A 115343-nucleotide genomic window follows, 5' to 3' on the forward strand; every position below is an offset into this window, starting at 1 on the left:
TGTTGTACCCATTCACGACTACGGCGAAATCGACGGCCAGATGTTTCTGGAAATGCGTCTGGTCGAGGGCACCGACCTGGACAACATCCTCAAGCGGTACGGCCCGCTGACCCCACCGCGCGCGGTGGCCATCATCACCCAGATCGCCTCGGCCCTGGACGCCGCGCACGCCGCCGGCGTCATGCACCGCGACGTCAAGCCGCCTAACGTACTGGTCACCCGCGACGACTTCGCCTATCTGGTCGACTTCGGCATCGCCAGCGCCACCACCGACGAGAAACTCACCCAACTGGGCACCGCCGTCGGCACCTGGAAATACATGGCGCCCGAACGGTTTTCCAACGACGAGGTCACCTACCGCGCCGACATCTACTCCCTGGCCTGCGTGCTCTTCGAATGCATGACCGGGGGGGCGCCCTACCGCGCGGACAGCGCCGGCATGTTGGTGACGGCTCATCTGATGGATCCGATCCCGCAGGTCAGTGCCGCGCGCGCCGGCATCCCCAAGGCCTTCGACGCCGTGATCGCGCGTGGCATGGCTAAAAAGCCCGAAGACCGCTACTCCAGCGCCGGCGACTTCGCCCTGGCCGCGCACGAAGCGCTCAGCAGCCCCGACCAGGACCACGCCGACAAGATCGTGCGCCGCAGCCAGGAAGCCGTCCTGCCCGGTGCCCCCACCGTGCTGCCGCCGACCATGGCCGCCGGGTCCGTGCCGCCGCCGCCGCGGACTCCGCCACCCCCGTCGCCGCCGCGACCGCAGCAGTCGGGTCCCCAGTATCCGGGCGGGTCCGGACCGTCGGGTCCGATCCCGCAGCAACGGCCGGCCTGGGCGGGCTCGAGCGGCCCGATCGCCGCACCGAATCAGCCGCCGCATCCGCAGTACTTCCAGGGCGGTGGCCCGCTACCGCCACACCCGTCGGGACCGGTCCCCGCCTGGAACCCGGGACAGCAACCGCCGCCACGCAAACGGAACCTGTGGCCCATCCTGGCCGCCGTCGCGGTCGTCGTGGTTGTCCTGATCGGCGGCATCGGTATCTGGCTGGTCAACCAGTCGGAGCCGACCAAGCCGAAGCCGCCGATCTCCGAGGACCGGCTGAATTCACTGTTGCTCACCTCGTCGGAGATCAACTCGGTGATGAGTGCGTCGACCATGCAACCCGGCAAGCCGATCACGACGATGGACAACTCGCCGGTGACGCTGTCGCAGCCGGACTGCCAGGGAGCGATGTATACCAGTCAGGGACCGGTGTACTCCGGATCCGGTTACACCGGGCTGAACGGCCTGATTCTGTCGGAGCCGGGCGACAACAACGACCACTGGGTCAACGAGGCCGCGATCGCCTTTCCGACCGCCGACAAAGCGGAATCGATTGTGCGAGCCCAGTTCACCAAGTGGAAGACGTGCGCCGGGAAGACGATTACGGCCACCAACAAGGGCAAGACCTACCGGTGGACCTTCTCGGAGGTCGTGGGCAGCCCACCGAAGATCACAGTGATGAACACCCAGGAAGGCGCCAACGGTTGGGAATGCCAGCGGGCGATGGGTGTGGCGAACAACATCATCGTGGACGTCAATGCCTGCGGGTTCAAGATCACCAACCAGGGTGGTCAGATCGTCGACAAGATCTTCGCCAAGATCGACAAAGAAAAGTAGTCGCTAGTTCGACGACGACGGTGGCGCCAGGTCGGGCCCCTGGGCGCGTAAGTCATCCACCGCGGACATGGCACTGCGCAGCTTGGCCAGCCACTCCTCGGTGTGTTCGCCGACCAGTCTGACCGACCAGGCCAGCGCATCCGCGCGGGAGCGTGCGACGCCGGCATCGACCAAGGTGTCCAGCACCTGGCGTTCGGGTTGCTTGAGCCGCGTCATCACCGGAACCGCGATGTGGGTGAACAACTTTCGTTCCCCGTTGACCTCGACGCCCCAGGACACCTTGCGCCCGAAGCGGGCCTGCGCTTCGTCGGCGATGGCCATCCGTTCCGGCCGAGTTTCCTTTCGGAATCGCGACGCCCGGCCCTCGGCACGTTCGGCGCTTTCGTCGGCCGCGCCGAGTCTGCCGACGACGGTGATTTCCTCCCGATCGACGACGACTTCGGGATCGCCGTCGAACCAGCTTTCAGGGATCCGTCCGGCGAACCACTCGGCCGCACCCGTTGCGTCGGGTTGGTCGGCCTGCTGCCAGCCGCCGGGGCGGCCGTGCCGCCGTCCATGATGGTGAATGCTCATGATTACATCATTACATGATTACTAAGTTCGTCGAATGTATTTCGCGCTCGGCGAACCTCCCCCACCGCTCCCGGGCGCCCGATGCGACCTTGAGAACCGTTGCGATCCGGCAGGTCCAGTTGTATTTTTGGTAACGAAGCAGGCCCGGAAGTGACCGAATCTCAAGTGCCGGACGCAGGGGTAAGACCCGGCCGCGTCAGACCCGCGCAAGACGGAGTCGGTGACGCCCCCCAGAGTCACACCGGGCCTGCCCATATGCGAGACCGGCTCACCCGCCCTGCCGAACCCGAAAGACTTTCGTCTCGTTCTTGATGCCCTTGAGGCGGCGCGCACCGGCGAAGGACCACTCGAAACCGTCGTCGCCGGAATCGGTCTGCAGCGCCTCCCGGGTCGACTCGGCGACCAGAACTGTGCCCGGGCGCGCCACCCCGGTGACCCGGCTTGCCGTGTTGACCGGACTGCCGAACCAGTCACCGGCCCGGCTCACCGCCATCCCGGACGCGACCCCGGCCCGGAGCCGGGGAAAGTCGTCGTCGGTGTCCACCTTCTCCACCAGCTCGAGCATGGTGTTCAGCAACGGCGCCGGCTCGGGGCTGACGAACATCACCGCGTCACCGATCGTCTTGATGAACCGCACCGGCGGGGCGGTCAGGTCGCGTGCGAGGTCGGCCAACCGGTTCGCGAGTTGCCCGAGTTCCTCGGCCGAGATCACCTCGCCCAACTTGGTGAATCCGACCAGGTCGGCAAACGCGATCGTGACCGCGCGGGCACCCGGCAGCGGCTGACCGGCTGCCCGCTCACCGGCACTGACCGCCTCGGTCTCCATCATGTGCCGCAGGTGCATGAACAGCATTTCCCGGATCATCGGCCCGAGCAGCGGGGTGATCTTGCTGATCAGCTCCTTCGACGCTTTCGCGATCTCCACTTCGCTGAGCCCGGGGCGCATGATCGCCGACAGCGCGGCGTGCCGCATCACCTCGGCGGCGTGCGACAAGCCCTCGGCGAGCACCCGCACGACAGCGATCACCTGGTCGGGCGGCAAGCCCAACTCGATGAACTGCTGGGCCGTCGCGGCGGCTTCGACGTCGGCGCGCATGTGGACCACGGCGTCGGGGTCGTCCACCCGGGCCAGGCCGATCGCGCGCTGAATCCGTTGCAGCAGCTCGAGATCGATGCCGTGACTCTCGCTGATCTCCCGGGTGGAGACGTAGGTGCCGTCGTCACCGATCAGATGGCGGCTCGCCAGCAGCAGCGGCGGGCTGGACGAACGGATCTCCTCGGCGGTGATGCCCTGCTCCTGCAGCCACCCCACCAGCTCTGCGCGCTCCGCGCGCTGCTCACCGGCCAACCCGTCGAGCAGATCGTCGTCCACGTCCTCAGCCATTTGGTCAACGTATAACGACGGGTGGCGATTCGATGCGCCCGCCGCGCGACCCACGCACCGACGGATACCCTGACAACAGCAACGTTCGCCATGACAGCGTTACCCGGGGTACCCACCGAGACAATGACGACCACACCGCAGCTGCATGGACTGCCGCCGGTTATCGACAACCGGGCCACCACCCTGATCCTGGGCTCGTTTCCGAGCGCCCAGTCGCTGGCCGTACAGCAGTACTACGCGAACCCGCGCAACGCGTTCTGGACCATCCTTGGCGAAATCTTCGGATTCGACTGCACAGCAACGTATTCCCGACGACTGGCCAACCTGCAGGATCGGGCGGTGGCACTGTGGGATGTGTTGCACGCCTGCCACCGATTGGGCAGCCTGGACTCCGCAATCGATCCGAAAAGCCTGGTAATCAACGATTTTACTGAGCTATACGCCAAATACCCTGCCATCCAACGGGTTTACTTCAACGGTGCGAAGGCGGCCGACTTGTACAGGCGCTTCGTCGGTGACCGCGCCGGCGTCGATTGCCGGCGGCTGCCGTCGACCAGCCCGGCGCACGCCACCAAACCCGGGGTGAAACTGGCCGCCTGGCGGGCGCTGAACAGCTCATGACACCGGTGGGCGCCGCTGCGCCCACGGTCGGGCCGCTTCGAGTTGCGCCGACAACGACAGCAGCGTCGCCTCGTCGTAGGGCCGGCCGACCAACTGCACCGACATCGGCAGGCCCTCGTCGTCGAAGTCCCACGGCACCACGGCGGCGGGCTGGCCGGTGAGGTTCCACACCTGCTGAAACGGAACCCGTTGGCCCACCAGCAACAACGTCGAGATCCCGCCGCGGCGCTGGTAGGCGCCGACCCGCGACGGGCCGGCCGCGGTGCCCGGAGTCACCACCACGTCGACGTCCTGGAAGATCGACTGGATCCGCCGGCTCAAACCGACCTCGGCCTCGCGCAGCGCGGTCATCCGCCGGTCAGAGAAGAACGAACCCATTCGCGCGATGGTGCGGGTCCGCGGCTCCAGCCGCTCGGGATGCGCCTGCGCGTCGGCGTCGTCGCTGATGCCCCGCAACATTCGGGGCAGATAGTTCGCGTAGAGCGACGGCGGATACTGCGGATCGCGAACGATCACCTCGTGGCCCAGGTCGCGCAGCAACGCACCCGCTTGCTCGAGCGCGGTCAACTGGGCCTGGCCCACCCGGACCGGCATCGGCGTCGGCACCTTGGTGCTCAACGCAATTCGCAGCCGTCCGGGACTGCGCGTCGCCGCCGCGACGAACTCGCCGTCGGGCCCGGGCACCGTCGTCGTCGCATCCAGGAACAACGCCGCATCCAGCACCGAACGCGCGATGGGACCGATGACGCTCAACCCTTCCCAGGCGTCGTCGTGCGGCTCCAGCGAGACCCGGTCCCGTTGCGGTTTGAGTCCGAACAATCCGCACCAGGTCGCCGGGATACGGATGGACCCGCCGCCGTCGGAACCCAACGCCAGCGGCGCCAGTCCGGCAGCGACCGCCGCCGCGCTACCGCCGCTGCTGCCGCCCGGCGTGCGACGCGGGTTCCACGGGTTGCGCGTCGCGCCGAACGTCAGCGACTCGGTGAACGGCATGATCATCAGTTCGGGCACCGCGGTCTTGCCGATCACGACCGCGCCCGCCGCCCGCAGCCGGCGCACCACCTCGGCGTCGTCGGTTACCGGCGGGCCGTGCGCGCCGCTGCCGTAGGTGGTCGCCTCACCGGCGACGTCGACATCGTCCTTGATTGCTAGCGGCACCCCGAGCAGCGGCCGGCGCACCCCGGCGTCCAGTAGTTGCTGGGCGGTTTCGGCGTCCTTGCGGGCAGCGTCGTAGCGCACCACCCGGTAACAGCGCAGTTCGCTGTCCAGCCGCTCGATGCGTTCCAGGTAGACCTCGAGCAGCTCCGGCGCCGTGACTTCCCCGTCGGCCAGCATGCGCGCTTGTTCGGCCGCGCCGGCGAACGCGAGATCACGAGGGTCCACCGCCGCAGCGTATCGCTGGCTGCGGCCGGACTGTCGCGACCCAGTACGGTGACGGCATGTCCTGCGTGTTTTGTGCGATCGTCGCCGGGGACGCCCCGGCCATCCGGATCTGCGAAGACGACGAGTACCTGGCGTTGTTGGACATCCGGCCGTTCACCCGCGGGCACACCCTGGTCATCCCCAAGAAGCACAGCGTGGACCTCGCCGACACGCCACCACAGACGCTGGCCGGCATGATCACCCTGGGCCAGCGCATCGCGCGGGCCGCCAAAGCCACCGACCTGGCGGACGCTACCAACATCGCGATCAACGACGGCCGGGCCGCCTTCCAGACCGTCCTGCACATCCACCTGCACGTCCTGCCCCGGCGCAGCGGCGACAAGCTGTCGCTGGTGAAAGGCATGGTGCTGCGCCGCGACCCGGACCGGGAGGCCACCGGGCGCATCCTGCGGGACGCGCTGGCCGCGACGAGTTCGTAGCCGGTGGCCGCGTAGTCGCTCGTCATCGAGTCGGACCAGAGTCCGGCAGCTATTCTGTGGGAGCGCGGTGAAGCTCGTCGGTACTTCGCCGAAAATGCGCGCGCGAGCTGGAGCTGGAATGAAGCGCTGGACGGGACTGCCGTGCCCGCTCACCGGGCTGAGCATGGGCGTCAGTTGTGCCGTCGTCCTCGGGTACGGTTTCGCGGCGCTGCTGGTGATCTGCTCTTCGCTGTGCGGCTGGCAGGGTCCCTACGCGACGCGGCCCGTGGTGCAGGTCGTGACCGTGCTGTGCCTCACGTTCGCGAGCAGTTGTGCGGTGGCGGCGGCCCGGCAGGCGGTCGGGCGATTCAGGTTCGGGTGGCTGGCCATGGCGGTGGCACTGACCGGCTGGGCTGTCGGCGAAGTCATCTGGGCCGCGCTGGACGTGCGACCCGAACTCGACCACGCCACCCATCCGGCCGCAGCGGAGTTCGTGCTGCTGCTGTATCCCGTCGGCACCCTCACCGCCTTATTGCTGCTGGCCCAGCCGGCCGGCCACAACCTGTGGCGACTCGTCCTGGACGGCATCATCGTGGCGACATCGCTGTTCGTGGCCTCGTGGGTGTTCGTCCTGGACAAACTGCTGCAAACCAACACCGGTTCGCGGCCCACCACAGTGGTCCACGTCTTCGCCGACGTCACCCTGATGACCACGGCGATCCTGGTGTTGTCCCGGGGCCGCCCCGGCGGCCGCCGCAGCATGACGCTGCTGTCCAGCGGGATTGTGACCATCGGTCTCACCGACATGGTCGTGCTCTTCCAGACCGGCATCGGCAGCTACCACACCGGCGATCTGGTGGACGTCAGCCGGGTGGCGGGTTTGGGCCTGGCGGCGCTGGCCGGACTGGTGAGCGCGCAAGAGTCTGATGTCCCGCCGACGCTCGACGAGATCACCTCGCGGGTACGGCTGTGGCTGCCCTACCTTCCGCTGGTGCTGGCCGCCGCCATCGGGCTGGGCCACGCCCTGCACATGATGCGGCACGGCCCGCTGCTGGTGGGGCTCGGAATTCTGGTGGCGACGGTGCTCATCCGGCAGTTGCTGGTGCTGGTCGAGAACCAGCGCCTGTTGAGCGATGTCGCCCAGGAAGCGTTCCGGGACAGCCTGACCGGGCTGGCCAACCGCGCGAACTTCCTGCACACCTTGGAAGAAGCTGTTTCCCGTCGCCGCCAGCACGCCGCACCGATCGCGGTGATGTGCCTGGACCTGGACGACTTCAAGTCCGTCAACGACGCGCTGGGCCACCCGGCGGGCGACGAATTGCTGGTCCGGGTCGCCGGTCGGCTCACCGCCGCGCTGGATCAGGCGGGCACCGTCGCCCGACTCGGCGGTGACGAATTCGCCGTGCTCGTCGAAGGCCCGGTCGCCGAATCGCACGCCGTGGCACAACGAGTCCTCGACGCGTTCGAGCCGGCGATCGTGATCGACGGCGTCCCCCTGGCCGTCCGACCCAGCATCGGGTTCACCGCGGCGGTCGCCGAGTCCACCGTCACCGTCGACGAGCTGCTGCGCCACGCGGACCTGGCCATGTATGCCGCCAAACGCGAAGGCGGGCAATGCATCCGCAGCTTCGTGCCGGATCTGCCACTGCGCTACGCACTGCCCGAATCGGCCGATTCGGCGATCGCGGCGTTCGAGAACAGCCTCGAAGGCGGCCGGCTGCCCCGAGGTGCCCCGAGCGCCTTCGGATCGGTGAGCGGCTCGGCCAACGCCAGCGCGCTGGCCCGCACCTTCCGGCCGCTCGCCACGGCGGCCAGACCGAAGCCGGACGAAACCTACGAACAACCGCCGAGCGTCCGGTGGCCGCCGCTGGGCATCCGGATCGCGCTGACGCTTCTGACGATCGGTGTGGTCATTTTCGCGGCGTCGTGCTGGCCCGACCCGCGCGCCGACCACACGCCGTTCTTCGCCAACGTCCTTTATCCCGCGCTGAACCTGTTCGCCGCGTCGCTGGTCGCCGTCCGCGGCTACCGCGTCACGGCCGACCGTCCGGCGTGGATCCTGATCGCCGTCGGGATGGCCTCTTCGGCATTCGGCGACATCATCTACACCCGCTGGGTCCACGAAGGTCAGTCGCCGTCGATCGCCGATCCGGCCTATCTGGCGTTCTACCCGCTCACCTACGCCGGTCTGTTACTGCTGATGCGCTTCCGGCTGAAACGGGTGCCCGTCCCGATCCGTCTCGATTCCGTCGTGTGCGGCCTGGCCATGGCGGCCGTCGGCGCCGCGCTGATGGCCGGGCCCATTCACGACGCCGCCTTGCGGGCACCGGCCACCGTGCTGGTGGGACTGGTCTACCCGTGGTTCGACCTGGTGCTGCTGGCGCTGGCCGCCGGGATGCTGCCGATCCTGGGCTGGCGGCACGAATTCCGCTGGGGACTGCTGGCGGCCGGGTTCGTCCTGTTCGCGACGGCCGACACCGCGTACCTGTTCGAGACGTCCGCTAGCGACTATCGGGTCGGCACCATCCTCGACGCGTTCTGGCCCGCCTCCTCGCTGTTGATCGCAGCGGCCAGCTGGGCGGCGTGGTCGTCGGTGCCGCCGCTGCCCAGGCGCGGGTTGGGTCCCTATGTGGCACCGGTGGCATGCACCATCGTCGCGTTGTCCGTCACCGCGGTGGGGCCCGAATCCCGCGCCGCGCAGATTCTGGCGGCGCTGAGTCTGATCGCGGTGGCAGCGCGGTTCTCGGTGACGTTCCGCGAGGTCAGCATCATGGCCGAAACCCACAAGCGGGCCATGACCGATGAGCTGACCACGCTGCCCAACCGGCGGTCGCTGGCCACAGCGCTGACCGAGGTGCCCACTTCTCCGCCGTCCACACCCGTGCTCACCCCCACCCTGAGCACCAGGACCCCGGCCCGTCGCGCGCTGCTGCTGCTGCAACTGCACGAATTCCAGGAGATCAGCGACACGGTCGGCCACCATTTCAGTGACGAGCTGCTGTGCCAGATCGCGAACCGACTGTCCCAGAACGTACGTCGGGAAGATCTGCTCACCCGCGCCGGTGACGACCAGTTCGCGATCCTGCTTGCCGAAGGGGCCGACCTGATCGCGGCGCGCGCACAGGCGGGCCGATTGCTGGAGGCGTTGGGGCACCCGTTCACGCTGGATCCGATGACCGTGCAGGTCGACGCCCGCATCGCCATCGCCCTGTACCCCGACCACTGCGATCATCCGCAGGAGCTGCTGAACCGCGCCGAGATTGCGATCCCGCACGCCAAGTCCACCCGGAGCAAGATCGTGGTGTACGACTCGGCGTACGAGCTGTACCGCGACAACGATCCCAACCTGATCGAGGAACTACGCGTCGCGCTGGTCGACGGCGCCGACCTGACCTGCCATTACCAACCCAAGATCAACGCCCACGACGGCAGCGTGCACAGCGTCGAGGCCTTGCTGCGCTGGCATCATCCCAGCCGCGGGTTGTTGCTGCCGGAGGAGTTCCTGCCCGCCGCCGAACGCGCCGGCCTGATGCGCAAGGTCGCTAACCGTACCGTCAACGTCGCACTCGAGCAGATCCGCAGCTGGCGTGAGCAGGGCCTGCGATTGACCGTCGCGGTGAACCTGTCAACGACGAACCTGCTGGATCTGGACCTGGTGGGCACCATCGAGCAGCAGTTGCGCACCCACGGCCTGCCCGCCGACGCGTTGATCATCGAGATCACCGAGAGCACGCTGGTCGACTCGGAACGGTCCCGCAACACCGTCGCTGCGTTGCAGCAGCTCGGTGTGCGCATTTCGCTGGACGACTACGGCACCGGCTGGTCCTCGCTGGCGCGGCTGCAGGATGTCTCGGTCGACGAGCTCAAACTCGACCGGGTGTTCGTGGCACGACTCGCCCAGGATCCCCGGTCGGTGGCGATCGTGCGATCCACCGTGGCGCTGGCCGCCAGTCTGGGCGCCGACCTGGTGGCCGAGGGCGTCGAAGACGAGGCGACCCTGCGCGCGCTGCGTCAGTACGGCTGCACCATCACCCAGGGTTTCGTGCACAGCCCGCCGCTGCCGGCGGCTGATCTGCAGCGATGGATCGAGAGGCACGTGCCCGATCCGGCGGCGAACAATCCGCCGCCGTCCGCCACGTTGGCGTAAGACGGGCCGGGTCAGAACAGCTCTTTGGCGAGCAGCTCCAGCGTCGCCACCCGGGCGGGTGCGGTCGCCGGGTCGGTGCCGCGGTGTGCCGAGGCGACCGGATGCACCATCACCTCGTCGACCTCGAACCGCTCGGCCAACACACGCAGCTGCTCGGCCGCCTCGGCGGGTGCGCCGACCACAGCGCGGCGCAACCCACTGTCGACGATGTGCTGCTCGGGCGGCGTCAACTGCGCCCCGCGGGCCTCCTCGACCAACGGCACCGGTCCGAGCGGTTTCCCGGTGCGCAACCGAGCCATCATCTGCAGGTTGGGCAGGATCAAATCCGTTGCCTCGTCCCGGGTTTCGGCGACGGCGGCATTGACGGTCAGGAAGGTCAGCGGTTCGGCCGTGAGGTCGCTGGGACGAAAATGCGAGCGGTAATACTGCAGCGCCTCCTCGGTGCCCTGACCGGAGAAGTGATGGGCGAATACATACGGCAGCCCCTTGGCAGCTGCCAGCCGCGCCGAATACATCGACGAGCCCAGCAACCACAACCGCGGCTCACTGACCGCGGCCGGAGTCGCCTTGAGCGTGTAATCCCCCGAACGCAGCGGCACCCGCACTCCGTGGGCGCTCATCAGCGCGACCACATCGTCGAGGTAGTCCGGGAAGTTCGCGATGTCGCTGTCGTCCTTCCCGCCACGCAGCGCGTAGGACGTGACCGGATCGGAGCCGGGGGCACGGCCGATGCCAAGGTCGATACGGCCCGGCGCGGCGGCCTCCAGCAGCGCGAACTGCTCGGCGACGGTCAACGGCGCGTGGTTGGGCAACATCACCCCACCCGAACCCAGCCGCAGCTGCCGGGTCTGCGCGGCGAGATAGGCGATGAGCACCGGCGGATTGGTCGCACCCACTGATGGCATGTTGTGGTGTTCGGCGATCCAGTACCGGGTGAAACCCAGACGGTCGGCGGTCTGCGCCAGCGACACGGTGGCCGCCAGCGCGTTCCCGGTGGACTGGTCGGTGCGCACCGGGACGAGATCAAGAACGGAAAGGCGCACGACGGGAACAACGCGTTCGGCGGCAGGAACCTTCCCTCAGTAGTTCATCAACGTGATCGAGTTCACGATCAGGTCGAACTGTTCCTGCGAAATGGGTGCGCCACCCGGGATGCTGTCGGTGGCCAGGAACTGGGTGCGTTCGGTGTAGGCGCGAAAGCGCTTGAAATAGTTGGCGAATCCGAGTCCGTGATCGAGGCGGGCCAGCTTGAGTTCGCCGGCCAGAATGGTGGCGCCCAGCAGCGCCAGACTGGTCCCCTGGCCCGACATCGGCGAGGAGCAATAGCCGGCGTCGCCCACCAGCACCACCCGTCCGATCGACCAGTGATCCATCACGATCTGCGCCATCTCGTCGAAATAGAAATCCGGCGCGGATCGCATCAGCTCGAGCAACTGCGGACGGACCCACCCGTCGTCGGCCATTCGCCTGTCCAGCTCGGCGAACTGAAGTTCCCTGTCGCGGTAGTCGATTCGCACGTCGGGTTCCATGAATCCGAGCATTGCCCGCGCCTCGGAGTTGTTGCGCGCGCTGTACACGCCCGCCATGCTCGTGTCGCCGTAGTGCCACATCTGCCAGTAGTCCAGTTCCAGGAAGTTCGGCACGGTGAAGATCGCCGCGTACGTTCCCAGTCGCTTCTTGAAACGGTCCTCGGGACCGAACACCAGTCGGCGCACGTTCGAGTGCAGGCCGTCCGCGCCGACCACCAGATCGAAGCTGCGGGGGTCGGCATGCTCGAATGTCACGTCGACGGACGGTCCCAGATTGCTGATGGTGACGATGGTGTCGTCGAACAGGAACTCGGTCTTCAATTTGGTTTCGTCGTAAAGCAATCCGATCAGATCGTCGCGCAGCAGTTCGATGTCCTGATTGTCGATCGGCCCACCGGTCGGCGTGGATTCGGTGTCCCTGGACAGTTCGTTGCCGTCACGGTCGACGACGGAAAAACCCTTGATGCGGGTCTTGAGATCCTCGGCGACGGCCCGCAGACCCATCCGATCCAGCACCTCCAGCGCCGGCCCACGCACGTCAATTGCCTGCCCGCCCGGCCGCAGCCCCGGATGACGTTCCACCACAGTGACCGAATAACCATTGCGCCCAAGCCAATACGCCGCAGCGAGGCCCGCCACGCTGGCACCGGACACCAGCACCGATTCCACCATTACCTGATCCCTGCCAGCTTCTTTGCGTCCGCGAACACCTCGTCGAGCATTGCCGGAGTCAACCTACCTGTGAACATGTTCTGCTGGCTCGGGTGGTAGCAGCCGAGGAGGCGCTTGTCGGCAGGCAACTCGGCGACGACCCGGTGACCGAACTTTGGTTTGGGCTTGGGAGCGCCCGTCATCGCCAGGGCGACCTGCCAGGCGAACCCGCCGAGGGCGACCAGCACCCGCACGTGCGCCGACACCAGCCGCCACTCCGCACCCAGCCAGGGCGCGCAGGTATCCCGCTCGGCCGGCGTCGGGGCGTTGGCCGGCGGCGCGCAACGCACCGGGGCGACCAGACGAATCTGCTTGGCCCGCAAGCCGTCTGCGGCGTCGACGCTGGTCGGCTGGTTCACCAACCCGGCCCGGAACAGCGCCGCATAGAGCTGGTCGCCGGACCGGTCGCCGGTGAACATCCGTCCGGTGCGGTTGGCGCCGTTGGCGGCGGGAGCCAGCCCGACGATCAGCAGCCGCGGACGCTCCGAACCCCACCCCGGCACCGGTCGTCCCCAGTACGGCTGTTCGGCGAACGCGCGTCGTTTGGTCACCGCCACGTCCTCGCGCCAGGTGACCAGGCGCGGGCACGCCCGGCACACGCTGCTCTGCGCGTCCAGCTCGGCGATGGACCCCGCTGCCCCCGCCAGCTCGGTGACCTGCGCAGCGTCGGCGGCCACCGGGGTCTGCGGCGTCGCCCTGTCACCCGGCCACCCCGAGCCGGGCGGCACCGGCGAGTCGAAGGCGCGGCCGGTGCGGGGATGGCGGAGCGACACACGTACATCCTGCATTCACCCAGCCGGCGGCGCTCGGCTGCACCGAAATTCGGTGGTTCCGGCGGGTGGTTTACCGCTACATTCGGCCCGACCACATCAAGGGTATCCATGAACGAGAAGAAGCCCGTGAACCACAAGACCCCGGCCCTGCTGGTCCTGTTCGCCACCCTGATGGCAGGTGCGGGCGACGGCATCTCCCTGGTCGCGTTTCCCTGGTTGGTGCTGCAGCGACAGGGCAGCGCGGGACAGGCCTCGATCGTCGCGGGCGCGACCACGCTGCCGCTGCTGTTCTCCACGCTGGTCGCAGGCACCGCGGTGGACTACTTCGGGCGCCGGCGGGTCTCGATGGTGGCCGATGCGCTGTCCGGGGCAGCGGTGGCCGCGGTCCCGGTGGTGGCGTGGGCGTTCGGCGAGCAGGCGGTCAACGTTGCGGTGCTGGCCGGGCTGGGCGCCTGCGCGGCGGCCTTCGACCCGGCCGGCATCACCGCCCGCCAGTCGATGCTGCCCGAGGCCGCCGCCCGGGCGGGGTGGTCGCTGGACCGCGTGAACAGCCTTTACGAGGCGATCCTCAACCTGGCCTTCATGGTCGGTCCGGGGATCGGCGGGCTGATGATCGCAACGGTCGGCGGCATCACCACCATGTGGATCACCGCCGCTGCGTTCGCATTGTCCATCCTGGCGATCTCGGTGCTGCGCCTCGAGGGTGCCGGTAAACCGCTGCATGCCTCGCGGCCCGAGGGTCTGCGGTCGGGGATCTCCGAAGGCTTGCGCTTGGTGTGGAGTTTGCGGGTGCTGCGCACCTTGGCGCTGATCGACCTGGTGGTCACCGCGCTGTACCTGCCGATGGAAAGCGTGCTGTTCCCGAAGTACTTCACCGACCGCAATCAGCCGGGACAGCTCGGGACGGTGCTGATGGCATTGTCGCTGGGCGGGCTGGTGGGTGCGCTGGGTTACGTGGCGCTGGCCCAACGGGTACCGCGCCGGATGATCATGCTGGCCGCGGTCCTGACCCTGGGCGCGGCCGCGGCATTGATCGCGCTGCTGCCGCCGCTGCCGGTGATCCTGGCGCTGGTCGCGGTGGTGGGCGTCGTGTACGGGCCGATCCAGCCGATCTACGCCTACGTCGTGCAGACGCGCACCCCGACGCAGCTGCGCGGCCGGGTGGTCGGCGTGATGACGTCGCTGGCCTACGGCGCCGGTCCGCTGGGTCTGCTGCTGGCCGGCCCGCTGACCGACGCCGCCGGCTTGCACGTCGCGTTCCTGGCGCTGGCGTTGCCGATTCTGGCGACCGGGCTGATCTGCCTGCGGCTGCCGGCGTTGCGGGAACTGGACCGCGCGCCGGAGTTTGCGGTGGATCCAGCGACGTAGGATCGGCGTGTGCTGGAGGACCTCATCGCCGAACTGCCCGACGGGATGGTGATCACCGATCCCGCGGTGACCGAGGGCTACCGACAGGACCGTGCGCTGGACCCTTCGGCGGGCAAACCGCTGGCCGTGGTGCGCCCGCGCCACACTGCAGAGGTGCAGACCGTGCTGCGGTGGGCGGCTGCACACCGGGTGCCGGTGGTGACCCGCGGCGCCGGCAGCGGCTTGTCCGGCGGGGCGACGGCGGTGGACAACGGGATCGTGCTGTCCACAGAGAAGATGCGCGATATCACCGTCGACCCGGTGACCCGTACCGCGGTATGCCAGCCGGGCCTGTTCAACGCCGAGGTGAAGAAGGCCGTCGCCGAGCACGGGCTGTGGTATCCCCCGGACCCGTCGTCGTGGGAGATCTGCAGCATCGGCGGCAATATCGCCACCAACGCCGGCGGGCTGTGCTGCGTGAAGTACGGCGTCACCACCGACTACGTGTTGGGCATGCAGGTGGTGCTGGCCGACGGCACCGCGGTGCGGCTGGGCGGTCCGCGCCTGAAAGACGTTGCCGGACTTTCTCTTACGAAGCTGTTCGTGGGCAGCGAAGGAACGCTGGGCGTGGTCACCGAGGTGACGCTGCGGTTGATGCCAGCCCAGAACCCGTTGAGCGTGGTGGTGGCCAGTTTCGCGTCGGTGGAATCCGCCGTCGATGCGGTGCTCGGCGTCACCGCCCGGCTGCGCCCGGCGATGCTGGAGTTCATGGACTCGGTGGCGATCAACGCCGTCGAGGACACCTTGCGAATGGACCTGGACCGCGGCGCGGCAGCGATGCTGGTGGCCGCTTCCGACGAACGGGGTCGCGCCGGCGCGGAAGATGCCGAGTTGATGGCCACGGTGTTCGCCGAACATGGTGCCACCGAGGTGTTCTCCACCGACGACCCCGACGAGGGGGAGGCGTTCGTCGCCGCCCGCCGGTTCTGCATCCCGGCGGTCGAAGCCAAGGGATCGTTGTTGCTGGAGGACGTGGGGGTGCCACTGCCGGCGCTGGGTTCGCTGGTGACCGGGATTGCGCGCATCGCCGAGGAGCGGGACCTGATGATCTCGGTGATCGCCCACGCCGGGGACGGCAATACGCACCCGCTGCTGGTGTTCGACCCCGACGATGCCGCGATGGCCGAACGCGCCCAGCTGGCGTACGGCGAGATCATGGACCTGGCCGTGGGGCTGGGCGGCACCATCACCGGTGAGCATGGTGTCGGGCGGTTGAAACGGCCCTGGCTGGGCGACTATCTCGGACCTGAGGTGATGGACCTGAACCGGCGGATCAAGGATGCGCTGGATCCGTTGGGGATTCTGAACCCTGGGTCGGGGATCTAGCTGACTGCCCTGGGTGCAGTTTGACCTGCGCCGCTGCCAAGTGCGCGGCGGTTCGGCTCGGCATCTGGTTAGTCGCCTAACCTCCACTCGGGGCAGTAGTGGGTCGCCGCGGTATTGATAAACGCCACAGCAGCGTCCTGTCCGAGGTTGAACTGCTGCCGGACCCAGGCAACAGGGGCGCCTCGTTGATCCTCCATTGCAATACATACATAGTGAGCGCCTTGCACTTCGGCGTCGTCACCCACTAAGGTTTTGTGCCCCTGTCCATGCCAGTCCGCTAAGAATTGTGCGTCCGAGTTCGTTCGCGTCGACGCTGCCTCTTCTGTTGTAGTGGTCGGCGACGACGTCTGGATTTGTAGCAGCTGCGTTGTCAGAGCCGTGGTAGTTGTCTGTCTTCTCGCGATCGTTGTCCTCTGCGTGCGAACATGCTCGAGCGATGCGGTCAGTTCGCCGTGGCTGGAGGCGCCCAACCACCGAAGCAGTAAGAGCAAGAGCAGTAACACGACCGCGCCGAGTATCAGCCACTGTGCTGTGGTGAGGGAGATACGCGGGCCTTGGGCAGGCGCGGGGTCCAATGGTGCCGGTTCTGTCGGCGCGGCCGCGTCGCTGTGTGGGCTTTCGGTTTGGAGATCGCGCCGGCGAGCATGGCCGAAATCTGCTGGTTTACGTAAAGCGGATCTAGCGCTTTTGACGAGCTCGCGGGCAGTCGAGTACCGGTCTTCAGGATTCTTGGCCATCCCAATCGCGATCACCTCGTCCATCGATTGCGGCACTGAGGCGTCCATCGTTGAGGGTCGCGGCGGCGGCGTGGTGAGGTGTCCGACAATTTGCTGCTCGAGGCTGTCCCCGGGGAACGGGCGCTGTCCGGTCAGTGCCTCGTGCAGGACGCACGTCAATGCGTAAATATCGGCGCTGGCATCGGCGGTTCCGGTGTTGAGCCGTTCGGGGGACATGTAGGCCCAGGTGCCTATTGCGATACCGGTGCTGGTCAAACCGGTTTGTTCGGCGGTTCGCGCGATACCGAAATCGATCAGGTAGGCGAAGTCGTCCTGCGCGACCAAGATGTTGGACGGTTTGATGTCGCGGTGAACAAGCCCAATCTCGTGTGCGGCTTGTAGAGCGGAGGCAATTTGTTCGATGATCTTCACCGCTCGGCGCGGCTTTAGAGGCCCGCTCTTCAGCAGTGACAGCAAATCCTGTCCGGCTATTAGTCTCATAGCGATGTATAGCCGGCCATCCGTCTCACCAAAGTCGTAGATCGGGACAACGTGCGGTTCATCGAGCCCGGCGGCACATTGCGCTTCCCGGCGAAACCGCTCCTGAAACGTTCGATCGCTGGCGAAATGGGCTGGCAAAACCTTCAGCGCTACGATGCGATTCATTTGCGAGTCGTGGGCTCGCCACACCTCACCCATGCCACCCTCGCCGACCTTCTCAATCAACTGATAGCGACCGAAGGGTGTTCCATCCATTCGACGAGCTACCTCCCGCGCAGCAATTGATTGTATGAACGATAGCCGCGGTAGGAACAATCGCCGCGGTGTGCTGTCGCGCAGGGTCCCGCAAGCCACGCCAAGGCTTATGATTGGTCGCCCCCCGGCCACCACAAACCCGTCGACGCGAGCGTGAGTCGATAATGTGTACGCACCTGATGATGCATCTAGGGTCGTGTTCCGGCGTGCAAGTGACCCTGCGTCTTGCGCGCAGCCTGATGTTGATTCGCCGGTCACGGTGGTATCGCTTGAGGCGTGGCAGCGCTGTCGGCGAAATGGGCACCGATCGATCCCATTTACCCAGCGCCTACGGTGCCACCATTCTCAACCTCTCAGTGCGAGAGGTGACGGTACCTTTCGCAGCACCCCCCGACTTGGCGTTGCTCGGCGCCCGCCAAAGCCGTCAACGATACCCAACCCGCCTACGGCGCCAAAGACTCTGATCATTTAGCGGTAAGGGGAAAGCGGGCAGTTGACATCATTCTTTATCTGTCGTACGAATAAGACATGACTGCTTTAGTGTCTCATGAAGTTCCGGCGAAGTTCGTCTTGGCCACCGCCGAGACCTGGGCCAACCCCTGGCCGATGTACAAAGCGCTGCGCGACCACGACCCGGTGCACCACGTCGTCCCGCCGGGACATCCCGAGCACGACTACTACGTGCTGACCCGCCACGCCGACGTCTGGTCCGCCGCCCGCGACCACCGGACGTTCTCCTCCGCGGAAGGTCTGACCGTCAACTACGGCGACCTGGACATGATCGGGCTGCGGGACAACCCGCCCATGGTGATGCAGGACCCGCCGGTGCACACGCAGTTTCGCAAACTGGTGTCCCGGGGATTCACCCCGCGACAGGTCGAGGCCGTCGAACCCAAGGTGCGCGAATTCGTCGTCGAACGAATCGAGAAGATCCGCGCCAACGGGGGTGGCGACATCGTCACCGAGCTGTTCAAGCCGCTGCCCTCGATGGTGGTGGCGCATTATCTCGGTGTGCCCGAAGAGGATTGGGCGCAGTTCGACGGCTGGACCCAGGCCATCGTCGCGGCCAACACCGCCGAGGGCGGCATCGTCAGCGCGCTGGAAACCGTCGGCGACGCAGTCGGGACCATGATGGCATATTTCACCGCACTGATCGAACGGCGCCGCACCGAACCCGAGGACGACACCATCTCGCACCTGGTGGCCGCCGGGGTGGGCACCGACGGCGATATGGCCGGCATCCTGTCGATCCTGGGCTTCACCTTCACCATGGTCACCGGCGGAAACGACACCGTCACCGGAATGCTGGGTGGCTCAATGCCTTTGCTGTATGAACGGCCCGATCAGCGACAGCTGCTGGTCGATGACCCCGGCCTGATCCCGGACGCGGTCGACGAACTGTTGCGACTCACCTCACCGGCACAGAACCTGGCCCGCACCGCAACCCGCGACGTCACGATCGAGGACACCACCATCCCGGCCGGGCGCCGGGTGCTGTTGGTGTACGGCTCGGCTAACCGCGACGAGCGCGTATATGGTTCTGACGCAGGCGAACTCGATGTGCGGCGTCGCCCGCGCAACATCCTGACTTTCAGTCATGGCGCACACCACTGCCTGGGCGCGGCCGCGGCACGCATGCAATCCCGGGTCGCGTTGACCGAACTACTCAGTCGCTGCCCCGATTTCGAGGTCGGCGAACCGGTGTGGTCCGGTGGTAGCTACGTACGCCGTCCGCTGTCGGTGCCGATCAGGATCAAGGCCTGATGGACTGGCTGGCCGATCGCCGCAGCGAAGCCGCTGCCGACCGCATCCTCGATGCCGCCGAGCGACTGTTCACCGAACAGGATCCTTCCTCGGTCGGCATGAACGAAATCGCCAGAGCCGCAGGGTGTTCACGGGCAACGCTGTACCGGTACTTCGACAGCCGGGAGGCGCTGCGCACCGCTTATGTGCACCGGGAGACGCACCGACTGGGCCGAAAGATCCTGCAGGCGATCGAACGGGTCGGGGATCCACACCAGCGACTGGTCGCCGGCATCAGCGCCACATTGCGGATGGTGCGCGAAAGTCCGGCGCTGTCAGCGTGGTTCGGGTCCACCGTGCTGCCGATCGGTGGCGAACTGGCCGGGCAGTCCGAGGTGATCACCGCCCTGGCCTCCAACTTTCTGAATTCGCTGGGACCCGACGACCCCGCCGTGGTGCAACGCCGCGCGCGCTGGACGGTGCGGATGATCATCTCGCTGCTGATGTTCCCCGGCCGCGACGAGGATGACGAACAGGCAATGATCGAAGAGTTCGTCGTCCCGGTGGTATCACCGGTCAGTTCGTCCAATAGGCCTGCGCCTTAATAGATTTGCGTGGTATCCCAAATTCTTCCCGCAGTACGCGGGCTACCGAGCGCGTGGTACGCATACTGCACGCGACCCAACCGAAGTGGTCGCCGGCGTCGAACGCCGCCGCGCGCACTGTCTCGATCAGCGACTCGTCCGCGCTGTGCCGATCCACCCAGACGACATCGGCGTTGCGGGCCACCGGCAAGTTCTTGTCGTCGTCACAACCGGCCTCCAGAAACACCCGCGCCGGGGCGTCGCCGATCGCACCCAGCAGGGAGTTGATGGCCGGCAGCGAGGCGGTGTCGCCGACGATGACGTACCCGGTGGGCGCCGGTTCCGGGATGGCGAACTTGCTGCCCAGTACCGTCGCGTCGATGGTGTCACCCGGTTGCGCGCTGCGTGCCCAGTCCGAAGCGACCCCGTCGTGCAAGGCGAACTCGACGTCGAAGGTGCCCGCCTGTGGATCCGGGTCGACGAGGGTGTAGCCGCGTTGGTGCGAACGGTCGCCGTCGGCAAACCACATTCGGATCCACATCGTCGGGTGCACCGCATGCGCGGCCAACATCCCGCCGTCCTCGAAGCTCACCCTCAGGTAGTGCGGACTGATCCCCCGTCGGCGGGTCACGGTGAGGCGGTAGTCCCCGGCACCCATCAGCTTGAGCACGGTGCCTTGCCAGCCCCGCGACGCCTTCGTTTCGGCCATCCTCGCCTCCCATCAACTTAGGTAAGGGTAACCTATCACGCTGGGTCGGTCATGGCCGAGCGGCAAAGTTCGCCGCAATTTCCCCGGCTCGCACCGCGACGTTCGACAACAAAGTGGAGCCCAACCCGTGCGTGTGCTCTACCGAGCCGTTCAGATAGATGTCCCCGGGCGCCGCTGACGTGGGCACCAGTCGGTAATCCCGGGTGACCAGCGGGCGCCCCGCCGGGTCGAACTGGTAAAGACAGGCCAGCTCGCCCAGGAAGTGCCGGACATCCAGCGGCGCATAGCCCGTCGCGTAGATCACTGCATCGCAGTCCAGGGTCTGCTGCGAGTGGTCGATCAGGTGGGTGATCGTCACCTGCACCCCATCCGAATGTTCCTGCGTGGCAGTAATTTCGGATGCATTGTCGATGAAGAATCGGCGCTCGCCGGACACCCGTTCGGCGTACTCGCGCGCATAGAGTGCGTCGATCAGTTCCGCATCCACCGCCGAGTAGTTGGTCGACCGGTGGTAATCGAGGAGTCGTTGTCGCAGTGACTGGTCGGCTGTGTAGAAGTCGTCCACGGCTGACGGATCGAAGATGCGATTCGCGTAAGGGCTGTCGTCGGCCACGCTGTATCCGTAGCGGGTGAAGACCGCGCGCACTTCGGTCGCGGGGTAGGTCTGATGCAGGTAGCTGGCTACTTCCGCTGCGCTCTGCCCCGCGCCGACCACCGCGAATCGTTTCGGGTCAGCAACATCGAGGGCAGCAAGACGGGACAGCAGGCGGTGGCTGTGCCACTGCCGGGAGGTTTCGGACCTGCCGTGCGGCAGCATCGGGCACAGGCCGGTGCCGAGCACCAGGGCACCGGCGTGCATCGCCCACCCGGACTCCGCGCGCACCAGCATGCCCGAATCGTCCGCCGTCATCTCGACAATGCGCTGCCCGTAACGGACGTCGGCGCCGAGCCCGGCTGCGGCCCATGCCAGATAGTCATGGAACTCCATCCGGCTCGGAAACATCGTATGCCGACCGATGAAGTCGACGATCCGGCCACGCTCACTCAGGTAGTTCAGAAAAGTAAAGTGGCTCTTGGCGTTTCGTAATGTGACCAGATCCTTGAGAAACGGGATCTGCATTCTGGCGCCCGGCAGCAACATTCCACGGTGCCAACCGAACTCGGGCTGCGCCTCGACGAACACCGCCTCGCGGTCCAACTCGGCCAGCGCGATCGCCAGCGCGAGGTTGGACGGGCCGAAACCGATGCCGAGCAGATCGGTGTGTTCAGGCATGGGCATGCGCGCGCGTCAACCGCTCCAGGTAGCGTCCACGCACCATCGACCTGTTGATCAGCACCACGAAATCGGCCATGTCGAAGTCCGCGTCGTAAGAGGGTTCACCGCAGATCAGTCCGCCGATCCGCAACGAACCCTGCACCATCGGCGGGATGCGCACCCGGCCCGGGTCGGGTAGCTCCGAGAGACTCAAACCGTTGACCCGCACCGGGTTTCGGGGCGTGACCCGGTATTGCGGAGGCGCCGGATGCGCACCGAACGCGAAGTCGCGCACACCGCGCACCAGGGCTCCCCGCGGCCCACCGCCCTCCATCCGGACCGACAGGCAGCCCACGCCCCATTCGTGGCCGGTCAGTTCCTGATAGCGGATGATGCCCGCCCACAACAGGCCCATCACCGCGCCGCTGCGGTGCTCGGGATGCACGCTCGCGCGGCCGAGTTCGACCAGCGTGGGCCGCAGCGCATTCAAACCGCCGATGTCGAAGATCGTGTCGGCGAATATCCCACCGGCCGCGCGGGCACCGTCGGGCGGCAGCAGTCGGTAACAGCCGACGATCTGCCCGGCCGATTCGTCGCGGACGAGCAGGTGCTCGCTGTACGGATCGAATTGGTCGACATCGATCATCTCCCCGGTCAGCGGACCCGGAATCGCCCGGGGCAGCGCCGCGCCCATCTCCTCGGCAAAGGTCTGATAACGCAACCGCTGCGCGGCTTCGATATCTGCCGGGTTGGTCGAAATCACAACGCTGTAGCGGCCGCCAGCGGTTGCGGGGATGATGCTCGCGTCGCCCATCATGGTATTCGCAGGTTACCCAGGGCGATTGTCAGCAAACAGCGTTACGACGTGCGACGGGCTCCCAGTGCGATCAGTATCGCCGCCGCGACCGCGGCCAGCGTCGCGGCGACGGCGGCCGCCACCAGCGCCGCCTGCATACCGTCGGCGCTGGCCTGCCGGGCTACCCGGGCGATGACGGGCACCGCCGGTTTGAGCTCGTCGGGCAGAAAGTCGAGCACCCGCAGACCGGCACCGGCGGACAACCGGTCGACCAGCACCTGCCGGGGCCCGGAAGGCACACCGGCCAGTTTGCTCAGACCGGCCGACGCGCCGTCGGCGGCATGTCGGCTGAAGAGGGCACCGAGCCCGGCGACCCCGGCCAGGATGCCGGTCTGCCGAACGGTGCTGACCGCCCCGGTCGCCATCCCGGCGTCCTCGGCAGGGACGAATTGCAGTGCGATGTCCGAGGTCAGCGCGAACAGGCCGCCCAGGCCGAGGCCGGCCACGATCGACCCCGCGATGAAGTGTGTCCACTGCGTGGTTTCGGTGACGCCGGTCATCAGCCACAACCCCGCTGCGATCAGCACCACCCCGCCCGGGATCGACGTCCAGGCCGGCGCGTACCGGGCGGCCACCATGGCCAGCGGGGCGCCCACCACACAGGCGACGGTCAACGGCAGAGCACGCAGTCCCGACTGGAAAGGGCTGTATCCCAACGTGTTCATCAGATACAGCGCCAGATAGTTGGTAGACGCAATCAACGTTCCGGCCGCCGCGAAGGCCGCGATCGACACCCCCGCGAACCCGGGCCGGCGCACCACGCTCAGGTCGAGCATCGGCGCGCTGACGCGGGACTCCCACCAGCAGAACGCCAGCAGGCCGGCCACGGCGGCCGCACCGAGCGTCAGGATCACCGGGTCGGTCCAGCCGCGGCGGTTACCTTCGATCAACACGTACACGCCGGCGAACAATGCGCCGGACAGGATCGCGGCGCCCGTCAGGTCAAGCGGGCGGTGTTGTGCCGCACGGGTTTCCGACACATAGCGCCAGGCGACGCCCAGCGCCACCGCCCCGATCGGCACGTTGATGAGGAAGATCGACTCCCAGCCGAAAGCGCCGACCAGCGCTCCGCCCAGCAACGGCCCGGCGGCCGCGGCCGCACCCATCACCGCGCCGTAGATCGCAATCGCGATGCCCCTGCTGCGCTGTTCGGGAAAGGCTGCGGCGACCATCGGCAGCGAGACGCCGAGCAGCACCGCCCCACCCGCCCCCTGCACGGCCCGGCTCAGGTTCAGCGCCTCGATACTGCCGGCCAGCGCGCAGGCGGTGGAGGCCGCGGTGAACACCGTCATCCCGATCAAATAGAGCCGCCTGCGGCCGAGGCGGTCGCCCACGGTGGCGGCGGTGAGCAGCAGTCCCGCCATCGGCAGCGCGTAGGCGTCCACCACCCACTGCAGTCCACTCAATTCGGCATCCAGCGACGCCTGGATGTTGGCCAACGCGGCTGACACGATGGTCATGTCCAGCAGCAGCATGAACACCGCGAGACACACCGCGAACAGCGTCAGGCGCGGATGAGCCGCCGAGGTAGCGCTGGTGCCGTCCGCCGCGGACACGCTTACGCGTCTCTGACCCGGGTCAACCGATGCAGCAGCCACGCCAACGGCACCGTGACCACCACCGTCGCGATGTACAGGTTGAGCATCGGACCGGTGTAGACCCGCGCCCGCACGATGTGCACCATCGCGAACTCCATGGTCATGAAGTGGATCAGGAAGATCTCGTAGGAGATTTCGCCGAGCCACACCATCGGCCGACTGGCCAGCAGCCGGGAATACCGACCCTTGTCGCCCAACGCCAGCGGCGCCACCGCCAGCGTGGCGATCACCGCGTAGAAGATGGTCTTCCACAGCGCCTCGGGCAGCGAGGCGGGCGAGGTGGTCGGGGCCCCCGCGATCGGGGTGGACACGATGAAGTAACAGACGATCGCCAACGGTATGGCCACCGCCGCGTAGGCACGCACCCCCATCGCCTGCAGCACGGTCAGCAGCATGCCGCCCAGGAACCAGGCGAGATAGGTCGGCAACCACAATCTGGCGCCGTCGGGAAACAGCCGGTCGGTGTGCACCAGCACCAACCAACCGGGGCTGATCAGCATCATCAGCAGGATGGCCGCCACCAGCACCTTGGGGCGCCACTGGCGTCGGCACATCAGCACCAAAAGCAGGTAGGCCAACGCCGGCAGCAGCACATAGAACGACGCCTCGACGGCCAGGCTCCACATCTGGGTGAGGCCCTGGTGCAGATACTTGCCGAGGTAGCCGTCGGTGTAGATCTGGGTCAACGTCACGTTGCGGATCAGGCCCAGCCAACTGTGGCCGGGATTCGGGCCGGCTTCGTGGTAGTGATACAGCACGTAGGCGACCAACACGGTGACGACGTAGGCGGGCATGATGCGCCGAACCCGGTGTCGCGCATAGCGACTCAACGACGGCCAGGGACTGCCGGTGGCTGCCGACTTCACCCACGGCCGGAACAGCAGGAAACCGGACAGCACGAAGAAGATCGGTACCCCGATCTCCAGTCGCGCACCGAACAGACCCCAGTAGCCGTGGGTGTACTTGCCGGTCGTGTAGGCGGCGTGGGTCCCGACGACCAGCAGCGCCGCGACCGCCCGGACGCCGGTGAGCGATGCGACCCGGTCGACGCCGGAGGTCTGCTCGAGGCCGCCTTGGGCGTCCTCGGCCTGGGACAGGGTCATCCGTCCCGCTTCCGGCGTGGCTTGCCGCTGCCGTGGTGCGCGGGCTTGCCCTTGCCGGGGTTGCGATCGGGTCGAAGGTTGATCAAGACCCCCGAGATGCGGGTCTGTTCAAGCTTTTTGAGCACCGCCCGGGGCAACTTGGCCGGCAGTTCGACCATGGAGAAGTCCGGGCCGATGGCGATGTGACCGAAATCGCTGCGGTGCAGACCACCTTCGTTGGCGATGGCCCCGACGATGGCACCCGGCCCGATCTTGTGCCGCTTGCCCACATCGATCCGATAGGTGGTGAAAGGCCTTGTCTGTCGCGGCCTTTCGGGTCGGTCTTCGTGACCGCGCCGGTCCCGCTCCCGTCGCTCCGGCGGCGGGTCGGGGGCGAGCAGGAAGGCCTCACCATCGCGGGACTGCAGCGCCAGCGCCGCGGCGATGTCCGCCATCGGCACGTCGTGCTCGCGTTCGTAATCCTCGACCAGGCGGCGGAACAACTCGATCCCCTGCCCCCCTAGGGCATTGGTGATCGAGTCGGCGAATTTGGCGACCCGTTGGGCGTTGACGTCCTCGACGGTGGGCAACGCCGCCTCGGTGAGGGGTTGCCGGGTCGCCTTCTCGATGGCCTTGAGCAGGTGGCGTTCTCGCGGCGAGACGAACAACAACGCCGAACCTTTGCGGCCGGCCCGGCCGGTCCGACCGATCCGGTGCACGTAGGACTCGGTGTCGTGCGGGATGTCGTAGTTGAGCACGTGCGAGATACGTTCGACGTCCAGGCCGCGGGCCGCGACGTCGGTGGCGACCAGGATGTCGATGGTGCCGTCTTTGAGAGCCGAGATGGTCCGTTCCCGAGCAGCCTGCGGAATGTCGCCGTTGATGGCGGCCGCGGAAAATCCTCTCGCACGCAGCTTTTCGGCCACCTCTTCGGTGGCCTGCTTGGTGCGCACGAACACGATCATGGCCTCGAACGGCTCGACTTCGAGCACGCGGGTCAGCGCGTCCATCTTGCGCGGTCCGGCCACCTGAATGTAGCGCTGCGAAATGTTCTCGGCGGTGGCGGTTTTCGCCTTGGAGGTGACTTCCAGCGGATCGTGCAGGTACTTGGTGGTGATCTTGCGGATCGCCGGCGGCATGGTCGCCGAGAAGAGGGCGACCTGTTTGTATTCCGGGGTCTCGGACAGGATCCGGTCGACCTCTTCGGCGAAGCCCATGGTGAGCATCTCGTCGGCCTCGTCGAGCACCAGGTAGTCCACCCGAGACAGGTCCAGCGTCCCGCGTTCGAGGTGATCGATGACCCGGCCGGGCGTACCGACGACAATGTGGGCTCCACGTCTGAGGCCGGCCAACTGCACGCCGTAGGACGCGCCGCCATAGATCGGCAACACGTTCAGTTGCGGCAGGTGGGCTCCGTAGCGGCTGAACGCCTCGGCGACCTGCAGGGCCAGCTCCCGGGTGGGCGCCAGGACCAGCGCCTGGGTCGCTTTGCCGGTGGTGTCGATCTTGGACAGGATCGGGATCGCGAATGCCGCGGTCTTGCCCGTCCCGGTCTGAGCCAGACCGACGACGTCGGTGCCTGCCATCAGCGCCGGAATGGTGGCGGCCTGGATGCCGGTCGGCGACTCGTAACCGACGTCGTTGATCGCGCGCATGACCGGCTCCGGAATCTGCAGGTCGGCGAACGTCGCGGGAAGGTTGTCCGGGTTATCCATCAGGAGATGAAGTCTAAGGCGTCCCGGGCCCGCGGCCATGCCTGCCGCACCCGCAGGACCGGTGGCGGTACCGTGCCCGATGTGTCAATGGTTGTTCGGTGTGCCGCAGGCCTGTGTGTCGTGGCGGCGGCGGTGACGTCAGTCGGGTGCGGGTCAGGCGACTCGACGGTGGCCAAGACACCGCAGGCCACCAAGCCTTCTTCGGCCGTCACCACGCCTGGAGCTCCGGGTAGCGCTGCCGCGCCGACCACGGTCCCGCCCAGCAGCGCCGCGCCCGCCGACCCGTGTGCGGTCAATCTGGCTGCGCCCACCATCGCGAAGGCGGTGTCCGAACTTCCCCGCGACCCACGCAGCCAGCAACCGTGGAACCCCGAACCGATAGCCGGCAACTACAACGAGTGCGCGCAATTGTCGGCGGTGATCATCAAGGCCAACACCAACGGCGACAATCCGACGACGCGCGCGGTGCTGTTCCACCTGGGTAAATTCATTCCCCAGGGGGTGCCGGACACCTACGGATTCAACGGCATCGACGGCACGCACAGCACCGGTGACACGGTAGCGCTGACGTATCCGAATGCGCTGGGCGTGGGCAGCGTTGTGAAGTTCCGCTGGAACGGCAGCGGGGTGGAGATCGTCGCCAACACAGCACGCTGAGCCGACTGCACGCGCTCAGATGACGTCTGCGCCGTCCAATCCGTCCGCACCGGGGCTGCCGTCGGCCAGTCCGTCGCCACCCTTGACGCCATTGCCGCCGATGCCTCCGGTGCCGTTTCCGCCGTCGCCGCCCCTGCCACCACTCCCGTCGTTGACGGCGTCGACGAACACGCCCCCGTTGCCGCCGCCTCCGCCATTGCCGCCGATGCCAGGTGTGACCGTGGCGGCACCCACGCCGCCGTCGCCGCCGTCGCCGCCGTTCGCACCGATGCCGCCGGCACCACCAGCGCCTCCGGCGCCACCAGTTGCCACGGCATCCCTGACATCGGTGCCCTGCGCGAAGATTTCGGCGCTGCCGCCGTTGCCGCCGGCGCCGCCGAGGCCGTCTGCGATGCCGCTCGCACCACCGGAACCACCTTCGCCGCCAACAGCGGTGCCGCCGGCGAAACTGGACTGCTCGGCAAGAATCGCGGCTGTACCGCCTTGGCCACCGTCGCCCCCGAAGGTCCCGGCGCCGCTGTCGCCGCCCGCGCCGCCCGTGGCGGTGCCGTCAACAGCCGGGTTGTCGCCTGGGCTGAACCCCTGGGCGCCCACGAAACCGTCGCCTCCTCTCCCGCCGGAGTGCCCGTCGGCACCAATGCCACCGGCACCTCCCAGAGCGGTCCCGACAGCTCGGCCGCCGATCGCACCGACACCGCCGAGGCCACCCTCACCACCGATACCGCCGCCGATACCGCGACCACCACCGCCGCCGGTGGCGTCTCCGTCGGTGCTGGCACCGTCGTACGCGATGAGCTGGCCGTCGCTTCCCTGACCGCCGAAGCTGCCAGGACCGTCGCTGGCCCCGCCGTCACCACCTGTCGCCTCACCGGCCACCGTGCTGCCCATCCCCTGGCTGCGCGCGGTACCAGATCCGCCGTGCCCTCCGGTACCTCCGTCGATACCAGCACCGCCGGAGCCGCCAACTGCCCCAGCGATGTTTGTGCCACCTGCGCTGGCAAATACCTCTCCGGACCCACCGATACCGCCCGTGCCACCGGTGCCGGCACCGCCGGCACCACCCGTCGCATCACCGTTGGCAGTAGTGTCCGCTCCGTCAGCGGACACATGACCGTCACCACCGGCACCGGCGATGCCTCCGGCCTGGGCCGCTCCGCCGTTACCGCCCTTGGCGCCTCCGTTGGAACCGGCAGCGTGGCCGCCGTTCGTAGCCTCGACCCTTGCCACGCCGCCGTCCCCACCGGCGCTGCCCGCCTCGGCGCCTGACCCACCGGTCCCGCCGAGAGCCTGGCCGGTCGCAAAGCTGTCCGCATCGGCGGCGCTGATGATGCCTGAGCCGCCATGACCACCAGCGCCACCATCGACACCGAAACCGCCGGTCCCGCCGGCGGCAACAGCGCCCAGCACTTCAGCACCGGAGGTTGCCTCGACGGTGCCCGCACCGCCCGCGCCGCCAGTGCTGCCCGCACCGCTACCGGACCCGCCGTCCCCGCCGGTAGCGCTACCTGCGGCGGCGCTACCCGGGCCATCGGCAGTCACACGGCCCAGACCACCGGCACCGCCCTGTCCACCGGTGCTGCCGCTCCCGCCGGCCCCGCCCCGCACGCCGCTGCCGGACCCGGTTGCCCGTCCACCGCCGGTTGCCTCGACGTCAGCATTGCCACCCGAACCTCCGCCGGCACCGTCAGCGCCACCGCTTCCCCCGTCGCCGCCGACCGCGACTCCGGCCGCAGTGCTGTTGGCGCCATCGGCAGACACCGTGGCAGAACCGCCCTCGCCGCCGGCGCCGCCGGGAAGACCAGCGGCGCCAACCGCACCACCGCCGCCGCCGTGGCCACCGCGGGCGGATCCGTCGACAGTTCCGCCATTGAATGCGCCGACACCGCCGAAGCCGCCGAAGCCGCCGTCACCCCCAGCCACACCGCCGGCACCAGCCCCGCCCGCGCCGCCCATGCCGCCCACGGCGTTACCTTTCGCAACGCTGCCGTTAAACGAATAGAGCTGGCCAGCGCCACCCTCACCACCGTTGCCACCCGCACTACCGTCGAAGCTCTCACCGCCGTTCCCGCCGCTGCCACCGGTGGCGGTACCGCTGACGCTGCCACCGCCATTTTCTGCGGCCACCACGCCTTGGCCGCCGCTGCCGCCCAAACTCCCGCCGTTGGCCGTACCACCGCGGCCGCCGCTGGCGACGCCGGTCGCAGTGGCGTTGTCGCCCCCCGCGCCGATAATCCCGTCGCCTCCGTCCCCGCCGACGCTGTCAACGCCCGCGGCTGAACCACCGGCCCCGCCCACAGCCGTGCCGCTGGCATGCTGTCCGGTGCCGTCGATGAAGCCTCCGACGATCTCACCGTCGCCACCCCCACCGCCGACGCCGCCGTCCGCCCCTGCGCCACCGTCGCCCCCGGTCGCTGAGCCTTCGGCGCTGCTCACCGCACCCGCCGACGTGGCCTTGCCGTCACCCCCGGAGCCACCGGCGCCACCACCGGTGGCCTGACCACCGGCACCACCCCGAGCACCTCCGTTCGATCCGACGGCATCACCTCCGGCGGTGGCTTCCAGGCTGCCCTGGCCACCGCGTCCGCCGGTGCTGCCGGTGCCGGTGGCCGACCCGCCGATACCTCCGGCAGCGGTGCCGGTCGCAGTGCTGTCCGCATCGGCAGCGCTGACGGTGCCGGCGCCGCCCTCCCCACCGATGCCACCTTGGATGCTTGCACCGCCGGTACCTCCGACGGCGACACCGTCGGAGACGACGCCGCCCGAGTTCGCTTGCACCGTGCCGGCGCCGCCCTGCCCGCCTTCGCCGCCAGCACCGGCACCAGACCCGCCGGTCCCACCGGTGGCGCTGCCCGTTGCAGCGCTACCCGGGCCCTCGGCAGTGAGTTGACCAGTACCCCCGGCTCCGCCTTCGGCCCCGTCGGAACCGGCGCCACCGGCCCCGCCCCACACCCGGCTGTCTGCGCTGCCGGCACGGCCGCCGTCGTTCGCCTCGATGGCACCCTCGCCACCGGTACCCCCGGACGCACCTGCTTCACCGCCGCCACCTCCGGTGCCACCGCGAGCGGTGCCGGCAGCGGTGCTGCCAGCCCCTTCGGCAGTGATCTGACCGATGCCGCCAGCACTGCCGGCGCCGCCGGAATTACCGGCTTGGTCACCCGCGCCACCCGCACCGCCGGCCCCGCCGGTAGCGCTGCCGCTGGCGAGACCACCGTCGGCCGCGCCTACCAGGGCACTGCCGCCGGCTCCGCCGTCCCCACCTCCGGCACCGGCACCACCGGCGCCGCCCGCCCCGCCCATGCCGCCGGTCGCCGCGCCGTCGACCGATGTGTTGCTGCTGAACGACTGCAGGTGCGCGTCCCCGCCGTCGCCGCCTTGACCGCCGATACCGCCGCTGGTGCCGGCCGCGCTAACGGCTCCGCCATCTCCGCCGGTTGCGGTACCGGTGGAAGCGGCTCCGTTGACGCCGATGACGGTGGCGTCGCCGCCAGTTCCGCCGGAGGTGCCCGCGCCGCCGGCGCCGCCGATCCCCCCGGTAGCTGTTCCTGAGACGTCGCCGCCGAAGGCGCCGAGCCCGGCCAGTCCGCCCGAACCGCCCAGCCCGACGCCGTTGGCCTGACCCCCGAGGCCACCGGTGGCGATGCCGTCAACGGCACCGGCGGTTTCGGCCGTGACGATGGCGTCGCCGCCGTCACCGCCGAAGCTGTCAGTGCCGCTCGCCGCGCCACCTTCACCGCCGGTGGCGCGGCCGGCAGTAGTGCTGCCTGCACCGTTGCTGGAAGCAGTGCCATAGCCGCCGCTTCCGCCGGTGCCGCCGTCAGCGCCGGCGCCGCCAGCCCCGCCCTGCCCGTTGGCGCTGGTGACGCCGCCCGCCAGCGCCTCGACCTTGCCGTATCCACCGGCACCGCCGGTCCCACCAGCGGTGCCACCCGCTCCGCCGGTGCCCCCGGTCGCCGCACCGGTGGCGGCGCTGTTCGTCCCGTCGGCGATAACCGTGCCGAAACCGCCGACTCCGCCCGCCCCGCCCACGGCGGTGTCCGAGCCGGCGCCTCCGGCACCGCCCTCACCGCCGGTGGCGGTCCCGGTGGCACTGCCCCCATTGACTTCCTGGACCGAGGCGCCGCCGCCACCGCCCCCACCGCCGCCGCCGAGGCCGGGTCCAGTAGCTGTTGCCGTGCCGCCGGCACCGCCGCCGCCGCCCGTGCCGCCGTGCGCGTTCACCCCGACGCCTGCACCGGAGCCGCCGCCACCCCCGCTACCACCAGCACCGAAGGTGCCGCCGTCGGTGCCGGTCCCACCCGTTCCGCCGATTCCTCCGGTGCCGCCAGACTGAGGCTGGTCACCGACAATGCCGGTGCCCTCGCCACCCCTGCCGCCGACTCCGCCGGTGCCACCCGCGCCGCCGCCAACATCTGCGACGCCGTGACCGCCGTCGCCGCCCTCGCCTCCGCCACCGCCTCTACCGGCCTGAGCGGACGGACCCCCGGCGGCTCCGGTGCCACCGGTGCCGCCGGTGCCGCCGGTGCCACCTGTGCCGTTGACGGCATCAACGCCGACGTTGCCGGCCGCACCGGCCTCGCCACCGGTCCCACCTGAACCACCGGCTGCACCGTCTCCGCCGTTGGTGAAGGTGGGATCGCCCGCCCCGCCTTGCCCGCCCTGACCCCCGATACCGCCATTGCCCCCGGCGCCGGCAGCGCCGCTCGGAGCGCCGGCATCACCACCGGTACCGCCGGCACCGGCATCGCCGCCCCGACCGCCGACGGTCGCACCGGTGGCGGCGCTACCGGTCAGACCCTTGCCGCCGATGCCGCCGTCGCCACCTTTTCCTGCCTCCCCGCCGGCACCGGCACTGCCGCCGACGCCGCCGGCGCCCTGCCCGCCACCCGTACCTCCGTCACCACCACGGCCGCCGTCACCGCCCTGACCCGGACCGCTACCTGTGTCGTCGGCACCCGCCGCACCCGTGCCACCCTCGCCCCCGGTGCCACCGGCTCCGCCGGAACCGTTGACGCCACCGGCCGAGTCTCCGCCCGTCCCGCCCTGGCCGCCCTGGCCACCGGCAGTGCCGGTGCCGCCCACCGATGCCGGCGTCTGGCCCGCGCCACCGGTTCCGCCGATACCGCCGTTGCCACCGGTCCCCGCTGCGCCGGCGACACCACCGATCGCAAAGAATCGCGCTGCGCCCGCGGCACCGCCAACGCCGGCGTTGCCGCCGTCGCCGGCATCACCTCCGGTGCCACCCGCGACACCCGCGCCGACGCCGCCGGTGCCACCGTTGCCGCCCACTCCGCCAGTGCCCCCGGCGCCGCCATCACCTGAGCTGCTCAACAAACCCCAGCTGCTGCCACCAGCGCCGCCGGCGCCGCCCGCACCGCCGTGCCCACCGTTCTCACCTACCGCGCCGGCCACCGTCGTCGCGGCACCGGTGTAGCCGCCACCCCCGGTGCCACCGGCCCCGCCCTGACCGCCGACCGACCCCAATAAAGCCCTGTTGGCACCACCAGTGCCGCCTGTTCCGCCAACACCACCGGCGAATGTCGCGCCGCCGGAGCCACCCTTGCCGCCGGCGCCACCGGCCCCGCCCGAACCGCCTAACCACCCACCGGCACCACCGTTGCCACCGACTCCACCGGCTAGACCAGCCGCTCCGACACCGCCTGCCCCACCGGCGCCACCATTCCCGAACAGGCCTGCGTCCCCACCCGCCCCTCCGGCACCCCCACCGGCTGTTCCAGAGCCACCGTTTCCGCCGCTGCCGAACAGGAGCCCGCCGGGACCACCGGCAGCTCCGCTTCCCGGCGCCCCACTGGCACCGTCACCGATCAGCGGACGTCCCAGCAGCTGATTGGTCGGGGCGTTGATCGCTCCTAGCACGTACTCCTGCAGCGCCTGCAACGGCGACGCGGCGGCCGCTTCGGCGGCGGCATACGCGCTTCCGCCCGCCGCCAAGGTCCGCACGAGCTGCGCCTGAAACAGTGCCACCTGCGCATTGATCGCTTGGTACTCCGCGCCCAGCGTGCCGAACAGCCGCGCAATAGCTGTCGATACCTCGTCCGCGGCGGCCGCGGTGACCTCGGTGGTCGACGCAGCGGCTGCCGTGCTCACCGACTCCAGAACCGACCCAATCCGGGTGAGATCTCTCGAGGCCGCAGTCAAAGCGTCAGCTGTGGCGATCACAAAAGCGGACAAGGCGGGACTCCCGTCGGTCGGATCTCATTAACCGTCCCGCAAGTATTCGACGAGAAGTCGCGGCCGAACCGCGTTTCGGCGAATTTCTAATCTTTGTTTTTCATCTGGCAATCGTCTACCGCGCAAACGATTTCGTATCCGCTGCGGGCACACGCTGCCGCGGGGACTTCGCCGCGGGCCGCGTCGCTCGAGGCACGAACCACGCGGGCCGGACAAGTCAAATGATGGGCAGCCCAGCAGCGCGTCAGTCGCACCCGGAGTCACGACCTGCGCGGTAACGCTCTTCCATCATCGCTGTCGTACCCCTTCTTTACAGTGGCGGCTGTGTTCCTCACCGGCGGCAGGATCGTGTACAGCGCATCGGATCTCGCGTCCGCCGCGCGGTGCGAATACGCGTTGTTGCGGGATTTCGACGCGCGACTGGGCTGGGCGCCCGCCGTCGACGTCGAGGACGAGTTGCTGGCCCGTACCGCCACGCTCGGCACCGAACACGAGCAACGCAGGCTCGCGGAGTTGCGCGACGAGTTCGGCGACGGACTCGCCGTTATCGGCCGTCCGGCCTACAGCCACGCCGGACTGACCGCGGCAGCCGATGCGACCGCGCGCGCGATTGCCGACGGCGCGGCGGTGGTCTACCAGGCAGCGATGTACGACGGCCGGTTCGTCGGGTTCGCCGACTTCCTGATCCGCGACGGTGACCAGTATCGCGTCACCGACACCAAGCTGGCTCGCTCGCCCAAAGTCAGCGCGCTATTGCAGCTGGCCGCCTACGCCGACGCGCTGGCCATAGCGGGGGTGGCGGTGGCCGGTGAGGCGGAGCTGATACTGGGCGACGGCACGGTGGTGCGCTATCCGGTCGATGACCTGATTCCGGTCTACCGGTCCCAGCGCGCGCACCTGCAGCTGCTGTTGGACAAGCACCACGCCGCCGGCAGCCCGGTCCGCTGGGAAGACGAGCAGGTGCAGGCCTGTCTGCGTTGCCCGCTGTGTGAGGAGCAGTTGAAGGCGCGGGATGACCTGCTGTTGGTTGCCGGCATGCGAATCAGCCAGCGCGACAAGCTAATTGAAGCCGGTATCGGCACGGTCGCCGAGCTGGCCGGGTATCGCGGGCCTCCTCCAGATCTGGCTCCCAGCGTCTTGGACAAATTGTCCGCGCAGGCCCGGCTACAAGTGCGGCAACGCACCTCCGGTATCCCCCAATACGAGATCGTCGACTCGCAACCCTTGACCCTGTTGCCGGAACCCAACCCGGGAGATTTGTTCTTCGACTTCGAGGGTGACCCGCTGTGGACGGCTGACGGCACGAGTTGGGGGCTGGAATACCTGTTCGGCGTGCTGGAGGCCGGGCCGGCGGGCGCCTTCCGTCCGCTCTGGGCGCACAGCCGCGTCGACGAACGCCGGGCGCTGCTTCAGTTCCTGGGGATGGTCGCCAAGCGGCGCAAACGCTATCCCAACATGCACATCTACCACTACGCGCCCTACGAGCGCACGGCGTTGCTGCGGCTGGCCGGGCGCTACGGCGTGGGCGAGGACGACGTCGACGATCTGCTGCGCAACGGCATCCTGGTCGACCTTTATCCGTTGGTGCGTAAAAGCATTCGGGTGGGCGCGGAGTCAGTGAGCCTCAAAGCTCTGGAACCGCTGTACATGGGAGCGCACCTACGGTCCGGCGAGGTCACCACCGCCGCCGCCTCGATCAACTCCTACGCCCGCTATTGCGAACTGCTCGCCGAGGGCAACTCGGACGACGCAGCGACCGTGCTCAAACAGATCGAGGAATACAACCACTACGACTGCGTGTCAACGCGAGAGCTGCGCGACTGGCTGCTGTTGCGCGCCTGGGAAACCGGTGTCACGCCGGTGGGAGTCCAGCCGGTGGCCGAGCACGAGACCGTCGAGGACCACGACGAACTCGCTTCGACCCTGGCGGATTTCACCGGGGATGCCGCGGCCGTCGGTCGGACACCGGAGCAGACGGCGGTCGCGCTGGTGGCGGCGGCGCGCGGTTATCACCAGCGCGAGGACAAGCCGTTCTGGTGGTCGCATTTTGACCGGCTGAACTATCCGGTCGAGGAGTGGTCGGACAGTACCGACGTCTTCGTCGTGGCGCACGCCGAGGTCGCCGTCGAATGGAACATGCCGCCGCGGGCCCGCAAACCGCAGCGGCAGTTGCAGCTGACCGGTGAGTTGGCGCGCGGCGAGCTCAGGGGTCAGGTCTTTGCGCTCTACGACCCGCCGGCGCCGGCCGGCATGACCGATAACCCGGACCGTCGGGCGGCCGCGCCCGCCGAGGTGGTGGAGGTCGACGATCCGATACTGCCGACCACGGTGGTCTTGCGAGAGAGAGCCGGCGCCGACGGGGAGATTTTCGAGCAGCTGCCGTTCGCCCTGACTCCGGGCCCGCCGGTGCCCACCGCCAAGCTGCGCGCATCGATCGACGCCACCGCCCGAACCGTGGCCTCCGGCCTGCCGCAGCTACCGCGGTCCGCGCTCGTCGACGTGTTGCTACGACGAGAGCCGCGCACCCTCGGTGATGCGCCGCTGCCCCGGACCGCGGACACCGTCGCCGATCTCACCGCGGCAACGCTGCGTCTGGACTCCTCCTACCTGGCCGTGCACGGCCCGCCGGGAACCGGCAAGACCTACACGGCCGCCCAGGTGATCACCCGGTTGGTAACCACGCACGGTTGGCGTATCGGTGTGGTCGCGCAGTCCCACGCGGTGGTGGAGAACCTGCTGGACTGCGTGGTCGAGGCCGGGTTGGACCCGCAGCGGATCGCCAAGAAGCGCAACGGTCACGCCGTGAAGCGCTGGCAGCAGATCGACAGCAGCACCTATCCGGTGTTCATCGCCGAGACGGCGGGATGTGTGGTTGGCGGCACGGCTTGGGACTTCGCCAATGGCAATCGGGTGCCGCCGGGGAGCCTGGACCTGCTGGTCATCGACGAGGCCGGCCAGTTCTGTCTGGCCAACACCATTGCCGTGGCACCCGCGGCGGCCAACCTGATGCTGCTGGGCGATCCGCAACAACTGCCGCAGGTCAGTCAGGGCACCCACCCCGAACCGGTCGATATCTCCGCGCTGGAATGGCTGGTGGACGGCCAACGCACGCTGCCCCCGGAGCGCGGTTACTTCCTGGACCTGTCCTACCGGATGCATCCGGATGTGTGTGCGGCCGTCTCGAAACTGTCCTATGAAGGCCGGCTGCACTCCCACCTCGAACGCACCACCGGGCGCCGGCTCGCCGGATACTCCCCTGGCGTGCAGGTGCTGCCGGTAGGGCACTACGGCAATTCGACGGACAGCCCCGAGGAGGCGCAGGCGATCGTGGCTGAAGTCCGGGACGTGCTGGGTCGGTCGTGGACCGACGAGCACGGCACCCGGGCGCTGTCCGCCGCCGACGTCATGGTGCTCGCGCCGTACAACGCCCAGGTGTCCCTGATCCGCCAGCAGCTGGCCGCTGCCGGGTTGGGCGGCGTCCGAGTGGGCACCGTCGACAAATTCCAGGGCGGGCAGGCGCCGGTGGTCTTCATCTCCATGACGGCCTCCTCGATCGATGAGGTGCCCCGCGGCATTTCATTCCTGCTGAATCGGAACCGGCTGAACGTGGCGATCAGTCGCGCGCAGTATGCGGCGGTGATCGTGCGCTCAGAGTTGCTGACGCAGTACCTACCCGCCACCCCGGCCGGGCTGCTCGAGCTGGGCGCGTTCCTGGCGTTGACGGGGAGTTGACCGGGGGTGGGATCCGACGTGGGAGTACCTGTTCGGCAGCGGTCCGGGAACCATGGCGGCCGGCCCGCTGTGCGCCGTTCCGCGCGGACCGCGAGGCCAGGCGTCCTCCGTCGCAGCAGGCGAACGCCGGGTCAGTGCCACCACCGGTTTGGTGTCGGATTCATCGGCGCTGAACGGTTCGCGGCGCAGGATGTATTCAACGTACTCGTCGTCGTCCTCCTCGTACGCGCCGTCATCAATGTCGTCCGCGAACACGTCACCGGCCGGGTGGGCAGCGTCGGACCGGCGCGCGCCCCGCACCAGCAACAGCGCGGCGATGATCCCGAACAACGCGATGAACGCCGGCAGCAACATCGACTGCGACATCGCGGCCGAGAAGGGCTCGCGCAGAAACTCCGGCAGCTGCAGCGTCGTGTCCTCGCCCGCCGACTCGGCCGCATAGGGCAACTCGGCGCCGATGCGCCACGTCATGAAGGCGGCCATGCTCGCGCTACCCAGGACCGCGCCGAGCTGGCGGGTCGCGTTGTACACACCCGACCCGGCGCCGGCCCGCTCCGGCGGCAGGTTGCGGGTGGCGGTCGCGGCCAGGGGCGACCAGATGAACGCCATCGAGGCACCGAGGGCTATGAACACCAGCACCAGCCGCCAAACCGGCGTGGCCGGATCCAACTCGAACGACAACCAGGTCAGCGACGCTGCCAGCAACGAAAAGCCGAAGCCGAGCATGGGCACCGGATGGGTCCGGTCGATGTACCTGCCGACGATCGGTGCCAGCACCCCGCTGGCGATGGCCATCGGCGCGAGCAGCAGCGCCGACTCCGTTGGCGACAATCCGCACACCGACTGGGCATAGAAGGTCACCGGCAGCATCGTCGCCGTGACGGCGAACGAGATGACGGCGACACCGACGTTGCACACGCTGAAGCCCCGGTCGCGGAAGATCTCCAAGGGCACCAACGGCGCCCGGCGATAGATCGACTGCCAGTAGACGAACGCCGTCATCAACCCGACACCGGCGACCAGGACGGCCCAGATCCACGGCGCCCAGTGCGCGGACTGACCCTCCTGCAGGCCGAATACCAGCAGAAACATGCCGACACCGGACAAGCCGACACCAACGAGGTCGAAGCGGCGGGAATGGACGGGCAGCACCGGGACCAGCCAGGCGGCCAACGCGACCGCGATGATGCCGACCGGCACGTTCACGAAAAAGATCCACTGCCAGCCCAGCGTGTCGACCAGCATGCCGCCCACCAGCGGTCCGACCAGGCTCGCGACGCCCGCGGTGGCGCCCCACATACTCATCGCCGCGCCGCGCCGATCTGCCGGGAAGATCCGGGTGATCGTCGACAACGTCTGCGGGGTGAGGATCCCGGCGCCCACGCCTTGCACCACGCGTGCCGCGATCAGTGTGGCGGCGCTGCCGGACAGACCGCACCACACCGAGGCGAGGGTGAATACCACCAACCCGATCAGGTACAGGTTCTTCGGGCCGAAACGGTCCCCGAGGCGGCCGGAGACCAGCAGCACCACCGCGTATCCCAGCAGGTAGGCGCTGGTCACCCAGACCACGGTGCTGTAGCCGATCCGCAATTCATTCATGATCGTCGGATTGGCGACGGCGACGATCGTCGAATCCACCATGATCATGAAAAATCCGAGGATCATCGCCCACAGCGCGGCCCACGGGTTGCCGGACACCCGGCTGGTCGCTGTGCTCATGTTCGCGCCTCGTTTCGAATCCAGCCCGCATTATTCCCCGCCGCGCAGTTCGACGACGACGCCAGGGCGACTGTGACGGGTCTCGGCGCGGGAACACGCTCCCCGACCACGACGTTTCTCTCGGGAGTATGTGAGGTTTCCGGCCCAGCGTGTTTTCTGCTGCCAGGCGGTTAGCCTGAAGAGACGCCGTCCCCGAGAGAGGCATCGATGTTCTTTCGACGCAAGAAGTCAACACCGGAACTGCCGGCGGGCGAGACCGCCGGCCGCCCGAAGATGTCCTCGCGAGCGCTGGCTCAGGTCATCGAACGCAGTTCGCACATCCAGGGACCCGCGGCCGAAGCCTATGTGTCCCGCCTACGCCACGCCGCACCCGGTGCCGATCCTGCCGAGATCGTCGGCCGGCTCGAGAAGCGCTACGTCTCGGTGGTGACGGCCAGCGGTGCCGCGGTTGGCGGGGCCGCGACCTTCCCCGGCATCGGCACCCTGGCTGCGCTGTCCGCGGCCGCCGGGGAAACCGCCGTCTTCCTGGAAGCCACCGCGCTGTTCGTCCTCGCGCTGGCCTCGGTGTACGGCATACCGCTCGACGAGCGGGAACGCCGTCGGGCCCTGATACTGACTGTCCTGGCCGGTGACAACGGCACCGGTGCGGTCTCCGACCTGATCGGTCCCGGCCGGACCAAAGGCGGCTGGGTGTCCGAAAGCATGGCGTCGTTGCCGCTGCCGGCGCTGTCGAAGTTCAACACGCGGATGCTCAAGTACGTGATGAAGCGGTTCGCGCTCAAGCGCGGCGCGCTGATGTTCGGCAAGCTCATGCCGGTCGGAATCGGCGCCATCATCGGTGCCATCGGCAACCGGGTGGTGAGCAAGAAGATCGTCCGCAACGCGCGGTCGGCGTTCGGCCCGCCGCCGGGGCGCTGGCCGGTCACCCTGCACCTGCTGCCACCCGTCCGGGATGCCAGCTAAAGGTTGTCGGTCTCGCTGGCTAATCGCGGGTGAGGCGCTAGCCTTTATTGGGTCAGAACAGGTCGGAACCATCAACCGGCCAGCCAGGGTGTGAGGCGGCCCGCCCAGCCGGGACGCACGACGTCGCAAGCGTCGCGTGAAGCGCTTGCAGGACAAAAGAATTGAGGCGAACAGCGGTCGTGGCCAACATAAGTTCACCATTCGGGCAAAACGAGTGGCTGGTCGAGGAGATGTACCGCAAGTTCCGCGACGACCCCTCGTCCGTCGACCCCAGCTGGCATGAGTTCCTGGTCGACTACAACCCCGAGTCCGCGCACGAAGACACCACCAAGCCCAGCACCGCCGAATCCAAGCCGGCCGAATCTCCCGCGCCGGAGGCCAAGCCCACCCCGGCGGCGAAGCCCGCGGTCCAGCCGGCCAAGAGCACCGCGGCGGCAGGCAACGGCGCACCCGCCAAGGCCGCAACGAAGGCCACCCCGGAAGCCGCCAAGGCGCCGGCCAAGCCCGCAGGCCCCCAGCCAGGCGAGGGCGACGAGGTGCAGGTGCTGCGCGGGGCCGCCGCGGCCGTCGTCAAGAACATGTCGGCCTCACTGGACGTGCCGACGGCGACCAGCGTGCGCGCCATCCCGGCCAAGCTGCTGATCGACAACCGGATCGTCATCAACAACCAACTCAAGCGCACCCGCGGCGGCAAGATCTCGTTCACCCACCTGCTGGGCTACGCGCTGGTGCAGGCGGTCAAGAAGTTCCCGAACATGAACCGGCACTACGCCGAGGTCGACGGCAAGCCGACTGCTGTCACACCAGCCCATACGAATCTCGGTCTGGCGATCGACCTGCAGGGCAAGGACGGCAAGCGCGCGCTGGTGGTGGCCGGCATCAAACGGTGTGAAGAATTGCGCTTCGCCGAATTCGTCTCGGCTTACGAAGACATCGTGCGGCGCGCCCGCGACGGCAAGCTGACCGCCGAAGACTTTGGCGGCGTAACACTTTCGCTGACCAACCCGGGAACCATCGGCACCGTGCACTCGGTGCCGCGGCTGATGGCCGGCCAAGGCGCCATCATCGGCGTCGGAGCGATGGAGTACCCCGCCGAATTTCAGGGCGCCAGCGCCGAACGCATCGCCGAACTGGGCATCGGCAAGCTGATCACCCTGACCTCGACCTACGACCACCGCATCATCCAGGGTGCGGAATCGGGTGACTTCCTGCGCACCATCCACGAGATGCTGCTCTCGGACGCCTTCTGGGACGACATTTTCCGCGAGTTGAGCATCCCGTACCTGCCGGTGCGCTGGAGCACCGACAATCCGGACTCCATCGTCGACAAGAACGCCCGGGTGATGAACCTGATCGCGGCGTACCGCAACCGCGGCCACCTGATGGCCGACACCGACCCGCTGCGCCTGGACAAGACCCGGTTTCGCAGCCACCCCGACCTCGAGGTGCTCACCCACGGACTGACGTTGTGGGACCTCGACCGGGTGTTCAAGGTCAGCGGCTTCGCGGGTGCGGAGTACAAGAAGCTGCGCGACGTGCTGGGACTGTTGCGCGACGCCTACTGCCGGCACATCGGAGTGGAGTACACCCACATCCTCGACCCCGAGCAAACCCGCTGGCTGGAACAGCGGGTCGAAACCAAGCACGTCAAACCGACTGTGGCACAACAGAAGTACATCCTGAGCCGGCTGAACGCCGCCGAGGCCTTCGAGACCTTCCTGCAGACCAAGTACGTCGGGCAGAAGCGGTTCTCGCTGGAAGGCGCGGAGAGCGTCATACCGATGATGGACGCCGCGATCGATCAGTGCGCCGAGCACGGCCTGGACGAGGTCGTCATCGGCATGCCGCACCGCGGCCGGCTCAATGTGCTGGCCAACATCGTCGGCAAGCCGTACTCGCAGATCTTCTCCGAGTTCGAGGGCAACCTGAACCCGTCGCAGGCACACGGCTCCGGCGACGTGAAGTACCACCTGGGCGCCACCGGCGTGTACCTACAGATGTTCGGCGACAACGACATTCAGGTGTCGCTGACCGCCAACCCGTCGCACCTGGAAGCCGTCGACCCGGTGCTCGAGGGCCTGGTGCGGGCCAAGCAGGATCTGCTCAACCACGGCGCCACCGACACCGACGAAGCCAAGGCGTTCTCGGTGGTGCCGATGATGCTGCACGGTGACGCCGCGTTCGCCGGCCAGGGCGTGGTCGCCGAGACGCTGAACCTGGCGAACCTGCCCGGTTATCGCGTCGGCGGCACCATCCACATCATCGTCAACAACCAGATCGGTTTCACCACCGCACCGGAGTACTCGCGCTCCAGCGAATACTGCACCGACGTCGCCAAGATGATCGGCGCCCCGATCTTCCACGTCAACGGCGACGACCCCGAGGCGTGCGTCTGGGTGGCGCAGCTGGCCGTGGATTTCCGGCAGCAGTTCAAGAAGGACGTCGTCATCGACATGCTGTGCTACCGCCGGCGCGGGCACAACGAGGGTGACGACCCGTCGATGACGAACCCTTACATGTACGACGTCGTCGACAACAAGCGCGGCGTCCGCAAGAGCTACACCGAATCCCTGATCGGCCGCGGCGACATCTCGCTCAAGGAGGCCGAGGACGCCCTGCGCGACTACCAGGGCCAACTGGAACGGGTGTTCAACGAGGTCCGCGACCTGGAGAAGCACGGCGTCCTGCCCAGCGAGTCGGTCGAGGCCGACCAGATGATCCCGGCCGGGTTGGACACCTCGGTGGACAAGTCGCTGCTGGCCCGCATCGGCGACGCCTTCCTGGCCCTGCCGGAGGGGTTCACCGCCCACTCGCGGGTGCAGCCGGTGCTCGACAAGCGGCGCGAGATGGCCTACGAGGGCAAGATCGACTGGGCATTCGGTGAGTTGCTGGCGCTGGGTTCGCTGGTCGCCGAGGGCAAGCTGGTCCGGTTCTCCGGGCAGGACACCCGCCGCGGCACCTTCTCCCAGCGGCATTCGGTGATCATCGACCGCAGCACCGGCGCCGAGTTCACCCCGCTGCAGCTGCTGGCCAGCAACAAGGACGGCACCCCGACCGGCGGCAAGTTCCTGGTCTACGACTCCCCGCTGTCGGAATACGCGGCCGTGGGCTTCGAATACGGCTATACCGTCGGCAACCCGGACGCGGTGGTGCTGTGGGAGGCGCAGTTCGGCGACTTCGTCAACGGCGCGCAGTCGATCATCGACGAGTTCATCAGTTCCGGTGAAGCCAAGTGGGGCCAGCTGTCCACCGTCGTGCTGCTGCTGCCGCACGGACACGAAGGCCAGGGCCCCGACCACACCTCCGGACGAATCGAACGGTTCCTGCAGCTGTGGGCGGAGGGGTCGATGACGATCGCCATGCCGTCCACCCCGGCCAACTATTTCCACCTGTTGCGCCGGCACGCCCTGGACGGGGTGATGCGGCCGCTGATCGTGTTCACGCCGAAGTCGATGCTGCGCAACAAGGCCGCGGTCAGCGACATCAAGGAATTCACCGAGATGAAGTTCCGGTCGGTGATCGAGGAACCCACCTACGACGAGGGCGACGGCGACCGCAGCAAGGTCACCCGGATCCTGCTGACCAGCGGCAAGCTCTACTACGAGCTGGCCGCCCGCAAAGCCAAGGACAAGCGCGACGACATCGCGATCGTGCGCATCGAGCAGTTGGCCCCGCTGCCGCGCCGGCGGCTCGACGAGACCCTGGACCGCTACGAGAACGCCAAACAGTACTTCTGGGTGCAGGAGGAGCCTGCCAACCAGGGCGCGTGGCCGTCGCTGGGGCTGACGCTGCCCGAGGTGCTCCCGGAGAAGCTCGGCGGGATCAAGCGGATCTCCCGTCGGGCCATGTCGGCGCCGTCCTCGGGCTCGTCGAAGGTGCACGCGGTGGAGCAGCAGGAGATCATCGACACCGCGTTCGGCTAGCCGTCTGCTCGTCGGGGTTGATTCTGCGCTCAGGGTGACGAAGTTCGAGTAACGCCCGCCGCCAGCGCAGAATCAATGCCCCGCAGTCACCCGGGACCGCCGGTACCGACTAATCTCTACCCGGAACCGACACGAGGGAGAGTGCCCATGGAGGGGTTTGCCGGGAAGGTCGCCGTGGTGACCGGCGCTGGTTCGGGCATCGGGCAGGCGTTGGCCCTGGAGCTGGGACGCTCGGGTGCCAGTTTGGCAATCTGCGATGTCGACGCCGAAGGACTGGCGCAGACCGAGGAGCAGCTGAAAGCCATCGGCGTGCAGGTCAAGGCCGATCGGCTCGACGTCACCGAGCGCGAGCGCTTCCTGCTCTACGCCGACGAGGTCGCCGAACATTTCGGCAAGGTCAATCAGATCTACAACAACGCCGGCATCGGTCACACCGGTGACGCCGAGGTCGAGCAGTTCAAAGACATCGAACGGGTGATGGACGTCGACTTCTGGGGTGTGGTGAACGGCACCAAGGCTTTCCTGCCGCACCTCATCGCCTCCGGAGACGGGCACGTCATCAACATCTCCAGCATCTTCGGCCTGTTCTCGGTGCCGGGCTACTCCGCCTACAACTCGGCCAAATTCGCGGTGCGCGGCTACACCGAGGCGCTGCGCCAGGAGATGCGGCTGCACGGCCACCCGGTGGGCGTCACCACCGTGCACCCGGGCGGCATCAAGACTGCGATCGCCCGCAACGCCACCGTGGGCGAAGGCCACAACCGCGACGATCTGGCCGAACTCTTCGACAAGCGGTTGGCCAACACCAGCCCGAAGCGGGCTGCGAAGGTCATCCTGCAGGCGGTGCGCAAGAACAAGGCGCGGGTGCTGGTCGGTCCGGACGCCGTCGCCTTGGATCTGATGGTGCGCGTCACCGGTTCGGGTTATCAGCGCCTCACCGAAATGTTCATCAGCCGGGTGATCCCGTCCGAGCGCTGACGCCCGCGTCGATGCTGCGTCCAGGGCGGCGAAGTTCGAGTGCAGCCCGCCGCCAGCGGCGTCAACGCCCCAGCGGGTGCTCGCCCAACCAGGCGTCGGCCACTGCCTGCGGATCGCCCCCGCCGGCCACTCTGCGGCGCATCTCGACCAGCGCGGCGGTGTCCAATACTCCCGCGATCTCATTGATTGCCAGCAACTGTCGCTTGCTCAGCTCGTTGCGCCGGTACAACGGCACCACATTCTCCGCCCGGATCAGCGCAGGTTTGCCGTCCGCCAGCGCAACCAGGTTCGTAGGCACCGCGGGGTCGGCGGTGCTGGCCCAGGCCGCGGTCAGCTCGCCGGCCTGAAGAGCCGCGAACATCGTTGCGCTGTCCGGGAATTCGCGGAGCACGGGCAGCCGGCAGGTTCCCACTGTCGAGGGCGGCTGGCGGTTGGCGACGCTGCCTATCCGCAACCCGTCACAGTGCGCGTGTAGCAGGCCGAGGTCGCTGCCGCCCCACCCGGCCGCGGTCGCCCCGGTGACGACCAGTTCGGGTTTGTCCTCGGCCGCGGTGGCGAAGTCGCCCGCCGCGATCCCTTCGGGCAGAGCCGCATTCATCGCGCGGTAGACCTGGGCGTCGGACTGCGCGGAATCGTCGGACGCGGCCGCGCCGCGGTGCGCCGAGGTGTCCGACCGCCCTCCGGTGTCCGGCGGCGGCAACGCTCCGGGCTGCAGGCTCTGCAATACCGTGCCGGTGAAGGCGGGGACGATGGCGAACGAGCCATCATCCAGTTTGGCCATCGGATCAGTCGCAGTATCGACGCGTGCCGCAAAACCGTAGAAACGCAGCGCCGAAACATACAGTGCCGCAAGAAGTTTCGAGTCGGGGGTGGAACCCACCACCAACTCCCGGTCGGTGGCGCCCGATGAGCATCCGCTGAGCACCACCAGGGCCAGCAGCAGCGCGGCCAGCCTGCCCATGCCTACCCTCAATCGGAGAAGTCGGCGGCCAGAGCCACCGCTTTGGCCACCGCGTCGCCGACCCGCCGGTCCAGCGGACTCGGCACGATCCGGTCGATGGCCAGGTCTTCGCTGGCCACCGAGTAAATCGCCTCGGCCGCGGCAACCATCATCTGCTGGGTGATACGGCGTGCCCCGACGTCCAGAGCGCCGCGGAATATCCCGGGGAAGGCCAGCACATTGTTGATCTGGTTCGGGAAGTCACTGCGCCCGGTGGCGACGACGGCGGCGTACCTGGCCGCGACGTCGGGATGGATCTCCGGGTCGGGGTTGGACAGGGCGAACACAATGCCGTTCGGCGCCATGGTGGCGATCAGCTCTTCGGGCACCAATCCCCCGGACACACCGAGGAAAACGTCGGCGCCGTCGAGCGCCTCGACCAGTCCGCCGGTGCGCCCACTCGGGTTGGTGCGACGCGCCAGTTCATCCTTGACGACGTTCATGTCGTCGCGGCCGCTGTGCACGATGCCGCGCGAGTCGAGCACCGTGATGTCTGAGATTCCGCTCGCCAGAAGCAGATTCGTGCACGCGACACCCGCGGCCCCGGCACCGGAGACCACCACCCGTACCGCGGCCATGTCCCGGCCAAGCACCTTGGTGGCACCCATCAGCGCCGCCAGCGCGACGATCGCCGTGCCGTGCTGATCGTCGTGCATCACCGGGCAATCCAGCGCCTCGATCGCCCGTCGCTCGATCTCGAAACAGCGCGGCGCGGAGATGTCCTCGAGATTGACCGCGCCGAACGTCGGGCGCAGCCGCACCAGGGTTTCGACGATCTCGTCGGGATCCTTGGTGTCCAGCACGATCGGGATCGCGTTCAGGCCGCCGTATTCCTTGAACAGCGCGCACTTGCCTTCCATCACCGGCAGCGACGCGGCCGGGCCGATGTCACCCAGACCGAGCACGGCGCTGCCGTCGCTGACGACGGCGACCAGCCGGTTGGCCCAGGTGTAGCGGGCGGCCAGGGTGCGATCGGTGGCGATCGCGCGACTGACCTGCGCCACGCCCGGGGTGTAGGCGATCGACAACGCACGCTTGGTATCCAGCGGTGCCGTGAGTTCCACCGACAGCTTGCCGCCGACGTGTGCCTCGAAGATTTCCTCGTCGGTGATCACGACCTGCGGTGTTTGCTCGGGAAGACTTGTCATCATGTCAAGCGTCTCAGACACAGCCCTCAGCGTACTCAGCCCGGCCGGCGATCCCCGAACCGCTGTCGCGTACCCGCCTCAAGCGAGCAGGCTCAGATCAGCTTCAACTCCGTGACGGCGTTGCGCTCGTCGGCCAGCTCGCCGGTGGTCGCGTTGATCTTGCCGCGGGAGAATTCGTCGATCTCCAGACCCTGCACGATCTCCCACTTGCCGTCCTTGGTGGTGACCGGGAACGACGAGATCAGGCCTTCGGGCACGTCGTAGGAACCGTCGGAGTACACGGCCATCGACACCCAGTCGTCCTTCGGGGTGCCCAGCAGCCAGTCCCGCGCCGCGTCGACGGTCGCCGATGCGGCCGAGGCGGCCGAGGAGGCGCCGCGAGCCTCGATGATGGCCGCGCCGCGCTTGGCGACGGTCGGGATGAAGTCGTTCTCGACCCAGTTCTGGTCGTCGACCACCTCAGCGGCGTTCCTGCCACCGATCTCGGCGTGGAAGATGTCGGGGTACTGGGTGGCCGAGTGGTTGCCCCAGATGGTGACCTTCTTGATGTCGGTGACCTTGGCGCCGGTCTTCTTGGCCAGCTGGGAGATCGCCCGGTTGTGGTCCAGGCGGGTCAGCGCGGAGAACCGCTCCTTGGGGATGTCGGGAGCATTGCTCAGCGCGATCAGCGCGTTGGTGTTGGCCGGGTTGCCGGTCACCCCGATCCGGACGTCGTCGGCGGCGACCTCGTTGAGCGCCTTGCCCTGGGCGGTGAAGATCGCGCCGTTGGCCTCCAGCAGGTCGCCGCGCTCCATGCCCTTGCTGCGCGGCCGGGCGCCGACCAGCAGAGCCAGGTTCACCCCGTCGAAGATCTTGTTCGCGTCGGCGCCGATCTCCACGCCGGCCAGCAACGGGAACGCACAGTCGTCGAGTTCCATCACGACACCCTCGAGCGCCTTGAGGGCGGGCTCGATCTCGAGCAACCGCAATTCGATCGGGCGGTCCGGGCCCAGCAGCGAGCCGCTGGCCAGACGGAACAACAGGCTGTAGCCGATCTGGCCGGCGGCACCGGTGACGGCGACCTTGAGAGGACTTGCGCTCACGTCGGTTCTGCTCCTTTGACGGATCCTCGTTCGACGGATCCTCTAGACGGGTTTGGCGTCGAAACTAGCGCACCGGCGCCGTCGCGAATCCGCCGGTCCATGCCGTGGCTGGGAATCCGCTGTCTGACCGGCTGTAGGCACTGATGAAAGGCGCCTGAACGCGTACGATGACCACCGCCGGTCAGACCTGTCCAGCGATCGGAGGTCGATGTGTTCCCTGGATTCGACGCATTGCCCGAAGCGCTCAGACCGGTCGCCCGGCAGAAAACGCAACACGTTCACCCGGTCCCCGATCCGCCGGTGCCGACCCTGGTCGACTGCGGTGTCTACGTCGACGGCGCCCGGCTGCCCGGCAAGTGGGCGCCCGCCGAAGCGCTGGCCAAAGTTCGAGAACTCGGACAGTCCGCCTTCGTGTGGGTCGGGTTGCACGAACCTGACGAGGCCCAGATGCAGCAGGTGGCCGACGTCTACGGATTGCACCCGCTGGCGGTCGAGGACGCCGTACACGCCCACCAGCGGCCCAAGCTGGAGCGCTACGACGAGACTTTGTTCCTGGTCCTCAAGACGATCAATTACGTGCCGCACGAGTCAGTGGCGCTGGCCCGGGAGATCGTGGAGACCGGCGAAATCATGATCTTTGTCGGCGCGGACTTCGTGGTCACGGTCCGCCATGGCGAACACGGCGGCCTGCACGAGGTCCGCAAGCGGATGGACTGCAATCCCGAACACCTGCGGTTGGGTCCCTACGCGGTGATGCACGCGATCGCCGACACCGTGGTGGACCACTACCTGGCGGTGACCAGCCTGATGGAAGACGACATCGACGCTATCGAGGTGGTCGCCTTCGCGCCGGAGCGCTCGATCGACGTCGAGCCGATCTATCTGCTCAAGCGGGAGGTCGTCGAGATGCGCCGCTGTGTCGCGCCGCTGTCGGCCGCATTCATGCGGATGCAGACCGACAACAAGGACCTGATCTCCAAGGAGGTCAGGCGCTACCTGCGCGACGTCGCCGATCACCAGACCGAGGCCGCCGACCAGATCACCAATTACGACGAAATGTTGAACTCGCTGGTGCAGGCCGCGCTGGCCCGCGCGGGCATGCAGCAGAACATGGACATGCGCAAGATCTCGGCCTGGGCCGGTATCGTCGCCGTGCCCACCATGGTCGCCGGCATCTACGGGATGAACTTCCACTTCATGCCGGAGTTGGACTCCAAGTGGGGCTACCCGTCGGTGGTCAGTCTCATGGTGATCGTCTGCATGTTCCTCTACTTCAATTTCCGGCGCCGAGGCTGGCTGTAACCCGAGCTAATTGGGTTGCGCGGCAGGACGATTCGGGTCCAACACGTCGACGCCGTCGCTGAACCAGGCCTGGCGCATCGCTTCGGCACCTTTGAGCCGCACCCAGGCAGCCTCGGTCGCGGTGACCGGCGTCGCGGAAAGGAATTCCACCGGCGCCCGCGGTGCCTGCAGCGGCAGGTCGGCAATCTCGCTGTGCCCCAACAACACCGCGGTGAACGGCGCGCCCGACCACAGTGGCGCACCCAGGTCGATCAGCGCGTCGGCCACCAGCACCATGCCTTCCACCGCCGGGGTCGCGGCCACTATGGCCAGGCTGCGCGCCAATCCGGCGACCGGTCCCGGATCACGCAGCCGCAGCACCACTTCGGCACGCGGGCCGCGAAGCTGGTCGGTGACCAGCTCGGTCGGATCGGTCATCGCAGCCCGCGAACATCCCAGGGTGACGTAGTGCGTCACGCCGGCCGCGCGGAACCGCAACACCTCGATGGGTTCGGCACCGAGGAAGGTGACACTCGCCGAATCCGGTTCGATACCGGCGAAGTGACTGCGCAGGTGGCCCCGCACCGCGTCGAGTGTCACTTGACGCGCGGCAGCGTGAGGTTCACGCCGGTGTCGGCGTCGAACACAGCGATTTTGCCGGGATCGAAGGCCAATTCGATCTGCTCGCCCATGGCCGCCTTCGATTCAGCGGAAACCCTTGCCACGAACTGATTCTCGTTGACCTCCGATTCGGCGGCCACTTCGTCCAGCCGGGCCGAGTGAACTTCGGGACCGGCCGTGGTGAAGTACACATACTTGTCCGACCCCAGCGATTCGACCAGGTCGACGCCGGCCGGGAACACCAGCGAACCGATCCGCTGATAGCCGTCGATCAACGCGGCATCGGCGATGTGCTCGGGGCGCACCCCCACGATGACGTTGTCCGGTGCGGCGTGCGATGCGATCACATCCTGCACCTCGGGGGACAGCGTCACCTCGCCGAACGGCAGCTTCAGCCCGAGGGTCGTCAACGTGGCAGGGAAGAAGTTCATCGCCGGCGAGCCGATGAAGCCGGCGACGAACAGATTCGCCGGCCGCTCGTAAAGCTCAGTGGGCGTACCGATTTGCTGGGCCAGACCGCTGTGCATCACCACCACCCGGTCGCCCAGCGTCATCGCCTCGGTCTGATCGTGGGTGACATAGACGGTGGTGGTACCCAGCCGCTTCTGCAACCGGGCGATCTCGCCGCGCATCTGCACCCGCAGCTTGGCGTCGAGGTTGGACAACGGCTCGTCCATCAGAAATGCCTTGGGGTGGCGCACGATTGCCCTGCCCATCGCGACCCGCTGCCGCTGGCCGCCGGAGAGCTGCGCGGGCCGGCGATCCAGCAGGGCAGTCAGATCCAGGATCTTCGCGGTCTCCTCGACCTTCTGCGCGATGTCGGCTTTCTTCAGCTTGGCCAGCGTCAGCGGAAACGCGATGTTCTGGCGCACCGTCATGTGCGGGTACAACGCGTAGGACTGGAACACCATGGCGATGTCGCGGTCCTTGGGCGCTTTCTCGTTGACCCGCTCCCCACCGATACGCAGCTCGCCCGACGAGATGTCCTCGAGTCCGGCAATCATGTTCAGCGTGGTGGTCTTTCCGCAGCCGGACGGACCGACCAGGATCAGGAATTCGCCGTCGGCGATGGTGATGCTCAGGTCCCGCACGGCCACGTGACCGTCGGCGTAGCTCTTGTGCACATGTTCCAGCACGATCTCGGCCATCGCGTCAACTATCCCTTCACAGCCCCAGAGGTCAACCCGGCGACGATCTTTCGCTGAAAGACCAGTACGAAGACGATGATCGGAACCGTGATGACGATCGCTCCCGCCGCGATCGATCCCGTCGGCTCCTCGAACTGCGAACTGCCGGTGAAGTTCGCGATCGCCACCGGCGCAGTCGTCGCAGCCTTGGTGGCGGTCAGCGACAACGCCAGCAGCAGGTCGTTCCAGGCGAAGATGAACACCAGGATGGCCGCGGTCACCAGGCCGGGTGCCGCCAGCGGCGCGATCACCTTGACCAGCGCCTGCGCCGGGGTCGCGCCGTCCATCTTGGCCGCCTTCTCCAAATCCCACGGGATTTCCCGGAAGAACGCCGACAGCGTGTAGATCGCCAGCGGCAGCGCGAAGGTGATGTAGGGCAGGATCAACCCCGGCCAGGTGTCGAACAACCCGATCGCCCGTTCGATGTCGAACAACGGCGTCACCAGCGAGATCGCCGGGAACATGGTGATCAGCAGCGTCATACCGATCAGCAACCGCTTACCTGGGAATTCAAGGCGCGCAATGGCATACGCGGCCATGGCACCGAGCAGCACCGCGATCACGGTGGTGATCAACCCGATTCCGATCGAGTTGATCAGCGCCGAGCTGAAGATGTCGCCGCGGAAGATGCCCCGGTAGTTGTCCAGCGTCACCTGGGCCGGAATCAGCTTGCCGTCCTTGACATTCGATGTCGGTTTCAGGGAAAGACTGAAGATCCACAGCACCGGCAACAGTGCGTACACCAGCACCAGTGCGTCGACGACGACCCAGAAAGCGACGCGACGGCCCTCGAACCGTTCAACGGCCATCGGCAGCACTTCCCGGAGCCGCCGCACCGAACAGCTTGATGAAGGTCAGCGCGATCATCCCGACGCAGGCGAAGATGAGCACGCTGATCGCCGAACCCAGGCCCAGATTGAAGCCTTTGAACAAGTTGTCGTAGCCCAGGATCGACACCGAGCCGGTGTTGTTGTCGCCCGCGGTCAACACGTAGATGTTGTCGAAGATGCGAAATGCGTCCAAGGTGCGGAACAGCAGCGCGACCACCACCGCGGGCTTGATGATCGGCAGGGTGACCTTCGTCAGCCGCTGCCAGGCGCCCGCGCCGTCGACGTGCGCCGCCCGGAGCAGGTCCTCGGGGACCAACGCCAACCCGGCCAGCAACAGCAGCGCCATGAAGGGCGTGGTCTTCCACACCTCGGCGAGCACCACGATGCCCAGCGACGGAATCTGATGGGTCAGCGGCGCGCTTCCGTCGGGCAGCAGACCGGCCAGGTAACCGGTGCCCGGCGTCCACGCGTAGTACCAGCTGTACGACGCGACCACCGTGACGATTCCGTACGGGATCAGCACCGCGGTGCGCACCAGCCCCCTGCCGAACAGGGTGCGATGCATCACCAGCGCCAACGACAGACCGAGGATGAACTCGACCGCCACCGAGACCACCGTGATCCCCAGCGTCACAGCCAGGGCGCTCCACCAGTACCGGTCGGTCAGGACGGTCTGATAGTTCTCCAGGCCCACGAAGACGGTGTCCTCGGGCGTGGCCAGGTTGTTGCGCTGCAGGCTCAGCCACATCGCGTAACCGATCGGATAGGCCGTGACGGCCAGCATCATCGTCACTGCCGGCGCGACCAGCAGGTACGCCAGCCGCCGCTCCGAGGCGGTCACGGCAGCAACCCCTTGCCGTCGAGGGCCTTCTGCACTTCAACCACCAGGTCGTCGGCGGTGCGCTCGGGGTCGATCGCGGTGATGGGGCTCAGCGCCGACGCCAGCCGGATGGACAACGCCTGGTAGGCGGGGGTCGCGGGCCGCACCGCGGCCTCGGTCAGCTGTTGGCGAATGATGCCGTACATCGGGTACTTCGCCTGGAACTGCGGGTCGGAGTACAGCGAGACCCGCACCGGCGGCAGACCGCCCTCCATCGACACGTACTTCTGGTTCTGCAGGTCGCGCAGGCACCGGACCGCTTCGAAGGCCTCAGCCCGGTGGCGGGTGGTCGACGCCACGGCCAGGTTCAATCCTCCGATGGTGACTCTGGCCGGGCGACCGTCCAGGCCGGGGTAACGCGCAAAGTCGAACACCTTGCGGCTGGCCGCGTAGGCGGTGCGGAACTGCTCGTCGCTGGGTGCGAATGTGCCGAGCTTGTTGACACTGCCGGCCAGCTCGGGCAGCCGGTCCAGGCGCAGGAACGGCACCCCACCCTTGACCGCATTCTCCAGTAGCGACGCCAGGACGTAGGGCCAGTTGACTTCCAGTGCGGCGCGGCCCTGTTCGACCGCCAGGCGCGCGGTGCCCTCGTCGCTGCGGGTGATGGACGGGTCGGCCCCCGGCGCGGTGGCCACCGATTTCATGATCCGCAGCGCGGTCACGGTGGCGGCGCGGTGCTCGGGGGTGTCGGTCAGGGTGACGTGCTTGCCGTCCTCGGCGAGCACCCGACCACCGGCGCTGGCCAGCAACGTGTTGAACCACACCACCAGACCTTCGCCCTCGTTGCCCTGGCCGGCAATCCAGCTGGGCTGGCCGGCTGCGTGCAAGCGGGCCGCCTCGGCCAGCATGCCGCTCCAGTCGCGCGGCGGCTGCACCACCAAATCTGCTCGGTACCAGAGCAATTGAGTGTTAGTGGTCAGCGGCGCGGCGTACAGCCGATGATTCCAGGTGGCCGTCTGCAGCGGGCCCGGCAGGGTATCGGCCACCGCGTCGGACTCGGTCAGCCCGGACGGGTCCGCCGACAACGGCAGCGCCCAGCCCGCCTCGGCGAACTCCGCGGTCCACACCACGTCGAGGCCCATCAGGTCCAGGGTGTGATCGTTGCCGGTCAGCCGGCGGGCCAGCTGCAGGCGCTGTTGGTCGGGCGACCTGGCCAGACTCACCTGAGCGATGCGGTAGCGTCCGCCGGCTTGCGCCGTGCATCGCGCCGCCATCGCGGTGTAGGTAGTCCCGTCAGTGGCCGGGGTATACAGGCTGATCGCCAGGCCGGAATTCCCAGAGCCGCACGCCGCGGTCACCGACGCGACGGTGAGCGCCGCCAGCGCGGCCGCCCCCCAACGCCGCAACAGCAACCTTCCGCCCCAGCGTCAGATCGCCAGGCGCGCCAGCAGGTCTCGTGCCTTCTCCGCGTTCTGCGGATCGCAGAGCACGTCGTAACGCCCGGCCACCAATTGCATGGTCGAGCTGAAGTCCCTGGTCCCGCGCGCCATCGCGTAGGGCACCGCTGAGGTGATCAAACCGAAGAAGACTCCGGCGACCAGGCCGGTGACCAGCGCACCCCACGGGTTCGGGCTGAAGAAGCCCAGCACCAGCCCGATGAACAGCCCGAGCCACGCGCCGCTGAGCACGCCACCACCCAGCACCTTGCCCCAGGTGAGCCGCCCGGTCACCCGTTCCACCTGCATCAGGTCGACGCCGACGATCGTCACCTGCTGCACCGGAAACTCTTGATCGGACAGGTAATCGACGGCGCGCTGCGCCTCAGCGTAAGTGGGGTACGACCCAACCGGCCAGCCGTTGGGCGGGGTGGGCAATCCGGGCACATTGCGCCGACCCGCGGCACCACGGCCCGCCGCGGGCCCGGGTTGTTCGGGCTGGAATGGGCTAGTCATCGGTCCTCATTCTTTCACGTCCCTGGTCCACGCACTATGCAGCGGGCCCGGCCGCGTCCGCAACGGTCCGGATATCCCCTGGCCACCGGCCCGTGCGCGGGTAAAGTCGACCACCATGACAGCTCCCCGCGACGACGGCGCGGCCTACGGGGGATCCTCGTCCCCGTACGACGAAACCCAGTGGGCAGTGCCAGGGTCCTCGCAACCGGCCCCGAGCTACCCGCCCCCCTACCCGTCGACGCCGCCGCCCGGCTACGCACCTCCGCCGAACTATGGCGCCATGCCGTATCCCGCTGCGCCGCCTCCTCCGGCCTACCCGGCTCCCGGTTACCCGCCCTATCCGGGACCGATCAGTCCCTACTACCCCGCCGCCCCCGGCAACAACGGCATGGCCCTCGCGGCGCTGATCACCTCGATCGTGGGTGTGGTGATCGGCATTCCGCTGATGTTGTTCTGCTTCATCGGGGCGGCGCTGCCCATTACCGCCGTGGTGCTGGGCGTCGTCGCACTGAACCAGATCAAACAAACCCAGCAGCCCGGACGCGGCATGGCGATCGCGGGCATCGCGGTGGGTGGGACGACGCTGGGGCTCGGCGCGGTGTTTTTCATCATCTACCTCGTCGCGATGGCCGCTGCCAGCCGCTGATCGCACACCCCGCGCGACCCGTTCGGCGGACTCGCCACGCGTGACCGCCGAGGGCGCTCCTAGGCTCTTATCTATGGGATCCGTCAACAGGGTGTACGTGGCGCGGCTGCCGCGCATGATGGTGCTGGGTCCACTCGGGGAATCCTTCGGACGGGTCCGCGACGTCGTGATCGGCATCAGCATCGTGCGTCAGCAACCCCGGGTACTGGGGCTGGTCGTCGACCTGGCCACCCGGCGCAGCATCTTCATCCCGATGCTGCGAGTCGCAGCAATCGAGCCCAGCGCGGTCACGCTGAGCACCGGCAACGTGTCGCTGCGTCATTTCGAGCAGCGGCCGGGTGAGGTGCTCGCGGTGGGCCAGGTGCTGGACACGCAGGTCAAGGTCAACGATCCCGACCTGCCGGAGTTGGCCGGACTGGACTTCGTGGTCGCCGATCTCGGGATCGAGCAGACCCGGACCCGCGACTGGGTGGTGAGCCGGGTCGCGGTGCGCACTCATCGCCGGCTACGACGGCGCGGGCCGGTGCACGTAGTGGACTGGCAGAACGTGCACGGCCTGACGCCGTCGGCGCTGGCGATGCCCGGGCAGGGTGTGGCTCAGCTGCTGGACCAGTTCGAAGGGCGCAAGGCGGTCGACGTCGCCGACGCCATCCGTGGCCTGCCGTCCAAACGCCGCTACGAGGTGTTCAGTGCCCTCAACGACGAGCGGCTGGCCGACATCCTGCAGGAGCTGCCCGAACTCGACCAGGCCGAGGTGCTGTCCCAGCTGGGCACCGAGCGCGCCGCCGACGTCCTGGAGGAGATGGATCCCGACGACGCGGCCGACCTGCTCGGCGTGCTCAATCCCACCGACGCCGAAGTGTTGCTGACCCGGATGGATCCCGACGATTCCGACCCGGTGCGACGGCTGCTCAAGCACTCCCCCGACACCGCGGGCGGTCTGATGACCTCCGATCCGGTGGTGCTCGCCCCGGACACCTCGGTCGCCGAGGCGCTGGCCCGGATGCGCGACCCCGACCTGACCGCCGCGCTGGCGTCGATGGCGTTCGTGTCGCGGCCACCGACGGCCACTCCGACCGGGCACTACCTGGGTTGTGTGCATCTGCAGCGGCTGCTGCGCGAGGCGCCGGCCGAACTGGTCGGCGGAATCGTCGACAGCGATCTGCTGACCCTCACACCGGAGACCCCGCTGGCCGCGGTGACCCGGTATTTCGCTGCCTACAACCTGGTATGTGGACCGGTGGTCGACGATCAGAACCATCTGTTGGGTGCGGTGACCGTCGACGACCTGCTGGATCACCTGCTACCGCATGACTGGCGGGTGGACGTGCCGCAGCTCGACCCGGCCGGCCGGCCGGCACGACCCGGAGGTTCATCGGAGTGAGCAAGTCCTCGACCCCGCGGGGCCTGTACACCCCGCGCACGTCGCGCCGATTCACCCCCCGGCTGGATCCCGAGGCCGTAGGGCAGATCACCGAATCCATCGCCCGGTTCTTCGGCACCGGCCGCTATCTGCTGCTGCAGACGGTGTTCGTGATGATTTGGATTGCCCTGAATCTGTGGGCCGTGCGCTGGCGGTGGGACCCCTATCCGTTCATCCTGCTCAACCTGGCGTTCTCCACCCAGGCGGCCTATGCGGCCCCGCTGATCCTGCTGGCCCAGAACCGGCAGGAGAACCGCGACCGCGTGGCCCTGGAAGAGGATCGGCGCCGCGCCGCCCAAACCAAGGCCGACACCGAGTACCTGGCGCGCGAACTGGCCGCGCTGCGGCTGGCCGTCGGCGAGGTCGCCACCCGCGATTACCTGCGCCACGAACTCGAAGATCTGCGCGACATGCTCGCGAATCTGGCGGCCGGGGCGCCGGACGGTGACGCCGTGCGGGTGCCCGACGGTGCCGAGCGGCGAGCTAAGAAATCGAGCTGAGAAACCTCTGAACCATTGCGCAACTCCCGTTACAAGAGTTATGTATGGTGATCTAGTTCACGAAGCTAACAAGACGCTAACAATCAGGTCAGCTTTCCCGGCGGCTCATGAATCGAGGACGGTCGAGGTGCGCATAGGGGGACGCTGGGGTGTTGGCCCGGCCGTCGCGAAAGTGCGGCAGGGGGCACTTCACGTGACGAGGACGCCGGCTTTCGGCGTCGTGATGATCTCCCCCCTGATCTTCGCCGGCGCGGTCAGCGGCGCGGCGCCCGCGATGCACGGCAAGCTGCCGTCGCGCACCGCGATCGCACCGGTCGCCGCAGTGGGCCCGGCTCCGCACGTCGACCTGTCCGGCCCGACGGTCATCTCCGTGCAGCGGGTGCCGACCAGCTTCCACGTCGCCGCCGCGCACAGTTCCGCGCCACCGCCCCCGACAGTCGTCAATTCCCCTGGCGCTCTTGGCATTCCGATCATGGCTTTGTCTGCATACCGCAACGCCGAGCACAAGATGTCCACGCTGGAACCCAATTGCGGGGTCAGCTGGAATCTGCTCGCCGGGATCGGCCGCATCGAATCCGGCCACGCCGGAGGCGGCGCCGTCGATGCCCGCGGCACCGCAACCAACCCGATCTACGGTCCGTCGCTGGACGGCTCCCTGCCCGGCAACGAGGTGATCGTCCAGAGCAACCAGGGCAACCGGGTGACCTACGCCCGCGCGATGGGACCGATGCAGTTCCTGCCCGGCACCTGGGCGCGTTACGCCATCGACGGTGACGGCGACGGCATCCCCGATCCGCAGAACCTGTTCGACGCGACCATGGCCGCTGCCCGGTATCTGTGCAGTGGCGGGCTCAACCTGCGGGACCCGGCGCAGGTGATGGCCGCGATCCTGCGTTACAACAACTCGATGTCCTACGCCCAGAACGTGTTGGGCTGGGCCGCCGCCTACGCCACCGGTGTGGTCCCGGTCGACCTGCCGCCGATCACCGGGCCGCCGCCGCCCATCGGCGATGCTCACCTCGAGCGGACCGAAGGCCTGGGACCCAACCTGCCGCTGAATGTGACCGGACTGGGCGTGAACGACCCGCTGGGGCAGCACATGCCGTTGATCGACTTCGGTCAGCCGCAGATCGTGGCGCAGTACCCCAACCTGAACGGTCCGCCGCAAGCACCGGCGTGGCCCTGGCTGCCGCCGGCCCAACAGCCGGCCCCGCTCCCGACGAACACCCCGGGATGCACGCTGATCTGCATCAGCTCGCAGAACCCCGAGGCTGTTCAGCCCGGGATGGCGCCGGTTCCCAACGGGGGCATCGTGCTTGCGCCGGCTCCGCCGCCGGCCGCGCCGCCGTTCCCGGACCCGTTTGCTCCGCCCGCCGCCCCGGCGCCGATGGCACCGCCGACCCCGGCCGCTCCGGCCCCTGCCGCTCCGGCCCCGGCAGGCCCGGCACCGGCCCCGCGGGCGCCCAACGCGTCGCCGTCGCCCAAGCCGGCCGGTCCGCAGCAGCCCAGCCCGCCGGCGCCCGGCGAGCCGGCGCTCGGCCCGGTCAGCTGACCGTCCGGGAGCCCGCGCCGCACGCCGCCTAGACTCGGCGGTGATGTCCGGAACCCGAGATGACGCCGACGATCTGACCACCGCGATTCGCACCGCGCTGGCTAGAGTGATCGACCCCGAACTGCGGCGCCCGATCACCGAACTCGGGATGGTCAAAAGCATCGACCTCGGGCCCGACGGTGGCGTGCACGTCGGGATCTACCTGACCACCGCCAGCTGCCCGAAAAAGTCCGAGATCAGTGCCCAGGTCACCCAGGCGGTCAACGACGTGCCCGGCACCGGCGCGGTCCAGGTGAGCCTGGACGTGATGAGCGACGAGCAACGCACCGAGTTGCGCAAGCTGTTGCGCGGCGACGCCGCCGAACCCGTCATCCCGTTCGCCCAGCCCAGCTCGCTGACCAGGGTGTACGCGGTCGCCTCGGGCAAGGGCGGGGTCGGCAAGTCCACCGTCACGGTCAACCTGGCCGCGGCGATGGCCGCCCGCGGGCTGTCCGTCGGCGTGCTTGACGCCGACATCCACGGCCACTCCATCCCCCGGATGATGGGCACCACCGACCGGCCCACGCAGGTGGAGTCGATGATTCTGCCGCCCATCGCCCACGAGGTGAAGGTGATCTCGATCGCCCAGTTCACCCGGGACAACACGCCGGTGGTGTGGCGCGGGCCGATGCTGCACCGCGCGCTGCAGCAGTTCCTGGCCGACGTGTACTGGGGTGACCTGGACGTGCTGCTGCTGGACCTGCCGCCGGGCACCGGTGACGTCGCCATCTCCCTGGCCCAGCTGCTGCCGAACGCGGAGATCCTGGTGGTGACCACGCCGCAGGCCGCCGCCGCCGAAGTGGCCGAACGGGCCGGCAGCATCGCCATCCAAACCCGGCAGCGCATCGTCGGCGTGGTGGAGAACATGTCCGGGTTGACGCTGCCGGACGGCACCACGCTGCACGTATTCGGCGAGGGCGGCGGCCGGCAGGTCGCCGAACGGCTGTCACGTGCCGTCGGCGCGGATGTGCCGCTGCTGGGTCAGATTCCGCTGGATCCGGCGCTGGTGAGCGCCGGCGACGCGGGGGTGCCCGCGGTGCTCACCGCGCCCGACTCCGCGGTAGGCAAAGAACTCGGCCGGATCGCCGACAGCCTGTCCTCGCGGCGGCGCGGCCTGGCCGGCATGTCGCTCGGGCTGGACCCCACCCGGCGCTGACCACGGGGCTACGTCGCGTCGGTGTCGAACGGGGTGCGTTCGGGCGGAGGCGGCGGGGGCGTCTTGTTGGGCTCCGGCGTGCTGGCGGGTTGATCGAAGTTACCGGTGAAGATCGAGTCGTCGCCGTCGAGCAGGTGTTTGGTCAGCGCCGCGCGTGGGGTCATGCCGCGCAGCTTCTGCAACTCCCCGATCTGGCCGCGCAGATCGTCGAACTCGGGCCCGATGTCTTCGCGCAGCTGGTTGGTCATGCCGCTGAGGTAATCGCGGGCCTGGCGCAGCGCGCCGGTGGTCCAGCGGATGGCGCCGGGCAACCGTTCGGGTCCCAACACCACCAGCCCGACCACGAGCAGGACGAGCATCTCGCCCCAACCGATGTTCGCGAACATCAGCTGAGACGGTGATGACCCGCGGCGCCCGGCTGCGCCGCGCTTGCGATCATCAGGGTCGAATGGTGATGACCCGCGGCGCCCGGCTGCGCCGCGCTTGCGATCATCAGGGTCGAATGGTGATGACCCGCGGCGCCCGGCTGCGCCGCGCTTGCGATCATCACGAGCTCGTGTCGGCGTCTGGTTTGACGGTCAGGGTGACCGGGCGTCCGTCGCGGACCACCTCGATCTGAGCGTCCTGGCCGATGGTGAGCTGCCGGACCGCCACGACCGCCTCGTCGGAATCGGCGACTTTGCGCCCGCCGATCTTGACGATCACGTCGTTCTCCAGGATGCCGCCCTTCTGCGCGGGCCCGCCCGCCTTGACATTGGCCACCTGGGCGCCCGAGGCGATCGCGTTGCTCACCGAGCGGGTGCTGATCCCCAACGTCGGGTGCTGGATCTTTCCGTCCCTGATCAGGGTTTCGGCCACCAGCTTCATCTCATTGACCGGGATGGCGAAGCCGAGCCCGCTGGCGCTGTCGGACAGCGACTTGCCGGCGCTGTTGATACCGATCACCTGGGAGTCCATGTCGATCAGGGGCCCACCGGAGTTGCCGTGGTTGATCGAGGCGTCGGTCTGGATGGCGTCGAGCACGGTGTCGGTGTCCGAACCCTCGCCGGACAACGGCACCGGGCGGTGCAGCGCGCTGACGATGCCGTGGGTGACGGTGCTGCGCAGGCCCAGCGGCGCGCCGGCCGCAATCACCTCATCACCCACCCGCACCTTGTTGGAGTCACCCAGCCGCGCCACGCTCAGGTTGTTGACGTTGTCGACTTTGAGCACGGCAAGGTCGGTCTTCGGGTCGCGCCCGACCAGGCTGGCCGGCACCTCTTTGCCGTCGTTGAAGACCACGGTCAGTTTGAACTGGCTGGGATTGTTGGCGGCCTCGGAGATCACGTGGTTGTTGGTGACGATGTAACCGCGCCCGTCGATGACGACGCCGGAACCCTGCATGCCCTCCTGGTCGCTTTTGGCTTCGATGGTCACCACCGAGTCGGCCACCGCGGCAGCCACCTTGGTGAACCGGCCGGCCGGTTCCTCGGCGTTGCCGGCGGTCGACAACGTCACCTTAGAGGTGGTGAACGCCTCGACCACCTCTGCCGTCTTGCGGCCGATCACACCACCGAGCGCGCCGATCACCAGCGCGATCAGCAGCAGCACCGCCAGCGCGAGGTAGGACACCTTGCCGCCGAACAGCACGTCGCGCACTCCGAGCTTGCCGGTGTGCCGCTGCTCGGCGTGTGTGACGACCGGCGGCAGCGCGGGGGTGCCCAGCGCTGCGCCCGCCGCGGGGTCGCGCCACGGATCGTCGGGCTCGTCGTCCCCGTCGCCGTTCTTCTCGGCGGCCAGCGCGGTGGCGTCGATCGGATGCCGTTGCAATGTTTCGGTGGCACCGAACGGCCGGCCGAAGGCGTCGGCCAGCACCGGGTCGGTGGGCCGGTCGTGCGGCCGGAACTCGGACTGGTCCCGGTACTTCGGCGGGCGCACCCGCTCGGCCACGAAGGATCCCTGCTGACCGGCCGGGCGGCCGAACGTCTGACGGGAGGACGGGTCGACCGGCGGCCGGTAGATGGGGCGCGGTGCCAGCCGTTCGGTGTCCTGGCCGATGTTGTTGCCTTCGTCGGAGGTCACAGTTCCTCTTCTAGATCCATTGCTGAGCCCGACACGGGCATGTCCGCATCCACCCTAGTATCCACGCGTCACCGCGGGGCGGCGTGAACCGCGGCAGGCAAAGCTCAAGCTAGCTGCGCTTCCGCTGATCACCGGGGTCGGCGAACGGGTCGGAAAATGGCGCCGAACCCTGGTGCGGACTGTGCGGGATCTGCGACAGCAACCCGAGTAGCGAACTGGGGACGCGGATCGGGTGAGAGTCGCGCAGCGCGGCGCGCGCGCGAGTGTGATCGTCGACCTCGGCGGCACATTCCTGGCACAGCGACAGATGATGCGCGGCGCGCAAGTGTGCGTTCATCCGCAACTCACCGTCGACATAGGCCGCGATGGCCTCGATGGACAGGTGCTCGGTGGACCGGAACTGACGCGGCGCACCGATCGGGGCGTCACTCTGGGAGGCGAACTGAGCCGGCAGCCAGGAGAACGCGCGCCGGAACACATGCCCCCGGTCGGTCATCACTGAATCCCTTCGCACCCACACTAGCCCTCGATACCTCGAATGTAGCGCGGCGCGGTGCTCGATAACCATGTTCAGCCCTTATAACCACCGGATTCGGAACCAGTTGGCAACCATGCGGTAGCCGAACCGGCTCACGACAGGTTCAGCTGGCCGCTCGTGCCGACGGGTCGTAGGAGCCCAGGCCGTGCCCGGGATGGGCGGCCAGGTAGTCGCGCAGGGCTTGCCGCCCACGGTGGATCCTGCTGCGCACGGTGCCGAGCTTCACGCCCAGCGTGGCGCCGATCTCCTCGTAGGACAACCCCTCGATGTCACACAACACCACCGCGGCGCGGAATTCCGGCGGCAGCGAGTCCAACGCGGCCTGCAGATCGGGTCCCAGCCGGGAATCGTGGTAGATCTGCTCGGGGTTCGGCTCGTCGGCGGGAACCCGGTCGTAGTCGTCGGGCAGTGCTTCCATCCGGATCCGGGCGCGGCGCCGGACCATGTCGAGGAACAGGTTGGTGGTGATGCGGTGCAGCCAGCCCTCGAAGGTGCCGGGCTGGTAGTTCTGGACCGAACGGAATACCCGGATGAAGGTCTCCTGAGTCAGGTCCTCCGCGTCGTGCTGGTTGCCGGTCAGACGGTAGGCCAGGCGGTACACCCGGTCGGCGTGCTGGCGCACCAGCTCGTCCCACGACGGCAAGGTGGACTTGTCTCCCGTTGCGTCGAAGACGGCTGTGCCCAGCAGCGCGTCCGACGGCTCCACCCACTCGTCGTCGCGGACCTGCTGCGGGTGGGACATGCTGGTCGGGCTCATGGTGGTGATGGTCTGCTCCTCTGGACTTCCCCTGCCATCCAACGTCGACAGTTCGTCAACCGCGGCAACGCGCAGTTGCCACTGGGTATTCCCCATTTCGTCGCTCCAACCCACACCGCGTTCCATACCGCTCACCGTCGCCTACCCGAGTGTGGTTGAGGTATGAGCAATCTGAGCTTTGGCTGAGAAACCATACTGTTACCTGCGTTTTCCAGCGCTGATGGCGACCGGAGTGACGTTCATCGCGCCGCCGGCTCCGCGCGTGTCCGGGCGGCGCACACCGGGCGCGCCTGACCGACGGCGCAGCCGGTTCGGCATACTCTGCGGACATGTCCACTACCGACGATTCCGCCGGCCGGGTGACCCCCAGCAGAGCTGATGCGCTGGTGGCGCACGCCGAGAAATCGATATCCGAGGATGCGATCCTGACCGGCGCTCGGGAGCGGGCCGCCGACAGCGGAGCCGGCGCGGTCACCCCGGCGGTCGGTGCGCTGTTGAGCGTGCTGGCCAAGCTCAGCGGGGGCAAGGCGGTCGCCGAGGTCGGCACCGGGGTGGGCGTCAGCGGGTTGTGGCTGCTTTCCGGCATGAGCGACGACGGCGTGCTGACCACGATCGACATCGAGCCCGAGTACGTCCGGCAGGCCAAGCAGGCGTTCACCGAAGCGCAGGTGGGGCCGTCGCGTACCCGGCTGATCAGCGGGCGTGCCCAAGAGGTGCTGACCCGCCTCGCCGACAATTCCTACGACCTGGTCTTCATCGACGGCGATCCGATCGATCAGCCGGAGTACGTGGTCGAGGGCGTGCGACTGCTGCGGTCGGGCGGGGTGATCGTGGTGCACCGGGCCGCCCTGGGTGGCCGCGCCGGCGACCCGGAGGCGCGCGACGCCGAGGTGGCGGCGGTGCGCGAGGCCGCGCGACTGATCGCCGAAGACGAGCGCCTCACCCCGGCGCTGATCCCGCTGGGCGACGGCCTGCTGGCCGCCGTCCGGGAGTGAGTTACAGCGCTCCGAGCAGCGTCTCGGCGAGCGCGAACGGGAAATGCACGGTGGCCGTTGTGACCTCGCGAACGCCGTCGCGCACCGCGTTGACGATGGTCGCCGGGTCGCCGCTGAACAGCGCCGTGCCCACGTCGTAGCCCGCGAACTGCGGCGCGGTGATGAAGTTGCGCACGTCGACGAACAGCTGAGTCGGCAGGTTCGCCGGCCCGACGGGCGCGCCGTTGTAGCTCACCATGGTCCAGCCGGTGCCGGGACTGCCCTGCACCACCACCGTCCCGGTGTTCGGCAGCGAGCCGGTGACCAGCAGCAACGGATTGGGATTGTCGACCATCATCATGGTGCCGGTCTCGATGGCCAGCGCGCTGGAGTAGGCGGCGACCGTGTGACTCGGCTGTGTCAGGGCGGCGTTGTACATGGTCTGCACCGCGTCGTTGAAGTTGCTGGCGAAGGTCAGGCCGGTGGGGTTGACGGCGGAGATGCCCAGCATGGGGAAGGCGGGGAAGCCGAGCGTCCACACCACGGGTCCGGCCAGGTAGAGCAGGCCGGCCGGGATCTGCGGCATGTCTTCCAGGAGGCCGGCGTTGATCTCGTTCAGGCCGGGCAGGATGACTTGCGATATCGGCTGCGTGCCCAGCCCCACGAGGTAGGAGGCCGTCTCCTGCGTCCTGATCATCTGCGACGAGAAGATCCCGGCGAAATCGGGCTGTTGGCCGTTGAGCAGGTTGGCAATGGCCTGCGCCTGCTGCACGCCCACCGCGGTCAGCGGCGGCCCGGGCACCGCCGTGTCGAGCAGGTTGGCCACATTGCTGGCGGTCTGCCCGTGCCGGATGAACTCGATGGTGACGGTCTCGGTGCTCGGCGGGATGAAGGTGGGCCCACCCTGGCCGATGAACAGTCCGGGGTAGCCGCGCGCCCCGATCGGCCCGGTGGTGAGCCCGGTGCCGCCGGCCCCGCCGTAACCACCGTTGCCGAACAGCAGGGCCTGACCGCCCGCGCCGCCCGCACCGCCGGTACCACCCGCAAGAGCCCCGCCGGCACCCCCGAGCCCACCATTGCCCATCAGCCAACCGCCGACCCCGCCGGTGCCGCCGACCCCGCCGCCGAATCCGGCACCACCCATGCCGCCGGTCCCGATCAGTCCCGCATTGCCGCCGTTGCCGCCGGTCGCCAGCACCCCGCCGGTGGGGCTGTAGCCGGCGCCGCCGTCGCCGAACAGGATGCCGCCGGCGCCACCGGTCGGGTTCGCCAGCGTTCCCGCGGCCCCGTTTCCGATCAGATCCCGCCCGAACAGCAGGTTGGTGGGTGCGTTGATGATCGGGTCGACCGCCTGGCCGAACGGGCTGGCTATCCAGGCCTGACCGACCGTGTGAACCGGGTTGTAGATGAGCGTCTGGAACCCGTCGGAGACGATGTCGTTGATCGCCGCCAGGGGCGCCGCGGCCGCTCCACCACCGAGCAGGGTGGCCTCCAGCTGCTGCAGGGCGGCGGCTTCGGCAGCACTGTATGACGTCGCGGCGGCACCCAGGTTCTGCACGAACTGCTGGTGGTAGGCGGCTGCCTGCGCCGCCGCTGCCTGGTATTCGCCGGCGTGGGTGCCGAACAGCGCGGCGATCGCGACGGAGACTTCGTCGGCCGCAGCCGAGGCTGGCAGTAGCGCGCTGAGGTTGCCGGTGCTCAGTGCCGATCCGATCTGCGATGCGCTCGCGGTCGCCGACTCGATGCCGTCCAGTGCCACGGTGACGAATGACATTTCGCTACTCCTCGATGCGTAATTGGCCCGACGGTCATTTTGGCACCTGAACGGCGAAAAGTTGCGGAAATCGACCAAAGTCGCCAGCCGCCGTCGCCCGCGACCTTGACGACGACTGAACAGACGTTTAGTGTCCTGAACATGCGTTCAGTCGACTTGACCGCAGCCGCCCGGATCCGCGACGCGGCCATCGCCCAGTTCGGCGAGCACGGTTTCGGGATCGGCCTGCGCGCCATCGCCGAAGCGGCCGGAGTGAGCGCCGGCTTGGTCATTCATCACTTCGGCTCCAAGGACGGTCTGCGCAAGGCCTGTGACGACTACGTCGCCCAAGAGATCCGTGACTCGAAATCCGAGGCGATGAGGTCCAGTGATCCGGCCACGTGGCTGGGGCAGCTGGCCGAGATCGAGTCTTATGCACCATTGATGGCTTATCTGGTACGCAGCATGCAGTCCGGTGGTGAGCTGGCGAAGATGTTGTGGCGAAACATGATTGACAACACCGCGGCCTACCTTGAAGAGGGTGTGCAGATCGGCACCATCAAACCGAGCCGCGATCCACAGGCCCGCGCCAAATACCTGAGTATCACCGGCGGCGGCGGATTCCTGCTGTATCTGCAAATGCACGACACACCCACCGATCTGCGCAAAGTTCTGCGCGACTACGCCGAGGACATGGTGCTGCCCGCCCTCGAGATCTATTCCGAGGGCCTGCTGACCGACCACACCATGTATGACGCGTTTCTGGCCAACGAGAAAGGAGATTCCGATGTCAGCTGACCACCCGGCACCCATCGACATTCGCGGCCTCACCAAGAAATTCGGCAACGTCCGCGCACTCGACGGTCTGGACCTGTGTGTCCGCCAAGGTGAAGTGCACGGCTTCCTGGGCCCCAACGGCGCCGGCAAGTCGACCACCATCCGCATCCTGCTGGGCGTGGTCCGGGCCGACGGTGGCACGGTCCGACTACTGGGCGGCGATCCCTGGACCGATTCCGTTCAACTGCACCGCCAAATCGCCTATGTGCCAGGCGATGTCACGCTGTGGCCGGCCTTGACCGGAGGCGAGACCATCGACCTGCTCGCTCGCATGCGCGGTGGCATCGACCAACAGATGCGCGCCGAACTGATCGAGCGGTTCGAGTTCGACCCGCACAAGAAGGTGCGGGCCTACTCCAAAGGCAACCGGCAGAAGGTATCCCTGATCTCGGCGTTCTCGTCGCGTGCCGAACTGCTGCTGCTCGACGAACCCACCAGTGGGCTGGACCCTTTGATGGAGAACGTCTTTCAGCAGTGTGTCGCTGAGGCACGCGACCGCGGCGTGACGGTGCTGCTGTCCAGCCACATCCTGGCCGAGACCGAGGCACTGTGCGAACGGGTCACCATCATCCAGTCCGGCCGGACCGTCGAGAGCGGATCGCTGGAAGCCATGCGGCACCTCAGCCGCACTTCGATCAAGGCCGAACTGAGCCGCGACCCGGGCGATCTCACCCGCATCAAGGGAGTCGAAGACGTCAGCATCGAAGGCAACACGCTACGGGCCCAGGTAGACAGCGAAAGCCTGGGCGAGCTGATCCGGGTGCTCGGTGACGCCGGGGTGCGCAGCCTCATCAGCCAACCCCCCTCGCTCGAGGAATTGTTCCTGCGCCACTACCGCACCACCGGGGGCCGGCACGAACGCACGGAGGTGCCGGCCCGATGAGTACTGCCGTCCTGCAACGTCCCGCACCTGCCGCGCGGCGCAGCACGAACTTCACCGGGACCCTGAAACTGTTGCGGCTCTACCTGCGTCGAGACCGGATCGTGCTGCCGCTCTGGGTATTTCTGCTGTCGGCTCCGCTGGGCAGCGTATACATCGGCAGCATCGAAAAGGTCTATCCCACCGCAGCAGAGCGGGCTGCCTTCGCGGCGTCGATCACGGCCAGTCCCGCCCAGCGCGCGCTCTACGGTCCGATCTACGACGACGGCCTCGGCGCCGTCGGCATCTGGAAAGCCGGCATATTCCACGTTCTGATCGCGGTGGCGGTCATCCTCACCGTGATCCGGCACACCCGCGCCGACGAGGAATCCGGGCGCGCCGAGCTCATCGACTCCACCGCGGTGGGCCGCTACGCCAACCTCACCGCCGCATTGCTGTTGTCGTTCGGCGCGTCGCTGGCCACCGGTGTGATCGGCGCGGCCAGCCTGCTCGCCACCGACGTCGACCCGGCCGGGTCGGTAGCCTTCTGCGCGGCGCTGGCCGCCTCGGGCCTGGTCTTCACCGCGGTCGCCGCGGTCGCCGCGCAGCTGTCCCCGAGTGCCCGGGCGGCCCGCGGCTTCGCGTTGGCGGCGCTGGGTGCCGCGTTCACCCTGCGGGCGGTCGGCGACGCGGGTTCCGGTGCGCTGTCCTGGCTTTCGCCGTTGGGGTGGTCACTGCAGATCCGGCCGTATGCAGGCGATCGCTGGTGGGTGCTGCTGCTGCACTTGGCGGCGACCGCGCTGCTGACCGGCGTGGCTTATCGATTGCTGGCCGGCCGCGATGTCGGCGCCGGTTTGATCGCCGAACGCGCCGGACCCGGCACGGCACCGGCCACGTTGGGCAACGCGTTCGGGCTGGCCTGGCGCCTGGACCGCGGCGCGCTGCTGGTGTGGACGGCGGGACTGTCGCTGTACGGCCTGTTGATCGGCAGTGTGACGCACGGGATCGGCGACGAACTCGGCGGCGGCGCCACCGCACGCGACATCGTGGTGCGCATGGGCGGTACCAGTGCCCTGGAGCAGGCCTTCATCGGGATCGGTTTCGTGATGCTCGGCATGGTGGCGGCCGCGTTCGCCATCTCGCTGTCGCTGCGACTGCACCAGGAAGAAGCCAGCCAGCGCGCCGAGACGGTGTTGGCCGGGTCGGTGTCGCGGACCCGACTGTTGGCCAGCCACCTGGTGCTCGCACTGGCCGGATCGGCGTTCGCCATGTTGTTGGCCGGTGTGACAGCCGGACTCGCTTACGGCCAGGCGGCCGGTGACGTGGCCGGCAAGCTGCCCGCGGTGATCGGCACCGCGGCTGTGCAGCTGCCTGCGGTGTGGCTGCTGGCAGCGGTCACCGTCGTCTTGTTTGGGTTGGTACCGCGGTTCACCCCGGCCGCATGGGGCGTGCTGGTCGGGTTCGTCGCGGTGTATCTGCTCGGTTCGCTGTCCGGGTCGCCGCAGTGGTTGCTCGATCTGGAGCCGTTCGCGCACACCCCCCGGGTCGGCGGCTCAGACTTCACCGCGGTGCCCCTGCTGTGCCTGCTGGCCCTTGACGGAGTGCTGATCACGGTGGGAGTCATAGCTTTTCGACGGCGAGACATCCGGCCGTGAACACCGCGGCGCGGCTCATATCATCCTCGGCGCTCGGTTTGATCGCCTTCGGCGCCATGCTGTTCATCCCGGCCGGCACGTTCCACTATTGGCAGGCGTGGGTTTTCCTCGCGGTGTTCGCCGTCGCGTCGCTGGGGCCCACCAGCTATCTGGCCCGCACCAATCCGGCTGCCCTGCAGCGACGTCTGCGCGTCGGCCCGGGAGCCGAAACCCGGACGATCCAGAAATTCGTCATTGCCGGCATCTTCGTCGGGTTCGGCGGGACCCTGGTGGTCAGCGCGCTCGATCAGCGGTTCGGCTGGTCGTCGGTGCCGACGGTGGTTGCGCTGACCGGTGACGTGCTGGTCGCGGTCGGTCTGGGCATCGCCATGCTGACTGTCGTCCAGAACAACTACGCCGCGTCGACCGTCACGGTAGAGGCGGACCAGTCGGTGGTCACCAACGGCCTCTACGGCGTGGTGCGGCACCCCATGTACGTCGGGAACCTCGTGCTGATGGTGGCCATACCGCTGGCGCTCGGCTCCCTCTGGGGCCTGCTGTTCATGGTCCCGAATACGCTGCTGCTGGTGATACGCATCCTCGACGAGGAGCGGGCTCTGACAGCGCAGCTACCCGGGTACCGCGAGTACACCCAGCTGGTGCGATACCGGCTGGTTCCGCACCTCTGGTAGCGGGCCTAAGGTTGCGGACGTGACCCCGCAACCGGCACCCGCGCTGGACCGTCCGTGGCGTCGCCCGGGGGCGCTGCGCTATGCCCGCGACAAGCTTCGCGGCATGGCCAAACCCCCTGTCACCGTCACCGACCCGCCGTCGGACCTCGTCGTGGACCGGGACGTCGAGGTACCCACCCGCGACGGAACGGTGTTGCGCATCAACGTCTTCCGCACCCAGGCCGGGCCGCGTCCGGTCATCCTCAGCATCCACCCCTACGGCAAGGACAAGCTGCCGACCAAACGGCGCAAGCGGTGGACCTTCTCGCCGCAGTACCGGCTGCTGCGGCAAACCAAGCCGGTGAGCTTCTCGGCTTACACCAGTTGGGAGGCACCGGATCCGGCGTGGTGGACCGCTCGCGGTTTCGTCGTCGTCAACGCCGATAGCCGCGGGTGCGGCCATTCCGAGGGCACCGGCAGGTTGCTGTCGCGGCAGGAGGCCGAGGACACCTACGACGTGGTGCAGTGGCTGGCCGGACAACCGTGGAGTGACGGCCGCGTGGTCATGCTCGGTGTCTCCTACCTGGCGATCAGCCAGTTCGCGGTGGCCGCGCTGCAGCCACCGGCACTACGCGCGATCTGCCCGTGGGAAGGGTTCACCGACGCCTACCGCGACCTATTGTTCCCCGGCGGAATACGCGAGTCGGGCTTCACCCGGTTGTGGTCACGCCAGGTGCAGCGCGCGACTCGTCAAACCTATGACCTGACCCGGATGCAGGACGAGCACCCGTTGCGCGACGAGTTCTGGCGCTCACTGGTACCCGATCTGTCGGCCATCACGGTCCCCATGCTGATCTGCGGCAGTTTCTCGGACAACAACCTGCACAGCCGGGGCTCCATCCGGGCGTTCACCCGGGCCGGGTCGCAGCACGCGCGGCTCTACACGCATCGTGGTGGCAAGTGGGCGGAGTTCTACTCCGCCGAAGTGCGCGCCGAACAGCTGAAGTTCTTCCGCGACGTGTTGGACGGTGCGCCGCCGACCCGCAGCGTGCGCCTCGAGGTACGCGAAGATCGTGACACCATCGCCGCGGTGCGTGAGGAAACCGAGTGGCCGCTGACCCGCACCCGTTGGCGGACACTGTATCTCGCGGGCGCTGGTCAGCTGTCAGCTGAGCCGCCGCGAGCGGCAGGCAGCGTCACCTTCGAAAGTGGTTCTCGTGCCGCACTGTTCACGTGGACCGCGCCGACAGACACCGAGCTGACCGGCCCGATGGCGCTGCGGCTGTGGATTCAGCTGGACGGGTGTGCTGATGCGAATCTGTTTGTCGGAGTCGAGAAATGGCGCGATGGTCGGTATGTCGGATTCGAGGGGTCCTACGGATACGGCCGCGACCGGGTCACGACCGGGTGGCAGCGGGCCTCGCTGCGCAGGCTGGATCCCGCGCTGTCCCTGCCGTGGGAACCCGTGCCAGCATGCGATCAGCCGGAACCGATTCCGGCCGGTGCGGTGATCCCGGTGGATGTGGCACTGGGGCCGTCGGCCACGCTGTTCCGCGCCGGCGAACAGCTGCGACTGGTGGTGGCCGGGCGGTGGCTGTGCCCGCGCAATCCGCTGACCGGTCAGTTCCCGGCGGCCTATCCCGGCCCGCCGCGTGGCCTGGTGACGTTGCGCTGGGGGCCGCGCTACGACGCGCACCTGCTGATCCCGGAAATCCCCTGAGCAGGGGTCAGACCCAGACTCCCTTGCCGACGGCAACCACCCCGCCGGAACTGATCGCGAATCGCTCCCGATCCCTGTCCAGATCGACGCCCACCATCTCACCGGGCCCGACGACCACGTTCTTGTCCAGGATCGCGTGGCGTACCACCGCGCCGCGCCCGACGCGCGCCCCCGGCATGATCACGCTGCCCTCCACGATCGCGCCGTCCTCGACCACGACGTTGGAGGACAATACCGAATTGCGTACCGAGGCCGCCGAAATGATGCTGCCCGCTCCCACCACCGACTCCTGGGCTGAGCCGCCGTTGACGAATTTGGCCGGCGCCAGGTTTTCCGAGGCGCCGAGGATCGGCCAGCGCCTGTTGTACAGGTTGAACACCGGATGCACCGACACCAGATCCATGTGCGCGTCGTAGAACGCGTCGAGGGTTCCCACGTCCCGCCAGTAACCCCGGTCCCGGTCGGTGGCGCCCGGCACGTCGTTGTCTTTGAAGTCATAGACCGCGGCCATGCCGTCGGCCACCAACCGCGGAATGATGTCGCCGCCCATGTCGTGATCGGAATGGTCGTCGTCGGCATCGGCACGGATCGCGTCGATCAACACCTTGGTGGTGAAGATGTAGTTGCCCATCGACACGAAGGTGGCGTCCGGATCGTCCGGGGTGCCGGGCGGGTCCATCGGCTTCTCGACGAAATTGCGGATCCGGCCGGATTCGTCGGCGTCGATGCAGCCGAACGCGCTGGCCTCGGCTCGCGGCACCCGGATGCCGGCCACCGTGGCGCCGGCGCCGCTGTCGACGTGGAAGCGCACCATTTGCTCGGGGTCCATCCGGTACACGTGGTCGGCGCCGAAAACCACGATGTAGTCCGGATCTTCGTCGTAAATCAGGTTCAGCGACTGATAGATCGCGTCGGCCGAACCGGTGTACCAGCGCGGTCCGAGGCGCTGCTGGGCCGGGACCGGGGTGATGTACTCGCCGGCCAGACCGGACAACCGCCAGTTCTGCGAGATGTGCCGGTCCAGTGAATGCGACTTGTACTGCGTGAGAACGCAGATCCTCAGGTAGCGCGCGTTGACGAGGTTGGAGAGGACGAAGTCGATCAGCCGGTAGCCGCCGCCGAAGGGGACTGCAGGCTTGGCGCGGTCGGCCGTCAAAGGGTACAGGCGTTTGCCTTCACCGCCGGCCAGCACGATGCCCAGCACCTGTGGCGATTCCCTCATGCGCTTCAACCTATCGGCACCTGCGGACCCCTGCCACCGATCCCTCGCTCGCCCGAGAGCTCGACGACCGGATAGGTCAAGGATATTCGGCTCGCCGGCCGGCTCCACAGCAGCCCGCCATCCGCGCTCCGCCGCGCCCGAACTACGGTGCGGGTATGCGGGTGGCGATGATGACTCGGGAATACCCTCCGGAGGTCTACGGCGGTGCCGGAGTGCATGTCACCGAGTTGGTATCCCAACTGCGCAAGTTGTGCGCGGTCGACGTGCATTGCATGGGCGCGGAGCGTCCCGATGCCACCGCCCACCAGCCCGATCCGCGGCTGCGCACCGCCAACGCCGCGCTGTCCACCCTGTCGGCAGACCTGGTGATGGCTAACGCTGTCAGCGCGGCCGCCGTGGTGCATTCGCACACCTGGTACACCGGGTTGGCCGGACATCTGGCCAAACTGCTCTACGGCATCCCGCACGTGCTGACCGCGCATTCGCTCGAGCCGATGCGGCCGTGGAAGGCCGAACAGCTCGGCGGTGGCTACCAGGTGTCGTCCTGGGTGGAGAACACCGCGGTGCTGGCCGCCGACGCGGTCATCGCCGTCAGTTCCGGGATGCGCGACGACATCCTGCGCGTCTACCCGACGCTGGATCCCAACCTCGTGCACGTAATCCGCAACGGCGTCGACACCGAGGTCTGGTATCCCAGCGGACCGGTCCTCGCCGGCTCGGTGTTGCCAGAACTCGGTGTTGACATGCAACGACCCATCGTGGCCTTCGTCGGACGGATCACCCGGCAGAAAGGTGTCCCGCACCTGGTGGCGGCCGCGCACCAGTTCAGCCCGGAGGTCCAGGTGGTGTTGTGTGCCGGCGCGCCCGACACCCCGGAGATCGCCGAAGAGGTGCGGTCGGCGGTGACCGACCTGCAGCGCAGCCGCGCCGGGGTGTTCTGGATACGGGACATGTTGCCCCAGCACAAGTTGCGCGAAATACTCTCGGCTGCATCAGTTTTCGTGTGCCCGTCGATTTACGAGCCGTTGGGCATCGTGAATCTGGAGGCAATGGCCTGCGCGACGGCGGTGGTGGCGTCCGACGTGGGCGGGATCCCCGAAGTCGTCGCCGACGGCGTCACCGGCTCCCTGGTGCACTACGACGCCGACTACCCCGACGCCTACGAGGCGCGTCTGGCCGAGGCGGTCAATGCATTGATCGCGGATCCCGAGAGGGCCGAACAGTACGGCCACGCCGGGCGTCAGCGCTGTATCGAAGAGTTTTCCTGGTCACACATCGCCGAGCAGACCCTGGACATCTACCGCAAGCTGTGTGATTAGCGCAGCCGGCCGGCACGCTGACTCAGCTGGTGACGCCCTTGAGTTCGTCGCCCAGCGCGGCGGCTTCGTCGGGTGTCAGCTCGACAACCAGCCGGCCACCGCCTTCAAGTGGTACCCGCATCACGATGCCGCGCCCCTCTTTAGTCGCTTCGAGTGGACCGTCGCCGGTCCGGGGCTTCATCGCCGCCATCGAGTGCTCCCTCCAGATTCGATCTGGCCCGCACCCGCGGACCTGGTCGGCGCCGAGCATGCCCCGACAGTGAATTTCCAGCCATACCCGACATTGAACTGACAAATCACCACTCTATTGTTCCCTATCGCGGTGACCACGTGCACAAAGGCCCACTTCTGGCGGCAACGGTGGTTGTCAATCCGCGTTGGGCGGCACCCAGCAGGTGCCGATGTGGTCGTCCACCATGCCGGTCGCCTGCATCAGCGCGTAGGCGGTGGTGGGCCCGACGAAGCGGAACCCGCGGCGTTTGAGCTCGCGCGCCATCGCCTTTGATTCGGCACTGGTTGAAGGTATTTCAGCAAGGTCGGTGAACCGGGGACGGGCGGCCGGCGCGAACGACCACAGCAGCTCGGACAGGTCCTGCGGCGATCCGAGTTCGAGGGCGGCGCGTGCGTTGCCGACGGTCGCCTCGATCTTGGCCCGGTTGCGCACGATCGTCGGGTCGGTCAGCAGGCGCTGTACGTCGGCCTCGGTGAAACGGGAGATCTTCGCGACGTCGAACCCGACGAAGGCGCGGCGGAAGTCGGCCCGTTTACGCAGGATGATCAGCCACGAGAGGCCGCTCTGGAAAGCTTCCAGGCTCATCCGTTCGAACAGCGCCGTGCCGTCGGTGAGCCGCCGGCCCCACTCGTAGTCGTGGTAGTCGCGGTACAACTCGGCGTCCGGCCCCGGCGGCAGTTCCGCCCAGCCGCAGCGAACCCGGCCGTCGCTCACGGGCGGGTCACGTCGGCCCGGAACGATCCGACCCGACGGCGTCCGCGTCGGTCAGGTCGACCACCCCGGCCCCGGTCTCGGCGCTGGAGGCCTGCAGGGCGGCGACCTGAGCGCGCAAGGTGTCCAGTTCCCGGCCGAGGCGCTCCAGCACCCAGTCCACCTCGCTGGTCTTGTAACCGCGCAGCACCTGGGTGAATTTGACCGCATCGACGTCGGCGCCGGTGACACCGAACGCCGGCAGGACGGTCGCTGTGGTGGCCCGCGGCAGGGGCGGCAATGGCTCGCCGCGGCCGAACAGCAGGCTTGCCGCGCCGAACAACACGATCGCCACCAGGATCAGGACCACCAGGTAGAGCAACACCAACGCCACGGGACTGATCTTGCCCTATGACCTGACCCGGGACCGACAGCCGTTCAGCGCGGCCGGAACACGTTCATCGGCGGCCGATCGGCCAGCGACACCGGCCAGGTGTGTTGGGTGTAGCCGTCCCCGACCGGGAAGAACTGCGTCAGGCCGACGCCGGAGTCGGGAATCCCGCACCGCGACAGCAGGGTGGCGATCACCTGACGGCTCATCGCGCCCAACTCCTCGATCGGACGGTTGCGGTGCTGCCGCACACCCAGGTTGACCTGCGCGATCGCGTCCAGGCCCAGCCGGTCGAAGGTGTCCACCAGCAGGCCGATCTCCACGCCGTAACCCGGGGCGAACGGCAGCGCGGTGAGGAGCTCACGGCTGGCCGCGTATTCCCCGCCCAGTGGTTGCAGCACGCAGCCCAGCTCGGGCCGCAGTGCGGCGAGCAGCGGTCGGGCCACGAGTTCGGTGACGCGCCCGCCGCCGGTGGCATTGCCGCCGGTCAGCGGTCGCCGGTAGAAGCCCTTGACCAGTGCGATGTCCTGGCCGGTGAGCAGCGGGCCGACCAGGTACGGCACGAACATCGGGTGCGGGTTGACCAGGTCGGAATCGATGAACACCACGATGTCGCCGCTGGTGGCGGCCAGCGAGCGCCACAGCGCCTCCCCTTTGCCGGGGCGGGCGGGCAGCTCGGGCAGCGCCTGCTCGCGGCTGACCACGCGGGCGCCGGCGGCGATGGCGCGGATCTCGGTGTCGTCGGTGGACCCCGAATCCAGCACGATCAGCTCGTCGACCAACCCGTCGACCAGCGGGGAGATGCTGTCGATCACCGATCCGATGGAGTCTTCTTCGTTGAGGGCCGGCAGCACCACCGAGATCGTCCGCCCGGCCTTGGCGGCAACCAGCTCGCCGACCGTCCAGCGCGGCAGGTTCCAGCTGCGGTCGGCCAGCCAGGCGTCCCCGGGTTGCGCCGAGAGCCGGGCCAGGTCCAGCTCGGAAGCCGTCATGCCAGTCCTCTCACGGTGCGCATCGGCGCGCGCGTCCCCTGGATGGAGGCCACCATCTCCAGTACCCGCCGGGTGGCCGCGACCTGGTGCACCCGGAACATGCGCGCTCCGGCGGCCGCCGCGAGCGCGGTAGCCGCCAGCGTGCCCTCGAGCCGTTCGGTCACGTCCACACCCAGAGTCTCCCCGACGAAGTCCTTGTTGCTCAACGCCATCAGCACCGGCCACCCGGTCTCGACGAGTTCGGCCACGTGCCGCAACAGGATCAGGCCGTGGAACGTGTTCTTGCCGAAATCGTGGGTGGGGTCGATCAGCACCCGGTCACGGGCCACTCCGACCGCAACGGCCCGCTCAGCGGCGGCGGTGACCTGGCGAATCACGTCGTCCACCACCCCGCGGGTAGTCGTACCGTAACTCACCCGGAAGGGTCGCGTCCTGGGCAGCGCACCGCCGGTGTGCGAGCACACCAGGCCGACGCCGAATTCGGCGGCCACCTCGGGCAGGCCCGCGTCGCTGCCCGCCCAGGTGTCGTTGATGATGTCCGCGCCGGCCGCACACGCCAGCCGGGCCACCTCGGGGCGCCAGGTGTCGACGCTGATCAGCTGGTCGGGATAGGCGCCGCGCAGCCATTCGACGAACGGCACCAGTCGGGCGATCTCGGTGTCGGGGTCGACCATCTCCCCCGGTCCGGCCTTGACCCCGCCGACATCGATGACGTCGGCACCCTCGGTGATCGCCCGGTGCACGGCGTCGCGGGCAGCCTCCTCGGCGAAGGTCGCGCCCTGGTCGAAGAACGAGTCCGGGGTGCGGTTGACGATCGCCATGATCAGCGCGCGATCAGCCGCGACGGGGCGACCGCAGAAGGTTGACGACACGACTCCATGGTGCCCGGTCACCGGCGTTGACTCTGCGCTCAGGGCACGGTCTACTCGCACTTCCCCGCCCCAGACGCAGAGTCGCCGGGGGTGCGGGTCAGCCCTGCGGGCGCTTCCCCGCCGCAACCTCGCCCGGGTAGTCCTCGTAGTACTCGACATAACCCTCTTTGCGCCCGGCCAGCACGTACAGCGGGTCCTCGATATCGGAGCCGTAGGCCTGTTTGCGTAGTTCCACCTTGCGGCTCTTGAACGTGGTGGTGTGCTCCAGCGACTCCACCAACCGCACGAACAACGGCAACGCATAGGCCGGCAACTTGTCATACACCGCCCCGGCCAACGATTTCCCGTCGAAATCCTTGCCGTCGCGCAGCTTGACCGCGGCCATCCCGGCACGCCCGCCGGTATCGGGCACCTCGACGCCGAAGACAGTGCACTCCTCGACGTTCTTGTCCGACGCCACCGCCGCCTCGACCTGTGTGGTCGCCACGTTCTCGCCTTTCCAGCGGAACGTGTCGCCCAGCCGGTCGACGAACGCCGCGTGGAACATGCCCTGCGGCCGCATCACGTCGCCGGTGTTGAAGTACGTGTCGCCCTCTTTGAACGCGTTGCGCACCAGCTTCTTCTCGGTGGCTTCCTTGTCGGTGTAGCCGTCGAACGGCTGCAGCCGGTTGACCGGGCTGAGCAGCAACCCGGGCTCGCCGGCGGGCACCCGACGCACCCGCCCGTTGTCGTCGCGCACCGGCTCGCCAGTGTCCGGGTCGTATTCGACGTAGGCCAGCGGCATCGGCGAAATACCGGTGGTGCGGGGCATATTGAAGAAGTTGATGAACGCGGTGGTTCCTTCGCTGGCGGCGTAGAACTCACACACCCGCTCGATGCCGAAGCGCTTGGTGAATTCGTCCCAGATGTCCGGGCGCAGCCCGTTGCCGGCGATGACGCGGACCTTGTGCTGGCGGTCGGTGGGCTTTTCCGGCTGGTTGAGCAGGTAGCGGCACACCTCGCCGATGTAGATGAACGCGGTGGCGTCGTAGGCGATCACCTCGTCCCAGAAGCGGGACGCCGAGAACGACTTGCCCAGCGCCAGGGTCGCCCCCGAGTTGATCACCGACGACACCGCGACCGTCAGCGCGTTGTTGTGGTAGAGCGGCAGGCAGCTGTACAGAGTGTCGGAGGCCTTCAACCGCAACCCCAGCCCGCCGAACGCGCCGAGGGCCTTGAGCCACCGGTAATGCGTCATCACGCTGGCCTTCGGGTAGCCGGTGGTGCCCGAAGTGAAGATGTAGAACGCGGTGTCGCGGGCCCGCACCGACGACGCCGCGGCCGGGTTGGTCGCGGGCGCGGTGGTGGCGAAGCGCTCCAGGTCTTCGATGGTCAGCACCTCACCGGCCGAACCGCCGGACTCACTGACCGCACTGACCAGGTCGGATTCGGCAATGAGCACCTTGGCGTCGAGCAGGCCCAGGCTGTGCGACAGCACGTCGCCACGCTGGTGGTAGTTGAGCATGCCGGCGACCGCGCCCAACTTCACCACCGCCAGCATCGTGAGCACCGCGTTGGGCGAATTGCGCAGCATCACACCGACCACATCACCCGGGCCCACACCTCGCGCGGCCAGCACGGCGGCGTAGCGGTTGGCGGTCGCGTTGGCCTCGCGGTAGGTCAACTGCTGATCGCCGAACTTCAGGAAAACCCGGTCGGCGTAGCGGGCCGCGCGCTCCTGGAACACCGCGCCGATCGAGGTCTTCGAACTCGGCCGCGGCAGCAGGCCGGTCTTCACCGCGCGCAGGATCGAGGGCGTGTCGGCCACCAGAGCGGGCAGCCGAAGAGCGATATCGGTCAGTTTGACGCGTGTGTGTGACTCGTGCTCGGCCACGTGGTCCCTCGATTCCCTAGCAAGCCCGCTGATACCCAATACATACAGCCCGGCCCGGCCGGGCTGTCACGCTGGTGCGCACGCCTGCAGCGCATCGCCGACCTTATCGACCACCACCAGCCGGTCGACCGCTGCCTGCGAGATGTAACCGCTGTCGAGCAAACCGAAGATCCAGGCGCGCACCCCGTCGTAATGCCCCCACGGGTCCAGGATCACGATGGGCTTGTCGTGCACCCCCAGATATCCCTCGGTCCACGCGCTCAGCAATTCGTCCAGGGTGCCGACACCGCCGGGCAGCGCGATGAACGCATCTGCCCGTTGCTCCATCACCTGCTTCCGTTCGCTGAGGGTGTCGGTGACAATCAGCTCGTCGGCCTGCTGGTCGGCCAGTTCACGGTCCAGCAGCATGGTCGGGATCACCCCGACGGTCCAGCCGCCGGCGGCCCGCGCCGCGGCGGCCACCGCGCCCATCGCCGACACGTGGCCGCCGCCCCACACCAGCGTCCAGCCCTGCTGCGCTATCCCCTGACCCAGCGCGGCGGCGAGTTCGAGCAACTCCGGGTGCGTCGGCGTGGCAGCGCAGTAGACGGCCACCGCCCGCCGGCCGCCGTCGCTGTTGTCTGAGGGCATCACCGCAACGTAGACCAACTGCGCAGTTGCCATAAAGTCGAACAGTGCCGATCCGCTGGAACGTCCCGCAACACACCGAGGCGCTGGAGCGGCTGCACGGCGCGTTGCGGGAATCCGGGGGCGGGATCGTGGTCGGACCCGACGGCGTCGGCAAGTCGACGCTGGCCCGACTGGCCGCCGAACGCTGCTGCGCCGAGCACCCGAACACCGTCACCCGCTGGGTCATCGGGACCCCCACCGAGCAGGTGGTGCCCTTCGGCGCCTTCGGACATCTGATCGAATTCGCCGACATCGGGAAACCGGCCGCACTGTTGCGGGCCGCCCGGACGTCGCTGACCCGGGCCGCCCAGGAGAGCGATCTGCTGCTCGTCGTCGACGAGGCCCACGACCTGGACATCCTGTCGGCGACCCTGGTCTACCAGCTCGCCCGCGCCGGCACCGCCCGGATGATCGTCACCGCGCGGGCGGACGCGGCACCGGCCGCCATCGCCGCGTTGTGGACGGACGGCCTGCTGGACCGCATCGACATCGCTCCGCCGGGTGGGCTGACCACCGCGGCGGAGGTCGACGAATTCCTCGCCGAGCTGCCGGCGCCGGCCCGTTCGGTGCTGGACTACCTGGCCCTGGTCGAGCCGCTGACGTTGGCCGATCTCGCCGTGCTGGCCGGCGAGGGCGCGGTCGAGGAGGCAACGGACCTCGGCGCCGCCGAGACCCGGGTACGCAATGACGACGAGCCGGTCGCCTACATCGCCCATCCGCTGTTCGGCGAGCGCGTCCGGGCGACCTCGGGTGGCGACGTGCTGCGACGACGGCGCACCGAGCTGGTCGAGTTGCTCTCCGGACACCCGTGCGAGCACCCCAGCGACCGGTTGCGGCTGGCGTCGCTGGCGCTGGACTGCGACGCGTTGCAGCCGGTCGCCGAGGTGGTCGCCGCCGCGCAAGAGGCGCTGCGGCTCGGCGATCTGTGGCTTGCCGAACGGTTGGCGCGCGCCGCGCTGGACCGATCGGGCGGGCTGGATGCCCGGCTGGTGCTGGGCCAGGCACTGGCCTGGCAGGGACGCGGCCGTGACGCGGGCCAGGTGCTGGCGGCGGTTCAGCCTGCCGACTTGTCCGAAGCCGATCTGATGGCCTGGGCGGTGCCGCGGGCGGCCAACCAGTTCTGGATGTTGGGCGAGCCGGAGAAGGCCACCGCGTTCCTGCAGACGACCCGCAATCGGGTGACCGAGCCGGCCGCCCAGAATGTGCTGGACGGGCTGACCGCTACCTTCGCCATGAACTCGGGAAATCTGCAGCGTGCCCTCGCCGTGGCCACCGACGTGCTGGCCGCGCCGTCGGCCGGCGACATGGCGGTGGCGTGGGCCGCCAGTGCCGCCGCGTTGTCGTCGGCGCGGATGGGACGCTTCGCCGATGTCGGGGCCCTGGTCGACAAGGCAACGGCAGCAGAGCATCCCGGACTGCTGCGGTTCACCGCGGGACTGGCACAGATCACCTCGCTGCTGATGGCGGGCGAGGTCGCGCAGGCGCAGACCCTGGCTCAGCAGTTCACCGACTTCGCCGAACTGCAGCAACCGGGCCGGGCCATCGGTGAGGTGTTGATCGCCCTGGTGCTGAACGTCCGAGGTGAATTCGGTGCTGCCGCAAAGCTGTTGGAGCCCGCCGCCGCCGAGCTGGAACGTTCGGGCTACTCCTGGGGTCCGCTGTCGCTAATCTTGTTGACCACCGCCATCGCGCGCCGGGGTGACATCCCGGGGTCGGCGAAAGCGTTGCGGCGCGCGGAGAACCGGCACGGGACCAAGTCGGCGCTGTTCGCCCCCGAACTCGGTCAGGCGCGCGCGTGGACCAGGGCGACGGCGCGCGACCGGATGGGTGCGACGTCGGCGGCGCGCGACGCCGCCCGGATGGCCGAACGCGCCGGGCAGTCGGCGGTGGCGCTGCTCGCCTGGCATGACGCCGTCCGGCTCGGCGATGTCCGGGCCGTCGAGCCGGTCACCCGGCTCGCCACTGAAATCGACTGCAAGGTAGGCGAAATCGTCGTCCGGCATGCGCGCGCACTGGCCGGCCGGGACACCGCCGGCCTGCGAGCGGTGGCCGACGAATTCGCCGCGATCGGGATGGGCGCGGCAGCGGCCGACGCCGCGGCTCAGGCGCAGGGCTGAGGCCGCTGCTCAGCGCGCAACGACGCGGACCGGGCCGTCGAGTCCGCGGCAGCGAGGTGCGCCACAGCCTGCTACCGGCTCAGGTAGCGGCGCAGTATCTCTACTGACGCCGCAATGTTGGCGACGGGCACCCGCTCGTCACGCTTGTGTGCCAGATTGGGATCGCCGGGACCGTAGTTGACCGCCGGAATGCCCAGTGCCGCAAAGCGGGACACGTCGGTCCACCCGTACTTGGCCCGGACCTGTCCCCCTGCGGCCTCGACCAGAGACTTCGCCGCGGGATGCGTGAGGCCCGGAAGGGCGCCCGCCGCGGAGTCGGTCAGATCGATCTCGACGTCCAGCCCGTCCAGCACCTCGTGCACGTGGTGTAAAGCCGCTTCGGGCGAGCGGTCCGGGGCGAACCGGAAATTGATCGTGACCGCCGCCGCGTCCGGGATCACATTGCCGGCGACGCCGCCGTCGATACGCACCGCCGACAGGCCCTCGCGGTAGCCGCACCCGTCGATGTCCACGCTGCGCGCCCGATAGCCGGCCAACCGGTCCAGCACCGCACCGAGTTTGTGAATTGCGTTGTCGCCCAGCCACGATCGGGCCGAGTGCGCCCGGGTACCGGTGGCGCGGACCACCACCCGCAGGGTGCCCTGGCAGCCTGCCTCGATCCAGCCGTCGGTGGGCTCACCCAGGATGGCCACGTCGGCGGACAGCCACTCCGGCAACTCGCGCTGGATGCGGCCCAATCCGTTGGCCGCCGACTCGATTTCCTCACAGTCGTACATCACCAGGGTCAGGTCGTGCACCGGGTCGGCGAGGGTGGCCGCCAGATGCAGAAAAACCGCATCCCCGGCTTTCATGTCGGCGGTGCCGCAACCGTGCAGCTGGCCGTCCACCAGCCGGCTGGGCAGATTGTCGGCGACCGGAACGGTGTCCAGATGCCCGGCCAGCAACACCCGCGTCGGACGGCCCAGCGCCGTGCGCGCCAGTACCGCGTTGCCGCTGCGGACGATCTCGAAGCGGGGCGCCTGGGCACGCAGGGCCGCCTCCACCTCGGCGGCGATGCGCGCCTCGTCGCGCGATTCACTGGGAATGTCCACCAACGCCGCGGTCAGCGCCACCGGGTCGCCGCACAAGTCCAACACGGCACCAAGTATGCCGAGCAGTCGCAAAAGCCCCTATTTTGACCGGCAAATGGGTGCTTTTGTGTCTGCTCGCGCGGGAAAGTAACCTGACCGCCGTGACTGGAGCTGCAGGCATCGGCCTGGCGACGCTGGCATCCGACGGATCTGTCCTGGACACGTGGTTCCCCGCACCGGAACTGACCGAGTCCGGCGACAGCGCCACCTCCCGGTTGGCCCTTTCCGACGTGCCCGCCGAACTGGCCGCGCTGGTCGGACGCGACGACGACCGCCGTACCGAGACCATCGCCGTGCGCACTGTGATCGGGTCGCTGGACGATCAGGCCGCCGACGCGTACGACGCCTACCTGCGGCTGCATCTGCTGTCGCACCGCTTGGTGGCGCCGCACGGGCTGAACGCCGGCGGTTTGTTCGCAGTATTGACCAACGTGGTCTGGACGAACCGCGGCCCCTGCGCCGTCGAGGGTTTCGAGGCGGTGCGGGCGCGGTTGCGCCGGCACGGGCCGGTGACGGTCTACGGCGTCGACAAGTTCCCCCGCATGGTGGACTATGTGCTGCCCACCGGGGTGCGGATCGCCGACGCCGACCGGGTGCGCCTGGGTGCGCACCTGGCGCCGGGCACCACGGTGATGCACGAGGGTTTCGTCAACTTCAACGCCGGCACCCTGGGCGCATCGATGGTGGAGGGCCGCATTTCGGCGGGTGTCGTGGTGGGTGACGGCTCGGACGTCGGCGGCGGCGCTTCGATCATGGGCACCCTGTCCGGCGGCGGCGAGCAGGTGATCTCGATCGGCAAACGCTGCCTGCTGGGCGCCAACGCGGGCCTGGGCATCTCGTTGGGCGACGACTGCGTGGTGGAGGCGGGGCTGTATGTCACCGCCGGCACCAAGGTCAACACCCCCGACGGCAGCACGCTCAAGGCAGCCGAGCTGTCCGGCGGCAACAACCTGCTGTTCCGACGCAACTCGCTGAGCGGCGCGGTCGAGGTGGTGCCGCGCGGTGGCCAGGGCATCGCGCTCAACGCGGACCTGCACGCCAACTAACGCGCGTCGAGTTCGGTCCCGCTGGTTTCCGGCAGTCGGTAGACCGAAATCAGGCTCAGTCCCGCCAGCGTCAGCAACAGGTACGCGATGCCGGCCGCGCCATAGGCTGCCAGCAGCCAGCCCGCGACCAGCGGTGGCACCGCACCGCCGGCGATACCCGCCAGATTGATGGACAGCGCCGTCGCGGTGTAGCGGTAGCGGGTGGCGAACAGTTCGGGGACGAAGGACGCAATCGGTCCGAAACAGCTCGCGGACACGGCGTACATGCCCAGAATCGCCACCGCGAACAGGACCGGGTCACGCGAATCGATCAGCGGCATCACCGCCACCGCCCAGGGCAGTGCCGCGGCCCAGCTGACCAGCAGCACGCGGCGCCGCCCGAACCGGTCGCACAGGGTGGCCGTGAGTGCGGCGAACACCAGGCAGGTCAGCCCGCCCAGCACCCCGACGGCCAGGATCAGGTTGCGGGAATACCCCAGTTGGGTGTGCGCGTAGCTGGGCAGATACGCACTGGCGAGATAGGTGAAGGCGAAGCACCCCAGCACGCTGCCGCCGGCCAGCATCACCTCGGTGCGTTGCAGTCGCAGCACCTCGGTCAGCGGGGCCACGGCCGCGTGGGTTCGCTGACCGGCGAACACCGGCGTCTCGCCGACGTTCAGGCGCACGTAAAGCGCGATGGTGATCAGCACCGCGCTCAGCAGGAACGGAATCCGCCACCCCCATTGCAGGAAGGCGTGGCTGCCTTCGCCGATGGTGGCGTTGACACCCAGGAACGTCAGGCTGGTCAGCACCAGCGCGATGCCGCCGCCGAGCACGGTGAACATTCCGTAGAACCCGCGCCGATCGACCGGCGCGGATTCGGCGCTCAGCAACGCCGACCCGGCCCATTCGCCGCCGACGGCGAACCCCTGCAGCACCCGCAGCACGATCAGGATCAGCGGGGCCGCCAGGCCGACGGTCGCCGTGCTGGGCACCAGACCCACCGTCACGGTGGACAGCGCCATGATCAGCAGGGTGGCGACCAGGGTTCGCTTGCGGCCCAACCGGTCCCCGAAATGTCCGAAGACGGCCGCGCCGAGCGGTCGGGACAGGAACGCGGTGGCAAAGGTGCCCATTGAGGCGACAGTGGCCATCGTCGGACCCAGGTGCGGGTAGAACACCGTGGGAAACACCAGGGCTGCTGCGGTGCCGTAGATGAAGAAGTCGTAGTACTCGACGGCCGAGCCCACCAGACAGGACAGGGCCACCGCTCGCATCGGGCTGGACGCGGGAGCTGCGGCTTCAAGCGTGGTTGGCGGCACCCTGAAAACGGTAGCGGCCCGCAGGTGCGCGTTTGCCTGGGAAGTGCTGGCAGGATGCTGCGAGCCGGTGCGCTGCGGTCACCACCGCCACCACCGACACCACCGCCGAAGTGGCCTCCGTGCTGTTCCGTCAGCCCTCGTCGATCAACTGCTTTTTGAGCACCTTGCCCAGCGCGTTGCGGGGCAGCGAGTCCACGATCCGCACTTCGCGAGGCCGCTTGTGCGCTGACAGTTGTTGGGCGACATGGTCTATCAGCTCGGCAGGATCGGCCTGGCCTACCACGTAGGCCACGATCCGCTGGCCCAGATCCGCGTCGGGCAGGCCGACCACCGCCACCTCGGCCACGTCGGCGTGTCCGAGCAGCACGGTCTCGATCTCGCCTGCCCCGATGCGGTAACCGCCCGACTTGATCAGGTCGACCGACTCCCGGCCCACGATCCGGTGCATGCCGCCGTCGTCGACGACGGCGACGTCGCCGGTGCGGTACCAGCCGTCCGCGGTGAATGCCTCAGCGGTGGCCTCGGGGCGGTTGAGGTACCCGTCGAACAGGGTGGCGCCCCGAACCTGAAGTTTGCCAACGGTTTCCCCGTCGTGCGGAACCGGATCGCCGTGGTCGTCGACCATCCGGGTCTGCACGCCGGTCAACGGCCACCCGACCCAACCGGGGCGCCGTTCCCCGTCGGCCCGGGTGGACACGGTGATCAACGATTCGGAGGCACCGTAGCGTTCGATGGGCCGGTGCCCGGTCAACGCTTCCAGGCGTTCGAACACCGGCACCGGCAGCGCCGCACTACCGGACACCAAAAGTCGTGCTGCTCTTAGTGATTCGGCTGCCGCAGGCTCGGCCGCCAGCCGCGACCAGACCGTCGGCACCCCGAAGTACAGCGACCCGCCCGCGGCCGCGTACCCGTCCGGCGTCGGTTTTCCGGTGTGCACGAACCGATTCCCGACCCGCAGCGAGCCGAGCAGTCCGAGTACCAGACCGTGGATGTGGTACAGCGGCAGGCCGTGCACCAGCACGTCGTCGGGTGTCCACTGCCAGGCCTCGGCCAGCGCATCCAGATCCGCCGCGATGGCCCGCCTGCTCACCTGCACGCCTTTGGGCAAACCCGTTGTGCCCGAGGTGTATACCACCATCGCCAGCGCATCCGGTGCCGGTTCGGCGTACCGGTGCCAGGACCGCGCATGCAGGCGGACCGGAACGTGTTGCAGGCCATCGGGATCGTCCGGCACCGGACCCAGCCAGGCCTGGGCGCCGGAGTCGGTGAGCATGTGCCGGCGCTCGGCCACGCCGACGTCGGCGGGCACCGGCACCACCGGCACGCCGGCGATGAGGCAGCCGACGATCGCCAGGACCGTGGACGCCGTCGGAACGGCCAGTACCGCGACCATCCGCGCGCCCGCCACCCGCTCGGCGACCGATGTCGCGCCGCCGACCAGGTCGCTGCGGCTGAGCCGGAAGCCGTCGATGCTGACCGCGTCGGGGATGTCGTCGGCGGTGGCGACCGCAGGATTCAGCGAGGTCAGCAGCACGTGAGCGAGGCTACCGGGTCAGCCACGCTCGTCCCAGATCTTCATCAGGGTGGACAGGATCTCCTCGCCGCGGCCCAGGCCGGCGAGGTGGCTCTCCTCGGGCAGGTGGAACAGTTCGGCGTCGGGCAGCCGGGCGACCATGTGCTCGCCGTGCGAGAACGGGATGATGTGGTCGTGGTCGCCGTGCCACCATTTGACCGGTACCTGCACCTCGTCGAGGTGGAATCCCCAGTCCCGCGCAAACAGCATCACGTCGTTGAAGGGCGCCGCCAGCTGCCGGCGGCTGCCGTTGAGCAGGTCGTCGAGGAACATCGCCTTGAATTCGGGACGGGTCAGCAGGTGCCGATCGGCCTCAGGCGAAAGCAGCGCGTAGATGTCAAGCGCGGTCGAGGCGACCGGCCGGATCCCCTGGATCAGCATGCTGGCGCCGATCCGCAGCGGGTTGCCACCGAACTTCAGCAGTGGTGCGACCCGCACGCCCAGTGTCATCGCGCCGCCGCTGATGCCGTCGGGACCCTGCGTCGGCGCCACGCCGCCGAGCACCCCGACCGCGACCACCCGGTCAGCCAGCCGCGCGCCGCATGCCAGCGAATAGGGTCCGCCCCCGGACAATCCGACGACTGCCATGTGCTCGATGCCCAAGGTGTCGGCGATGGCGCGCAAGTCGCCGGCGAACTCCGAGATGGCTTCGTAGCGGTGCGGCGTCGAGGAGCCGATGCCGGGCCGGTCGATACCGATCAGGCGGATGTCGTGGTGTTCGGCGTAGATGCGGGCCTCGGTCGGGATCTGGCGCCGGGCACCCGGAGTGCCGTGCAGCCAGAACACCGCGCGCCCCTGCGGGGCCCCGAACTCGGCGAAACCGATCTGCCGGTTGTCGCCGACGGCGATGTTCCCCTCGAGTTTCGGACGGTCGATCGCGACGGCCATGCCGAACACCTTTCTATCGGATACGTTAACGCATTGGAAATCTTATCAGTGCAGCTCAGACGACTCGCGCCGGTCCACCTCGGTCCGGTTCCCGCCGGCTCGCTTGGCCCGGTACATCGCCGAATCCGCACTGTCGATGAGACGGTGCACCACATTCTGCACGGTCGCCGACGAGCAGACGCCGGTCGCTATACCGATGCTCACGGTGAAACCGGGGGCTGTCGCATCCGCGGCGAGCGCGGCATGTATCCGACCGGCCACCGCGCGTCCGGCGCTGGAGTCACCGCGCAGCACGATCACGAACTCCTCGCCGCCGATCCGCGCGGCGGCCGTATCCAACGATGCATCGGCGACACCGGCGCGGATGCACTCGGCGATGGTGGTGAGCACCCGGTCCCCGACTTCGTGCCCATGGGTGTCGTTGATCGCCTTGAATCGGTCGACATCCACCGTCAGCACCGTCACCGGTGTCACCGTCGCACCCACCAGGCCGTCCAGACTGTTCTCCAGGCCGCGGCGATTGTTCAGCCGGGTCAACGGATCGTGAAGCGCCGCAACGGCACCGGTGCGCAGCGTCAGCAGATACGCCTGCATCACGACGGGAAATCCCAAGACGATCGGCACGACTATCAGCAGGTTGATGGTGGTGACGTTGCCGGGAAACAGATGCTGGCGCAACGATTCGGCGTAGCACCAGCCGATCGACCCCGCCGAGAACATCAGATGCGCTGTCAGCGCCCGCGGCCCGTGCAGGACAACGATGTAGAAGCCGTTGATGGCCAGCACCGTCAAGCCGGGCATGGCCAGGAACGTCTGACTCACGTTGACGACGGTGCCGAGGATGCACAGATTGGAAACGAGGATGAACAGCGCCGAAACCCGCTCGGAGGGGAACGGTCCGAACGCCCACCCGATGCCTGATACCGCCGCCACCGCGACGATGAAATAGCTGACTTCGGGGATCTTCAGGTAGGGGTAGACGGCGGTGAGGATGCTGATGCCGGCGTAGAACACCATCAGGATTCCCATGAACACCTGGTGTAGCCGCAGCAATCCGCGGTTGCGCAGCTGCTGCACCGTCCAGTCGAAACCCGACGGCTGGTTCCACCAGCCGACCACGAAGTCTCTGAACGCCCTGCGCACCGGCCCGACGCCCCCTCTCTGTCCAGGGCAGTCTAGGACGGCATCGGCGCGGCGCTAGGCGTTCAGCACCCGTTCGCCGATGATCCGCTGGTCGCGCAGTTCGGCCAGTGCGTCGTCGGAAAGCCCGAGCGCACGCAGGATTTCGTCGTTGTGCTGACCGAGGGTGGGCGGGGCGGTGCGGTGGTGCCGACCGGGCCCGGGTGTGATCCGGAACGGCCAGCCCGGAAAGCGGCGCGGTCCGGTGACGGGATGCTCGAACCGTTCGTAGAAATTCCGGGCGGCGAGCTGAGCGAACTCGTACATCTGGTCGCCGGTGACCACCTGCTCGGCCGGAATGTCCTGTGCGCGAAGCTGTTCGACGATGACCTGTGCTCGCTGAGTACGGGTCCAGGCGGTGACCAGTTCGTCGAACACATCGTGGTCCAGGGACGGGTCGTCGGGCAGCGACAGCGCCACCCACGTCCCGTCCTGGGTCGGGTAGACCCCTTGCAGGTAGCCGCGCCGCCGATTGCCGGCACGGGGGCACACCACACCATTGCGCGAGTACTCGATCACCGGTTCGGCGGTCACGCAGGCGGCGACCTCGATCTGGGCGACCTCGATCAGCTGGCCCTGTCCGGTGCGGCGCCGGTGTTCCAGCGCGGCCAGCAACGCGACCCCGGCGTGCACGCCGACGATCGGATCGGCCGGACCCTGCAGGTTGCACGGCGGCCCGTCGGGGTAGCCGGTCACCGCCGTCATCCCCGACGTCTGCTCGATGTTCAGCGCCCAGCCGACGTAGTCGCGCCACGGCCCGTCCAGTCCGAAGCCGGGCATGCGGACCGCGATCACATCCGGGTTGAGCGCCACCAGCGACTGGTAGTCCAGGCCGAATTGCTCGACCACGCGCGGGGAGAAGTTCTCCACCACGATGTCGGCCTGCGCGGCCAGCCGGTGCGCGATGTCGCGCCCGCGCCGGGTGTTCAGATCCAGGGTGAGGTCGCGCTTGTTGAGGTTGGTGGCCTGCCACAGTGCGCTGCGCTCGTACCAGTCCTCACCCTCGAAGGGATAGGCACCGGAATAGCGGTGGCCGTCGGGACGCTGGATGGACTCGATCTTGACGATGTCGGCGCCGAACGCACCCAGATAGCAGGTGAGGTAGGCGCCGGCCCAGAAGGTACTCAGATCTAGCACGCGCAGTCCCTGGAAAGGGGATTCCGGCGGCGGGGGCGGCGCAGTGGCGCAGTGCGGCGGGGCAGCATCACCGGCGCCCATCCGAAAGGGCGGACCGGGGCGGCGAAATCCGTTGCCCTCGATGAAGAATCCGCGCTCGGCGTACTGCGGCGAATCCAGGATGGTGGCGCCGTCGTTGACCGGGGCCGCCGGGATCCGCATCGCCTGGCTCAGTTCGACGAGTTCGGCCACCGTCTGCGCGGCGAGCAACGGCGCAGCCTTGGCGAAGAACTCGGCACGCTCCGGGCCGCCCAGCATGATGGCGATCTGGTGCTCACCGAACTCCGGCAGTCCCAGCATCGCGCACACGTCGAGCCAGTGCTGCCCGGTCAGACAGTTGATACCGACCCACCCGTCGGCTGCGCGCACCACACCAAGCATCGGTGCCGCCCGGACATTCGGTTCCAGCCCAAGGCTTTTCATCCGCTCGGCCATCAGCATCGGATACGGCAGGGTGGACAGCAGCGACTCGAACTCCGAGACGTCGACCTGCCGGAAGCCCGTCGATCGCAACGCGGTCAATGCGGCCATCCCACCGTAGACACCGGCGACGTATTCCGAGATCCGGGCACCGGCCTGCACCGGCGGGCGCTGCGGATCCCGGGTGCTGATCCAACCGGACACCGCCTGAATGGTCAGCGGGGTGGCGAGGCGGTCACGCCACGGCCCGGTCTGTCCGAAGGGAGAGATGCTCAGCAACACCAGGTTCGGGTTGATCCGCGCCAGCGTGACGGTGTCCAGGCCCCAGCCCGCCAGCGTGCCGGGTGCGTGGTTCTCCACGAGTACGTGGGTCCGCGCGATCAGGCCTTCGGCGGTCGCCCGGTCACCTGGCTGAGCGAAATCCAGTGTGATGCACTGCTTTCCGGCATTGAGATATTCGAACAGACCACTATGCTGCGGGTCGGGTATCCCGCTGGGGAAAGGCCCCCACCGGCGCAACGGATCACCGTCCGGAGGTTCGATCTTGACGACCTCGGCACCGAGGTCGGCGAGCAACTTGGCGGCGTACGGTCCGGCGATCTCGGTGGCGATTTCGACCACGTGCAGCCCCGACAGGGGCCCGGTCACGCGGGCACGCCGATGGCCATCGACTCCATGTACTGGTGCACCCCGCCGATCCCGCCGCCTTCCCGGCCCAGCCCGCTCAACTTGAATCCGCCGAACGGCGCCGCGCCGGCACCACAACCGTTGACCGCTACCTGTCCGGTCCGGATCCGGCGGGCGACGCCCACCGCCCGCTCCACGTCACCACTCCACACCGCGCCGGAAAGGCCGTAGCGCGAGTTGTTCGCGATCGCGACCGCATCGTCGTCGTCGCGGTAGCGCACCACGCTCAGCACCGGCCCGAACACTTCCTCCTGGGCAATCACCGAATCCGGCTCGACCTCGGTCAGGATCGTCGGCTCGAAGTAGAACCCGACGTCCAAGCCGGCCGGCCGGCCGCCCCCCGTCGCCAACCGGGCTCCGCCGTCCAGCGCGCCGGCCACGTGGGCCGCCACCCGGTCGCGTTGCGCGTCGCTGATCAGCGGGCCCATCTGCACCGCGGCGTCGGTCGGGTCACCCACTTCGACCTCGCGGGCCAGTGCCACCAACCGGTCCACGACGTCGTCGTGCAAGGCATCGGGCAACAGCAGCCTGCTCTGCAGAATGCAGGCCTGCCCGGCGTGCAGCGAGCAACAGTCGAACAGCAGCTGCTGCAACATCTCGTCGGTGACCTCGGTGTCGTCCAGGAGGATGCACGCCGACTTGCCCCCCAGTTCCAGGAGAATCCGCTTGAGGGTGTCGCCCGCGGCCGCCATCACCTGGCGCCCGACCACCGAACTGCCGGTGAAGCTGACCATGTCGATCCGCGGATCGGTGGTGAGCAGCTTCGCCGCGTCGACGCCGGACGGGGTGACGACGTTGACCACCCCGGGCGGGATGTCGGTGTGCTCGTCGATGAGCCGGGCCAGCGCCAGCCCGGCCAGCGGGGTCAGCGGCGAAGGCTTGAGGACGACGGTGTCGCCGGCGGCCAACGCGTGGTTGAGCTTCATCACGTTGAGGCAGTGCGGGAAGTTCCACGGCGTCAGGATCGACACCACACCCAGCGGCTGGTGCCGGAGCAGCGTGGTCCCGGCACCGATCCCGGTCACAGCGTCGTCGGCCAACTGGGTGGCCAGCTGGGCGGCGTGCATGGACATGAACGCCGCCCCGTCGACTTGCATCAGCCGCTCGTTCTGGATGCAGCCCCACTCCTGCTGAGACAGCGCGAAGAAGTCGTCGGCGTGCTTGAGCAGCGCCTCCCCGAGTTGGGTGAGGCACCTCGCCCGGTCTTCGGGTGTCGAACCGGCCCAGGGGCCGTCGTCGAATGCGCGCCGTGCCGCGCCGATCGCATCGCCGACCTGGCCGGTGCTCGCGTCGGGTGCGGTGGCGATGACCTGCTCGGTGGCCGGCGAGATGTCGTCGTAGCGACCGTTCTCCGGTTCGACCCAGCGCCCGTCGATGTAGAGCTGGTAGCTGTCCACGAGCGCCGGTAACACAGCCATCTGCTTCCTCACCCCAGGGATCGATGATTCGGTCATCTATTCCCCTGGTGTACACCCGCCGAACCCGGGCGTCAATCACTGCACAACTGAATTCTGCGCTGTTTCATGGTGTTGCGGGCGTGTTGACAGCGCGATTACCAGCAGAGTAGACACAATGCACAAGACACTTTCGATAAATGTGTCGGATCGGAGGAACGCCCCGCCGTGCACACCGACATCCCGCTGCACTCACCGGAGTTCTATGCCGGCGACCCGTATCCGGCCTACCGGGAGCTGCGTGCGACATCGCCGGTGCATTGGAACGACGTGACCGGATTCTGGGCGCTGCTCAAGTACGAGGACATCCGGTTCGTGTCGAGCAACCCGGCGCTGTTCACTTCCACCAAGGGCATCAGCATTCCGGACCCGGACATGCCGAACCCGGTGCAGGACGGCAACCTCATCTTCACCGATCCGCCGCGGCACCGGCAGATGCGCAAGCTGATCAACGCCGGCTTCACCCGGCGCCGGGTTTCGGTGCTCGAGCCCAAGATCCGCGAGATCGTGCGCGGCATCCTCGACGAGGTCGAACCCGGCACGGTGCACGAATTCGCCGAGGAGATCGCCGCCCCGCTGCCCACCCGGATGATCGCCGAGCTGATCGGTGCGCCCGCCGAGGATTGGGAGCAGTTCCGGACCTGGTCGGACGCGGCCACCGGGACCGCCGACCCCGAGATCGAACTCGACGCGTTCGTGGCCATGGGCCAGCTGTTCGAGTACTTCCAGAAGCTGATCGCCGCCCGGCGCGCCGATCCACGCGACGACCTGCTCTCGGTGCTGGCGGCGGCCGAGATCGACGAGCACCGGCTCAGCGACGAGGATCTGCTCAACTTCGCCTTCCTGCTGCTGGTGGCCGGCAACGAGACGACCCGCAACCTGATAGCGCTGGGCACCCTGGCCCTGATCAACCACCCCGACCAGGCCCGCCTGCTGGTCGAGGACCCCACGTCGATTCCGGTCGCAGTGGAAGAGATGCTGCGGTGGAACAGCCCGGTGGTCAGCATGTCGCGGGTGGCGACCGCCGACGTCGACATTCGCGGCCGGCTGATCCGGGCCGGCGACGTGGTGACGATGCTCTACGGGTCGGCCAACCGCGACGAAGACGTATTCGGGGCTGACTCAGAGGACTTCAAGGTCACGCGCCATCCGAATCCGCACATCGCGTTCGGCTGCGGTGAACATTCCTGCATCGGTGCGCAATTGGCGCGGCTGGAGGCGACCGTGCTGTTCGAGGAGTTGCTGCGGCGCTTCCCGCGCCTGGACCTGGTCGGCGACGTCGACCGGATGAAGGCCACGATGGTGCCCGGGGTCAAGCGGATGCCGGTACGGCTGGGGGTCTGAGACATGGATCTCGAATACACCCCGGAACAGCAACGGCTGCGCGCCGAGATGCGTGCCACACTGCAACAGGTGATGACACCCGAACGCGTCGCGGCGATCGGCAAGAACATCGAGGGCGGCCCCGCTGTCCGGGACTGCGTACGCGCGCTGGCAGCGGCCAACCTGCTTGGCGTGGGATGGCCTAAAGAATATGGTGGACAGGGTTTTTCGGCAATCGAGCAGTACATCTTTGGCGAGGAGGCCCGCCGGGCCGGGGCACCGATCCCGTTGGTGACGCTCAATACCGTCGGTCCGACGTTGATGCAGCGCGGCACCGAGGAGCAGAAGCAGAAGTTCCTGCCGGCCATTCTGGACGGCAGCGTCGAATTCGCGATCGGTTACTCCGAACCCGGCGCAGGCAGTGACCTGGCCTCGGTGCGCACCACCGCCGTCCGCGACGGCGACGAATACGTCATCAACGGCCAGAAGATGTTCACCAGTGGCGCGGCCTACGCCGACTACATCTGGCTGGCGGTCCGCACCGATCCGAATGTGAAGAAGCACAAGGGAATCTCGATTCTGATCGTGCCGACGTCGGCGCCGGGTTTCTCCTGGCAGCCGCTGCACACCATGCCGGGCATCTCGACGTTCTACACGTTCTACGACAACGTGCGGGTTCCGGTCAGCGCGCTGGTCGGCGAGGAGAACCAGGGGTGGGAACTGATTACCACCCAGTTGAATTTCGAACGCGCCGCGCTGGGCAACCTGGGCGCACTCGAGCCGTTGTTCGAAAAGACGGTGGCCTGGGCGACCGAGACCGAACTCGACGGTGCCCGCGTCATCGACCAACCCTGGGTCCAGCTGGCACTGGCCCGGGTCGAAGCTGAGGTCGCTGCCTACAAGCTGGTCAATCTGCGGGTGAACGCCGCGATGACCAAAGGTGTGCTGAACATGGGTGAAGCTTCGGCGGCGAAGGTGTTCGGCACCGAACTCACCCAGCAGGTGGCCCGTCAGCTGCTCGAGGTGCTCGACGGCAACGGAGTGCGCCGCGGCGCGGACGCTCCGCTGCGGGGCGCCCTGGAATCGGCGTACCGGCAGGCCGTGATCAACACGTTCGGCGGCGGCGCCAATGAAATCCAGCGTGACATCATCGCGATGGCGGGACTGCGCATGCCGCGCGCACCTCGTGATCTTCGCGCGGCCGCAGACAAAGGAGGATCGACCTAAGTGACCGACGCAGAAGTGCAAGACAGGGTGCGGGCCCTGGTCGGCAAACCGACCGGCGGCACCGGAAAGCCCTCGGTGGCTCCAGATCCGGTCAATCAGCCGATGATCCGGCACTGGGCCTGCGCCATGGACGACCTGAATCCGGTGTACATCGACCCTGATTTCGCGGCGACCTCGCGGTTCGGTGGCATCGTCTCGCCGCCGGTGATGCTGCAGACCTGGACCATGCCCTCGCCGAAGCTGGACGGGATCGGGGACCGCGGGGGCGCGCCCGTCGAAATCAGAAGCAACCCAACGGCTTTCCTGGACGAGGCCGGATACCGCAGTACGGTGGCCACCAATTCCGAATTCGAGATCGAGCGTTATCCGCGGCTGGGCGACCTGATCAGCGCGACGACGGTCTACGAGTCGGTGTCGGAGGAGAAGAAGACGGCGCTGGGCACCGGGTTCTTCCTGACCTGGCTGACCACCTATACCAATCAGGACGGCGAAGTGCTTGGGCGACAACGTTTCCGGGTCCTGCGATTCAAGCCGGCCAACTGATGGCCACCCGGATGGCGCCCACCATCAGCGCCGACACCGAGTTCTTCTGGAACGGATTGAAGCAGAACAAACTCCTGATCCAGCGCTGCAGCGGCTGTGCGACCCTGCGGCACCCGCCCCGGCCGATGTGCGCGCAGTGCCGCTCGCTGGAGTGGGAGCCGATCGAGGCGTCCGGGCGCGGCACGGTGTACAGCTACGTGATGCCGCACCAGCCGCGCGTCCCGTTCTTCGACTACCCCTACATCGTGGTGTTGGTCGAACTCGAGGAAGGGGTTCGGCTGGTATCCAACCTGACCGACATCGATCCGGCTGAGGTGGAAGTCGGTATGCCGGTGCAGCTGTACTTCCAGACCTACGACAACGACTTGACGCTGCACCAGTTCCGGCCGAGTCGGTAGCCATGGATTTCACCTTCACCGAAGAGCAGGAAACCATCGCCAAGCTGGCCCGGGAGATCTTTGATCGCCGGGCCACACCGGAACGGCTCACCGAACTGGAGGCCGGTGACACGCGCTACGACGAGGCCCTGTGGAAGGAGCTCGCCACCGTCGACCTGCTCGGGACCGCACTGCCGGAATCGTTCGGCGGCAACGGTGGCGGCTTCGTGGAACTCGGCGTGCTGCTGGCCGAAGTCGGGTGGGCGGTGGCCCCGGTGCCGGCCTACCCGACGCTGGTGCTGGGCGCCGACCCGATCGCCCGGCACGGCAATCCCGGCCAACAGCACCGTTTCCTGCCCGATGTCATTGCCGGGCAACGCATCCTGACGGCGGGCCTGGCCGAACCCGGCCGGTCCGACCCGACACGTCCGGCCACCACCGCCCGCCGCGACGGCGCGACCTGGCGCCTGGACGGGGCCAAAGAACTGGTGCCGGCTGCGCAACTGGCCGACACGGTGCTGATTCCGGCAGCGGTCGACGACGGGGACGTCGCGGTGTTCCTGGTGGCGACAGACGCACCCGGGGTCGAGGTCCGGGCGGTGCCGACCACCGATCGCGAACCGCACGCCGACGTACTCCTGGCCGGTGCAACCGTTTCCGACGACGACCGGATCGACGTCGACGTAGCGGCGCTGTACACGCGCGCTCTGGTCGCGCTGTGCGCGGTCCAGCTCGGCGTCGCCGACCGGGCCCTGCACATCGCCGCCGAATACACCACCGGGCGGGAACAATTCGGCCGGCCGATCGGCAGCTTCCAAGCCGTGCAACAGCGGATGGCCGACGCCTTCATCGATGTCGAGGCGATCCGCTGGACCACCTGGCATGCGGCGTGGCTGATCGGCGCCGGGCAATCCGCCGACCGGGCGGCCCGCATCGCCAAATTCTGGGCCGCCGACGCCGGGGCCCGGGTCACCGCCACAGCCCAACACGTGCATGGCGGCATCGGGATCGACACCACCTATCCGCTGCACCGCTACTTCCTGTGGGCCAAGCACAACGAGCTGACCCTGGGCCCGGCCTCCCAGCAACTTGCCCGCCTCGGCGCGACCTATTCGGAAGGACGCTAGATGACGACCACCGCCAGCCGGACCAGCACGTTGAAGTGGGCTGACATCGAGGTCGGTGACGAGCTCAGTCCCCTCGAAATCACTGTCGACACCACGAAGATCGTGGCCGGGGCGATCGCCTCACGCGACTTCATGCCCGTGCACCACGACCGCGACTACGCCAAGAAGCAGGGCTCCCCCGACCTGTTCATGAACATCCTGACCACCAACGGGTACTGCGTGCGGTTCCTCACCGACTGGGCCGGCCCCGAGGCGATGGTGAAGAACCTCGCGATTCGCCTTGGCGTGCCGTGCTTTCCGGGCTCCACGCTGAGCTTCACCGGCAGCGTGTCCGCCAAGAACCCCGGCCAGGACGGCGAGAATTTCGTCGAGGTCACCTTCCGCGGCTCCAACAATCTCGGCGATCACGTCTCGGGCACCGCGGTGCTCAGTCTGCTGGACGGGCCGCAGGCATGAGCAGCACGCAACGGGGCACCCTCGCCGGCCACTGTGCAATAGCCGGGATCGGGCAGACCGAGTTCTCCAAGGAGTCCGGCCGCAGCGAGCTCCAATTAGCTTGCGAGGCAGTCAGTGCCGCGCTCGACGACGCCGGTCTGGCGCCGGCCGATGTCGACGGCATGGTCACCTTCACCATGGATTCCAGTGACGAGATCGAGATTGCCCGCAACGTCGGCATCGGCGATCTGAGCTTCTTCAGCCGGGTACACCACGGCGGTGGCGCGGCCGCCGGCACCGTGGTGCACGCCGCGATGGCGGTCGCGACCGGCGTCGCCGACGTGGTGGTGTGCTGGCGGGCCTTCAACGAGCGCTCGGGTTTCCGGTTCGGCGGCAGCGGGCGCACCAGTGCCGAGACGCCGCTGTTCATGGCGCACTATGCGCCGTTCGGTCTGATCACGCCGGCGGCGTGGGTGGCGTTGCACGCCCAGCGCTATATGTCCACCTACGGCGTCACCAACGAGGACTTCGGGCGCATCGCCGTCGTCGACCGCGCGCACGCCGCCCGCAACCCCGACGCGTGGTTCTACGAGCGTCCGATCACGCTGGAAGACCATCAGAACTCGCGCTGGATCGTCGAACCCGTGCTGCGCCTGCTGGATTGCTGCCAGGAGAGCGACGGTGGCGTGGCGCTGGTGGTCACCAGCGCCGAGCGGGCGCGCGACCTGCGTCGACCGCCGGCGATCATCGCGGCGGCCGCCCAGGGCGCGGCAGCCAACGGCGAGATGATGACCAGCTACTACCGCGACGACATCACCGGACTCCCGGAGATGGGCGTCGTCGCCCACCGGCTCTGGCGTGACTCCGGGCTCAAACCGGCCGACATCCAAACCGCGTTCATCTACGACCATTTCACGCCGTTCGTGTTCACCCAGCTGGAAGAACTCGGCTTCTGCGGGCGCGGCGAGGCCAAGGACTTCGCCACCGTGGAGCGGCTGTCGCTGGGTGGTGAGTTCCCGATCAACACCAACGGCGGCCTGCTCGGCGAGGCGTACATCCACGGCATGAACGGCATCACCGAAGGTGTCCGGCAGGTCCGCGGCACGTCGTACAACCAGGTCGAGGGTGTCGAGCACGTACTGGTCACCTCGGGCACCGGGGTGCCCACCAGTGGGCTGATCCTCGCCCGGGACGGCTAGCCCGATGACCCAGGCTTCCACTTCCACCGCGACGCGTGACCTCATCCTGGAATCCGCGTATGCCTGCTTCCGCAAGCACGGGCTGTTGAAGGCGACGATCGTCGACATCGCCCGAGAGGCGGGGGTGTCCCGCAGCACCATCTACGAGTATTTCCGCGACAAGGGCGAGATTCTGGAGGCGTGCGCCGAACATGCCTCCGAGCAGTTCTACCGGGAGATGTCCCGGGCGATGGCGCCGGGCAGTTCGCTGGAGGACAAACTCGCCAATGCTGCGGTGTTCGTCACCCAGGCCCGCAGGGCCATCGCCTCTGAGGAGTACTTCGACGAAGATGCGATCAGCCTGCTGCTGACCAAGGACGCCGCGGTGCTGTTGCGGGAATGCATCGACTTCTTCGCGCCCTACCTGTCGGCCGCGAAACTCACCGGTGAGGTCCGCAAAGACCTCGACGTCGAATCGGCCGGCGAATGGTTCGCCCGAATCCTGTTCTCGTTGTTCAGCACTGCCTCACCGATCCGCGATATGGGCGATCCCGCAGTGGTGGCCGAATTCGTCAGCGCGCACGTGGTGCGCGGATTCGCCAGCGACACCACGCGTCGCGGCCCGTTGCGGAGTCGGTGAGCCGAGCCCGGCCGTCGGCGTCACTTTTGCCCGCCGGCAGGGCCGAGGCGCAATAGTTATCCTCACGCTGAACGTAACGGCAAGAGTTGCAGCGGTTTTGCGTCCGGTTAGGCTGCGATCGTGGTCGATCATCCCTCGTCGTATCTGGTGCTGGCTTCCCAGCGCAGCGGGAGCACCCTGCTGGTCGAATCGCTGCGCGCGACCGGGGTGGCCGGCGAACCACAGGAGTTCTTTCAGTACCTGCCCAGCACCAGTCAGTCCCCGCAGCCCCGGCAGTGGTTCGCCGACGTCGACGACGAGTCGATCCTGAGCCTGCTGGATCCGTTGGACGAGGGCAAACCCGACCTCGCACCTGCCGAAATCTGGCGCGACTACATCCGCACGGTGGGCCGCACGCCCAACGGCGTGTGGGGTGGCAAGCTGATGTGGAACCAGACGCCACTACTGCTGGACCGGGCCGCCGCGTTGCCGGACCGCTCCGGCGAGGGGCTGTTGTCGGCTATCCGCGACGTGGTCGGCGAGGATCCGCTGCTCATCCACATCCACCGCCCCGATGTCATCTCGCAGGCCGTGTCGTTCTGGCGTGCGGTGCAGACCCGGGTCTGGCGCGGACGGCCCGACCCGGTCCGCGACGCCCGCGCCACCTATCACGCCGGCGCGATCGCGCACGTCGTCACAATGCTGCGGGCGCAGGAGGAAGGCTGGCAGAACTGGTTCGCCGAGGAAAACGTCAAGCCGATCGAGATCTCCTATCCGGTGTTGTGGCGCAACCTGACTCAGGTAGTGGGCGACATCCTGGAGCAGTTGGGCCTCGATCCCCGGCTGGCACCCGAACCGGTACTGCAGCGCCAAGCCGATCAGCGTTCCGACGACTGGGTGGACCGTTATCGCGCTGACGCCGAAAGAGAAGGACTACCAACATGATTCGTGCCAACCACGATGCACGGCGAAACGGACAGGAGCCGCACCGATGACGACAGCGGTAGAAGCGCGGCGTGTCGACGAGCTGCGACTGCTGGAAGCCGAGGCGGTCCACATCATCCGCGAAGTGGTCGCCGAGCTGGAGCGCCCGGTGTTGCTGTTCTCCGCCGGCAAGGACTCCATCGTGCTGCTTCGGCTGGCGGAGAAGGCATTTCGGCCACTGCCGTTGCCGTTCCCGGTGATGCACGTCGACACCGGGCACAACTTTCCCGAGGTCATCGAGTTCCGGGACCGCCGGGTCACCGGCGAGGGCCACAAGCTGATCGTCGCGTCGGTGCAGGAGTCCATCGACAACGGCCGGGTACCCGATCCCGGCCCGTCGGCTTCCCGCAACCGGGCCCAGACCCGCACCCTGCTCGACGCACTCGAAGCAGGCGGCTTCGACGCGGCGTTCGGCGGCGCCCGCCGCGACGAGGAACGCGCCCGGGCCAAAGAACGGATTCTGAGTTTCCGCGACGAGTTCGGCCAGTGGGATCCGCGCGCGCAGCGTCCGGAGCCGTGGTCGCTCTACAACGGCCGGATCAAGAAGGGCGAACAGGTCCGGGTGTTCCCGCTGAGCAACTGGACAGAACTCGACGTGTGGCGCTACATCGAGCTGGAAGACCTTGAAATACCGTCGATCTACTACGCGCACGAGCGCGAGGTGTTCGCGCGGGACGGCATCCTGCTGGCGGTGTCGGAGTACACCAGCCCGGCCGACGGCGAAGAAGCGAAGAAGGAATGGGTGCGGTACCGCACCGTCGGCGACCTGACCATCACCGGAGCGGTGCGCTCCGAAGCCACCGACATCACCGGTGTGATCACCGAGATCTCGGCGGCCACGGTGTCCGAGCGCGGCGAGACGCGGGCCGATGACCGCACGTCGGCCGCCGCGATGGAGGACCGCAAGCGAGAAGGGTACTTCTGATGACTGTTTCCGAGAAGGCCGAGAAGGTCGACAAGATCGTGCATCCCAAGGGTGTGACGCGTCAGCTGCTGCGGATCACCACCGCGGGCTCGGTGGACGACGGCAAGAGCACCCTGATCGGCCGGCTGCTGCACGACACCGACAGCCTGCCGCTGGACCACCTCGAAGCCGTCACCGACGACGAGGGCGTCGCCGACCTCGCGGCACTGTCCGACGGTCTGCGCGCCGAACGCGAGCAGGGCATCACCATCGACGTCGCCTACCGCTTCTTCTCCACCGAGACCCGCAGCTACATCCTGGCCGACACCCCCGGCCACGAGCGCTACACCCGCAACATGTTCACCGGGGCCTCCAACGCGCACGTCGCGGTCCTGTTGGTGGATGCGCGCGAAGGCGTGCTCCGCCAGACCCGCAGGCACGCGCGGATCGCAAAGTTGTTGGGTATCAAGCACTTTGTCGCGGCGGTGAACAAGATCGACCTGATCGACTTCGACCAGGCTAAGTTCGCCGAGGTGGAGGAGCAACTGAGTCAGGTCGCGGGACGGTTGGGCGAGGTGGACCTCAAGGTGATCCCGCTCGCGGCCAAACACGGCGACAACGTCGTGCACCGTTCCGACCGGACACCCTGGTATGACGGCCCCACGCTGCTGGACTACCTGGAGGGCGTCGAGCTGGCCGCGCCGCAGGCCGAAGCCTCCCGGCTGCGCCTGCCGGTGCAGTGGGTTTCGCGCCCGACCGACCACCAGCGCCGCCGCTACACCGGGCGGCTGGCGGCGGGCACGCTCAGCGTCGGCGACCCGGTGATCTCGCTGCCCGCGGGCACCACGTCGACGGTGACGGCCCTGGACACCCTCGACGACGACCGCAAGACCGCGGTGGCACCGCTTTCGGTGTCGATCGAACTGGAAGACGATATCGACGTCGGCCGGGGCGACGTCCTGGTCAGCGGGGCCGAGGACGCGGTCCTGCCGGTGCTGGCCCGGGAACTCGACGCCACCGTGTGCTGGTTCATCGACAACCCGCTGCGGGCCGGCGACCGGTTGGCGCTCAAGCAGACCACCCGGACGGTGCGGACCACCGTGCAGGAACTGCACTCGCGCCTGGACCCCGAGACGCTCGACGAGATCGACCAGCCGGTTGAGTTGACACTCAACGACATCGGCACCGTGACGCTGCGGACCAGCTCGATCATCATCGCAGATCCCTACACCGACAACCGCGACAGCGGCGCGTTCATCCTCATCGACGAAACCACCAACGACACCGTCGGCGCCGGCACCATCATCGAGGCCCGGGAGGTCAAGCCGGGCGCCAGCCAGCGCACCGACATCCGTTGGCACCCTTCGGCGTTGGACCGCAAGCACCGTTGGAAGGCGACCGGGCAGCCGGGTGCCACCATCTGGTTCACCGGTCTGCCGGCATCAGGGAAGTCCACCGTCGCGGTGGCCGTGGAACGTGCGCTCGTCGAATCCGGGCGCGTCGCCTACCTGCTCGACGGCGACAACCTGCGCCACGGACTGTCCGACGATCTGGGCTTCTCCCCCGGCGACCGCACCGAAAACATCAGGCGGGTAGGGCATTTGACACGGTTGCTGGCCGACGCCGGCGTGGTGGCCCTCGCCTCGCTGGTGTCGCCGCTCAAATCCGACCGCGAAACCGCCCGCGCCCTCAACGACGCCGCCAAACTGCCGTTCATCGAGGTGCACATCTCCACCTCGCTCGAAGAGTGCGAGAAGCGCGACCCCAAGGGGCTGTATGCGCGGGCGCGCAGCGGCGAACTGAAAGGCCTGACCGGGGTGGATGCGCCCTACGAGCCCCCGGAGAACGCTGACCTGGTGCTCGACACCACCGGCGCCGACATCGACGAGCTCGCCGCCCAGGTGATCAGGCTGCTCGACGAGCGCAGCCCACGCAGCGGCTAGGTAGCGGCGGTGGCGCTGTCCTTGGCATGCGCGGCCGTGTAGACCTCGGCCAGAAACTGCTCCACCGCCACCGCGGCGTGCGCGGCCCGGGCGGAGCCGAAGATGTCGAAAGCATGCTGAGCACAAGGCAATTCGGCGTATACGACCGGCTGGCGGCTGACCTCGCGCAGCCGCGCGACGAAGCTGCGGGCCTGCTCCACCGGGATCAGCGAGTCGTTGACGCCGTGCAACACGAAAAAGGGCGGCGCGTCCTCGGAAACGTGCGTGATGGACGACGCCAGGCGGAACGGTTCGACGATCTCCTTGCGGCCGAGCTTGAACACCCGCTTGGCCATCATCGCGTGCATCATCGGATGTACCGCGTCGTCGCGGGTGAAGTCGTAGAACCCGTAGAACGGCACCGCCGCCTGCACCCGGGTGTCCAATTCTTCGAAGCCCGGCTGAAACAACGGGTAGTTCGGGGTGAGTGCGGCAAGGGAGGACAGGTGCCCGCCGGCCGAACCGCCGGTGATCGCGATCCAGTCCGGGTCGCCGCCGTACTCGGCGATGTGTTCCTTGGTCCAGGCGATGGCGCGCTTGACGTCCGCGATCTGGTCGGGCCAGGTGGACCGCGGGCTGAGCCGGTAGTTGACCGATACGCAGACCCAGCCCAGCTCGGCCAGGTGACTCATCAGCGGATGCGCTTGTCCGCGTTTGTTTCCCACCATCCAGGCGCCGCCATGCACCTGCAGCAGCACAGGGGCTTTGCCGCCACGGTCCAGATCGGGCCGTCGCCAGATGTCGAGGTGGTTGCGCGAACCGTACTCCCCGTAGCTGATGTCGGAGTCGTGCGCGTAATCGCGCCAGATCCGCAGCATGCGGGCCGGGCCGGGTTTCTTCGCCGTCGCACCGTCGGGCGCCGGCCGCTTCCACAGGTCGCCGGACTCGGTGCGGCGGCCGGGACCCAGGCCTTCATCCAGTGCTGCGGTCAGGGGTTCGTCGGCCTGCCGTCCGGCGCGGGCCAGACCCAGCAGGCCCAGCCAGGACGCCGCCGACAGCAGCCAGCTGAACCCGAGCACGCGGGCCGGCAACCCCCGGGACAGCGCGGCCAGCGCCGCGAAGTGTGCGGCCAGCGACGGCAGCGGAAGTTCGGAGGCGAACAGCCCGAAGCCGAACGCATATCCGGCCCCGTACCCGCGTTTGCTCAGCGGCCGGTAGCCGTTGGCGGTGAACACCACCCCGGCCAGAGACACCAGTACCGCTGCGATCCGCTGCACGGCTTCCTCCCCAATCATCAAGTCCTGTCGAACTTAGAGTCAGCCGGTCTCGCCGGCTGCACCCGCCCCTCCTGCGTCGTGGGTCTCCACGGGCTCCTCGACCACGCTATAGCTGGGGTCGACCATCCACATCGGCCGATTCCCGCTCTGCCGGGCCTTGCCGGTGACGCGCAGCAGTTGGCCGGGCGCAATGTCGTCGCCGCCGCGTCCCGGACGGAACCTGATGCGTACCTCTCCGCTGTCGTCGCCGAGCACGATCCACCGGAACGTCCCGCGGCGCTTGGCGATGTCCTCGACCTCGGTGACCCGCCCCTCGACAGTGGCCCGCTGGCCGGGGATCAGCCCGGCCACCGTGATCACCGAGGACGACGAGGCCGGATGTTCGTAATTCTCGACGCGCCGGTCCTCACCCTGGGAGATCCACGCCTCGAGCTTGTCGATCTCGCGGGCGATGCGCTGTTCGAAGCGCTCGGGGTAGGCATCCTTGATCCGGGACTGCACGTCGTAGGGCACGATGGTGGCCGCCGCGTCGGGGATGAGGCTGACGGCTCGGGCGATCTTGTCCGCGGTGCGGTCGTGCAGCAACCGCCCCAGCAGCGGCGCATAGGTCCGACGCGGCAGCAGCACCGTCACGTTGGTGTCGGGACTTTCTTTGCTCGACTTCGCGACCAGCAGCTGGGCGGCGCGGTTGACGCGCCGGTCCGGACAGTCCACCAACCGCAGCCGGGTGTCGAGTTCGAAGTCTTCCCAACGCTTTCGGAGCTGAGCGGCATGGATCGCGTCGACCATGAAGTGCACCGCGATCAGCTCGTCGGCCCGCAGCCCTTTTCCGTACCGCAGCGCTTCGAGCACGGCCAGGTCGACGGAGTTCACGAAGATGAACACCCGGTGCCGCGCATACTTGACCAGCTCGGGCCGGTCGGTGCGGAACATCTCGAGAATGGCGGCCTCGGCCCGGTATTCACGGTTGAGCCGGATGAGCATGAACACCAGCAGCGGGAAGACGATCACCACCAGCCACGCACCCTCGGTGAACTTGGCGACCGCGAAGATGCCGACCACGACCGTCGACAGGATCCCCGCCGAGAGGTTGATCGCCAACCGACGCCGCCAACCCGGTTCCCGTTCTCGCAGATGGTGTTTGGTCATCCCGTAACCGGCCATCGAGAATCCGGTGAACACGCCGATCGCGTAGAACGGGACCAGCGCGTTGACCGATCCGCCGGTCGTCACCAGCAGCACCACCGAAAGCCCGGTCAGCGCGATGATGCCGTTGGAATACACCAACCGGTGCCCGCGCTTCATCAGCTGCCGGGGCAGGAACCGGTCCTCGGCAACGAAACTGGCCAGTGCCGGGAAGCCGTTGAAACTGGTGTTGGCGCCGGTGAACAGAATGGCCGCCGTCGACGCCTGGACCAGGAAGAAGCACACGTCGCCCACGGCGCCGTGGCCGAATACCGCGCGTCCGATCTGGGAGAGCACCGAAGGGTATTCGGAGAGGTACGGCGTGGCGTGGGTGGCATAGGCGAGGTAGGCAACACCAGCCAGCAGGAAACCCAGGATGCAGGCCATGGCGGTGAGCACCCGACGGGCATTGCGCCCCTGCGGTTTCTGGAACACCTCGACGGTGTTGGAGATGGCTTCGACACCGGTCAGCGACGAACCGCCGTTGGCGAACGCGCGCAGCAATACCAGGATCGTCGCGCCCATCACCAGACCGTCGCCGTGCTGCACCGGCACCGCTCCGCTCAGATGCTGCGCGTCGTAGGTCGGCAGACCCCAGACGAGATGCCGCACAACGCCGGTCACGATGGTGGCGGCGATCATGAGGATGAACAGATAGGTCGCCGCCGCGAACGGTTTGCCCGCCTCCCGCATGCCGCGCAGATTCAGATAGCAGATCAGCAGGACCACGCCGATGGTGATCTCCAGGCTGAACGGGCCCAGCTTCGGCAATGCCGACACCACGGCCACCGTGCCGGCCGCGGACTGCACCGCCACCGTCACCACATAGTCGATCAGCAGCGCCGCGGCGGACACCTGGGCGACCTTCGGCCCGAAGTTGTCCCGCGCGACGATGTAGGAGCCACCGGCCCGGGTGTAGGCCATCACCACCTGCCGGTATGACGCGGCCACCAGCACCAGGATCAACAGGATGACCCCGGTGATCGGCAGCAGCAACGCGAACGCTGCCAGCCCGGCCTGCGGCAGCAGTTCGATCAGGATCTGCTCGGGGCCGTAGGCTGTCGACGAGATCGCATCCGGGGACAGCGCGCCGAGGGCGACGGGATTGGACAACCGCTCGTTGTTCAGCTCCTCGGTGATCAGCGGCTTGCCGAGGAACACCCGTTTGACGATGTCGCTCAACGTCAGCGGGATCCGCAGCTTGCCGACCGAATCGTCTGCCGCATCTGTCACAGGTTGCATTCTGCCGTCCCGGGGACCAGGACCGAAGAGGCGACGCGCCCCGGACGAGCAGGGGAAACTAGCGCAGGCGGGCGACCGCGGCGTCGATGCGCTCGTCGGTGGCGGTCAGCGCGATGCGCACGTGCCCGGCACCGGCGGGACCGTAGAAGTCACCGGGGGCCACCAGGATGCCGCGCTCAGCGAGCCAGGCGACGGTTTCGTGGCATCCCTCTCCCCGGCCGGCCCACAGGTACAACCCGGCTTCGGAGTGGTCGATGGTGAAACCGGCAGAACGCAGCGCCGGCAGCAGCGCCGCCCGCCGCTGCGCATACCGCTCCCGCTGCAGCTTCTCGTGGTCGTCGTCGTCCAGGGCGGCCACCATGGCGGCCTGCACCGGGGTCGGCACGATCATCCCGGCGTGTTTGCGCACCGCCAGCAGCTCGGCCACCACCGCGGCGTCCCCGGCGACGAAGCCGGCCCGGTAACCCGCCAGCGACGAAGTCTTCGACAGCGAATGCACCGCGAGCAACCCGGTATGGTCGCCGTCGGACACCGACGGATGCAGCACCGACAGCGGCTCGGCCGCCCAGGCCAGGCCCAGATAACACTCGTCGGAAGCCACCAGCACGCCGCGCTCGCGGGCCCAACCGACCACCTTGCGCAGGTGCTCGACGCCCAGCACCCAGCCCGTCGGGTTACTCGGCGAGTTCAGGTACACCAGCGCCGGGGTCTGCGGGCCCAGCTGGGTCAGCGAATCCGCGCGCACGATCTGCGTCCCGGCCAGCCGCGCACCCACGTCGTAGGTCGGATAGGCGAGCTCGGGCACCACGACCGTGTGCGAGGCGCCTAAGCCGAGCAACGTCGGCAGCCAGGCGATGAGTTCTTTGGTGCCGATCACCGGCAGTACCGCCGATTCGGCGAGGCCGGTGACACCGTAGCGACGCGCCAATGCCGACACCGCGGCCTGCCGCAGTTGCGGCGTACCGGCGGTGGCGGGGTAACCCGACGCCGAGCTCGCGGCGGCCAGCGCCTCCTGGATCAGCGGCGCGACCGGATCCACCGGCGTGCCGACCGACAGGTCGACGAGGCCATCCGGGTGGGCGGCCGCGACGGCCTTCGGGCCGGCCAGGGTGTCCCACGGGAACTCCGGCAAGGACGCCGACACGGTCTGCCGGCGGTGCACCGGCGCGTTCAGTCCTCGCCCTGCGGGGGCAGATCCTTGACCGCTTGCGGGTCGTTCTCGGTCAGGCCGACCTTGGCCGCACCGCCCGGCGATCCGAGCTCCTCGAAGAAGTCGGCGTTGATCTGCGTGTACTGCCCCCACTGTTCGGGCACGTCGTCTTCGTAGTAAATCGCCTCGACGGGGCAGACCGGTTCGCAGGCACCGCAGTCGACGCATTCATCGGGGTGGATATAGAGCATCCGGGCACCCTCGTAGATGCAGTCGACCGGGCACTCCTCAATGCACGCCTTGTCTTTGATGTCGGTGCAGGGCTGGGCAATCACGTAAGTCACGGACGTCTCCTCAACGTGTCCTCCATGAACATATGGGCTGCATTTCGCCTCACCCAAGGGGCTTCTAGGTGAGCGTTCGGTTACTGATACTAGACGTTGCACATACACCCGGCGAAAGGGCACGCCCGTAACTGTGTCCAGTCGGTGCCTCGGTGGTCTGTGACAATGGCCGGGTGACCGTTGGGCGAGTGCTGCGGTGGTTCAGGACCGCGCCGCGGCAGCCACGCCACCTGCCCGAAGGCGTCGCACCCCGGCGCTGCGTCCAGGTCGCGAAACTGATCCTCCCGGGTTCAGCGGGCGCCCGCCGATGACCCCGTATCCGCACTTGCTGTCCCCGCTGGACCTCGGTTGCACCACCCTGCGCAACCGGGTGGTGATGGGGTCGATGCACACCGGGTTGGAAGACCGAGCCCACCACATCGACCGGTTGGCCGCGTATTTCGCCGAACGCGCCCGCGGCGGCGTCGGATTGATCATCACCGGCGGTTACGCCCCCAACCGCACCGGGTGGCTGCTGCCGTTCGCCGCCGACCTGACCAGCTCGCGCCAGGCCCGACGGCATCGCCGGGTCACCGGCGCAGTGCACGACGAGGGCGGCAAGATCCTGCTGCAGATCTTGCACGCCGGACGCTATGCCTACCACCCGCTTTCGGCGAGCGCGTCGTCAATCAAGGCCCCCATCAACCCGTTTCGCCCACGCGCGCTCACCGGCCGCGGCGTGGAGTCGACCATCGCGGATTTCGTGCGGTGTGCGGAGCTGGCCCGCGAAGCCGGCTATGACGGTGTCGAAATCATGGGCAGCGAAGGCTATCTGGTCAACCAGTTCCTGGCCCCGCGCACCAATGAACGCACCGATTCCTGGGGCGGCTCGCCAGCCAACCGGCGCCGGTTCCCGGTCGAGATCGTGCGGCGCACCCGCGCCGCCGTCGGCGACGACTTCGTCATCTGCTACCGGATGTCGATGGCCGACTATGTCGAAGACGGCCAGAGCTGGGACGAAATCGTCGCGCTGGCAACCGGCGTCGAAGCCGCCGGCGCCACCATCATCAACTCCGGGTTCGGGTGGCACGAGGCGCGGGTGCCGACGATCGTCACCTCGGTGCCCAACAGCGCATTCGTGGACATCAGCAGCGCCCTGGCCGAACACGTGGGTATTCCGGTGGTTGCGTCCAATCGGATCAACATGCCGCAATCCGCCGAGCAGATCCTGGCCGACACCCAGGTTCAGCTGATTTCAATGGCGCGGCCGCTGCTGGCGGATCCGGAGTGGGTGCGCAAGGCAGCGGCCGACCGGCCCGCAGAGATCAACACCTGCATCGCCTGCAACCAGGCCTGTCTGGACCACGCGTTCGCCCACCAGACGGTGTCCTGCCTGCTCAATCCACGCGCCGGACACGAGACCACACTGGTGCTGGAGCCGGCCCGCCACACCCGCACCGTGGCCGTCGTCGGCGCCGGACCCGCCGGACTGGCCGCCGCGGTCGCCGCTGCCCAGCGCGGACACCGGGTGACGCTGTTCGACGCCAACGAGTTCATCGGCGGCCAGTTCGACCTGGCGCGGCGCATCCCGGGCAAGGAGGAGTTCAGCCACACCATCCGGTACTTCTCGACGATGCTGGCCAAGCTCGGCGTCGAGGTCCAGCTGAGCACCCGGGTGGGCGCCGCAGATCTCGTCGACCACGAGTCTGTCGTCCTGGCCACCGGCGTGACTCCCCGCGTGCCCGCCATCCCCGGCATCGACCATCCCAAGGTGCTGACCTACGCCGAGGCGATCACCGGCGTCAAAGCAGTGGGAAAGACGGTGGCCGTCATCGGCGCCGGCGGCATCGGCTTCGACGTCAGCGAACTGCTCACCACCGACCGGTCGCCGACGCTGAACCTCAAAGAGTGGCGGGCCGAATGGGGGGTGGCCGATCCGCAGGAAGCCCGGGGCGCCCTGACCACTCCCCTGCCCGCGCCGGCGGTCCGCCAGGTGTACCTGCTGCAGCGCACGAAGGGCCGGCAGGGTAAGCGGCTGGGCAAGACCACCGGCTGGGTGCACCGCGCGTCGCTGCAGGCCAAGGGCGTGCAGCAACTCTCCGGAGTGAACTACGAGCGGATCAGCGACGACGGCCTGCACATCAGCTTCGGTACGGACCGGCAGCGCCCGCAGGTGCTCGCGGTGGACCACGTGGTGCTGTGTGCCGGGCAGGAATCGGTGCGCAACCTGGCTGACGACCTGCGCAGCCGCGGCGTGGATCCGCACATCATCGGTGGTGCGGCGGTGGCGGCGGAGTTGGATGCCAAGCGAGCGATCAGACAGGGCACCGAGCTCGCGGCCAGGCTGTGAAAAACCTTTGAAGCCGGCTCATCGAGCATCCGTCATCCGGCAGTTTCGCCCTCGGCGAAACTTCCGCCAGTACGGCTCTGACCTGCGGATAGTTACGTTCGGCGGGACTATTGCGATAGAAACTTCGATAAGAGCAAGCCCAGCGAGCCTGGTAGCCTTGACCGAAGACGGCAACCGCTGGGCAGATGTCGTCGCCGTCGTGTCGGCGGTGCAATAGTTGGGGAAGGTGTCCGAAAAATGTTGTCGTTTACTAAAGCAGCTGTGGTTGCCGGGGGCTTGGCAGTGTCGCTGGGTCTTGGCGCAGGGGTCGCGTCGGCAGATCCGCTGGATGCGGCCGTCAACTCGACCTGTAACTACGGGCAGGTCATGGCCGCGCTGAACGCGCAGGACCCGGGTGCCGCCGCGCAGCTCACCGCGTCGCCGATGGCCATGGGCTGGCTGAACTCGTTCCTGGCCTCGCCGCCGGCCAAGCGTCGTTCGATGGCTCAGCAGATTCAGGCCATGCCGGGCGCCGCGCAGTACGTGGGACTCGTCGAGTCCGTCGCAGTCTCCTGCAACAACTACTGAGTAACCTCTGATCCGCGAGCGTAACGCTGCGGGGTCCCTCGAGGATTCCGCCGGCGTTACGCTCGCGGTCTTTTAGGCTGCCAGTGACGCATAGGTCGTCGTGCGCTGACGTGCGGGACGACCAATGCCCTCGGCTATCGCCACCAACTCAGCGACCGTTTTGGCCGAGCCGTGCTCAGAGCCGGCCATCCGGGAGATCGTCTCCTCCATCAGCGTGCCGCCCAGATCGTTGGCGCCGCCGTTGAGCATGGCCTGGGTGCGTTCGACCCCGAGCTTCACCCAACTGGTCTGAATGTGCGAGATGCGACCGTGCAGCATGATCCGCGCCAAGGCGTGCACCGCGCGGTTGTCGCGGTGCGTGGGCCCGGGCCGCGCCGCCCCCGCCAAGTACAGCGGTGAGTTCTGGTGCACGAATGGTAGCGGCACGAATTCGGTGAAACCGCCGGTGCGGTCCTGAATCCCGCGCAGCACGTTGAGGTGGCCTATCCAGTGCTTGGGGCTGTCGACGTGCCCGTACATCATGGTCGACGACGACCGCAGACCCACCTCGTGCGCGGTCGTCACGATCTCGATCCACAACGACGTCGGCAGCTTGCCCTTGGTCAGCACCCAGCGCACCTCGTCGTCCAGGATCTCTGCCGCCGTGCCGGGAATCGTGTCCAACCCGGCCTCGCGCAGACTGATCAACCACTCGCGGATGCTGAGCCCGCTCTTGGTCACCCCGTTGGCGATTTCCATCGGCGAGAACGCGTGCACATGCATCGACGGCACCCGGGCTTTGACCGCGCGCACCAGATCGGCGTAACCGGTCACCGGCAACTCGGGGTCGATGCCGCCCTGCATGCAGATCTCGGTGGCGCCGGCGGCATGCGCCTCCCACGCGCGGTCGGCCACTTCCTCCGCCGACAGCGAGTAGGCGTCGGCGTCACCCTTGCGCTGAGCGAAGGCACAGAACCGGCAGCCCGTGTAGCAGATATTGGTGAAATTGATGTTGCGGTTGACCACAAACGTCACGTCGTCTCCCACCACCTCCCGGCGCAATGAATCCGCCAGCGCGGCAACCGCTTCCAGCGCCGGACCGTCAGCTGTCGCCAATGCCAGGTACTCGGCGTCGGTGCACTCTCCCGGAGCGCGCTCCGCCGAACGCAACGCCGCGAGCACGTCGGTGTCCAGGCGCTCTGGCGCTCTGGCGCCCTGCGCGGCCAGCTCGTGCACCCGGGACCGGATGGATTCCCAATCACCGAAAGCACTTTCGAGATCGCTACGGGTCTCGGTGTTACGTCCCTCGGTGTCGATCGCGGCGCCCAGGTCCACCCGGCCGGCCGAGGCCACCTCGTCGGGCTCCTGCCACGGCAGCCCCACCGGGGTGACGTCGCGGGCCAGGCCCGTCGTCGGATCGGCAAGCGCCGCAACGTGTTCGCGCACCCGCGGATCGATCCACGCCGCACCGGCCAGCACATATCTGGGTTGTGCGGTCAGTCGCTGCACCAGGTCATAGCCGGCCTGTTCGGTGACAGCGGCCAGGTCATCCAATGCGGGCCAGGGCCGTTCGGGGTTCACATGGTCAGGCGTCAGCGGCGAGACGCCACCCCAGTCGTCGACGCCGGCGGCCACCAGGGCCAGGCATTCCTCGCGCGACACCAGGTTCGGCGGCGCCTGGATACGCATGCCGGGCCCCAGCACCAGCCGGGCCACCGCCACCGTGGCCAGGTAGTCGTCGATGCCGGCGTCGGGAACCGCGGCCATCGCGGTGTGCTCCTTGGCCCGGAAGTTCTGCACGATCACCTCTTGGACGTGCCCGAACTCCTTGTGCGACTTACGGATCGCATGCAACGTGTCGGCTCGTTCGGCCAGCGTCTCGCCGATGCCCACCAGCAGACCGGTGGTGAACGGGATGGACAGGCGGCCGGCGTCGGTCAGGGCGCGCAACCGCACCGCGGGATCTTTGTCCGGACTGCCGTAGTGCGCAAGTCCTCTGGTTTCGAACAACCGGCGCGATGTCGTCTCCAGCATCATGCCCATCGACGGCGCCACCGGCTTGAGCCGCGACATCTCCGACCAGGTCATGACGCCCGGATTCAGATGCGGCAACAGCCCGGTCTCCTCCAGCACCCGGATCGCCATCGCGCGCACGTACGACAGGGTGGCGTCGTAGCCGCGTTCGGTCAGCCACTGCCGCGCCTCGGGCCAGCGGTCCTCCGGGCGGTCACCGAGGGTGAACAGCGCTTCCTTGCAGCCGAGCGCCGCGCCGCGCCGCGCCACGTCCAGAATCTCGTCGGGCTCCATGTACAAGCCCGCACCCTGGGCGCGCAGCCGCCCCGGCACGGTGACGAACGTGCAGTAGTGGCAGTTGTCCCGGCACAGGTGGGTGACCGGAATGAAAACCTTGCGCGAATAGCTGATGGGCAACCGGCCGGACGGCCCGCGCCGGCCCGCCGACTCCAGGCCGGCGTCGCGAACCCGGGCCGCGCTCGCGCACAGGTCGGCGAGGTCGTCGCCACGAGCGGTCATCGCGACCGCCGCCTCGTCGACGTTCAGGGCGACGCCGTCCCGGGCGCGCCGCAGCACCCGACGCAACGCCGAGCTGCTGGCTCTGGGCGGGACTACAGGATTGGGCAGAGCCGTGGGCTCCGGAAGGTCCGGATTCAGGGGCACGTTGGTGTAACTTCCCCGCGCGACGATTTCATCCGCACGACTCTTTCTGCGGGAAACCTGAGCATCCCTGGCGCCATACGCGCAACAGTAGCCGCAGGCCGGCCGCTCGATTCGCCGGGTTGTTCGGCCAGATGGGACAATAGTTGTCACCGACAGCGATACGATCACAGGTGGGCACCGCGCGGAAGCAGCCCCGCAAGGTAGCCGCACCGATCTCGAGTAAAGGTGAATGGGATGTCGTCGTACATGCGCGCGGCGCCGGAGGCGCTCAAGGCGGCCGCGTCCAATATCGCCGGCATCGGCACCGAGATCAGCTCGGCCAACGCCGCCGCGGCGCTGCCCACCACCGGCGTGGTGGCCGCCGCCGCCGATCAGGTCTCGGCCCAGGTCGCCGCCCTGTTCTCCTCGCACGCGCAGGGATACCAGCAGCTCAGCGCTGAGGTGACGGCGTTTCACGAAAAGTTTGTGCAGGTGTTGGGAGCAGGAGCGAACGCCTACTCCAACGCCGAGTCCAGCGCGGCGCGGACCCTGCTGAACGC

General features: G+C 68.1%; 91 protein-coding genes (1 of these 91 running past the window's edge). 42 read left to right on the plus strand and 49 right to left on the minus strand.

What is annotated here, in order from left to right; all coding sequences use genetic code 11:
• On the plus strand, positions 1-1654 hold a 1654-nt coding region (locus AC5Y3Z_RS21130; protein WP_499918500.1), incomplete at its 5' end, for a serine/threonine-protein kinase PknH/PknJ.
• Positions 1655-1657: 3 nt separating this feature from the next.
• Here the strand turns inward: AC5Y3Z_RS21130 and abmR are convergent.
• A complete protein-coding gene (abmR, locus tag AC5Y3Z_RS21135; RefSeq protein WP_463826669.1) occupies positions 1658-2227 on the minus strand; it encodes an ATP-binding transcription factor AbmR in 570 nt (189 codons plus the stop codon).
• A 268-nt stretch (positions 2228-2495) separates the two neighbouring features.
• The gene (locus AC5Y3Z_RS21140; protein ID WP_463826670.1) at positions 2496-3611 is read right to left on the minus strand and encodes an adenylate/guanylate cyclase domain-containing protein; all 1116 of its coding nucleotides are present in this window, start codon (positions 3609-3611) and stop codon (positions 2496-2498) included.
• Between the two features lie 123 nt (positions 3612-3734).
• Here AC5Y3Z_RS21140 and AC5Y3Z_RS21145 point away from each other — a divergent pair, with 123 nt between their 5' ends.
• On the plus strand, positions 3735-4232 hold the full coding sequence (locus tag AC5Y3Z_RS21145; RefSeq protein WP_463826671.1) for a DNA-deoxyinosine glycosylase: 498 nt from the start codon (positions 3735-3737) through the stop codon (positions 4230-4232).
• Here AC5Y3Z_RS21145 and AC5Y3Z_RS21150 read toward each other — a convergent pair.
• Positions 4227-5615 carry an amidase gene (locus AC5Y3Z_RS21150; RefSeq protein ID WP_463826672.1) on the minus strand — a complete coding sequence of 463 codons (1389 nt, stop codon included), beginning with the start codon at positions 5613-5615 and terminating at the stop codon, positions 4227-4229. The genes AC5Y3Z_RS21145 and AC5Y3Z_RS21150 overlap by 6 nt on opposite strands.
• 56 nt (positions 5616-5671) lie before the next feature.
• Here AC5Y3Z_RS21150 and AC5Y3Z_RS21155 point away from each other — a divergent pair, with 56 nt between their 5' ends.
• Positions 5672-6094, plus strand: coding sequence for an HIT family protein (locus tag AC5Y3Z_RS21155; protein WP_463826673.1), 423 nt, complete (start codon positions 5672-5674; stop codon positions 6092-6094).
• A 163-nt stretch (positions 6095-6257) separates the two neighbouring features.
• Positions 6258-10220, plus strand: coding sequence for a diguanylate cyclase domain-containing protein (locus tag AC5Y3Z_RS21160; protein ID WP_473140170.1), 3963 nt, complete (start codon positions 6258-6260; stop codon positions 10218-10220).
• An 11-nt stretch (positions 10221-10231) separates the two neighbouring features.
• On the opposite strand, the gene AC5Y3Z_RS21165 is transcribed toward AC5Y3Z_RS21160, so the two are convergent.
• From AC5Y3Z_RS21165 to AC5Y3Z_RS21175, 3 genes are read right to left on the minus strand one after another with little or no spacing between them, the layout of a single operon-like run.
• The gene (locus AC5Y3Z_RS21165) at positions 10232-11263 is read right to left on the minus strand and encodes an LLM class flavin-dependent oxidoreductase (protein WP_463826675.1); all 1032 of its coding nucleotides are present in this window, start codon (positions 11261-11263) and stop codon (positions 10232-10234) included.
• 36 nt (positions 11264-11299) lie between these two features.
• Entirely contained in the window at positions 11300-12418 is a 1119-nt protein-coding gene (locus AC5Y3Z_RS21170; protein ID WP_463826812.1) for an FAD-binding protein, read from the minus strand.
• Between the two features lie 2 nt (positions 12419-12420).
• The gene (locus AC5Y3Z_RS21175) at positions 12421-13248 is read right to left on the minus strand and encodes a uracil-DNA glycosylase (protein ID WP_463826676.1); all 828 of its coding nucleotides are present in this window, start codon (positions 13246-13248) and stop codon (positions 12421-12423) included.
• Between the two features lie 93 nt (positions 13249-13341).
• Here AC5Y3Z_RS21175 and tap point away from each other — a divergent pair, with 93 nt between their 5' ends.
• Both tap and AC5Y3Z_RS21185 read left to right on the plus strand, forming a co-directional pair.
• Positions 13342-14601, plus strand: a complete 1260-nt coding sequence (gene tap / locus AC5Y3Z_RS21180) for a multidrug efflux MFS transporter Tap (RefSeq protein ID WP_463826677.1) — start codon at positions 13342-13344, stop codon at positions 14599-14601.
• 45 nt (positions 14602-14646) lie between these two features.
• Positions 14647-15966, plus strand: a complete 1320-nt coding sequence (locus AC5Y3Z_RS21185; RefSeq protein WP_463826813.1) for an FAD-binding oxidoreductase — start codon at positions 14647-14649, stop codon at positions 15964-15966.
• Positions 15967-16034: 68 nt separating this feature from the next.
• On the opposite strand, the gene AC5Y3Z_RS21190 is transcribed toward AC5Y3Z_RS21185, so the two are convergent.
• Positions 16035-17438 (minus strand): serine/threonine-protein kinase, encoded by a 1404-nt coding sequence (locus AC5Y3Z_RS21190; protein ID WP_463826678.1) that lies wholly within the window; start codon positions 17436-17438, stop codon positions 16035-16037.
• A gap of 528 nt (positions 17439-17966) precedes the next feature.
• Here AC5Y3Z_RS21190 and AC5Y3Z_RS21195 point away from each other — a divergent pair.
• Entirely contained in the window at positions 17967-19202 is a 1236-nt protein-coding gene (locus AC5Y3Z_RS21195) for a cytochrome P450 (protein ID WP_463826679.1), read from the plus strand.
• Positions 19202-19786 carry a TetR/AcrR family transcriptional regulator gene (locus tag AC5Y3Z_RS21200; protein WP_463826680.1) on the plus strand — a complete coding sequence of 195 codons (585 nt, stop codon included), beginning with the start codon at positions 19202-19204 and terminating at the stop codon, positions 19784-19786. The genes AC5Y3Z_RS21195 and AC5Y3Z_RS21200 overlap by 1 nt, the downstream gene beginning before the upstream one ends.
• Here the strand turns inward: AC5Y3Z_RS21200 and AC5Y3Z_RS21205 are convergent.
• The 6 genes from AC5Y3Z_RS21205 to AC5Y3Z_RS21230 are packed head-to-tail and all read right to left on the minus strand — an operon-like array spanning position 19758 to position 26980.
• Positions 19758-20474 carry a siderophore-interacting protein gene (locus tag AC5Y3Z_RS21205; protein WP_463826681.1) on the minus strand — a complete coding sequence of 239 codons (717 nt, stop codon included), beginning with the start codon at positions 20472-20474 and terminating at the stop codon, positions 19758-19760. The genes AC5Y3Z_RS21200 and AC5Y3Z_RS21205 overlap by 29 nt on opposite strands.
• A gap of 49 nt (positions 20475-20523) precedes the next feature.
• Positions 20524-21753, minus strand: coding sequence for a lysine N(6)-hydroxylase/L-ornithine N(5)-oxygenase family protein (locus tag AC5Y3Z_RS21210; protein WP_473140168.1), 1230 nt, complete (start codon positions 21751-21753; stop codon positions 20524-20526).
• Entirely contained in the window at positions 21740-22546 is an 807-nt protein-coding gene (locus AC5Y3Z_RS21215) for a GNAT family N-acetyltransferase (RefSeq protein ID WP_463826683.1), read from the minus strand. The genes AC5Y3Z_RS21210 and AC5Y3Z_RS21215 overlap by 14 nt, the downstream gene beginning before the upstream one ends.
• 41 nt (positions 22547-22587) lie before the next feature.
• Positions 22588-24093: a DHA2 family efflux MFS transporter permease subunit gene (locus AC5Y3Z_RS21220; protein ID WP_463826814.1), complete on the minus strand. Its 1506-nt coding sequence runs from the start codon at positions 24091-24093 to the stop codon at positions 22588-22590.
• Between the two features lie 50 nt (positions 24094-24143).
• Positions 24144-25286, minus strand: a complete 1143-nt coding sequence (locus AC5Y3Z_RS21225; RefSeq protein ID WP_463826684.1) for an acyltransferase family protein — start codon at positions 25284-25286, stop codon at positions 24144-24146.
• Positions 25283-26980, minus strand: a complete 1698-nt coding sequence (locus tag AC5Y3Z_RS21230) for a DEAD/DEAH box helicase (protein ID WP_463826685.1) — start codon at positions 26978-26980, stop codon at positions 25283-25285. Before AC5Y3Z_RS21230 ends, AC5Y3Z_RS21225 begins: the two co-directional genes overlap by 4 nt.
• A gap of 87 nt (positions 26981-27067) precedes the next feature.
• Here AC5Y3Z_RS21230 and AC5Y3Z_RS21235 point away from each other — a divergent pair, with 87 nt between their 5' ends.
• Positions 27068-27637 carry an LppP/LprE family lipoprotein gene (locus tag AC5Y3Z_RS21235; RefSeq protein ID WP_463826815.1) on the plus strand — a complete coding sequence of 190 codons (570 nt, stop codon included), beginning with the start codon at positions 27068-27070 and terminating at the stop codon, positions 27635-27637.
• A gap of 15 nt (positions 27638-27652) precedes the next feature.
• Here the strand turns inward: AC5Y3Z_RS21235 and AC5Y3Z_RS21240 are convergent, their stop codons facing one another.
• Positions 27653-33793, minus strand: coding sequence for a PE family protein (locus tag AC5Y3Z_RS21240; RefSeq protein ID WP_500000288.1), 6141 nt, complete (start codon positions 33791-33793; stop codon positions 27653-27655).
• Positions 33794-34150: 357 nt separating this feature from the next.
• Between AC5Y3Z_RS21240 and AC5Y3Z_RS21245 the strand changes: the two genes are divergently transcribed.
• Positions 34151-37558, plus strand: coding sequence for a TM0106 family RecB-like putative nuclease (locus tag AC5Y3Z_RS21245; RefSeq protein ID WP_463826686.1), 3408 nt, complete (start codon positions 34151-34153; stop codon positions 37556-37558).
• Here AC5Y3Z_RS21245 and AC5Y3Z_RS21250 read toward each other — a convergent pair.
• Entirely contained in the window at positions 37496-39280 is a 1785-nt protein-coding gene (locus AC5Y3Z_RS21250) for an MFS transporter (protein ID WP_463826687.1), read from the minus strand. The genes AC5Y3Z_RS21245 and AC5Y3Z_RS21250 overlap by 63 nt on opposite strands.
• A gap of 207 nt (positions 39281-39487) precedes the next feature.
• On the opposite strand from AC5Y3Z_RS21250, the gene AC5Y3Z_RS21255 reads away from it, so the two are divergent.
• The 3 genes from AC5Y3Z_RS21255 to AC5Y3Z_RS21265 all read left to right on the plus strand — a co-directional run bounded on the left by AC5Y3Z_RS21255 (position 39488) and on the right by AC5Y3Z_RS21265 (position 45144).
• The gene (locus AC5Y3Z_RS21255; protein ID WP_463826688.1) at positions 39488-40243 is read left to right on the plus strand and encodes a hypothetical protein; all 756 of its coding nucleotides are present in this window, start codon (positions 39488-39490) and stop codon (positions 40241-40243) included.
• 179 nt (positions 40244-40422) lie between these two features.
• Positions 40423-44166: a multifunctional oxoglutarate decarboxylase/oxoglutarate dehydrogenase thiamine pyrophosphate-binding subunit/dihydrolipoyllysine-residue succinyltransferase subunit gene (locus AC5Y3Z_RS21260; protein ID WP_463826689.1), complete on the plus strand. Its 3744-nt coding sequence runs from the start codon at positions 40423-40425 to the stop codon at positions 44164-44166.
• 147 nt (positions 44167-44313) lie between these two features.
• On the plus strand, positions 44314-45144 hold the full coding sequence (locus AC5Y3Z_RS21265; protein WP_463826690.1) for an SDR family NAD(P)-dependent oxidoreductase: 831 nt from the start codon (positions 44314-44316) through the stop codon (positions 45142-45144).
• A 61-nt stretch (positions 45145-45205) separates the two neighbouring features.
• Here the strand turns inward: AC5Y3Z_RS21265 and AC5Y3Z_RS21270 are convergent, their stop codons facing one another.
• From AC5Y3Z_RS21270 to AC5Y3Z_RS21280, 3 genes are all read right to left on the minus strand, one after another.
• The gene (locus AC5Y3Z_RS21270) at positions 45206-46105 is read right to left on the minus strand and encodes a glycine betaine ABC transporter substrate-binding protein (protein WP_463826691.1); all 900 of its coding nucleotides are present in this window, start codon (positions 46103-46105) and stop codon (positions 45206-45208) included.
• A gap of 8 nt (positions 46106-46113) precedes the next feature.
• The gene (locus AC5Y3Z_RS21275; RefSeq protein WP_463826816.1) at positions 46114-47295 is read right to left on the minus strand and encodes an NAD(P)-dependent malic enzyme; all 1182 of its coding nucleotides are present in this window, start codon (positions 47293-47295) and stop codon (positions 46114-46116) included.
• An 89-nt stretch (positions 47296-47384) separates the two neighbouring features.
• Positions 47385-48374, minus strand: coding sequence for a malate dehydrogenase (locus tag AC5Y3Z_RS21280; protein WP_463826692.1), 990 nt, complete (start codon positions 48372-48374; stop codon positions 47385-47387).
• A 210-nt stretch (positions 48375-48584) separates the two neighbouring features.
• Between AC5Y3Z_RS21280 and corA the strand changes: the two genes are divergently transcribed.
• On the plus strand, positions 48585-49676 hold the full coding sequence (gene corA / locus AC5Y3Z_RS21285; RefSeq protein WP_463826693.1) for a magnesium/cobalt transporter CorA: 1092 nt from the start codon (positions 48585-48587) through the stop codon (positions 49674-49676).
• Between the two features lie 6 nt (positions 49677-49682).
• Here the strand turns inward: corA and AC5Y3Z_RS21290 are convergent, their stop codons facing one another.
• From AC5Y3Z_RS21290 to AC5Y3Z_RS21315, 6 genes are read right to left on the minus strand one after another with little or no spacing between them, the layout of a single operon-like run.
• Positions 49683-50255 carry a suppressor of fused domain protein gene (locus tag AC5Y3Z_RS21290; protein WP_463826694.1) on the minus strand — a complete coding sequence of 191 codons (573 nt, stop codon included), beginning with the start codon at positions 50253-50255 and terminating at the stop codon, positions 49683-49685.
• Positions 50252-51424 carry an ABC transporter ATP-binding protein gene (locus tag AC5Y3Z_RS21295; protein ID WP_463826695.1) on the minus strand — a complete coding sequence of 391 codons (1173 nt, stop codon included), beginning with the start codon at positions 51422-51424 and terminating at the stop codon, positions 50252-50254. The genes AC5Y3Z_RS21290 and AC5Y3Z_RS21295 overlap by 4 nt, the downstream gene beginning before the upstream one ends.
• A gap of 8 nt (positions 51425-51432) precedes the next feature.
• A complete protein-coding gene (locus tag AC5Y3Z_RS21300) occupies positions 51433-52272 on the minus strand; it encodes a carbohydrate ABC transporter permease (protein WP_463826696.1) in 840 nt (279 codons plus the stop codon).
• Positions 52262-53080 (minus strand): carbohydrate ABC transporter permease, encoded by an 819-nt coding sequence (locus AC5Y3Z_RS21305; protein ID WP_463826817.1) that lies wholly within the window; start codon positions 53078-53080, stop codon positions 52262-52264. Before AC5Y3Z_RS21305 ends, AC5Y3Z_RS21300 begins: the two co-directional genes overlap by 11 nt.
• A 50-nt stretch (positions 53081-53130) precedes the next feature.
• Positions 53131-54525, minus strand: coding sequence for an extracellular solute-binding protein (locus AC5Y3Z_RS21310; protein WP_463826697.1), 1395 nt, complete (start codon positions 54523-54525; stop codon positions 53131-53133).
• 15 nt (positions 54526-54540) lie between these two features.
• The gene (locus tag AC5Y3Z_RS21315) at positions 54541-55065 is read right to left on the minus strand and encodes a YflT domain-containing protein (protein WP_463826698.1); all 525 of its coding nucleotides are present in this window, start codon (positions 55063-55065) and stop codon (positions 54541-54543) included.
• A gap of 115 nt (positions 55066-55180) precedes the next feature.
• Here AC5Y3Z_RS21315 and AC5Y3Z_RS21320 point away from each other — a divergent pair, with 115 nt between their 5' ends.
• From AC5Y3Z_RS21320 to AC5Y3Z_RS21340, 5 genes are all read left to right on the plus strand, one after another.
• On the plus strand, positions 55181-55711 hold the full coding sequence (locus tag AC5Y3Z_RS21320; protein WP_463826699.1) for a DUF4190 domain-containing protein: 531 nt from the start codon (positions 55181-55183) through the stop codon (positions 55709-55711).
• A gap of 73 nt (positions 55712-55784) precedes the next feature.
• Positions 55785-57095 (plus strand): magnesium transporter MgtE N-terminal domain-containing protein, encoded by a 1311-nt coding sequence (locus AC5Y3Z_RS21325; protein WP_463826700.1) that lies wholly within the window; start codon positions 55785-55787, stop codon positions 57093-57095.
• A complete protein-coding gene (locus AC5Y3Z_RS21330) occupies positions 57092-57634 on the plus strand; it encodes a DUF1003 domain-containing protein (protein ID WP_463826701.1) in 543 nt (180 codons plus the stop codon). The genes AC5Y3Z_RS21325 and AC5Y3Z_RS21330 overlap by 4 nt, the downstream gene beginning before the upstream one ends.
• A gap of 127 nt (positions 57635-57761) precedes the next feature.
• Positions 57762-59186, plus strand: a complete 1425-nt coding sequence (locus AC5Y3Z_RS21335; RefSeq protein WP_463826702.1) for a lytic transglycosylase domain-containing protein — start codon at positions 57762-57764, stop codon at positions 59184-59186.
• Positions 59187-59229: 43 nt separating this feature from the next.
• Positions 59230-60381: an Mrp/NBP35 family ATP-binding protein gene (locus AC5Y3Z_RS21340; RefSeq protein ID WP_463826703.1), complete on the plus strand. Its 1152-nt coding sequence runs from the start codon at positions 59230-59232 to the stop codon at positions 60379-60381.
• A gap of 8 nt (positions 60382-60389) precedes the next feature.
• Here AC5Y3Z_RS21340 and tatB read toward each other — a convergent pair whose 3' ends face one another.
• From tatB to sigE, 4 genes are all read right to left on the minus strand, one after another.
• Positions 60390-60767, minus strand: a complete 378-nt coding sequence (gene tatB / locus AC5Y3Z_RS21345) for a Sec-independent protein translocase protein TatB (protein WP_463826704.1) — start codon at positions 60765-60767, stop codon at positions 60390-60392.
• A gap of 160 nt (positions 60768-60927) precedes the next feature.
• Positions 60928-62442 carry a serine protease HtrA gene (gene htrA, locus AC5Y3Z_RS21350; protein ID WP_463826705.1) on the minus strand — a complete coding sequence of 505 codons (1515 nt, stop codon included), beginning with the start codon at positions 62440-62442 and terminating at the stop codon, positions 60928-60930.
• 109 nt (positions 62443-62551) lie between these two features.
• Complete coding sequence (gene rseA / locus AC5Y3Z_RS21355) at positions 62552-62938, minus strand: anti-sigma E factor RseA (protein ID WP_463826706.1); 387 nt, start codon at positions 62936-62938, stop codon at positions 62552-62554.
• A gap of 145 nt (positions 62939-63083) precedes the next feature.
• The gene (sigE, locus tag AC5Y3Z_RS21360; RefSeq protein WP_463826707.1) at positions 63084-63863 is read right to left on the minus strand and encodes an RNA polymerase sigma factor SigE; all 780 of its coding nucleotides are present in this window, start codon (positions 63861-63863) and stop codon (positions 63084-63086) included.
• Positions 63864-64066: 203 nt separating this feature from the next.
• Here sigE and AC5Y3Z_RS21365 point away from each other — a divergent pair, with 203 nt between their 5' ends.
• Complete coding sequence (locus tag AC5Y3Z_RS21365; RefSeq protein WP_463826708.1) at positions 64067-64732, plus strand: O-methyltransferase; 666 nt, start codon at positions 64067-64069, stop codon at positions 64730-64732.
• 1 nt (position 64733) lies between these two features.
• On the opposite strand, the gene AC5Y3Z_RS21370 is transcribed toward AC5Y3Z_RS21365, so the two are convergent.
• Positions 64734-66485: a PE domain-containing protein gene (locus AC5Y3Z_RS21370; RefSeq protein WP_463826709.1), complete on the minus strand. Its 1752-nt coding sequence runs from the start codon at positions 66483-66485 to the stop codon at positions 64734-64736.
• Positions 66486-66626: 141 nt separating this feature from the next.
• On the opposite strand from AC5Y3Z_RS21370, the gene AC5Y3Z_RS21375 reads away from it, so the two are divergent.
• The 5 genes from AC5Y3Z_RS21375 to AC5Y3Z_RS21395 are packed head-to-tail and all read left to right on the plus strand — an operon-like array spanning position 66627 to position 72185.
• Positions 66627-67262, plus strand: coding sequence for a TetR/AcrR family transcriptional regulator (locus AC5Y3Z_RS21375; RefSeq protein WP_463826710.1), 636 nt, complete (start codon positions 66627-66629; stop codon positions 67260-67262).
• Positions 67252-68184: an ABC transporter ATP-binding protein gene (locus AC5Y3Z_RS21380; RefSeq protein ID WP_463826711.1), complete on the plus strand. Its 933-nt coding sequence runs from the start codon at positions 67252-67254 to the stop codon at positions 68182-68184. The genes AC5Y3Z_RS21375 and AC5Y3Z_RS21380 overlap by 11 nt, the downstream gene beginning before the upstream one ends.
• A complete protein-coding gene (locus AC5Y3Z_RS21385) occupies positions 68181-69815 on the plus strand; it encodes an ABC transporter permease (protein ID WP_463826712.1) in 1635 nt (544 codons plus the stop codon). Before AC5Y3Z_RS21380 ends, AC5Y3Z_RS21385 begins: the two co-directional genes overlap by 4 nt.
• Before the next feature lie 56 nt (positions 69816-69871).
• Positions 69872-70486, plus strand: coding sequence for a methyltransferase family protein (locus tag AC5Y3Z_RS21390; RefSeq protein WP_463826818.1), 615 nt, complete (start codon positions 69872-69874; stop codon positions 70484-70486).
• A gap of 43 nt (positions 70487-70529) precedes the next feature.
• Positions 70530-72185, plus strand: coding sequence for a CocE/NonD family hydrolase (locus tag AC5Y3Z_RS21395; RefSeq protein ID WP_463826819.1), 1656 nt, complete (start codon positions 70530-70532; stop codon positions 72183-72185).
• A 7-nt stretch (positions 72186-72192) separates the two neighbouring features.
• Here AC5Y3Z_RS21395 and glgC read toward each other — a convergent pair whose 3' ends face one another.
• Positions 72193-73407 (minus strand): glucose-1-phosphate adenylyltransferase, encoded by a 1215-nt coding sequence (gene glgC, locus AC5Y3Z_RS21400; protein WP_463826713.1) that lies wholly within the window; start codon positions 73405-73407, stop codon positions 72193-72195.
• Between the two features lie 155 nt (positions 73408-73562).
• Here glgC and glgA point away from each other — a divergent pair, with 155 nt between their 5' ends.
• On the plus strand, positions 73563-74726 hold the full coding sequence (gene glgA / locus AC5Y3Z_RS21405; RefSeq protein WP_473140249.1) for a glycogen synthase: 1164 nt from the start codon (positions 73563-73565) through the stop codon (positions 74724-74726).
• Between the two features lie 22 nt (positions 74727-74748).
• Here glgA and AC5Y3Z_RS21410 read toward each other — a convergent pair whose 3' ends face one another.
• The 7 genes from AC5Y3Z_RS21410 to log all read right to left on the minus strand — a co-directional run bounded on the left by AC5Y3Z_RS21410 (position 74749) and on the right by log (position 80406).
• Positions 74749-74916: a DUF3117 domain-containing protein gene (locus AC5Y3Z_RS21410; RefSeq protein ID WP_003406247.1), complete on the minus strand. Its 168-nt coding sequence runs from the start codon at positions 74914-74916 to the stop codon at positions 74749-74751.
• A 177-nt stretch (positions 74917-75093) separates the two neighbouring features.
• Positions 75094-75672 (minus strand): DNA-3-methyladenine glycosylase I, encoded by a 579-nt coding sequence (locus AC5Y3Z_RS21415; protein ID WP_463826715.1) that lies wholly within the window; start codon positions 75670-75672, stop codon positions 75094-75096.
• A gap of 7 nt (positions 75673-75679) precedes the next feature.
• Positions 75680-76042 (minus strand): DivIVA domain-containing protein, encoded by a 363-nt coding sequence (locus tag AC5Y3Z_RS21420; RefSeq protein WP_463826716.1) that lies wholly within the window; start codon positions 76040-76042, stop codon positions 75680-75682.
• A gap of 44 nt (positions 76043-76086) precedes the next feature.
• Positions 76087-77031, minus strand: a complete 945-nt coding sequence (locus AC5Y3Z_RS21425) for a glucosyl-3-phosphoglycerate synthase (RefSeq protein ID WP_463826717.1) — start codon at positions 77029-77031, stop codon at positions 76087-76089.
• Positions 77028-77903, minus strand: coding sequence for a dihydropteroate synthase (gene folP / locus AC5Y3Z_RS21430; protein ID WP_463826718.1), 876 nt, complete (start codon positions 77901-77903; stop codon positions 77028-77030). The genes AC5Y3Z_RS21425 and folP overlap by 4 nt, the downstream gene beginning before the upstream one ends.
• Before the next feature lie 97 nt (positions 77904-78000).
• Complete coding sequence (gene fadD6 / locus AC5Y3Z_RS21435) at positions 78001-79776, minus strand: long-chain-acyl-CoA synthetase FadD6 (protein ID WP_463826719.1); 1776 nt, start codon at positions 79774-79776, stop codon at positions 78001-78003.
• A 66-nt stretch (positions 79777-79842) separates the two neighbouring features.
• Positions 79843-80406 (minus strand): cytokinin riboside 5'-monophosphate phosphoribohydrolase, encoded by a 564-nt coding sequence (gene log / locus AC5Y3Z_RS21440; protein WP_463826820.1) that lies wholly within the window; start codon positions 80404-80406, stop codon positions 79843-79845.
• A 44-nt stretch (positions 80407-80450) separates the two neighbouring features.
• Here log and AC5Y3Z_RS21445 point away from each other — a divergent pair, with 44 nt between their 5' ends.
• A complete protein-coding gene (locus AC5Y3Z_RS21445) occupies positions 80451-82562 on the plus strand; it encodes an AAA family ATPase (protein ID WP_463826720.1) in 2112 nt (703 codons plus the stop codon).
• 71 nt (positions 82563-82633) lie between these two features.
• Here AC5Y3Z_RS21445 and dapE read toward each other — a convergent pair whose 3' ends face one another.
• Positions 82634-83698 (minus strand): succinyl-diaminopimelate desuccinylase, encoded by a 1065-nt coding sequence (dapE, locus tag AC5Y3Z_RS21450; protein ID WP_463826721.1) that lies wholly within the window; start codon positions 83696-83698, stop codon positions 82634-82636.
• Between the two features lie 86 nt (positions 83699-83784).
• Here dapE and dapD point away from each other — a divergent pair, with 86 nt between their 5' ends.
• Positions 83785-84738, plus strand: a complete 954-nt coding sequence (gene dapD, locus AC5Y3Z_RS21455; RefSeq protein ID WP_463826821.1) for a 2,3,4,5-tetrahydropyridine-2,6-dicarboxylate N-succinyltransferase — start codon at positions 83785-83787, stop codon at positions 84736-84738.
• Here dapD and AC5Y3Z_RS21460 read toward each other — a convergent pair.
• The 6 genes from AC5Y3Z_RS21460 to AC5Y3Z_RS21485 all read right to left on the minus strand — a co-directional run bounded on the left by AC5Y3Z_RS21460 (position 84735) and on the right by AC5Y3Z_RS21485 (position 93380).
• Positions 84735-85994, minus strand: coding sequence for an MFS transporter (locus AC5Y3Z_RS21460; protein WP_463826822.1), 1260 nt, complete (start codon positions 85992-85994; stop codon positions 84735-84737). The genes dapD and AC5Y3Z_RS21460 overlap by 4 nt on opposite strands.
• 175 nt (positions 85995-86169) lie before the next feature.
• Positions 86170-87573 (minus strand): acyl-CoA synthetase, encoded by a 1404-nt coding sequence (locus AC5Y3Z_RS21465; RefSeq protein ID WP_463826722.1) that lies wholly within the window; start codon positions 87571-87573, stop codon positions 86170-86172.
• An 18-nt stretch (positions 87574-87591) separates the two neighbouring features.
• Positions 87592-88500 carry an alpha/beta fold hydrolase gene (locus AC5Y3Z_RS21470; RefSeq protein WP_463826723.1) on the minus strand — a complete coding sequence of 303 codons (909 nt, stop codon included), beginning with the start codon at positions 88498-88500 and terminating at the stop codon, positions 87592-87594.
• A gap of 45 nt (positions 88501-88545) precedes the next feature.
• Positions 88546-89643 (minus strand): GGDEF domain-containing protein, encoded by a 1098-nt coding sequence (locus AC5Y3Z_RS21475; protein WP_463826724.1) that lies wholly within the window; start codon positions 89641-89643, stop codon positions 88546-88548.
• 54 nt (positions 89644-89697) lie between these two features.
• Positions 89698-91923 carry a CaiB/BaiF CoA transferase family protein gene (locus AC5Y3Z_RS21480; RefSeq protein WP_463826725.1) on the minus strand — a complete coding sequence of 742 codons (2226 nt, stop codon included), beginning with the start codon at positions 91921-91923 and terminating at the stop codon, positions 89698-89700.
• Positions 91920-93380, minus strand: a complete 1461-nt coding sequence (locus tag AC5Y3Z_RS21485; RefSeq protein ID WP_463826726.1) for an aldehyde dehydrogenase family protein — start codon at positions 93378-93380, stop codon at positions 91920-91922. Before AC5Y3Z_RS21485 ends, AC5Y3Z_RS21480 begins: the two co-directional genes overlap by 4 nt.
• A 204-nt stretch (positions 93381-93584) precedes the next feature.
• Between AC5Y3Z_RS21485 and AC5Y3Z_RS21490 the strand changes: the two genes are divergently transcribed.
• The 11 genes from AC5Y3Z_RS21490 to cysC all read left to right on the plus strand — a co-directional run bounded on the left by AC5Y3Z_RS21490 (position 93585) and on the right by cysC (position 104076).
• Complete coding sequence (locus AC5Y3Z_RS21490; protein ID WP_463826727.1) at positions 93585-94760, plus strand: cytochrome P450; 1176 nt, start codon at positions 93585-93587, stop codon at positions 94758-94760.
• A gap of 3 nt (positions 94761-94763) precedes the next feature.
• A complete protein-coding gene (locus tag AC5Y3Z_RS21495) occupies positions 94764-95966 on the plus strand; it encodes an acyl-CoA dehydrogenase family protein (RefSeq protein ID WP_463826728.1) in 1203 nt (400 codons plus the stop codon).
• A complete protein-coding gene (locus AC5Y3Z_RS21500) occupies positions 95967-96509 on the plus strand; it encodes a MaoC family dehydratase (RefSeq protein ID WP_463826729.1) in 543 nt (180 codons plus the stop codon). It begins immediately after the preceding gene.
• A complete protein-coding gene (locus tag AC5Y3Z_RS21505; protein WP_463826730.1) occupies positions 96509-96907 on the plus strand; it encodes a Zn-ribbon domain-containing OB-fold protein in 399 nt (132 codons plus the stop codon). Before AC5Y3Z_RS21500 ends, AC5Y3Z_RS21505 begins: the two co-directional genes overlap by 1 nt.
• A gap of 2 nt (positions 96908-96909) precedes the next feature.
• Entirely contained in the window at positions 96910-98013 is a 1104-nt protein-coding gene (locus tag AC5Y3Z_RS21510) for an acyl-CoA dehydrogenase family protein (protein WP_463826731.1), read from the plus strand.
• Positions 98014-98469, plus strand: coding sequence for a MaoC family dehydratase (locus AC5Y3Z_RS21515; protein ID WP_463826732.1), 456 nt, complete (start codon positions 98014-98016; stop codon positions 98467-98469).
• Entirely contained in the window at positions 98466-99647 is a 1182-nt protein-coding gene (locus AC5Y3Z_RS21520; protein ID WP_463826733.1) for a lipid-transfer protein, read from the plus strand. The genes AC5Y3Z_RS21515 and AC5Y3Z_RS21520 overlap by 4 nt, the downstream gene beginning before the upstream one ends.
• 4 nt (positions 99648-99651) lie before the next feature.
• Positions 99652-100266, plus strand: a complete 615-nt coding sequence (locus AC5Y3Z_RS21525) for a TetR/AcrR family transcriptional regulator (protein WP_463826734.1) — start codon at positions 99652-99654, stop codon at positions 100264-100266.
• 120 nt (positions 100267-100386) lie between these two features.
• Entirely contained in the window at positions 100387-101190 is an 804-nt protein-coding gene (gene stf0 / locus AC5Y3Z_RS21530) for a trehalose 2-sulfotransferase (protein WP_463826735.1), read from the plus strand.
• Between the two features lie 46 nt (positions 101191-101236).
• Positions 101237-102154 (plus strand): sulfate adenylyltransferase subunit CysD, encoded by a 918-nt coding sequence (gene cysD, locus AC5Y3Z_RS21535; protein ID WP_463826736.1) that lies wholly within the window; start codon positions 101237-101239, stop codon positions 102152-102154.
• Complete coding sequence (gene cysC / locus AC5Y3Z_RS21540) at positions 102154-104076, plus strand: adenylyl-sulfate kinase (RefSeq protein WP_463826737.1); 1923 nt, start codon at positions 102154-102156, stop codon at positions 104074-104076. The genes cysD and cysC overlap by 1 nt, the downstream gene beginning before the upstream one ends.
• On the opposite strand, the gene AC5Y3Z_RS21545 is transcribed toward cysC, so the two are convergent.
• The 4 genes from AC5Y3Z_RS21545 to fdxA all read right to left on the minus strand — a co-directional run bounded on the left by AC5Y3Z_RS21545 (position 104073) and on the right by fdxA (position 109253).
• Positions 104073-105332 (minus strand): alpha/beta hydrolase fold domain-containing protein, encoded by a 1260-nt coding sequence (locus tag AC5Y3Z_RS21545; protein ID WP_463826738.1) that lies wholly within the window; start codon positions 105330-105332, stop codon positions 104073-104075. The genes cysC and AC5Y3Z_RS21545 overlap by 4 nt on opposite strands.
• Before the next feature lie 39 nt (positions 105333-105371).
• Complete coding sequence (locus tag AC5Y3Z_RS21550) at positions 105372-107750, minus strand: APC family permease (RefSeq protein WP_463826739.1); 2379 nt, start codon at positions 107748-107750, stop codon at positions 105372-105374.
• Positions 107751-107817: 67 nt separating this feature from the next.
• A complete protein-coding gene (gene dapC / locus AC5Y3Z_RS21555; protein WP_463826823.1) occupies positions 107818-108903 on the minus strand; it encodes a succinyldiaminopimelate transaminase in 1086 nt (361 codons plus the stop codon).
• Between the two features lie 26 nt (positions 108904-108929).
• Positions 108930-109253, minus strand: coding sequence for a ferredoxin (gene fdxA / locus AC5Y3Z_RS21560; RefSeq protein ID WP_463826740.1), 324 nt, complete (start codon positions 109251-109253; stop codon positions 108930-108932).
• A gap of 307 nt (positions 109254-109560) precedes the next feature.
• Here fdxA and AC5Y3Z_RS21565 point away from each other — a divergent pair, with 307 nt between their 5' ends.
• Positions 109561-111582 carry a 2,4-dienoyl-CoA reductase FMN-binding domain-containing protein gene (locus AC5Y3Z_RS21565; RefSeq protein WP_463826741.1) on the plus strand — a complete coding sequence of 674 codons (2022 nt, stop codon included), beginning with the start codon at positions 109561-109563 and terminating at the stop codon, positions 111580-111582.
• Between the two features lie 237 nt (positions 111583-111819).
• Positions 111820-112149, plus strand: a complete 330-nt coding sequence (locus AC5Y3Z_RS21570; RefSeq protein WP_463826742.1) for a hemophore-related protein — start codon at positions 111820-111822, stop codon at positions 112147-112149.
• Positions 112150-112221: 72 nt separating this feature from the next.
• Here the strand turns inward: AC5Y3Z_RS21570 and AC5Y3Z_RS21575 are convergent, their stop codons facing one another.
• Positions 112222-114798 (minus strand): bifunctional FO biosynthesis protein CofGH, encoded by a 2577-nt coding sequence (locus AC5Y3Z_RS21575; protein WP_463826824.1) that lies wholly within the window; start codon positions 114796-114798, stop codon positions 112222-112224.
• A gap of 240 nt (positions 114799-115038) precedes the next feature.
• Between AC5Y3Z_RS21575 and AC5Y3Z_RS21580 the strand changes: the two genes are divergently transcribed.
• Positions 115039-115343 carry the 5' portion of a PE family protein gene (locus AC5Y3Z_RS21580; RefSeq protein ID WP_463826743.1) on the plus strand. Its footprint extends 556 nt past the window's final position, so only the first 305 of its 861 coding nucleotides appear in the window; it begins with the start codon at positions 115039-115041; its stop codon lies off the right edge, out of view.

It is taken from the genome of Mycobacterium sp. NGS61 (assembly GCF_059812325.1).

Coding starts and splice junctions, on each gene's coding strand:
- abmR (WP_463826669.1), bottom strand. CDS start 2,227: ATGAGCATTCACCATCATGGACGGCGGCACGGCCGCCCCGGCGGCTGG.
- AC5Y3Z_RS21140 (WP_463826670.1), bottom strand. CDS start 3,611: ATGGCTGAGGACGTGGACGACGATCTGCTCGACGGGTTGGCCGGTGAG.
- AC5Y3Z_RS21145 (WP_463826671.1), top strand. CDS start 3,735: ATGACGACCACACCGCAGCTGCATGGACTGCCGCCGGTTATCGACAAC.
- AC5Y3Z_RS21155 (WP_463826673.1), top strand. CDS start 5,672: ATGTCCTGCGTGTTTTGTGCGATCGTCGCCGGGGACGCCCCGGCCATC.
- AC5Y3Z_RS21160 (WP_473140170.1), top strand. CDS start 6,258: ATGGGCGTCAGTTGTGCCGTCGTCCTCGGGTACGGTTTCGCGGCGCTG.
- AC5Y3Z_RS21175 (WP_463826676.1), bottom strand. CDS start 13,248: ATGCAGGATGTACGTGTGTCGCTCCGCCATCCCCGCACCGGCCGCGCC.
- tap (WP_463826677.1), top strand. CDS start 13,342: ATGAACGAGAAGAAGCCCGTGAACCACAAGACCCCGGCCCTGCTGGTC.
- AC5Y3Z_RS21185 (WP_463826813.1), top strand. CDS start 14,647: ATGGTGATCACCGATCCCGCGGTGACCGAGGGCTACCGACAGGACCGT.
- AC5Y3Z_RS21190 (WP_463826678.1), bottom strand. CDS start 17,438: ATGGATGGAACACCCTTCGGTCGCTATCAGTTGATTGAGAAGGTCGGC.
- AC5Y3Z_RS21195 (WP_463826679.1), top strand. CDS start 17,967: ATGACTGCTTTAGTGTCTCATGAAGTTCCGGCGAAGTTCGTCTTGGCC.
- AC5Y3Z_RS21200 (WP_463826680.1), top strand. CDS start 19,202: ATGGACTGGCTGGCCGATCGCCGCAGCGAAGCCGCTGCCGACCGCATC.
- AC5Y3Z_RS21205 (WP_463826681.1), bottom strand. CDS start 20,474: ATGGCCGAAACGAAGGCGTCGCGGGGCTGGCAAGGCACCGTGCTCAAG.
- AC5Y3Z_RS21210 (WP_473140168.1), bottom strand. CDS start 21,753: ATGCCCATGCCTGAACACACCGATCTGCTCGGCATCGGTTTCGGCCCG.
- AC5Y3Z_RS21215 (WP_463826683.1), bottom strand. CDS start 22,546: ATGATGGGCGACGCGAGCATCATCCCCGCAACCGCTGGCGGCCGCTAC.
- AC5Y3Z_RS21225 (WP_463826684.1), bottom strand. CDS start 25,286: ATGACCCTGTCCCAGGCCGAGGACGCCCAAGGCGGCCTCGAGCAGACC.
- AC5Y3Z_RS21230 (WP_463826685.1), bottom strand. CDS start 26,980: ATGGATAACCCGGACAACCTTCCCGCGACGTTCGCCGACCTGCAGATT.
- AC5Y3Z_RS21235 (WP_463826815.1), top strand. CDS start 27,068: ATGGTTGTTCGGTGTGCCGCAGGCCTGTGTGTCGTGGCGGCGGCGGTG.
- AC5Y3Z_RS21250 (WP_463826687.1), bottom strand. CDS start 39,280: ATGAGCACAGCGACCAGCCGGGTGTCCGGCAACCCGTGGGCCGCGCTG.
- AC5Y3Z_RS21255 (WP_463826688.1), top strand. CDS start 39,488: ATGTTCTTTCGACGCAAGAAGTCAACACCGGAACTGCCGGCGGGCGAG.
- AC5Y3Z_RS21265 (WP_463826690.1), top strand. CDS start 44,314: ATGGAGGGGTTTGCCGGGAAGGTCGCCGTGGTGACCGGCGCTGGTTCG.
- AC5Y3Z_RS21270 (WP_463826691.1), bottom strand. CDS start 46,105: ATGGGCAGGCTGGCCGCGCTGCTGCTGGCCCTGGTGGTGCTCAGCGGA.
- AC5Y3Z_RS21275 (WP_463826816.1), bottom strand. CDS start 47,295: ATGATGACAAGTCTTCCCGAGCAAACACCGCAGGTCGTGATCACCGAC.
- AC5Y3Z_RS21295 (WP_463826695.1), bottom strand. CDS start 51,424: ATGGCCGAGATCGTGCTGGAACATGTGCACAAGAGCTACGCCGACGGT.
- AC5Y3Z_RS21300 (WP_463826696.1), bottom strand. CDS start 52,272: ATGGCCGTTGAACGGTTCGAGGGCCGTCGCGTCGCTTTCTGGGTCGTC.
- AC5Y3Z_RS21305 (WP_463826817.1), bottom strand. CDS start 53,080: ATGATGCTGGCCGTCACGGCCTATCCGATCGGTTACGCGATGTGGCTG.
- AC5Y3Z_RS21315 (WP_463826698.1), bottom strand. CDS start 55,065: ATGACTAGCCCATTCCAGCCCGAACAACCCGGGCCCGCGGCGGGCCGT.
- AC5Y3Z_RS21320 (WP_463826699.1), top strand. CDS start 55,181: ATGACAGCTCCCCGCGACGACGGCGCGGCCTACGGGGGATCCTCGTCC.
- AC5Y3Z_RS21325 (WP_463826700.1), top strand. CDS start 55,785: ATGGGATCCGTCAACAGGGTGTACGTGGCGCGGCTGCCGCGCATGATG.
- AC5Y3Z_RS21340 (WP_463826703.1), top strand. CDS start 59,230: ATGTCCGGAACCCGAGATGACGCCGACGATCTGACCACCGCGATTCGC.
- tatB (WP_463826704.1), bottom strand. CDS start 60,767: ATGTTCGCGAACATCGGTTGGGGCGAGATGCTCGTCCTGCTCGTGGTC.
- rseA (WP_463826706.1), bottom strand. CDS start 62,938: ATGACCGACCGGGGGCATGTGTTCCGGCGCGCGTTCTCCTGGCTGCCG.
- sigE (WP_463826707.1), bottom strand. CDS start 63,863: ATGGAACGCGGTGTGGGTTGGAGCGACGAAATGGGGAATACCCAGTGG.
- AC5Y3Z_RS21365 (WP_463826708.1), top strand. CDS start 64,067: ATGTCCACTACCGACGATTCCGCCGGCCGGGTGACCCCCAGCAGAGCT.
- AC5Y3Z_RS21370 (WP_463826709.1), bottom strand. CDS start 66,485: ATGTCATTCGTCACCGTGGCACTGGACGGCATCGAGTCGGCGACCGCG.
- AC5Y3Z_RS21375 (WP_463826710.1), top strand. CDS start 66,627: ATGCGTTCAGTCGACTTGACCGCAGCCGCCCGGATCCGCGACGCGGCC.
- AC5Y3Z_RS21380 (WP_463826711.1), top strand. CDS start 67,252: ATGTCAGCTGACCACCCGGCACCCATCGACATTCGCGGCCTCACCAAG.
- AC5Y3Z_RS21385 (WP_463826712.1), top strand. CDS start 68,181: ATGAGTACTGCCGTCCTGCAACGTCCCGCACCTGCCGCGCGGCGCAGC.
- AC5Y3Z_RS21390 (WP_463826818.1), top strand. CDS start 69,872: ATGCTGTTCATCCCGGCCGGCACGTTCCACTATTGGCAGGCGTGGGTT.
- glgC (WP_463826713.1), bottom strand. CDS start 73,407: ATGAGGGAATCGCCACAGGTGCTGGGCATCGTGCTGGCCGGCGGTGAA.
- glgA (WP_473140249.1), top strand. CDS start 73,563: ATGCGGGTGGCGATGATGACTCGGGAATACCCTCCGGAGGTCTACGGC.
- AC5Y3Z_RS21410 (WP_003406247.1), bottom strand. CDS start 74,916: ATGGCGGCGATGAAGCCCCGGACCGGCGACGGTCCACTCGAAGCGACT.
- AC5Y3Z_RS21425 (WP_463826717.1), bottom strand. CDS start 77,031: ATGACGGCTTCCGAGCTGGACCTGGCCCGGCTCTCGGCGCAACCCGGG.
- log (WP_463826820.1), bottom strand. CDS start 80,406: ATGCCCTCAGACAACAGCGACGGCGGCCGGCGGGCGGTGGCCGTCTAC.
- AC5Y3Z_RS21460 (WP_463826822.1), bottom strand. CDS start 85,994: ATGCGAGCGGTGGCCCTGTCCTGTCTGGTGGGCTCGGCCGTCGAGTAC.
- AC5Y3Z_RS21470 (WP_463826723.1), bottom strand. CDS start 88,500: ATGGCCGTCGCGATCGACCGTCCGAAACTCGAGGGGAACATCGCCGTC.
- AC5Y3Z_RS21485 (WP_463826726.1), bottom strand. CDS start 93,380: ATGGCTGTGTTACCGGCGCTCGTGGACAGCTACCAGCTCTACATCGAC.
- AC5Y3Z_RS21495 (WP_463826728.1), top strand. CDS start 94,764: ATGGATCTCGAATACACCCCGGAACAGCAACGGCTGCGCGCCGAGATG.
- AC5Y3Z_RS21505 (WP_463826730.1), top strand. CDS start 96,509: ATGGCCACCCGGATGGCGCCCACCATCAGCGCCGACACCGAGTTCTTC.
- AC5Y3Z_RS21510 (WP_463826731.1), top strand. CDS start 96,910: ATGGATTTCACCTTCACCGAAGAGCAGGAAACCATCGCCAAGCTGGCC.
- AC5Y3Z_RS21515 (WP_463826732.1), top strand. CDS start 98,014: ATGACGACCACCGCCAGCCGGACCAGCACGTTGAAGTGGGCTGACATC.
- AC5Y3Z_RS21520 (WP_463826733.1), top strand. CDS start 98,466: ATGAGCAGCACGCAACGGGGCACCCTCGCCGGCCACTGTGCAATAGCC.
- AC5Y3Z_RS21525 (WP_463826734.1), top strand. CDS start 99,652: ATGACCCAGGCTTCCACTTCCACCGCGACGCGTGACCTCATCCTGGAA.
- cysD (WP_463826736.1), top strand. CDS start 101,237: ATGACGACAGCGGTAGAAGCGCGGCGTGTCGACGAGCTGCGACTGCTG.
- cysC (WP_463826737.1), top strand. CDS start 102,154: ATGACTGTTTCCGAGAAGGCCGAGAAGGTCGACAAGATCGTGCATCCC.
- AC5Y3Z_RS21565 (WP_463826741.1), top strand. CDS start 109,561: ATGACCCCGTATCCGCACTTGCTGTCCCCGCTGGACCTCGGTTGCACC.
- AC5Y3Z_RS21570 (WP_463826742.1), top strand. CDS start 111,820: ATGTTGTCGTTTACTAAAGCAGCTGTGGTTGCCGGGGGCTTGGCAGTG.